The following is a 115,343-nucleotide window of genomic DNA, read 5'->3' on the forward strand; positions in this document are numbered from 1 at the left end:
GAGTTTTAAAGCAGTGGCGCTTAGACCTGCTATAGTTTTAGTCGGAGAATTTTTATTAGTAGACGATGAAGTTTGTTTTGAGCTACCAGAACCACTTGATGATCCGCTACTGCTAAAGCCCAATGGACGAGTTGTCGAAGAACCGCTGGTTGAGCTTGTAGAAGATGAACTGCGAGAACTTGAACTTCCAGAGCTCGTCGAGCCAGAAGAGCTACTGCTTGAAGCACCAGAATAGTGTGATCTATGTGATGAATGCGATCGATGACTCCGATGTGATATAAGTGACCAGCCAGAATTGTTATTTAATTTTAATAATAACTTTGGGCTTAGATCTTTCTCTTTAATTATAGAGAATTCATTTTCTTTATATATTGAGCCTGGTGCATCTATTACAGCTGCTGCTTGCACTGTACTATTTGCTGCTATACCTGCAAGAGAGCTAAGAAATAGCTTTTTTAATACATCAGATAATTTATTTTTCATAGATTAGATGAATCTTATATGGGTTTTGATTAGTCAAACTGGACTAAGTTAATGAAAAACATATTATTTAAACAATTTACTTGAAATAAGATGTTTTTAATGATAGATGTAGATTAGTTTTATTTGTAATTAAGCGTTAATTAGAAATTAATTCTTCAAATCAGCATGCATTTATTGATCATTTCTTTTCAAAATGTATAAAAATTAAAAATTTCTCATCCATCAAATCTGTTATATAATAAACTTTTAATTTCAATTTTGATAAATTAATTTCCACATTTTACTCAATTAAGTCTATCTACTCTCATTTATTACTTTTTTGCGAATATATCTATAGAATTTGAGAATATTTACGGGAAACCGTATTGCAAAGGAATATAATGCTAAAAATCAATTAAAAAATAATAAAACTAAAAATTATAGCAAAAAATAGCTAATATATTTAGTTTTATTATTTATCTTTAGATGTTGAATAGGGATGGACATGCTACAAGGTAACCGGTTGCTCAACATTTTTTCATGTTCATCCTGTTCAATATTGGATTAAAGCAGGGGAGGGTTCTGTGAGTTCACTTTATAGTAAAGTAACTTAGGATCGAAATGTCACCCCTGTTGGAAGAAGGTAAAAAAAATAAATACTAATTACGATCAATGTACCATTGACAACCGAGATTTTGAAGGACTTAAAGAATAAGGGATACATTATCCCAAAGTCTAACAATAGTGTGGATGATGTTATATAGCATTTTGTCCCGACAAAAATAAACGACCTATGGGCATTAATGAGTGAATTTAAAGAAGAGTCTGCGACCGTTGTGATTGAGCAGATCTTGGATGTACCCAAAGAAGTGTTTGAAGGAAAATTCTTGAGGGTTTTCTAATTTTGTACGATTTTGTTTGATATATTTAGTATTGGAAGTAATGTTTTTAAATAAAGTGGTAAGGTTTGGCGTTGGGACGTAGAGGTTGGAGTAAAAGGAATCTTTCAAAGGATTTTATTTTGTAATATTGTATGTGCTTAATGGCTAATTTTAGAAGTATATTCAACGAAATGGTTGGTGTTTTTATTCGTTTTTCAATAAGTATTTAACCTGTAATTATCAAAAGCTATGGAAACAATTATTGATTTAGGAGTAGAAAAAGATCATATAGAATCTTTGACCAGAGCTAGTGGAATAACCGCTATATCAGAATTAATATGGAATTCCTTAGATGCTGATGCAACAGAAATAAGTATTGAATATGTGTCTAACAGTATAGGAGGATTTGAATCGATTGAAGTTAATGATAATGGATTAGGAATTGAATATACTAAAGCACAAGAAGTGTTTGGTAGATTAGGAGGCTCAGAAAAGAAAAACATCAATAATAGTCCAAGTGGTAGACAATATCATGGAAAAGAAGGAAAAGGAAGGTATAAAGCACTTGCTTTAGGTGATTTGGTTACGTTTACAAGTAGATATAAAAACTCTAGTTCTTATAAGGAATTTACAATCACTTTTGACAGAAATAATTTATCTCATTCTAAATTCAGTTCACTAATACCTCTTGAAGGTGACACTTCTAAATCTGGATTTAATGTTTTAATTCAGAATATCAACTTTGACATAGCCCAACAAGCTTTTGATGAAAAGAATAGAAAAGATTTAGCCCAAAAATTCGCATCTTATTGGATAAATTATTCAAATTTTTCAATTACTATTAATGGTCAAATTTTAGAATTTGCTTCACTGATCAAGAATTCTGACGAAACGGAATTTTTAACAGATAAAGAAGGAATAACATATAGGTTCAAATTTAAAATTCTTGAATGGAACTTTGATATAAAAAAGAAAGCATACTTATGTAACACCAAAGGAATTCCATTCAAAGAACTAAATTTAGGTATCAGATCGAATATTCCGATTTCAATTTTTATTCAATCAATTTATATTGAGAGCCTTCATAGAGAAAATAAAATTGATCTACAGGAATTAGATGATGTTATGACTTTAGTAATTGAGGAGTCCAAGAAATTTGCTAGAGCATATACAAGGAAAAGGTTACATTATTATTCAACAGAGTTCATATCGGACTTAAAGAAAAAAGGAATATATCCATATAGAGAAAAGCCAGAAAATCTAGTAGAAGAAAGTAAAAGACAAGTTTTTGATATTGTAGCACTACAAGTTAATGAGTTCTTACCTGATTTTGAACATCAAGACATCAAGAGTAAAAAACTTACCTTATCATTAATAAAAGAAGCTTTAGAAAATAATTCAAATTCTCTTCAAAAGATTTTAGCAGAGGTAATTGAGTTACCTAAAGATAAGAGGGATGAGTTAGTAGAAATTTTAGAAGAATCTTCTCTTTCTACAGTAATTGATACAATGACGGAAATAAAAAATAGGTTAAGATTTATTAATGGACTCGAAGAACTTATTTATAATAAAGATTTGAATAAAAACGTGCTTGAAAGAAAGCATTTACATAAAATACTTGTCAATGAAACTTGGCTATTCGGGGATGAGTTTACTTATGGTGTAGATGACGTCACTTTAAAAAATGTTTTAAAGGAGTATTTAAAGTATTTAGGTAGAGCTGATTTTTCAGAAATTACTGAAAGCAAAGATAACTCTGATTTACAGATTATACCTGATGTGTGCTTATGGAGACAGTTTCCCCAAGGAATACCTGGTCATAAAACAAATTTAATTATTGAATTAAAAAAACCTACGGTAGATGCTGGAGTAGATGAATTGATGCAAATTAAACTATATGCCTCTCGAATTTGTAAAGATAGAAGATTCCCGAAAGAAAAAACTAAATGGAAATTTCTGTTAGTGACCAAAGATATTAAATCCGATATTGAGTCCGAATTGGAACAAAGTGATAGGAAATATGGGCACGTTATTTCTACAGATCTCTATGATGTATATGTTCTGACTTGGGGCCATATTTTAAATGAAGCTAAGACCAGATACGAGTTTATTAAAGAAAAGTTAAATCTAAATCTTATGAACAATGATAAAAATCTTGAGTACTTAAAATCTAAATATGCTGAATATTTACCTGATAGTCTAAGTGATAATTAACTTAATATTTTCAGAGTTTTCATATGATATTAAACTGATTTATTAAAGTCAATATTAGTTATTTTGTAATTGTATTCATTTCATGTATGATTTTTGTGTCCTGTGTTGAAAAGCAACCAGTTTCGGTTGCCGTTAAAGCATCTACAAACAAGTTAGAAAAGGATCGTGGATTTGGTTTCTTAGACTTATTAGTGGAGATTTTAAGTTATTCTTCCTATAAAATTGTTGATTATTCAATTCAGTTAGATGAGAAGACAATGGAATTGATTGACACTTTAAAAAATCCGGAAGTTTTAGATCGTTATATGTTTAAAGGAAAATCAAGTGTGATCAGTAATAGAATTTACTTAGATCGTATCGTTTTTAATATTAATAATATTGAATTACAAAACGGCTATATGAATTTGTATTTGAATGATACATTCAGAGGAAGGCTCTTATTGTTAAAATCTGATTATTACGTTGCAAACAACTATGATAGATCCAAGTTTCCAGATTATGCATTATTTAATGCTCCAAAAGATTCTATTTTTGATAAAAAGTACAATTTAAATCAAGAAAATTTAGAGGTGGTGGATTCAATTTTAAAAGTTGCAAATTTAGAGCGTAAAGAAACCAAATTAAATTTGACCAATTATTTTAAACAATTAAAAACATATGCAAATGCTGATAGCATTGTTGTCCAAATTGATTTATTTCCTAAAGACCTCGGTGAAATCTACAGTAAGCGTTATGAGTTTTCACCAATAATTTTATATGAATATTCAAATTATGAAGGTCCCTATGGCAGTATAAGATTAAATTTAACAAAACGTACTTATACAACATTGGAATTTTTTGAGAATGCGTCTTAACGCTGTTATTGATGTTACTAACACCATAATGTAAGTTTTGTTTTGACTTCTAATCAATCCAATAAACATCAACAAGTCTTTTTCCAAGATTTCCATTTTTCAATTTGATTGGCTTCTTTTCGCTTTTTAACGTTTTCTTGGTAACTGCGTACCGGAGTGCCTTAGAAAGCTGATCATCAATGTAGGATTTTTGAAACTCTGTTTCGATATATGACTCTATTTCGTTAAGATATCTAGGTTCTTTAAGGAAGTCTGATTTAATAAGAACTTCCGAAACAAAAGCATCTATACTTCTGTCAGTTTTGGAATGTAAAAAGTATTCGGGATTATCTTTATTATCCCTTTTGAAGTTAATGACTGCTTCCGTTTTGGCGATACTTGAGGGGATAGTAACATTCAAATTAAGAATCTTAGCACCTTTAATCTCCAGTTTTTTACCAATATGTTCGGCAAGAGTGTCATTAAAAGGTCTAGACTTATTAGTAATTCCATAAATATGAGAGACGTCTCTCTCTACAAATTCGGCGAAACCAACATGTGTCATATCAAGAATATTCATGATTTGAGACAATCTCTGTGCTAATTTCTTATTATAAGTTTCATCTTGGTCTAACATTAAACAAAGACCGATAAAAAGTTACGCTAAAAATTATCATGAAATTACTTTTTTTGTAAAATAATTATATATATATTTGTTGTATTACTTAATTGATTTATACCTTTTTAGGTATGGTAGTGTAATTAACGAGTCTCGTTTCCCAAGTCTCACAAATAAATATCGAACACGAGAGCGGTAGATTACACCCAATAGCCTTTATTTTGCTATATTAGCAATATATAAAGGCGTGGGTGCTATCGTTTGAAGCTGAGTTCGACGGCGTGAGACCCAGGGAATAATGCTAGATAGTATCCCACGTTTTTATTTCGAGGGAAAGAGACTCATCATTTATAATTTTATAAGATGAGTATGTATCAAAAAAAACAAACCACCAAAAACATCATCAAGCCGGCAGATTAGATCTGTTGCGCCAAGTCACTATGTTGACTATCCATTCAAAATGCAATAATGTAGACCATTATATAACCAATTGACGACGATTTAAAATTGCATTTTTCCATTATATTTTTTAACTATTGAAAGTTTAACAGGTGCCTTATTGCCTACATTTTAGCTCCTGAATCCACCTTCAATGTAAACCATTAAACAATGCAAAAAACTTGCAATGGGGAGAGCTATGTGCTATTCCCGAGGAAAAGTACTGTCTTAAATCCAGAGTTATTTTTTGGTCTTCAATCCAAAACAAACCAAAATATAAACACATTGAAAAGTCCTTTACTCAAAAAGATATATGACAGAAATAATTCTTCTGAAGAGGGCAGTAGCACCTATACAGTTACTCCCATAGAAATAGATTGGTTGAAGCAAGTACCCATTTGTTATTTGCTTTCTCCAATCCTCCATGCCTTTAATCTGCTGCTATGCTTATTAAAGGCCATTAAAGTAATTGCGATACCCTGTATCATGATCATCGCAGTATTTCATAGTTTATGTTTATCAGCTCAGACACCCCGCAAGGACAGTGGGGTGAATGAGCAGGTAAAATATGAACTGGTAGGGCAGGTGCTATCTGCAATTGACAACAGCCCGATGCAAGGCGTCTCCATTCGTATCGAAGAGGAGAATATCCAAGTTAAAAGTTCTAAGGATGGAACTTTTAAAATGCTCGTCAACTACCAAATGGGTAAAATTAAATTCTCCTTTGTCGGTTTCAAAAGCCAAGAAATCAATTATACTTCTGAAGTATCGTTAACGGTTAAATTGATACCTGAGGATCATCAGCTCGATGAAGTAGAGGTAGTATCAACGGGATATCAGAAAATACCCAAAGAACGAGCAACGGGGAGTTTTGTGCAGATCGATAAAGAACTTTTGAATAGGAGAGTGAGTACGAATATTCTTGATCGATTGGAAGGAGTGACGAGCGGTGTTAACTTTAATCGATCATCTGGCGGAGCAGGAGGTTTACTACCACCCAATGAGCAGACGGGTGTGTCTATACGAGGGCGGTCAACTATTGATAATGATGTAAGTGCTGATCCACTTATTATTCTAAATAATTTTCCTTTTGAAGGTAGCTTAGATCAGATCAATCCTAATGATATTGAAAGCATAACGGTATTACGTGATGCTGCAGCAGCTTCTATTTGGGGTGCACGTTCAGGGAATGGTGTCATTGTGATAACGACCAAAAAAGCTGCTTTTAGAGAACAAACAAAGATTGACTTTAATACTTCAACCACAATCGGAGTGAGGCCAAATTTGAAATATAGCCGAAATTTTATTCCAAGTTCGGAATATATGCATGTCGAGCGTCAGCTTTTTAATAAAGGTTTTTATAATGATATATTATCCAACAATACAACTTTTCCTTTAGTAAGCCCATATGTTGAATTGTTGGATCGACACCGATCAGGTGATATAGATGAAAATATGCTTAAGCTTGCTGAGCAAGAGTTTGCAACCATAGATAGTAGAGATGAGACGTCAGAAAACTTTTACCAAACTTCAGTTAAGAACCAATATGCGTTTGGAATTCGCTCTGGAGGAGAAAAGTTTAACAATTATTTTTCTATTGGCTACAATGATAATCGAGAAGTTGTTCAAAAGAGTGGTCTAAACAGATGGACAATAAATATTTCTCCGCAGTTTAAGTTATTACAAAATCTAACTTTTTCTCCATCGGTATCCGTGACCAATACGACAGAACAATATGGTTACAGTTACAGTTCACCCTATCCCTATATTGCATACAAAGGTGAGAATGGACTTCCGATTACGGTACCAAGTGGTTATCGAGATAGCTACCTACGAGAAATGGAAAGCAAAGGCTTTAAAGACTGGTCACTTCGCCCATTAGAAGAGAAAGAACTCAAGAATACGTATGCCAAGCGCTTGCATACAATTTTGAATGGTCAACTCATGTATGCCCCGCTAGACTGGCTGTCGTTGTCCTCACTCTTTCAATATGAACGTCAGCAGAGTGAGTATGACGATTTGAAGGATAAGAATAGCTACTATGTAAGAAATTTAGTCAATCGCTATACGCAAGTCAACGGCACAAATTTTACTTACCCTGTTCCCGATGCGGATATACTTGATCATACTCGAGATAGGTTAGAAGCTTATAACTTCCGGGTTAATAGCACGATGAATAAAAGATGGTCAGACGATCATCAATTAAATGCGCTATTGGGTGCTGAAATGAAATCGACAATTATTACAGCCCATTCAGGTCGTTATTATGGCTATGATCATGAGACAGGAACGATTTTAAGTAATCTAAACTTTAATCAATACTATCCAATTAATCCGAGTGGATTAGGATCACAGCTGATTGATGATGGTATAGGCAATATGAGTGAAGTGACTCGCCGTTCCGTTTCTTATTTTTTTAATGGTGCTTACCAATTTCGAGAACGGTACACGCTATCCGCCTCAGCTCGAAAAGATGGTGCTAATTTATATGGAGTAAAGATTAATGATAAATTTGTACCACTTTGGTCCGTCGGACTTTTATACGATATTTCAAAAGAAGATTTTTATAAATCAACCTTATTGCCAACATTAAAGTTTCGGCTTACGTATGGTTATAATGGAAATTCATATAATCAATCTGCTTACCTTATTGCAAGCTTTAATAGGAACACACTTAATGGTTTTCGACAAGCTACCATTCAAAATCCACCCAATCCATTGTTAAGGTGGGAGCAAGTCCGTAATATTAATTTATCAATGGAGTTTGCTTCCAAAGGAAATCGTATTTCGGGTTCGATAGAGCTTTTCCAAAAAGATGGAATGGATCTTATACAGGAGATCTTGCTTCGCCCTTCCTCAGGTTTTAATAGTTACAAAGGTAATTCTGCTTCAGTTCGTAATAGGGGTTTGGATATACAATTAACAAGTATAAATACAAAAGGTAAGTTTAATTGGAGTACCGTATATCTTTTAAGTTTGATCAAGGATAAGGTTCTTTCTTTTAATGAAGAATACCCAACAAGGTATTTGGTATCTAATTCGTCCGCAGTTGACGGGTTAGCTCGCTATGGTCTCTATATTAAAGAGGGAAATTCACTTTATGGAGTATACAGTTACCGATCATCTGGACTGGATGAAAATGGAGATCCTTTGGGCTATTTAAATGGAGTTAAATCTAAAGATTATACAGGCATTATTGCAAGTAACATTATGGATAATGTTAACTATCATGGAAGTAGTAGACCAACCTTGTTTGGTTCATTGCGCAATACTTTCTCATATCGGAATTGGTCACTTTCAGCTAACATACTTCTTAAGTCTGGTTTCTATATCAGAAAGAAAAGTAGCAGTACTAACTTAAACGAAGTACTATCCATGCCAAATGCTGATTTTATGTTGGCATTTGATCCTCAGAACCCAAATAAAGAAACATCGATGCCTGCATTGGTCTATCCTGTTAATTCAAGCCGCAATACATTTTATCAAAATTCTGAAGCTTTAGTTTTATCAGGTGATCATATTCGTTTACAAGATATTTCCTTGTCGTACAAGGTGAAGTTTTCGCGATTTACAGCAGATATTTATTCTTACATAGACAACCTTGGAATCATATGGCGTAAGAATAAAGTAGGTATAGATCCTGATGTTAACGATTATTTCGGCTTATATCCAATACCAACAAGTTACTCACTTGGTGCTCGCATCCAGTTCTAATTTAAAAATTCAGATTATGAAATATCTCATTTATTTTTTCTGCCTGTTCTTCTGCTATTCTTGTAAAAAGATTGATAACTGGCTGGATGTAAAATCAAAAAATAGCGATGTCATACTAGAAAGTTTGGAAGACTATCAATCATTACTGGATAATACGACAGTGATGAATACCACGCCTGGCCTCGGAATTATCAGCGCTGATAATATCCATCTTCTTGAAAATACGGCTTTGACAGTTGGAAATCCTTCGGAACGAAATGCTTATATCTGGAAAGAAGATATTTATGAAGGCGCAATTGGAACGGGAACTGGAGATTGGACAGTACCTTACCGAGCTATAGCGTATGCCAATATCACTATAGAGGGAACAGATAAAGTTACAAAATCAAGTGCCGAAAAGGATAATATTCGAGGTTCGGCATTGTATTATCGTGGTTTTCATTATTATCAGTTATTACAGCTTTATGCTCCGCCATATGTAAAGGGCGCTTCAATATCTTGCGTGCTTCCTATGCGCTTTGGGTCGGATATCAATGAAAGTGGCGACTTAATTACGGTAGAAGCTTGCTATGAGCAGGTAATTACAGATTTGACTGCTTCATTGAGCATCTTGCCAATCGTTCCTGAAAAGAAGACTCGACCATCACGTTCCGCAGCTTTAGCGATGCTAGCAAAGATCTATTTAACGATGCAAAACTATGATAAAGCATTGCAATATGCAGAGGAGTATTTGAAGTACAATAATGAATTAATTGATTTTTCGAGTTTAAATACAGTGGCCACATTACCTTTTCCAACCATCGACAAGGGAAATAAAGAGATCGTCTTCTATGCTGGACCGATCAACTACTTTTTTGTATCGTATGGAGATCTCAGGGTTAATGAAGCATTATTTGATAGTTACAGAGATAATGATATCCGAAAATCAGCCTTCTTTAGAGTAAATGTTGATGGTACAAAATCCTTTAAAGGCCGCTACTCTGGTACAGTTGGAATGTTCTCAGGACTAGCTACTAATGAAATTATTCTGATAAAGGCAGAATGTCTTGTTAGAACGGGTTTTTGGAAAGAAGGTAGGGATGTATTGAATAACTTTTGCAATTATCGATACAAATATTTTTCAGAACCGCCGAACGAAACCACTGATGATGTGCTTTTACGTGTCTTGGAGGAACGTCGTAAAGAACTCGTGTTTACAGGTAATTGTAGATGGGAAGATCTGAGGAGATTGAATATGGAGGTGAGATTTGCTAAGACATTAACTAGAACACTTTCTGGTAAACAGTATATATTACCTCCGAATGATTCTAGATATACTTTGCCTGTTATTCCGCAGGAATTAATGGTAACAAATAAATAATGATCATGAAAATACGAATAATACATTACTTAATATACCTATGCATTTTTTTGGGTTTTAATCATGTCGCTTTATCACAAACGGCAACTATTGATGTTAGAAGACTCAAAGATAGTCGCTTAAAAAATGAATTAAATTGTTACTGGACTGATGACAATTTCGAATTTTTCAATCGAACTCCGCACAGAAAAGAAATGGCAATAAAACATGATGCTATATTTACGATTAAGTTTGATAAAGGAATAGATTTCCGATATATCACTTTAAAAACAGGGAATGAGAAAAATGCGGAAAAAATATTATTATTGGATTACTTAATATTTCCAGGAGATAGCGTGATCATTTCCGAAGAAGATGACCGTCTCGTATTTAGTGGTATTGGGGCTGAAATTATGAATTTGCAATATCAAATTAGTCGAATAGAAAAAACAGTATCATTCCCGAATTTTGTAAATAAAAAGATCGATCTGGTAGATAAGGAACCTGAACTGTCTTCAATTCTTCATGATAAGCTCCAGTCGCTTTTACAATATAATTACATGAAGCGTGATAGTCAACTTATTGTATTAGATCGAAATATTAGTGTATTAGACAAGAGTAGTTATCGATTACTAAAATTAAATATTATTGGTAAAATTGAACAAAACTTGTTGACACAATTGATTATGGTCTTTCATCGTATCAGTAAAGAAAATCCCAATCTTGAAAATGAGAAATCATTATTTATAAAGGAATACCTAAGGCGGAATACACGACTTCATGAAGTTACTGATAAGAATTTTTTTCAGGCAAATGAAATGGAAAATTATTTCATGGAAAGAATGAGGCTTAGAAAATGGTTGGGTACAGCATTTGAAAAAGAGTGGGATTCCGGGATGATGAAACAGGAAAGTCTAGATAGAATATATTATCGTTATTTTTTTCAGAATTATGCTAAAATGGATTATGATCAGCAGTCTAAAATCGAGTCAAATGTCTCAAGTAATAAATATCGAGATGCAATTCAGCTATTTCGTGTTCAAACAGCAAAAGGGCAATTGTTACCAGATTTTAAGTTGATGGATACAAGTGGAAAGTTGGTGCAATTTTCTGATTTACGCGGGAAAATTATTGTTCTTGATTTTTGGTTTACTGGTTGTGCAAATTGCAAAGTATTACATGAGGAAATGAAGACCGTAAGGAAAGAATTAAAAAATGTGAAAGATCTTTGTTTTGTTAATATTTCTGTAGATGAAGACATAGCGAAGTGGAAGAAATCTGTTCAATCTGGATCGTACAGTGATTCTTCAGATATCAGTCTATATACTATGGGAGAGAAATCGTTACATCCTATTATAAAGTTCTTTAATGTAATTTCTTATCCGCGGCAAGTTATTTTGGATAAAGAAATGAGAATCGTAACGACTCAGGTTCCAAGACCTAGTTCACAAGAAAAAGCAGCTGCTCTTGTAAATTTAATAAAGAGTATTAAATAAAAATAGCACCTGAAATTTTTCAGGTGCCATTTTTTAATTCCATTATTCGTTTGTGCGGAATACTCCTTGATCAGCTTCCTGGAAATTAGCAGGATTTTTATACTGGTCATTCATTGGTCCTGGAGCACTACCAATTTTATGATATGAACATGTTGAACTTGCATCTAAGCATTCTCCTGCAGGATAATTTGAAGCAGGTTCCCAAGTTGTTCCATCTAATGTGACAAAATCACCAGCTGGTGGAATTAACGATTTTGTAAATGATTGCGTTAATGCCGCACCGCCTAATACAGCTACTCCAAGTAGCACTTTTGTGAAATTTTTTAATGAGGTTTTCATACCTTTAGTTTTAATTGTTTATAATTTTTGTTTTTTTAAGGGCATAGATTCCGGCGATAAACCAAGCCACATTAAATATAATGTGTGTTTTCCAGCCCATGGATTCGATCACTCCTCCGCAGTTACAGAGCCTATCTTCTACAAAAGCGACCATTAGGGTCAGATAAATTGTGAATATGCCCATCAATAGGTTAGATACCCATAGCGCAGTACGCTTTATCTTGTATATCGGGACAATCAATAGTACAGCTAGCAGGATTTCCAAAGAAGGAATGCCCCAGCCGATCAATTCTGCATATTTCCCTAAATAGGGGATTTTACTGTTTCCCCGAATAAATTCAGCGATTATTTGCAGCTTCGCTATTCCTGTATAGAAATACAAGAAAGCATAACCGTAAATAATCAAAGTAGGTATGCGAGGCTTGATCCACCGTGCACTCCGACGGATTAAACTACCGTTTTTTGTGGATGTTGCCGGGTGTACTTTGTCGCCCTTATTGTTGATGATATGGTCCATTTGTTTGCGTTGTGAATGTCTCTTCTATCCATGCGACGGAATAGTCAACGATCGTCAACTGATTTCCTGTTTGCGGGTTTCACCCGCCTCTGGGGAAGGGTGCAAATTTTTTCTTGTACTGTTTCATAATTTGTTTTTTAATGAGCAGATCGGAAAAAATGGTACGGATACAATTATTTTCTTGTTTTACAGGACGATTCATTATTTCATCCGATCTGCTATTACAAATTTCAGCAGCATTTTTTGTTATATTTTGGGAATTTGGACACTATGTTTTGGGTTTTTATGCCCAATAAATTGGGCATAAAAACCCAAATTATTGGGAAAATGCCTATTCTCTTTCGCGTATAAGTCGACGAAGCAACTCTTCACTGATCCCCATAAACTGGGCTAATTCTTTATGTTTGATATACTGGCGTATATCCGGATATTTGTCAAATACAAAATCATACTTATCGGGATTGGGCAATGAAAGCAGTTTTGCCCGATAATTGAGGTACTGTTGCTGTTTGTCCATAAGGCTGGCGTAGATCGGGAAAAGCTTTGGGTTTTTCGCATTTATCGTATATAGCTGTTTTCTTGTGGTCATGTAAGTGCTACAGTCACTCAATGCAATAAACTGATAATTGTGACTATGGTTGGGGATCATCAGCGATTCGCCACTGATGGCATACCGTACCGGACATGTCTTTTCATACTTTCCAAATATACCTTCTGCAATGAGGTAGAGCTCGCCCCAGTTATTGGTTAGGTACTCGCCCTTCACAAAGCGGATCTCTGCAAATGCATCCGTCAATTCAGGGATAGCAGATATCCATTCGCCATGAATGTCTTTTAAAAAACTGGCTAAAATCTCTTCTTTACTTTTCTTCATAATTAAGTATTGGCTGGTATTGAGCATAAAATAGACCCACAATTTATTAAACGATGTTTGCAAAACCTATTAGCGGGAAATAAAGGCATATGTAGGGACGAATCACCTTGATAGAGGGATGAATCCAAACTTTTAGCGAGGCTATTTGGATGAAATATCGTTTTATCCCTCAATAAAGCAATATTTCCCAATTATTTTTTATTTAAAAAGCAAATTTCATATTTGTTCTGCTGGCCAGCAAAAAGGATAAATAACTGCCTCATTAAGGCAACGGGATTGACCTGACCCGGATGGTTATAGGTCGTAAACGAAATAGACAATTATGGAAATCGAAATTCAAAAAATCGAGCCGGTAGTTTTTGAAGGAAGTTCAATCTTTGAGCTTTTTACTGAAGATACTCCACTAATTGATTTAGACAGCGACAAGTGCTGGCCTTCTTCATTTTAGTTAGGAGAAATGCTTTCTCGAGCCAGAGAGAAGCTGTCTTCTCTCTGGTTCTTTGAATGATGCTATCCATACACTATAAACGATATGAAAGTACAACAAAAACAAAATCTGCACCGGTTGATGTGGCTGGCAAATGTCCAGCAGTTTTTTCAGGACAAACCGGTTTCAATATTATGGGAGCATTATGCCACATGGATCAGTAACCGAGATAATTTTGAAACACTATACCGTGAATTCCCTTTAAAAAGGCTGTGTGAATTGAATACGGCAGGTATTGACCGGATTGATATCAATGGGATTCTGATCACTTTTCACTATGGTCCATACCGCCTGTTACCCAAATTGCTGGTGCAAATGGGTTATGAGATCACTTTGCTGGTGTCTGGGGCTGTATTGGAAAGAGAGATCGAACATTACAGATCGGAACTGGAAGATGCAGGAATGTTACAAGATAAACTGGAATGTATTGATGCAAACCAGGCAAACTCACTCCGACATATTCTGCGGGCTATTAAAAATAAACGCCTGGTGCTGCTATTCCTGGATGCTGATGAAGGGCTGGTAAAAGAGAAAGAGGGAATCGGAGAAAACAAGCTGGCTGTTCCTTTTGGAAGCCACTTCTTCTATTGGCGCACCAATATTTTTAAACTGGCATACCGTTTCGGAGTTCCTCTCCACTGCACTTTTATGAAGAGGGCAAATAACCCTGTCCAATGGCAAATAATACCATTTATCAATATTATGGATACTGCGGACGGACCGGCAGAAGAACTGATGATGCGCGCATTTGCTGCGCTGCAGATGGCTTTTCACCAGATGATGCAACAGGGATGGATCTATTGGGAAAACTGGGCTTTTATACATCAGTATAATGGGCAGGCAGCGATTGACAAAAAAGGTATTACGGCAAAAGGAAGCTGGCTCGCACCGTTCGAATATAATCGTAAAAAATATTTATTTGACGTAAAGAACAGACAATTCTTTGAAGTAGCTTCTTGTTTTACTGATAGTTAATTATTATTTTTGAGTTAACCTTTTTTATAGAATGAATATTCAACCAAACCTAACATCAATCCAGCAGAGTCTTGTGAAGCGTATGGCTATCTGTCTGGTAATCTTACTGCTGGGACTGACAATTGTCAATTCCGGTAAGCTCCATCTTTTTACCCCACTGACTTTTACCCTCTATGTGCTGCCTTTTATGCTATTTTTTTCCGTAATGTATACCTGTTACCAAATGGCGCTGAAAAAAGGTAGGTTATGGTTTTTATGGTGGTTGTTGCTTATACTGTTCGTGGGGATAACGTATAGGTGTGTCAAGTACTATTATTATGATCTGGTACCGCTATTTTTCAAAGGATTTACCAGCGCCTGGAAACCAGAACATAGAACCGAGCTACTTTCCCGAATTAGTAGTGGTCTGCTTTTTTTTGTTGCGATCGTGGCTGCCGATTATTTTGCGTGGGCACATTTCTATACGAACGCGCTTTTCAAAAAAGTACAGGTACAGCTGCACAGCATGTCGGACGTCCAATTGCTGTCGGGGCATTTTATGAGACGTCTGTACAATATTGTCCGCGTGCAGCGGAAATCTGTTCAGAGTGAAAGCCTGGATTTCTTTCAGTATGTGACCGATAAAATAGCCAAGCCTACAGTACTGGTCCCTTTGAAAGAGGAATGGCATTACTTAATGCTTTTGGTTTCTTATAGCATGGACCGCAGTTTTATTGTCGAAGGTGATGAATTGTTGGATCGTGGCATGTGGAATAGATCTATTCCAACGCTCTCCTTGATGACCTGGATTGAAAATGCCATTGCTTACAGTCCCTGCGATCCGGTAGAACCGATTGTCATCCGTTGGGTCAAAGTACAGCAGGGAATGCAGCTGCACATCAAAAATTGTATAGCCTCTGCAGATCTGCAACATGGGACAGGTAAAGGATTACAACTTGTTAACAGGCTTTATAAGCAGATGAATAACCAGTTTATTGAACTGGAGTATGCTATTGAGGATCAAAAATACTTTGTTATTAAATTGACCTTTAAATCTTAATCCAATGGCTAAATATGATGTCATGATTATCGATGATGATTTATTCGATATTCGAAAAGCTGAAAAAGCTTTAAGGGGAATTCCGCAGATGGGGGAAGTTAAGAGTTATACGAAAGCCATTGATGGTTTTAATGCCATAATTGAATGTCCTCCTGATGTTTTGTTGCTGGATGTTGAAATGTCCGATATGTCCGGACTGGACCTTTATCTTACTTTGCCTGTTGATAAAAGACCGCCGGTTATCCTGTACACCAAAACAGAAAAATATAGTTATAAGGGCATTAAAATAGCTGTTGCAGATTATCTGATCAAACCTGTCAGTTTTCCGGATTTATACATTGCTTTTAAGCGCGCTCTGGAGCAGAAAAATATCACGGTTAAGATTGATTTGGAAATAGAACCGAGTGGAAAGTGGTTCAAATTTAAAAACACGGACCGTTTTATTAAATTTTGTGATGTGGTCGCGATTGAGTCTATTAAAAATTATGTCATCTTTCATTTACGTCAAGCAGAGGATGACTTTGAGTACCGCCTCACGATGGAACAGGCTGAACAGTTTGTACCGAAGAGAACCTTCGTAAGGGTACACCGCGGTTTTATTGTCAACACTGATTTTACAACAAAGATAGTGGATAAAACCTTCGTACTGCCGGACCGACCGGATCTGCAGCTTAAAGTGAGCGATGTGGGATTAAAACGACTTTACAATATGAATTGATGGGGTTACTTTTATAAACCTAAATATATAACTATGCGTAAAAATCGCTATTTGAGGGGCTTTCTCATAAGCCCAGGGTATTCCTATGCCCAAAAATTAATCTTGTTGGAGCTCTTGGCGACCAAGCGTAAGCTTGCGGCATATCTTGATCTCCGTGAGCAGATGGAAGAGGACAACGTGCTGTTGCGCGATGCGGACTATGTCAAATCTTACGTGGGTATTTCGACAGAAACCCTTTATCGACTTCAACGGGACGGGTATATCTGCGTTGCCAGACGCACCCGAAACAAACGCTATTACCGCGATGTGGATGTGGAGCGTCTGAGGAATAGTTATCGCGGATAGCTGAAAAGGATCGCCCGATCTTTTGCTATTCTTAGCTACATTTAAAAAATTCGTCTCTTATTTTAAGGGACGAATTTTTTAAAATAGTGACCATCTTTCAGCGTGATTTGATTCTTATTTTCTTATAACCAACTTCTGCTTTTACTTCAGTTTTCTTCGACCTGGCTTCGGGATTTCATCGGCGGGCATGCATGAAATCTCGAAGCGCACCCGAGGCCGAGCCGAGAAAATGGTGGAATTGGTTAGGAATTAGTTACCTGTTTGTGTCTTATTTTTTTAGTCAATTTTGCACTGATTTTAACCTCAACTTTTGTTCAAGTCGGCAATGTATCGGTCAAAAATACGATGCTGGTCGGTCAGGTATCGGTCTTTCGTTTTACTTCTATTTGTAATTGTCTTTTAGTGTTTTATGTTTGCTATATCAATCAAAAGTACCGGTATAAAAGTGGTTGATTTTAATTTAAAAAAAATATGGGAACAATCGTAAATGGAGCAAATGGAGGTTTTAAAGGTAAAGCCGGCTCAGTAATAGGAAGTAGTTGGAAAAGTATCAACTACATCAAGGGACTTTATAAAAAAAGATCCAAACCCGCTTCGGAATTGCAGATGATGCAACAGGAAAAATTCAGAACATTGATGCGGTTTCTGCTTCCGATCAATATGTTTTTGAAAATTGGTTTCGGACGTAAAAATACGGAACGTTTAACTCCGATCAATGCGGCTTTTCAGTTTAATCTGAATAAAGCCATTACGGGTACGTATCCGGGCTATGCGTTGGATTACTCCAAAGTCAGTATATCGGATGGTACGTTATATGGCGGTGGCACGGTGTCCGTAGCGCATGCCGCAGGTGAGCTTACTTTTACCTGGGACCCGACTGCCAATGATACCTTTGAGACTTTTGGTGATGATATGGTCTTCGTGCTGGCTTATCATCCTGAAAAAGATGAGTTTATGTCGTCACCGGCACCGAGTACACGGGCGAGTGGGGAGATCAGCTTTATCATTTCAGAACATCTTCAGATAGGTATCGTGCATACCTGGATGTTTTTAGCCAATAGATCTAAAACAAGGGTGTCCAAAAGTGTATATCTGGGAGAGGTATTACTGAACTAATTAACAACCCGGGGTCAGGCATATCCGGTCTGACCCTTTTTTATATGGTATTTAAAAATATGGCAAAAAGAATCGTTAGTCCTGCGCAGGAGAGCGTAAGGACTGCATTTAAAATGGCTGTTGCTTTTTTGACACCACTGAAAGGGGTGATAAAAAAAGGTTTTGCAGAAAAGGCTAAACGTAAAAAGTCTGTCGCGTCATCGTTGGCACTCGGGCATGTGCTGCATGCCGCAATTAAGATAAGGGATGGTATGCCTCAGGTTGATCCTTCAGAGGTGATTTTAAGTGAAGGCGCACTGGCAACTATTCGGATAGAGCAGATCGAACGTTCTTCCGATCGTATCGAAGTGCTGCATAACTGGTTTCCTTCAGACTTTAGTGCGGGAGATGATTGCCTTACGCTTTGTGCTTATCAGCTGGAAAAAGGTTATGCTTTTGTGAATCAGCAGATCTGGCACCGGCAGGAAGGAAAGATAATCGTTCAGTTACCGAAAGGTTTTCAGAACGACGGCCTACATCTATATCTCATGGCCAGTGACCGTTCGGGAAGCAAATATTCCCGTTCTCAATATTTAGGGTATTCAACAAAATGAAAACAAAACATATCCTGCTGCTCCAACGGATTTATGGAGCTAAGGGAACGAATGGAACCATTACCTATAAAGGTGAGCTCATCTGTCATACCGTTGAACTCCCAGATCGTAACAATATCCCCCGAATAAGCTGTATCCCGATAGGTCAGTACAAACTGGAAAAGCGGCGTTACCCAAGACATGGGGAACAGATCGGTATTCCGCATGTATTAGGACGAGAAGCGATCATGATTCATGCTGCAAATGATGCGCTAAAGGAACTCTTAGGGTGTATCGCTCCGGTAACAACTTTAACAGGTGAAGGCAAGGGTGATTTCAGCGGAAAAGCATTGGCGAAATTAAAGGCTTTAGTCTATGAAATGTGGGATAAAGGGGAAGAGGTATATTTGGTGATTAAATAGTGACGTAGTGACGAGTAATTAAGTAACGTAGTAAAGGAGTGACCAGTGAAGGAGTCAAGAAGTGCCCCGTGAAGGAGGCAGGTAATGTGCCTCTGTCGCCGGCACAGGGCGACAAACGTTTTTCGTTAATGATTTTTATTTTTTGGTACTCAAGATTCTTTTCGAGAGTTGTCTTGACACAAAGTTTGACAAGCCGACCCTAGGGAGACCATGGATGCCGAAAAAACAAATACGAATCCATAACTCAAGGCTGTATTCCTTAATGCTATTTCTCCTTGAATAAGCTAAATGAATTTAAACTCGTTTCACTCAGACAGAAATTCATTTTTAACGCCTCTTCATCGGTGAAATTACGCAGTCGGAATACTAGGCCTTTTAGTTAAGCCTGCGGCTTTAGTGTTGACATAAAAGTAATCAAAAGCCGACCGTAGGGAGACCATGGATGCCGAAAAAACAGATACGAATCCATAACTCAAGGCTGTATTCCTTTATGCTATTTCACCTTGAATAAGCTAAATGAATTTAAACTCGTTTCACTCAGACAGAAATCCATTTTTAACGCCTCTTCATCGGTGAAATTACGCAGTCGGAATACTAGGCCTTTTAGTTAAGCCTGTGGCTTTTATGGAATAAACAGTGAACGAGTACGTTTCTAACCGACTAACTCATTCACTTTCTAACTACATACTAACATTAAAACATGAAAAAGATAATTCAAAAAATAAGTGCGGCGTTGCAAGTGGTCTTGCTGGCGCCGATTAAATTGCCGGGAAAGGCATTAAATATTATTAAATATATTGCTCTGGGACTTGGTGTGGTGGAGACTGTGCTGGAGGATAAAGACAATAAAGGAGAGGAGTCACCGCCAGATCAGATCCTACCTAATCAAGAAAAGGGGGGACAGGATGAAATCCAATGATATCCGTATCGGTACTTTAGGCGGAACACTTTGTTCGATATGGGCGAGTTTTTCGCTCGGTGATGTCCTGCAAACAGCACTAATGGCAGTTGTGGGGACGGTCGTGAGTTATGTGACAAGCCGGCTATTGGGAAGAATGAGGAAAAAGTGATAAATACAGGAGCATGCTTGTCTGTTGCTTGCTCCTGTAATTCTGCTAAGAATGAAAAAAACTTATTAAACTAGTTCAAGGTTATTTCTTAAACTAGTTTATGGGTAGTATCCCTAAGAACTGTTTAATTTTGTTCTTAATGCATAAACGTTTTAAATATGATAAAATATACAACACAGCAGATTAAAACTCGTATTGTTAAGCGCATGGTATTTGTGCTTATATTAGTTTTTACAGTATTTTCGATGACTAAAGCTACGGCACAGCAGATTAAGCTAGATGAGGATCGTTTAACTGCTATACAGACGTCTATGTCGATTACGCAAATTTAGGGCAAAAAAGCTGTCCGGGTAGTGAAGTCTGCCGCAGTCAAAGAAGATGATGAAGCGACTTATATTAAGATCAATGATTTCGATTTTAAAAATGGCGTGATCGAGGTGGATGTGCTGTCACGTTTACTTCCTGATGCACCAGCACACGCCAGAGGTTTCATAGGTCTTGCTTTCCGTATCAATAAAGATGATTCAAAATTTGAAAGCATTTACGTACGCCCTACCAATAGTACAGCAGACGACCAGCTGAGAAGAAACCGCACCATTCAGTATTTTTCTTATCCTAATTTTAAGTTCACACATTCCAGAGCAACCGCTCCGGGACAATATGAATCTTATGCGCCAATAGCGCTTGATAAATGGATAAAACTAAAGATTGAGGTAAATGGTAATCAAGCAAAATTATTTATCAATGGCTCAAAGCAACCATACCTGATTGTAAACGATCTAAAAATGGGTGCTGATCAATCCGGCTCTATAGGTCTTTTTGTCGATATCGGTACTGAAGGATTTTTCAGGAATCTAAAGGTGAGCCAGACGCCATAAATCCTCTAATTTATTGAGCTGTATTTTTATTAGATTAATTATAGCGGCAGATTCTTTAGTGTGATCGGTGTCAATTTATCCCCTCTAAATTTTATCATAAAGATTAGCTCAATCATCATTTACCCTAGATATTAGGATTGATACTCATTAAAATAGCTCCGTATTTATGTAAACATTTGAATATGATATTTGTTATACTATTAAAACAAGTCATAGTCAGGATAATAACCTTAAAATTAATCTACGTAAAAAGCTAGGAACTATCCTTAAATATTAGTATTTTTAATTATCATTTTAGGTATTAGAATGATTTATTTAACTTAATTTTTGATTACGAAGTCCACCGTATTTTTTTAAGCCGTTCAAGTAATAATTTCAGAAATTGCCGTGACTGCTAATTCTTGTAAAGAAAGCAAAATACTTGTATACAGGTAATTGCGATTTGGAATGCAGTTTTAATAACCGAAAACCTTTAGCACTAGTGTTAATGCCTGATAATTAAAGTTTATGAATAAGCGACGAGTAAATATAAATGAGTCGGAGCGATTAGATGCACTACACAAATACGAAATATTAGATACACAGCCAGAAGAAGATTTTGACCGTATTACCAAGATCGCTTCGCTGGTGTGCGGTGTACCTATATCACTCATTTCTCTAATTGATGAGGACAGGCAATGGTTTAAATCCCGCGTTGGCCTAGATGTCGGACAAACTTCCCGAAGCTTGGCATTCTGCCAATATGCTATTAAAGATCGTAATTTCATGGAGGTTCCAGATGCTCAACAAGATGAACGATTCAAAAATAATGAGCTTGTCACCTCGGATCCTTACATCAGGTACTATTTAGGATTTCCTTTAGTTGATCCGGATGGTTTTGCGCTAGGAACGCTTTGTGTAATTGATACCATACCTAAAGATTTAAGTTCAGACCAAAAACAGGTGCTGTCGCTGCTTCGTGATGAGGTCGTATCCCTGATCATCAATCGAAAAGAAAAAGAAAGATATAAAGAAAGCGAACAGGAATTAAAAGCATTTTTTGACAATTCCCAAAGTCTGATGTGTACGCACGACCTGGAAGGAAATCTGCTTAAAGTTAATAATGCGAGCGCAGCTATCTTAGGTTATACCAGAGCTGAAATTGAAAAATTGTCTCTTTACGATATTATTCCAAGCAAAGGACATGAAAACTTAGATGCATACCTCAAGCAACTTGTTAAAACTGGTACGGTAAAAGGAGAAATGCGTACGAGCACTAAGTCGGGCGAGTTACGTATCTGGTTGTTTAATAATATCCTACAGGCGAATGGTGATAAAAAACCTTATGTGATCGGTAATGCCGTTGATATTACGGAACAGCATTTTCTTGAGAAAGATCTAAGGGAAACTCAGGCGATGTTAACGCGCACCGGAAGGGTTGCCCGAATAGGTGGGTGGGAGTATAATCTGCTTGAAAAAAAATTGATCTGGTCTGATGTAACAAAAGAAATTCATGGTGTTCCACCTACTTATCAACCTGATATCGCTCAAGGGTTGGATTTTTACAAAGAGGGGGACAGTCGAATAAAAATTAGCCAAGCTATTGATGAGGCGATTACAAAAGGGACTCCATGGGATCTTGAATTGGAGATCTTCACATTTAAGGGTGAAGATCTTTGGGTACGGGCATTGGGCAATGCTGAGTTTGAAGATGGTCAATGCATTCGTTTATATGGTACCTTTCAAGATATTGATAAGCGAAAACGTATCGAGGCTGAATCTGTGAAGTCTAAAAAGCTTCTGGAGGATGTTCTGGAGGCGACATCGGCAGTAGGTATTATTGCGACAGATAATGAAGGTCTTATAACGCTCTTTAATAAAGGTGCCGAAAACCTTCTTGGTTACAGCACTGAGGAGGTTATCGGCAAATTCACACCTGCTCTTTTCCATGTAGAAGAAGAGATAATGGCCCGCGCGAATGAACTTACGATTGAATTGGGGCGTGAAGTTATGGGATTTCGTGTTTTTGTTGAGAAGCCTGAACTGTACGGGGCAGAGCAAAGAGAGTGGACCTATGTTAGAAAAGACGGACACTTATTATATGTTTCCCTTGCAGTAACTACCATTCGGGACACAGAAGAAAACATAATTGGTTATCTCGGTATTGCTACCGATATCAGCAAGATTATTCATCAACGGGAAGAATTGGAAAAAGCAAAAATTCTTGCTGAACAGGGAAGTATTGCGAAATCTGAATTTTTAGCAAATATGAGTCATGAAATCCGAACTCCTCTCAATGGAATCATCGGTTTTACAGATTTGATGACCAGAACTTCGCTCGATGATACCCAGCAAGAATACTTGTCTATTGTGGATCAGTCCGCAACTTTACTATTGAGTATCATTAACGACATTCTCGATTTTTCAAAAATTGAAGCCGGAAAACTGGAGCTGGACATTGATAAATGTGATCTTTATGAATTGCTGACGCAGGTAACCACTTTTTTGAATATTCAGGCACCGGGTAAAAATGTTGAATTTCATCTAAATATCTCGAAGGATGTACCGCAATATATCTGGGTCGATTCCCTTCGTGTTAAGCAGGTATTAATGAACCTCCTGAGCAATGCAAAGAAATTTACAGAGAAAGGTAAAATTGAGCTATGTGTCGATTTTTTATCTAAGGAAGATGATCTGATCAGCTTGCGTTTCAGTGTGCGGGATACGGGCATCGGTATAAAAGCTGAAAAACAGGAGAAAATTTTTGATGCTTTTTCGCAGGAAGATGCGTCGACAACAAAACGATACGGCGGTACAGGACTGGGATTAACGATCTCTAATAAACTGCTGAAGATGATGGGCAGCGGTTTAAAATTGGAGAGTACTTATCTGGTTGGGAGCCGTTTCTATTTTGATCTCAGTGTGCGGTATGATGATGGTGATGTACGCGAATGGCTAAATCTGAAAACCATTCGAGCGGTATTGATCGTAGCCAATGATCCTGCAAAGCGGACGCTTTTAGCACAGATGTTAAACCTGCAGAAAATTAAAGTTTTCGAAGCGGCTAATGGATTTGAAGTGTTGCAGCTGTTAATGAAGGGCAATCAGTATGATGCTATTATTATTGACAATGACCTCCCGATAATGAGCGGTGTTGAAACCATTAAAAAGATCAAGGAAAAATTATTTAGTATCGATAATGATCACACGATCATACCGATATTTGATGCTAACGAGGGAAATATAAGTAACATATGTACATCCTTAGGAATCCGGCATTGGCTCGAAAATCCGGTCGTATATAATGATCTGTATGCCGTTCTGTCAAAAATTGAAATACAGGAGATTGAAAAGGCCGGTGATCCTGGGCCAAAAGATCGGCAACATGGAGAAGGCTTTAAGATTCTTCTGGTGGAAGATAATGAATTTAACACACGTTTAGAGACCATCTTGATCCGAAACATCATGCGGGGAATCGAGATTCTGGAAGCTAAAGATGGACTACAGGGAATTGCGATTTTTAGGGAAATGCATCCAGATCTGGTTCTGATGGATATTCAGATGCCTGATATGAACGGCTATGAAGTCACGGAAGTAATACGTAAGGAAGAAACAGGAATTAGAACTCCTATTATAGCTTTAACTGCAGGAAATGTACTTGGGGAAAAGGAGAAATGTCTGGCAGCAGGAATGGATGATTTCGTGGTTAAACCAGTAGTTGAACAGACATTACGTGCCGTGTTGACCAAATGGCTTCATCGCGAATAGTGAGTACTAAATACGATATTTTAAATCGAGATTAAGACGGAAATTAATCTCGCAAAATCTATTATTTTTTCAATTTTGTTTTCTTTGAAAAAATAATGTTAACTTCCTGAATAACTAACTGATGCCACTATGAGTTATCCTATTCCTAAAGATCTGAAAGGCCTTACAGAAAATCAAGTGAAGGAGTCTGTTGAAAAATACGGCTATAATGATTTAAAAACTAAAAGCAATAACGGTACGTGGCGTTTACTGATGAACATCATTAAAGAACCGATGTTGATCTTATTGATCCTGATTTCTGTCATTTATCTAATTGTCGGGAACTATGCCGAAGCGTACTTCATGTTCGCCGCGGTAATTTTTGTGTCCGGCATTTCTTTTTATCAGGACTCCCGAAGCCACAAAGCCATGCAGGCTCTTGAAAAGTTAAATGAGCCCTTAAGTAATGTGATCCGTGACGGGCATATCATTGCTATCAAAACTCATGAAATAGCTGTCGGCGACTTATGTATTACTGAAGAAGGCCAGATCATCAATGCCGATGGCCGTATTGTGCACAGCAATGATTTTTCTGTTAATGAGTCTTCTCTTACCGGTGAAAGCCTATCGGTTTTCAAGGATGCGGATAGCACAGACAATAAGGTGTATAGCGGAACAATCACGGTGTCGGGTCTGGCTGTTTTTGAAGTACAGCAAATAGGCGAGCAAACGAAGTTGGGAAAGATAGGCCGTTCTATTGCTTCTATTACAGCGGAAAAATCACCCTTACAGGTACAGATTGAGCGTTTTGTGAAAAAGATGGCACTTGTTGGACTAGTGGTTTTTATACTGGTATGCCTGGCCAATTATTTTCAGACCAAAAGTTTTATTGACAGTCTTTTAAACGGCCTTACTTTGGCCATGTCAATTCTTCCCGAAGAGATTCCTGTGGCATTTACGACTTTTATGGCACTGGGTGCCTGGAGGCTTATGCGGGACGGTGTTATTATTAAAAAATCGAGTATCGTTGAAACCTTGGGGAGCACCACAGTCATCTGCACGGATAAAACGGGTACGATAACGGAAAATACGATGCATCTGGTTGCTGTTTACAGTGAGGTTGGTCAGTGTACCGCTAATGAGAAGGATTACCATATGCCCGAAGTGGCAAGTGTGATACAGACGGCTATGTGGGCCAGCGAACCTGTGCCTTTCGATCCAATGGAGAAAGAACTCCACCGCCTTTACGAGCAGACTGAAAAAAATGACCGCCGCGCACAGTTTGAGCTATTTCACGAGTATCCGTTGGAAGGAAAACCGCCGATGATGACCCATCTGTTTAAAAATAAGAACGGTGAACGTCTTATTGCCGCTAAAGGAGCACCTGAAGCTATTCTTGAAGTGAGCCGGCTTACAGATGAGAAAAAAGAGGCATTGCGGGTAGTGGTTGATCAATTCGGACAGCAGGGATATCGGGTATTGGGAGTAGCATCTGCCATTTATGAAAGCGATGACTTTCCCGAAAAACAGCAGGATTTTCCGTTTGATTTTGTCGGCTTTGTTGTTTTTTACGATCCACCGAAGAAAGGGATAGAAAGGGTGTTTAAGCACATCTATGAGGCAGGGATCAAAGTTAAAATGATTACGGGTGATAACTCCAATACCGCAGGTTCTATCGCAGCACAGGCGGGTATTAAAAATGCATCTGCTCATATCGAAGGAAAGGAATTGATTGTGCTTTCTGAGGAAGAGCTGGACAAAAAGGTACAAGAAATTACTCTCTTCGCCCGCATGTATCCGGAGGCAAAGCTGGCCGTGGTGAAATCGCTTAAGCGCCAAGGTGAGGTGGTGGCCATGTTAGGAGATGGAGTAAATGATGCTCCGGCACTGAAAGCGGCACATATCGGTGTAGCCATGGGTCATAAAGGAACTGAAATAGCGAAGGCCGCCGCCGCAGTCGTTCTTATTGAAGATGATTTTTCTAAGTTGGTGCTGGCAATTGCAGCGGGTAGACGCATCTATGCCAATATTAAGAAAGCGATTCAATACATTATTTCTATTCATATTCCCATAATCTTGACGGTATCACTACCGCTATTTTTGGGTTGGGTATATCCGCAGATTTTCACTCCCATACATGTTATATTTTTGGAACTGGTAATGGGACCTACCTGTTCGATTGTCTATGAAAATGAGCCCATGGAAAAAAATGCCATGCAGCGTAAACCACGTCCTATATCGGAGACCTTTTTAAACTGGAAAGAACTGATGATCAGTGTGGTTCAGGGGCTGGTGATTACCGCAGGTGTTCTTGTTATCTATCAATATGCTCTGAGACAGGGAGGAGATGAGAAAACGGTTAGGAGTATGGTCTTTACGACATTGATCTTTGCTAATATCCTACTGAGTTTTATCAACCGTTCTTTTTACTACTATATATACGAGACCATCACGTATAAGAATCGTCTTATCTATTACATCACCGGCATTACTTTACTGTTTATGTTGATGATGCTATATGTTAAACCTGTTTCCGATTTCTTTAGCATGACGGATCTGGGATTTACGCAGGTGTTAATTTGTTTGTTGGTCGCCGTGCTCAGTACGCTCTGGATGGATCTTTACAAATGCTGGAAACGATCACGAACTGAATAGTAATTATTACGGTCTTTATCTAATGAATAAGTTACAGCACCTCCGTCGATCAAACTAAAAAGATCGTATATAGCATTTATTGGAGGGGAATTATTGATTCTTTTAATTTCGGTTAAAGCTTATTTAAAAATAAGCAAAAAGCTGTTCAGACCTAACTAGTAGGTGATTATTTAGAATATTTTTAATTCGAATTCCTAAATTCATGAGTCGTCACACTCGTTTTTCTGTGTGAAAAGATGCGTAAAATGTTGTTTGTATTTAAGTTTAATTTGAAGAACTCTTTACAGATCTGCTTGTATTTGTTAAATACCTATATTATCGCATCATTTATCAATTAGGACTGATATACTATTTCGTGAAAAGATATTAGCCATGCTCAAGAAATGTTTTAAAGGCGCTTTTAAATTTTAATGTTCTTCCCACAACCTAAATAAGGGAAAGTTAAAGCACAAAACTTATCATATAAAGTTATTAGCCGTGGTTTATGCGTGTTATTTCCATAAAGTACGCGATTTGTTGCTCTTAAGAACCATACGCATCATAGGTATGTTCTCCTTAAAAAATGAACTAAACTATGTCTTTGAAAGAACCGATCTTAAAAATTTTAGCAAAACAATACGCCCCATCTTCGATGATTGAACAAAAATTTGGTCGTTATGATCTCCTGTTTAAAACGGATGAGGAAGGCAGGCCAATCTTACTTTTTATAGGTACAAAAGCTTCTAACGGTAATATTATCGGTGAACGCTATGCTCGTAGGTTAAAAATAGACGATGAGGGCAATACCATTAAAGATCATTGGGAGCTAAAAGGAAAGGCGACCTAAACGTAGACTTTAGCGTAATCTAAATCTCTGCTCATTAGGAAAGAACAAGGTATAGCATTTTAATTGTGAAATTATGGCGTTAGAAAAATATCAGCAAAAAAGATCAAAGGAAAGTACACCAGAACCTTTTGGCGGTATACCTTCTGGTAAAGAACTTAGATTCGTAGTCCAAAAGCATGATGCATCGCACCTGCATTATGACTTCCGTTTGGAGATGGATGGTGTGCTTAAAAGTTGGGCAGTACCAAAAGGTCCTTCGCTTGATCCTGATATTAAAAGGCTGGCCATGATGGTCGAAGATCACCCGTACGATTATCGAAATTTTGAAGGTGTCATTCCAAAAGGTCAATATGGTGGAGGCACTGTGATTGTTTGGGATGAGGGGACATATGAAACTGGGGATGCCGAAGATACCGATCTGAAAAAGCAGGAAAAAGATCTTTTGAAACAATTAAAAGCAGGTAAGCTAAAATTTAAGCTAAACGGTAAAAAACTGAGAGGTGAATTTGCGCTCGTCAAAGCATATGGTAAAGCTGAAAATAGTTGGTTGTTGATGAAGCTTGATGACCAGTATGCCAGTACAAAAGATATTACATTGAAGGATAAATCTGTAATTTCTAAAAAGAGCATCGCCCAGATGGAAAAGTCGCCTGATCACATTTACGGTAAGAAAACCGTTACCAAAAAAAGCACGGTAAAAAAGAAAACGGGTGGCAAAAAACAAACTGCTTTACCTGTTGATGAACAGCTTGACAATACCGATGAAAAACCGGATCAGGATACTGACGTGCCGATGCTGTTAAAGGATGCTCCCAAAAAGCTTTTTTATGAACAGGTGGAACCCATGCTGGCCACATTAACCGATGAGCCATTTGACAGCGATGAGTGGCTGTATGAAGTAAAATGGGATGGATACCGTGCTGTTTCATTTCTGCAAGGACAACAGGTTACCATCAAATCCCGTAACGATAAAAGCTTTAATGATAAATTTTACCCCATTTATAATGAGCTAAAAGCGATGAAGCTCGAAGCTGTTTTGGATGGCGAAATTGTAGTGGTCGGAACCGACGGACATGCTAATTTTGGCGCATTGCAAAACTGGCGCAGCGAAGCAGACGGTGATTTGTTATACTACGTATTTGATATCATATGGTATAAAGGAAAAGATCTTACCCATTTAACATTAACGGAACGCAAGGCAATCCTTCAAAAAATATTACCAACGAGCGAAACGATTAAATTAAGCACGCCTTTTTATACTTCAGGCATTAAATTTTTGGAGAGCGCGAAGGATTTAGGGCTTGAAGGGATTATGGCAAAACGGAAGGATAGTGCTTACCATGTGCATGCACGGACAAAGGACTGGTTAAAGATCAAAGCAAACAAACGTCAGGAAGTGGTCATCGGCGGGTTTACAAAAAATGAAGGTACAAGTAAATTATTCAGTAGTATCCTTGTTGGTGTATATGAAGGAAAAGAACTGGTTTACACGGGTAAAGTAGGAACCGGTTTTAGCGATAAACTACAAAAAGAAATGCTGGAGAAGTTCAATAAAGTGATCGCAGATAAATCTCCATTCAGCACAGAACCTGACGTAAATAAAGCTTCCCGATTCCGACCTGATCCGCCACATGCAAATGTCACCTGGTTACTTCCTAAACTAATCTGTGAGGTGAGTTTTACAGAGATGACGACAGATGGTGTGATGCGGCATCCCTCATTTAACGGATTGAGGGAAGATAAAGATCCAAAAACAATTGTTCTGGAAAAAGAAGTATCAGCCCGTCAGATTGTTGAAGGATCTGAGGAGAACATAATCGAAACCCACAGCAAAATGAAACGAAAAACGTTACTGAATCCGACAGATAAGACACAGGTGAAAAAGGTCAATAAGCATGAACTTAAATTCACGAACCTGGATAAGATTTTTTGGCCAAAAGAGAAAATTACAAAGCGTGACCTGATTAATTATTATTATCAGATCGCGCCATACATATTGCCTTATCTAAAAGATAGGCCACAGAGCATGAACCGGTTTCCGGATGGCATAACAGGCGAGGGCTTTTATTTTAAGAATGTGGCCGACAGCGCTCCAGAATGGGCTGATACTTACCTGTATAAAAGTGAAACCGATCAGAAAGATAAACTATACCTGGTTGGGAAAGATGAGGCAACCTTACTTTACATGGCTAATCTAGGCTGTATTGAAATGAATCCTTGGAGCAGTACGATCAAGAAACCCGACAATCCGACATTTTGTATTATTGACCTTGATCCGGATAAAAATTCATTTAATCAGGTGATTGAAACTGCCCAGGTTGCCAAACAATTGCTGGACGATATGGGCGTGCCCAGCTATTGCAAAACGAGTGGGTCTACAGGACTGCATATCTACATTCCCCTGAACAACAAATATACCTACGAACAGTCCAAAGAATTTGCACGTGTGATCGTAACACTTATCAATCGGGAGCTGCCCGATTATACAACGCTGGAGCGCACCGTAAAAGATCGAAAGGGTAAAATGTATCTCGATTTTCTGCAGAACAGACCGCACGCAACGATTGCAGCGGCCTACTCGGTGAGACCAAAGCCTGGGGCTACGGTCAGCATGCCATTATATTGGGAAGAGGTTAAAAAAGGACTTAAGATGAGCGATTTTACTTTATTTAATGCTGTGGAAAGAGTGGAAAGTTTAGGTGATATTTTTAAACCTGTGCTAGGTAAAGGAATTGATCTCAAAAAAGTAATTGAAAAATATGCAGCAGAATAGGTAAATACCATCACTGTAGGACGGTTTACTGATGGACGATGACAAGATATAATATTCCAATAAATGAAAAATTATGAAAAGAGACGGAGCTAACATAAGTTATTGGCAAGACACAAGTGAGTGGTGTGATTTTAAAGAGGTAGTACAGCAAAATGATTATGATGTGGTCATCATAGGCGCAGGTCTAACGGGGATTACTACGGGTTTAATGCTTCAAAAGGCAGGTAAAAACTGTCTAATTGTAGAGGCCAATACCTTTGGCTTTGGCACAACTTCAGGCACTTCTGCGCATCTGAATACTGTTCTTGACACCCCTTACTGCGATCTGATCGCTAATTTTGGCAAAGAAAATGCCATCCTATCGGCTAACGCAGCCAAAGAGGCGTTAAAGATTATTTTCAACCATGTGCAAGAATTTGAAATTTCCTGTGATTTTGCATATTGTGACGGCTATATGTATGCCACCAATGAAGATGAAGAAAAAGAATTGAAAAAAATATATGATGCTATTCTTGAGGTAGGTCTGAAAGTTACCTATACCGACGACATTCCTGGTCCGATGGATAAAACAAAAGCGATAAAATTTGAAGAACAAGGCCGTTTTCATCCTTTGTTATATCTACAAGCTCTGGTAGAAGAGTATGAAAAATTGGGCGGTGATATTCGGGAACGGACCACAGTTACAGAAATCAATGAAGAAAATAATCGACAACGAGTAACGGTTGATAACGGTACCAATTATCACGCAGACGCTGTTGTTTATGCGACACATACGCCACCGGGTACGCATTTATTGACGTTTAAACTTGCCCCCTATAGAAGCTATGTGATGGGATTTCGCTTAAAGGATGACAATCAATATCCCGAAGATCTCATCTACGATATGCAGGATCCTTTCCACTACTTTAGAAAAGCAACGTATCAGAATCAAAATATATTATTAGTTGGAGGACAGGATCATAAAACGGGTCAACATCCTAATCCTGAATTCAATTTTGTAATATTGGAGGCATTCGTAAGAAAGCATTATGCTGTTGAAGAGGTGGTATACAGATGGTCTTCTCAGTACTATGATAGTACAGACGGACTCCCATATATCGGTTATTTTCCAGGAAAGAAATCCAAACAGCAGTTTGTTGCCACTGGATATAGTGGAAACGGTATGATCTTCAGCACCTTGTCTGCAAAAATTATTTCCGACCTTATTGTTAATGGATCTAGTGAATATGAAAAATTGTTTTCACCTGGAAGGATCAAGCCCATCGCTGGATTTTCAAATTTTATTACTGAAAACTTTAATGTCGCAAAACATCTCATCTTGGACCGCCTTACTATAGATAAGATTGATGATTTAGCTGATCTCGCAAAGGGGGAAGGAAAAATTGTCGATTATCAAAAGCACACAATAGGTTTATATAAGGATTCGGAAGGAACATTACTTGCCGTTGATCCAGTGTGTAAACATGCCGGCTGTATCGTGCAATGGAATAACACCGAAAAAAGTTGGGACTGCCCTTGTCATGGTGCACGCTATGCGCCAAATGGAGATTTACTCACAGGTCCGGCGACGGAAGGCTTGTGTACCTACAACTTAGATGAGGGAGATGAATAATTCCTTATATTAACCTGTAACTGAGCCTTTGTTGATGATAAACTTGTCATTTTAGCAATTGAACACAGAACTTTCTTACAGAGTAAAGATAAGCTGTAATTTTTTAAATTATGTTATTAGGTACGAATAAGTTGTCTATAGGTACGAACAAGTTGTCTACAGGTGCTTAATACGTTCTCTATGGGTAAATACCCGAAATATGTCTTTTGTGAACTAACAGTGAAGTGGCATGTTCTTTTTCTATAAGTGTTAAATCAACTAAAAACAAGTATTATGGAAAATAACTTCAACAACCCTGACATCATCAATGACTTAATAAAGATTAATAATGATCGCATTGCGGGTTATAAAAGAGCTTTAGATCTTGCTCATGGTTTAGAGCTTGACACCCTGCGCCAGCTATTTGCAAATAACATCTTACAGTCCGAACGTTTTATTGAAGAATTGAAACCTTATGTGCTTCGAGAAGGGGAGAAACCTACCGATGAGACGATGTTAAGTGGTAAGCTGTTTAGAATGTGGATGAGTATCAAAGGAAATATTGTCGGAAACGATAGATATAGTTTGCTCGAAAGTTGCGAAAAGGGGGAAGATGCGTTTAAAGAAATGTATAAAAAAATACTTGTAGAGGATGTCAATGATTTATCATTGGGCGCATGTAATAAATTGTTAGAGCAATTGAGCAAACAATCTGAAGCGCATAATGAGATTAAAAGTTTGCGCGATAACGTAACATTATAAATCCGAATATTATGAAAAACGAAACTGGAACTACCCCGAAATTTAAAACTAAATCTTCCATTACTGCGGAGCCGGCATTGAATGAGCTTTTTATGGATGGGATTATGGACCTGTACTGGGCAGAAAATCATTTGGTTAAAACCTTACCAAAGATGATCAAAGCAGCTACATCACCGGCATTGGTGAAAGCAATTACCAATCATTTGAAAGAAACGGAAGAGCATGTCGCGCGTCTGGAAAACATTTTCCAACTGATGGGAAAAGTCGCCATTGCTAAAAAATGTGATGCAATGGAAGGTCTAGCAAAAGAAGGAGAGGGTATTATCGAAAGTACTGAGGCGGGAACAGCCACGCGGGATGTCGGTATTATTTTAGCCTCTCAAAAAGTGGAACATTATGAAATTGCCAGTTATGGCGGTTTGCTGCAGTTATCCAATACATTGGGATTGCCGGAAGTAGCTACCCTACTTGAACAAACGCTTGCTGAAGAGAAGGCCGCTGATATCCTGTTGACCGAAGTAGCGGAAGATGAAGTGAACTATACGGCTGCTGAAGAATCATAAATTATAAAATCGTAGATGATGAAAAAAAAAGATATGTTAGAACAAGCTGCAGTTTCTGCAGAAAATGATAAAACAAAATCTCTTGCTCCCCATACAACAGATGCCACAGATCAATCGATGACAACAGACCATGGATTGGCCATCAATGACGACCAGAACTCCCTTAAAGCTGGCGACCGCGGCGCAACGTTGCTGGAAGATTTTATTCTCCGGGAGAAACTTACTCATTTTGATCACGAACGGATCCCTGAGCGTGTCGTCCACGCGCGCGGATCGGGGGCTCATGGGGTCTTCAAATTGTATGAATCTTTAGCTAGTGTAACCAAAGCTGGCTTTTTAAATGATACCGAAATTGAAACGCCTGTATTTGTTCGGTTTTCGACTGTGGCAGGTTCCAAAGGATCTACAGATCTGGCTAGAGATGTGCGGGGTTTCGCGGTTAAATTCTATACCCAACAAGGCAACTTTGATCTGGTGGGTAATAATATGCCGGTATTTTTTATTCAGGATGCCATGAAATTTCCAGATCTTGTTCATGCTGTGAAACCAGAGCCTGATAATGAAATTCCGCAAGCAGCATCTGCGCACGATACATTTTGGGATTTTATTTCGGTCATGCCCGAATCTACCCATATGATCATGTGGCTGATGAGTGACCGCGCCATACCGCGCAGTTACCGGATGATGGAAGGTTTTGGAGTCCATACCTTTCGTTTTATCAATGAGCAAGGTGAAGCGCATTTTGTCAAGTTCCATTGGAAACCTTTACTGGGTGTCCACTCCGTTGCTTGGGATGAAGCCCAAAATATCTCAGGAAAAGATCCGGATTTCCACAGAAGGGATCTTTGGGAGGCAATAGAAAGTGGGGCATTCCCAGAATGGGAATTAGGGGTACAGATTGTGGCAGAAAAAGATGAATTTAAGTTTGGCATTGACCTCTTAGATCCGACCAAGATTATTCCCGAAGAACAGGTTCCGGTACAACGGATAGGAAAGATGACCTTGAATCGCAATCCTGATAATTTCTTTGCTGAAACGGAGCAGGTGGCATTCCATGTCGGAAATGTAGTGCCGGGTATTGATTTTACAAACGATCCTTTGCTACAAGGCCGCTTATTTTCTTATACCGATACGCAGTTGATCCGGTTAGGAGGACCTAATTTTCATGAAATCCCAATCAATCGCCCCATTGTTCCGGTGCATAATAACCAAAGGGACGGTTTTATGCGTCAAACAATTAACCGAGGTAAGGTCAGCTATGGACCCAATTCAATGGGTAATAACGATCCGCAGCAGGTGAAAGAAGCCGATGGTGGCTTTACTTCTTATGAGGAACGCATCGATGCAAGAAAAGTAAGAAATAGAAGCAAAAGCTTTCTTGATCATTTTAGTCAAGCGAGGTTGTTTTTTTACAGCCAATCGGAGCCGGAAAAAAATCACATCATAGATGCTTTTAGCTTTGAATTAGGGAAAGTAAAAACAGTCGCCGTTCGTGAAAGAATGGTCGGAATTTTATCACTGGTTGATAAAGGATTGGCTGCCGCTGTTGCCTTCCAGTTGGGGCTTCAAGTTCCTGCTGTTTTAGAGCAGCCAGTGAACCGTAGTATACCCGCAGATGGTAATCCTGAGGATTATAAACCGGTACAAGTTGATGGAGAGGTGAAAAAATCAGAAGCCTTAAGTATGGCAAATACTGTTAAGGACAGCATAATCAGTAGAAAGATTGCGATCCTAGCCGCTGATGGCGTCAATGCGAAATCTTTGAATTCCTTGAAAGAAAGTGTGATCGCGGCGGGCGGAGTAGTCCATGTGATCGCACCAAAACAGGGCATGGTGATTGCGGCGGATGATTCTGTTGTGCCAGTGGATGAAAGCTTTTTGACCGCGGCATCCGTGCTATACGACGCTGTATATGTACCCGGAGGCACGAATAGTGTGGCAACGCTGGAAGCTGAAGCAAATGCCGTTCATTTTTTGAATGAAGCATTTAAGCATTGTAAAGCAATTGCAGCCGATGAACAGGCGCTACAGGTACTCGAGGCGACTTATTTCTTTAAGAAACTTCCGGAAGATTTTTCTGAGGAATCTGTTCTGGCGGAAGGTGTGGTCGTTGCAGAAGATGGAGCTGCACTAGCGCCGTTATTTATGCAAGCAATAGCACAGCATCGCTTTTGGAACCGTGAAAAACCACGATTGATACCTGCATAATCATTCCGTATATTGTTAATAAAAAATACCCGGTACTGTGGAGTGCCGGGTGTTTTTATTTAAAAAAAGGTCATGAGGTTTTAATTTTGTAAGATGGACAACGCAATTTCATTCCCTTGTTGCGCAGCCAGATCTTCTACCGACAAGCCTCTTGTGTCAAGAATACTTTTATTAGCACCGCGCTCCAATAAAAGCTGCAGCATTTCATTTCTTCCAAACATGGCCGCAAACATAAGTGCAGTGCCACCATTTCCATGCTGAAGATCAAGATTTGCACCATGGCTGATTAATAGTTCGGCGATATCTTTATAACCTTTGAATGCAGCTCCCATCAGTGCAGTGTTGCCACCGTTATCTTGTGCATTAACATGTGCGCCTGAGTTCAGTAATAATTGTGCAGCTTGATATTGGTTATTATAACAAGCAATAATAAGGGGACTATACCCTTTGTCATCCCGGCTATTCAGATCTGCTTTTTGGCGAATAAGTTCTTCCAGTACTTCAATATTGCCTACACGTGCGGCATGAATGATAATGTGAGCGTCCTGTATCATATAATTTTTATTTAAGTCTATTCTTATAATTATGTTTAATAACCTATTTATTGAATGTTTATAATACCTATATGTTCAAATTCAGAAGGCACTTCTTGCCAGTTTAGCTTTCACCAGGATTTCCTAATCCTGTTATATCAATAACAAACAAGATCAAATTTAGTTGCCGTGCTTCACTAAATAACAATATTTTAAATAGCACTATCTTCATCTGGATTTGAAATTACTTATTTGGCAAACGTTTTTTAGCATAGCCAGTAACAATACATTGTTCTGGTGATTTATTACCGTATTGCTGTGTTAATACTTGAAATTAAAGAGACCGTGAACTCCTCTTCGGATGGCTTGTTATTCCTGTAGAAATATTTATGAAGTAACTCATGTATTATGGAAAATCATTTGAACAACCCAGAAATTATCAATGACCTGATAAAAATTAATAATGATCGGGTGGAAGGTTATAAAACAGCATTAGATCTTTCGCATACGTTAAGTTTGGATAGCTTACAGCAATTATTTGCAAAATATGTCTTACAATCACAGCATTTTATTGACGAGCTGAAACCTTTTGTAGAAATGGAAGGTGAGCACCCCACTGAAGCAACGATGCTCAGCGGTAAACTGTTCAGAATGTGGATGAATGTGAAAGTAACCATTGCAGGGAATGATAGAAAAAGTTTACTGGAAAGTTGCGAAAGAGGAGAGGATGCTTTTAAGGACACGTACAAAAAAATTCTGGAAGAGGATAATGATCAATTGTCTGTCGAAGTGAAAAATATTCTTTTAAAGCAGTTGGATAAACAGCTGGAGGCACATGATGCCATTAAGATGTTGCGTGACGAGGTAACGTTGTAAATAATGGATGTTTAATCTCGAAACAGTAATCTCCGCTGAATAAGCGATCAGCATTATGATCATAAAAATACCCGGTCATGCCGGGTATTTTTTTATTTTAACGTTTTTAGCAAAAGCTGAATTACTTATTTCAGGCTTGTTAATGCTTTGGAATTTCTCAATAAAAAAACATATTGAAAATAATCTGTTGTAAACGTGCTCTTTTGAGGAACAATATTTTCACCAAAAACTCTCGATTTTATACTGATTAGGTGTTGCGATTTTCGAAAGGGTGAGTTCTCTGAATTTAACTTAAATAGCGTAATTGAATTTGGTTTACTCAATTCTTTTAAATCATTGATTCCCTTTACAAGTTGTAATGGACCATCTGCATTACTCCAGTCCACTCGTTCATTTTCTGGCGTGGGAAATTGCGGAATTTTAGGAAGGTACATTTCGCTGTCTAAGGTATAGCTAACAAAACTCGTGGTTTTTATACCCGATTTTTTTAGTTCAGAAGCGAATGTTGGTTTTCCATTTTCAGTTGTATTTTGCAATACGTGGAAATAACCAAAAAGACCGTAGAATTTTTCATTTTCAAGTTTTAAGCGCTTGATTGAATTCTTAAAATTAATGACCATTGCCGAATCTCTGGCCACTTTTGAATGATCATCAACATTCTTGTCAACTCCTATTACTGTAATTCTTGAAGAGTCGGTTAGCTGTTGATTATAATCGTAAATAGCATTCCATTTTTCCAAAAGCTCCTGACTTGATTGTTGCGGAATTCTTTTACGGATGGCCAATACAACGGCCTTTAAAGTTTCTTGATTTTTTAAGCTATCTGTTAGGAAATTATTCAGTTTTGCAGCTGTTATGCTATCCATTTCTGCAATGTAATATTTAAGACCCACTTTTTTATTTAAGAAAAAAAGCAACTGCCTGTCCAATGTCTGATTGTCAGCGTAGCCATGAATTTCTCCCAAAAGGAAAACCTTTGATTGATAAAAATCATCATCAAATAATTTGTCATGAATTGAATTTGTGATTTCCGTACTATTTTTCATTAGATAGCTTATATTATCCTCATTTTTAGATTCTAAAAATAATTTATTGCTGATAAAAAAATATAAAATAAAAAGCACGCAAATACTTAAAATAGTAATCGATGTGAATTTAAGGACTTTTAAAAATTTCTTCATGTGTATTTTGGTGATTTTTTGGTTCAAAAGTGTTGTCAGTAAATCGAATTCTTAAAAATAAATTACTGACTGAGGTTTTTTTGTACTGAACAGTTTTTAATTGTGATGTGTGTTAACATTACCTTGAACGGTTTGAGGTTGGCGTTTGTGCTTATTTGTTTCATTTTAGGTTTAATAATGCTATAATTTCTTGCGCTGACAAATATATGATTTTTGAATTCTCTTCACACACTTCAAGTTCTAAAAGATTATTATCGGTCCAGCGCTTAGCACTGCAAGTTCCATCTTGACAGTGGTCGGCTATAATTTTATAAAGATTTTTAAATTTTAGAGGCAGTATTTCCGGGTTGGTAAAATCACAGACGGTTACCGTCGAACAATTCATTCCATCTTGGCCATGAATGGCAATCAGATTATTTGCCGGGTTATAAAGCCATTCTTTTATATACCAAAATTCGTTGTCGCAATCCTCTTCAGAATTTTCGTCAATGCGGCATTCACTGACAAATTTATATGCTTTGTTTTTTGTGATGTTATAAATAGCATACTCCATCAGGTCGTTACCTGAAACAAAGTACTCGTTGTTATTTGAATGCCTGATATATTGATAAAATATTTTTCCAAAAGCATATCGAGTGGTATATAATTGATTGTCATGGTTATCGTACAACGTTAACCTTTGGCAACTAATTGATTTTCCATAATTGTGCGTGAGGTTATAAGAATGATTGTAATTGTCAATAGTCAATTTGATTTCGTCTGTCAAAAAATGGATTTCTTGATCGATGAAATAGTCTTTGTCAAATATGTAATTGTATTGCTCCAAATATTTTTTGTATTCAATACTGTCAGCATAATTTCTCAATCTATTGTCGTTTACGTTTGATTTAGTCAAGCCCGGTTATCGTATAAGGCATTATACACAAATATCTAAAAGTTTTATTAAACCGGGAAATCAAATGGTAATTCCTATGTCTGTCCGCATACCGCTACAAAATTTAAAAAAAAATAGCGCAGTCGGAAACAGATATAAATACTATTTGTTAAGCTATTATGATCTTAAACTCTTCTAAAATTCCCTTTCGTTATATGTTTAACAAAGTTAAAAGGGAAGTGGCTTTGGTGGCCATTTTTGGCTTAATATTTAATGGATTGACTTATATTTTGCACGACGAGCTTCCGGATATGCCCTTGGGGGTTCCTGCATTTTTAGGTACCGCCATATCGGTCTTACTGTCTTTTAAAATGAGCCAGTCGTACGAAAGATGGTGGGAAGCACGCAAAGTATGGGGCGCTATTGTCAATGACTCCCGGTCGCTCGTTATCCAGATGCAGAGTTACCTCGCTGCTGAATATGCAGGAGTGATCAAAGATATTGCTTATAAGCAGATTGCCTGGTGCTATGCATTAGGAGATTCTCTTCGTGACCTCAACCCGCTTGCAAGACCATTGGAATTGACACAGGAGGAGCTCGACCATTTACAGGAGCATCGGAATGTGCCTTTAGCAATTACCCAGATGCAGGCACTTACCATCAAGGACTTATCAAAAAAGCAGGCAATATCTGATTTTTTTCGTGTCCAGCTGGATCAGACCCTAGTGCGTTTGGTTGATGCGATGGGTAGAGCCGAACGGATCAATTCGACGGTATTTCCGGTTACTTACCGCCTTTTTCTTCACGGAGCGATCTATCTCTTTCTGATTACCCTCTCGATCGCGATACAGGATGTCAGCCCGATTTTCGAGATCCCGCTATTGGTGCTGATCGCTGCATTGTTTTTCCTGGCAGATAAGACGGCCTATAATCTGCAGGATCCTTTTCGCAATCGGCAAAGTGATGTGCCCGTAACCGCGATAGCCCGTAATATTGAAATCAATATCAAACAGTTGCTTGGAGAAGATCATATACCGGAGCCGTTGAAGCCAAAGACATTTTTTATTCTCTAATTGTGGGAATTAGGAGTTCGATCTTAAGGATAGCAGTTCCAGATTTTTAGAACTGCGAAAATCGATTCACGTATTGAAAAAAATAGGGATATAAAAGCAAGCATCGATTGGTGCTTGCTTTTCTTTGCGCATTGCTACCTTTAAAAATCATCTTAACGGATCAATGCGGCAATGAGGAGCAATCCGCTAAATTTTTGTCCCGCAGGCTTTTTATATGGTCATGAGCCTGAAGCTGCAGTATCGCCTGGTGGCGAATAAGATGCTCTGCTTCTAATGTCAGCACTTCTTTCTCTTCCAGGGTGTGCTGATACACGCGCTTATAAATGTCTTCTCTTTTTTCGCAATCGTTTAAGATGCTCTGGATCGTATTCTCCACAAAACTATTTTTGAGATCCAGCCACATGTTACGCAATTTGCTGGAAATCGTAGTGTTTATCTGTGGAAATTCACTCGCCTCATAGACAAAGGGCTTGAGGTCCGTAATAAATTGCTCCGACTGGTCCCGGTATTGCCTAAGGTACTTATCAATATCGTTGTGCGTATCTTTTGGTAACAGTTCAATATATTTGGTATAACCGGCAATTCGGTCATTATTGGCCTCTACTAAATTATTTAACAGATAGGCCTGTTCCTGCAATAAATTTTCCATCGTATATGCTCTTCATGTTTATTTAATAAACAATCTAAAAGAATGTTAGTTCATTATTTAAACTTATGGTGAATGTTAAAGGATAAAACATGCCATGAAGCTGAAAGATGATTAAGCCATCTGATTGATTTCGCGCATTTTTAAGAATTTAATCGTTATGCCCATCTGTCCGAGATGGTATAGATCATGATGGATAAGTCCTGTTACTAAATATTGGTAATCGTGTGGAAATGCAGGACCTGCATAAGGGTAGGGTGTCGATAGAAATACATCGTCTTTGCCTTCCAGGAAGTAGATGATGCTTTGTTGTGTCCCATGAAATTCCTGCAGCATATTTTTCCATCCTTTTTTTGCAAGTTCTGTATTGGTTCGCCAATTTGCGGCATCGGTCATTTCAAGTCCGCGGGGATTTCCTTGGAGACGACTGAGGACTTCCTTTCGCCATTCGATCAAATGCGACATCAATTCGGCGATGCTGTGCATGTCTGGAAGCGGACGCTCGAACGCTGTCATTTCATTTACTTCAGTAAGCTTCTTTTCGAAATTTTCATCGATCCATAGATCAGCACTTTCGATATCTCGCAATTGCTGCATCACATTAGTTATCAGTACTTTTTTCATGATTTTCGTTTTAAGTGGTGAAATACTAACTGTTATTACCCTACCTGCATCAGATCTCGACCCTCTAGCAAATATCAGTATTCATCTCATTTAGGCTCCTTTAAAGCCTTGATATTAAAGAGTACACTAGATAGTCCGCTTTTGTTCACTAACCGGGATAATAATGTTTTTATTTCAATACCGTTGTCGGTCAAACTTTGGTGAGCAGTGTTTGTTTTAATGTGAAGTGATCATAATGATATATGCTAAGTCATGATTAAAATAGCAACCTATAATATCAATGGTATTAATGGCCGTCTACCTGTATTGCTTCGATGGTTAAAGGAGGAATCTCCTGATGTCGTTTGTCTGCAGGAATTAAAGGCTCCACAGGAGCGTTTTCCTATACAGGCTATTACCGACGCTGGTTACAAGGCAGTATGGCATGGTGAAAAAAGCTGGAACGGTGTTGCTGTGCTTTCTAAATACGATATCACAGAAGTCTCACGCGTATTGCCTGGAGATGAAGACGATACCCATAGCCGATACCTAGAGGTTATTGTCAATCAGCTCGTGATCTGCTGCTTGTACCTGCCTAATGGGAATCCCTATCCAGGACCAAAGTTCGACTATAAAGTGAACTGGATAAAACGGCTAGCCAAGCGTACTAAGACCTTGTTAGCGATGGAGATTCCCGTCATCCTTATTGGAGATTTTAATATCATTCCGACGGAGATGGATACATATAAACCGGAAAAATACATTGATAATGCTTTGTTCAGAATTGAAGTCAGGAAGGCATTTGAGCATCTTATAGCTCAAGGATGGCTGGATACTATCCGGAAATTATTTCCGGATCAGAAGGTATATACCTTCTGGGACTACCTGCGGCATGCTTACAGCCGCAATGCCGGTCTTCGTTTGGATCATATTTTACTTAGTCCCTTATTGGAAGATAGACTTTTAGAAGGCGGAATCGACCGGCATGTAAGAAGCTGGGAGAAAACAAGCGACCACGCACCGGTCTGGATATGTTTAAAAGAAAAATAGGGTGAAAGCTATTCGTATTTCACTGAATGAGCTCATGAAAATAGGTAAACCGCAAGAAAAAGGTGGTGATTATAACGGCGCTTTAAAAAGCGATCGGGCAATAATTGGAAAAGTCAAAATAGTACATCTGCAGCTCTCAGTCATAATTTAGCGAAAGCATTGGGTCTCGTCGATGATAATGGTTTTCCTATTTACGAAGAACCGCAAATAATGCGCTGGCGTAAACGTTTAGCGAATTTGGAACGGAAAATAAAATCAGCAAGTGCTCCTCAAAAAAATGAAAGTTCGCTAAAAAAATTAAACTGGCGACTTCGTATCGATGTTATATGAGATCATAAAAAGTCTTTCGCTTAGGATCAGTAATTTTGGTAGCAGAAACAGTAAAATATATACCTCTTAATTGTGCGGTATTCATGAAATTTGAAATACGTATAACAATGTTTTTTCGTTATGCATAACGTTTTGCCCTTAATAAGGGCATATGAAAACTTTTAACGGCTTTAATTTGTTCTAAAGTTATGCTTTGGCTACATTAATTGGGCTTCACTGTTTAATAGTAAAGTCGAAAAAATATTCCAATTATGAAGAAAAACAGTAATTTCAGCAGAAGATTTTTTTTAAAGACCACGGGCGCCCTCACTTTACTGGCGACCCTTCCGGCTTCTTTAAAAGCGGCCTATATACAAGTGAAGCAGTTTATAGTTCCTGCCAAGCGCACAGCTCCTTTGACATTGCAGGTTAATAAAAAGCCCTATACGCTTGATTCGGATACAAGATCCACTTTGCTGGATCTTTTGCGTGAAAACCTTGGCCTTACCGGTACAAAGAAAGGCTGTGATCACGGTCAATGTGGCGCCTGCACGGTCCATGTGGATGGCGTAAGGGTTTTAAGCTGCTTGACTCTTTCTGCCTCTACGGTCGGAAAAGACGTAACCACGATTGAAGGTATTGCCGATGGTGAGCACCTGCATCCAATGCAGGAGGCTTTTATTGCATGTGATGGTTTTCAATGTGGCTATTGTACTCCGGGGCAAATTATGTCGGCTATTGCCTGTGTAAAAGAGGGACATACACAATCCATCGAGGAAATAAAGGAATTTATGAGTGGCAATCTTTGCCGCTGTGGAGCTTATAACGGTATTGTTGAATCTATTCAAAAAGTAGCGCAATCATGAAACCTTTCGAATTTATAAGAGTAACCAATACCAAAACTGCACTTTCTCATAAAAAAGATCATGTGCAGTATATCGCGGGCGGAACAAATCTGGTCGATTTGATGAAAAAGAACGTGCATCTTCCGGATACTGTTGTAGACATTAATAATGCGCTTATTCGTACAATAGATACACATGACAAAAATATTCATATCGGTGCTATGGTTCGCAATACTGAAATTGCGACCGACGCGAAGGTATTAAAGGATTTTCCGTTGCTTGCAAAAGCTGTTTTGGCTGGAGCTTCTCCGCAGATCCGAAATATGGCTTCTACAGGAGGTAATATCTTGCAACGTACCCGTTGTCCATATTTCTACGATACCACTACCGACTGCAATAAGCGTGAACCGGGTACCGGATGCAGTGCATATGCTGGAGAAAATAGGATGAGCGCCATAATTGGTTATAGTAAAGATTGTGTTGCTGTACATCCATCTGATCTCTGTGTCGCATTTGTTGCATTGGATGCTGAAGTACACGTGATCACAAAAGATCAAAAAGAGACTGTTATACCTTTTCAGGAGTTTCATCGTCTTCCGGGAAATGATCCTCATCTGGACAATAATTTACCGGATCATGCTTTAATTTCATTTATTAAAATTCCAGAAAATCCATTTGCGAAACATTGTGCTTATCTTAAGATCAGAGACCGGGCTTCTTATGCCTTTGCTCTGGTTTCGGTAGCCGCTGCACTGCACTTGGACGGTGACCGTATCGTTGAAGCTCGGCTAGCCTCTGGTGGTGTAGCACATAAACCTTGGCGCTGGCTGGAAGCTGAAGAGTTCTTGATCGGTAAAAATGCCACTGCTGCTGTATTTAGCGAGGCCGCCGCCATGATTGTCGCGGATGCGCATCCCTTGGCACAAAATGGTTTTAAAGTAGGCATGCTGAAAGGTGCTGTGGAATCTGCACTGGCACAATGCCTGCTAGCTTAATCTGTAGCAGGGAATAACGTTTTTTAATAAAAAAGAATGGGTTTTTACAAAATAATGTAAAATGAAAGACTTGAATCAACAAAATATACATATACCTGAAGGACGCGTTGAAGCACGGGATAAAGTGACAGGGAAAGGCAAGTATGCCGCCGAATATGCTGTGGATCATATGTGCTATGCTGTTTTAGTGGGAAGCACGGTTCCCAGTGGCAAAATTAAAAATATTGATCTGTCCAAAGCGAAACAAGTTAAATCTGTGCTTGGTTTTGTATCCCATCTGGAAAAACCTGCAGTTCCTGGGTTTGCGACGGAGGCGTTGATTAAAGAATCGCGTTTTGGTCTTCCTGTATTTCATACAGACACCATTTATTTCAAGGGACAGCCGGTCGTACTGGTTATGGCGGAGACACTTGAGGATGCCACTTATGCGGCATCGCTGGTAGAGGTGCAGTATGAAAAGACAAAATTTAATGTTGATTTTGACTCTACCTACGCACAGATCCCACTTCAGGAAGCGGGTAAAGAACGCGGAAATCTCGAGAGCTGGCAAGATGCACCTCATGTGGTGGAGGCCGAATATGAAATTAAAACGGAGGTACATCACCCCATGGAAATGCATGCCACGATCGCTGCATGGACTGGTACCGATCATCTAAAACTCTACGACAAGACACAGGGAGTGAATAATGTACAACAGGTGATCGCTCCTTTGTTTAATCTGAAAAAGGAACAGGTGGAGGTCATGAGCGAATTTGTCGGTGGTGGTTTTGGCTCTGGTCTACGGGTTTGGCCTCATGTGCTGGCTACCGTTATGGCAGCTAAACAAGTGGGACGTCCCGTAAAGTTAATGCTGACAAGACCGCAGATGTTTATTGGTACCGGTTACCGTCCTGCTTCCTGGCAAAGAATAAAGCTTGGAGCAGATGATCAGGGAAAATTTATAGGCATCCATCATCAGGCCCGTAATGAAACCTCGTTATACGAACGGTTTTCAGATCAGATCACACGGATAACGCGTCTGATTTATGATTTTGAACATCTTAAGACTGAGGATGCACTAGTGCCGTTAAATATCAATGCCGCGACCTGGATGCGTGGTCCCGGTGATTGTACTGGAGATTTTGCAGTTGAATGTGCCATCGATGAATTGAGCTATAAATTGAATTTAGATCCTGTAGCGATCCGAGCTAAAAATATTGCTGTAACGCATCATCCGGATTCTAAATTACCTTGGTCTTCAAATTATTTAGTTGATTGTATGAACGAAGGGGCTCAACGTATCGGTTGGGAAAAGCGGCATCCGAAACCGAATAGCATGCGGGATGGCGACTGGCATATTGGTTACGGTATGTCTGTTGGAATGTGGAATGCCGGACGAAATAAAACGAGTGCCGCCATAAAAATGAAACAAGATGGAAGCCTGATCATTCAGACTGCAATGACCGATATCGGTACAGGAACAGGGACGGGTATTAAAAATATTGCCCACGAAATAACAGGAATTCCGAAAGATAAAATAACAATCGAACTTGGTCATTCCAATCTCCCTCCAGCGCCCAGCCAAGGTGGAAGTACTGGAATGTCTTCGGTAAGCGGGGCTGTTGTGGAAGCGGTGCGTCAGCTGAAAGAAAAGCTGTTAACCTATGCCGCTCAACATGACCAAAAGTTCAAGGATGTACAGGCAGATGCCTTAGTGCTGTCTGAAACTGGTTTGTCTTTGAAAAATGATACAACAGCAACTATTCCTTTGGATACCTTGTGGCAGCAAAATAACTTAGATGAATTAGTGGTAGAAGCGACCTCAGGTCCCGGTGAAGAGCGTAAGAAATATGCTTTTTGCTCTTCTGCTGCTCATTTTTGCCAAGTAAGGGTCAATGTGAAAACGGGAAAGGTCATGGTGACAAAAATGGTCTGTGTGGCCGATGGAGGTAAAATTGTGAATGAAAAAGCGGCAGCCAACCAGATGTCAGGTGCAGCTGTCGGCGGCATCGGAATGGCACTTATGGAAGAGCGCCTGCTGGATACGCGGATCGGTGGAGCTATTGCTGATGATCTGGCAGGCTATCATTTTCCGGTTAATGCCGATGCACCAATAATTGATGTCAGTTTTATCGGTAAATCAGATCCTTTTATCAACCCGACTGGGGCTAAAGGTTTAGGTGAGGTGGGAATTATTGGAACGGCCGCTGCAATTGCGAATGCCATTTATAATGCTACGGGCAAAAGATTACGCAGTTTACCCATTACTCCAGATAAAATATTAAGTTAATCAAACACCTTAATTGATGTTGTTTAAATTTTTGTAAAATAAGTGTTTAACGAGTTATTGAATTTTGTTTGATGAGTGAATTAAAAACCATAATTGCCGCATACGATACCGCTGAATCGCAGGGTTATAAAACGGTGCTAGCTACCGTTGTTAAGGTAGAGGGTTCATCCTACCGGATGCCAGGTGCACGCATGCTGGTATCTGAATATGGAGAGATGACGGGAGCGATCAGTGGGGGATGTCTCGAAGGTGATGCACTCCGCAGGGCGATGCTAGCGCTCCAGCAGCAAACTAATAAATTGGTAACTTATGATACCACAAATGAAGCCGATGCAACCCTCGGTATACAATTGGGCTGTAATGGTATTGTACATCTACTATTTGAATATATTGACCCGAGCGATCCTCAAAATCCGATTGCCTTATTAAAAAAAACAACCGATAAACGGGTACCAGCACTTGTGGTCACGATCTGCTCATTGGATCGCTATGCTGAACAGCCCGGTACATGTGGTATACGACTGAAAAATGAAACCGTTTTAAGAACCAATCCGCTTATTGCAGGTGAAGATATGCTTGCTTATATGGAGCAGGTAAGCAGAAGTAAGGCCACGATGCGAACGGTTTTAGAATATAAAAATGTGGATTATGAGCTATTATTGGAATACCATATTCCGCCCATTCATATGGTACTAGTAGGGGCAGGAAATGATGCACAGCCCGTAACGGCGATGGCGGCTATGCTTGGCTGGGAAGTCAGCATTGTTGATGGTAGGGCCAGTCACGCAACAGTTGATCGTTTTCCTGCAGCAAAACAAGTGATCACTGCAGCTGCCAGTGAGTTTTTGCATCATATTGATATCGATGCCTATACCGCAGTGGTTTTAATGTCGCACAATTTTAATTATGACAAAGATGTTCTCAAGCATTTACTACAGACATCTGTTTCTTATATTGGCTTATTAGGACCTAAAAAGCGGTTTGAACGTTTGCTTAACACATTACAAGAAGATGGTTGCATCATAGAAGAACCGCAGCAGGTAAAAATGCATGGTCCTGTTGGTCTGGATATCGGAGCTGAAACCTCGGCAGAGATAGCACTCTCGATTATTGCGGAGGTCAAATCTTTTTTACACCGACGATCAGCTGCATCACTTCGTGACCGTACAGCTAAGATGCACGAGAATATTCCAATCCTTTAACCATTATTATGCTATTTGACAAATTTGGGCGCCAACATACTTATCTTCGTATATCTCTTACGGACAATTGCAATCTGCGCTGTTTTTACTGTATGCCCGAAGAGGAGTATGCCTTTGCGGCACATGCCAAACTGATGCAGCCCGATGAAATCTTAGCGATCGCTAAGACTTTTGTATCGCAGGGAATTACGAAAATACGCTTAACCGGTGGGGAGCCTTTTGTACGTAAAGATGCAGCTCTGATTTTAGCAGGACTGGCCACTTTACCGGTAGAACTGACCTGTACCACCAATGGGGTAAGGGTGGATGCTTTAATGCCCATGATCAAAGCGGCCAATTTTAGCAGTATCAACATCAGTCTAGATACCTTAAATGCCGAAAAATTCCATAAGATAACAGGTAGAAATCTTTTTGACCGTGTTTGGTCAAATATTGGCCTATTGTTAGCGTCCGGCATAACCTGTAAATTGAATGTGGTGGTAATGAAAGGGCTGAACGATAATGAAATCACTGATTTTGTCGCGCTTACTGAAAAATGGCCATTAGAGGTTCGTTTTATTGAATTTATGCCTTTTTCTGGTAATAAATGGACCAATAACCAGGTGTTTACTTTCCGGGAAATAAAAGATGTGATCCAAAAAAGTTATACCATCCACGAACAGGTGGGGAGTATACACGATACAGCAAAACATTTTCATATCGCAGGCCACCGCGGATCATTCGCCGTCATCAGTACCATGAGCGAACCTTTTTGTGCAGGCTGCAACCGGATCCGTTTAACGGCAGATGGTAAATTGAAAAATTGTCTCTTTTCTACTCATGAAACGGACTTACTTACCGCCCATCGGCTGGGACAGCCTATATTACCGTTGATTCAAGCGAATATCCAGGCAAAGGCTTTTGCTCTAGGGGGCCAATTAGCCACTGATTTTACGCAAATAGATGCGGATAAATTACAAAATAGAAGTATGATAACCATTGGAGGGTAATGCAGGATACAGGTATAATAATATTAGCAGCGGGTAGTTCCTCACGCTTAGGGACTGCAAAACAACTTCTGGATTATCAGCATAAGCCATTAGTTAAACATGCTGTAGAACAAGCGCTGGCGAGCGATCCTGTTTGTGTGATCGTAGTTGTGGGCGCAAATGCTGAAGCTGTGGCCGGAACACTTGTAGACCATGATGTAAAAATCTGTTACAATGATGATTGGTCTACGGGAATGGCCTCGTCTATCCGTAAAGGAATGGAGACGTTGTTAAACGATCATCCATTGCTAACTCGGTGCATCTTTTCAGTATGTGATCAACCGTTTCTTAAAGCCCATCATTTTACACAATTGTTTGAGAGCCAGTTTGAAAGCCATAAGGGTATTATTGCATCGGCCTATGCGGATACTTTGGGTGTGCCGGTACTGTTCAGAAACACCTATTTTCCATTGTTACAGCAGCTGCAGGGAGATCAGGGTGCTAAAAAAATCATAACAGCATATCCTGACGATGTTGTTGCAATTGCTTTTGCTGATGGAGCTGTCGACATTGATGAGCCTGCTGATCTAAAATATTTAATGCAGGAAATGGTTTCAGTATCGGAAGCAAACGCGATTATTAAAAAACATAGCCATTTTGTTCGTACAGGTATAAAAACTTTAGGAGAAGCTTTGGGATATACTATTGCAGAGGAAGTCATATCAAAATATGATATTCCGGGTTTTAGACAGTCTTCGATGGATGGCTATGCATTAAAATTTGAGGACCGCAATAACCGATTGGAAATTGTGGGCGAAATGCGGGCTGCAAAACAGTCGGACGTAACGCTATTGTCCGGACAGGCGATGCGCGTCTTTACGGGTGCACCAATTCCAGCGGGTGCGGATACCGTGGTCATGCAGGAAAAGGTGAGTCGTGATGGAGATTGGATGATAGTTGCTGACGAGCATTTAATCATCGGAATGCATGTACGTGAAAAAGGTAGCGAAGCTGCAAAAGGAACATGGGCCCTTGCGCAGGGAACTGTACTGACGCCTGCTGCACTGGGTTTTTTAGCAGGTATCGGCTGTGAGAAGCTACTGATTTTTGAACCGCCAAAAGTAGCAATCATTGTGACAGGTGATGAACTGCAGGAAGTGGGTCAGCCACTTTCCTTTGGACAAGTATACGACTCAAACTCGATTCAACTGCGTGCTTCACTTCAAAAGGCAGGTATCGAAACGGTTCAGGTTTTTCACGCTGCAGATGATCCTGCCGCATTGGAAAAGATCTTGGGACAGGCTTTGTTAGCTTCGGATCTGGTGCTGCTGGTGGGAGGCGTGAGTGTGGGTGATTATGATTTTGTGGTGCAAAGTGCTCTGGCGCAGTCGGTGCGTCCTCATTTTCATAAAGTCAAACAGAAACCAGGAAAACCATTGTTTTTTGGCACTACAGATGAAACTATCGTTTTTGGGTTGCCGGGAAATCCTTCTTCAGCGCTAACCTGCTTCTATCTGTATGTTTTACCGGCTATTGATAGGATGATGCAACGACCAGATTCCGTTAGCTATGGCGAAGCGGTGACTACCGTTGACTATCCAAAAAACAGTGGATTAACACATTTTATAAAAGCTCATTTAATGGACGGTAAGGTATTGCCCCTGCATGCACAGGAATCTTACCGTCTACAATCTTATGCCCAGGCCAATTGCCTGCTCGTGATACCGGAAGAATCTACTGGTATTAGGGCAGGTGAAAAAGTCCAAGTAATCGTATTGCCTTAAAAATCTATGGATACCGAAATATTTTTTATTATTTTATTTGTTGTTGCTTTTTTATATGCCTCTGTTGGGCATGGCGGAGCGAGCGGTTACCTGGCTTTAATGGCTTTGTATGGCGTGGCACCGCAAGAAATGAAACCTACTGCACTGTTCCTGAATTTATTTGTTTCCTTAACTGCCTTTATTCAGTATTACCGTGGCAATCATTTTAAAAAAGAGATTTTTATACCCATAGCGCTGGCATCTATACCTTTTGCTTTTCTGGGCGGTATGCTATCGATCGATGATCATCTTTATAAAAAAATATTAGGAATCTTATTGTTGCTCCCAATAGTCCGATTTTTCTTTTTTAAGAATGTGGAAGACGATCGCCTGGTGCCTCCGGTAAAATGGATTTCGATATTGTTGGGTGCTATCATAGGACTTCTGTCCGGAATGATCGGTATAGGGGGAGGCATTATTCTTTCACCTATTTTGATCCTGTTGCTATGGACGAACCAGAAGCAAACTGCGGCGATCAGTGCCGCGTTTATTTTTGTCAATTCATTGGCAGGATTGGGAGGAATGTTGACACAGGGTATTACGTTGACTTCCAATATGATTTTATATATTGTCATCGCATTTAGTGGCGGTCTTTTGGGAGCTTATCTAGGTTCTAAAAAGTTTAATCAGGATGTTTTAAAATATGTACTGGCAACAGTGTTACTCGTTGCCGCCTATAAATTGCTCTTTACTTCGGCATAGCTGCGCGGTAAGAAAGCAATAGTGATCAGAATTGGATAGATATGTCTTGACTTTTGACGAGCATGATCCCTATGGGATGTCTCATCAGATAAAAAGAATGCTTAATTTGAATAAGAGATGAATAAGATTAAAGTACTTGCATTTGGACCGCTTGTAGAAATTGTAGAGAAAGAGTTCTTTATAGAAGCAGTGGATACGGAAAATTTGTTAACAAGTTTAATCCAGCAGTTTCCTTTACTCGAAAACCGTAAAATGGCGCTTGCAGTGAATGGAAAGATTACAAAAGAGTTGGTTCTGTTACAGGAATCGGATACGGTAGCACTTCTGCCACCATTTTCGGGAGGGTAATATGCATTGGGATCCACGATATGAGCGGCATTACAGTTTACCAGGTTTTGGTTATGAGGCGCAGGAAAAGCTTACCGCGGCTCAGGTACTTGTTGTCGGAGCTGGAGGTTTAGGCTGTCCGGTACTGCAGTATCTGACTGCGGCAGGTGTTGGGCGTATCGGTATCGTTGATTTTGATACGATAGAACTGAGTAATCTGCAACGCCAGACCCTATATAGCACCGCAGATCTTGGGCAGTTAAAGTGCGCAGTTGCTGTGCGGAAGCTAAGCGAAAATAATCCGTCTATCACAATCGTTGGACATCCTGTGTTGCTTGATGATAGTAATGGTAATGCTATTGTTTCACAGTATGATATCGTTGTTGACTGTACGGATAATTTTGCGGTACGTTATGTCATAAACGATTGTTGTACACGTTTGAAAAAACCGCTTGTTTTTGCGGCGATCTATCAATACGAAGGGCAGATAGCGATCTTTAATGTCGCTGATGATGATGGAACTGTCTGTCATTACCGCGATCTATTTCCACAAGTCCCGAGTGCTGAAGAAGCTCCAAATTGCTCAGAAAATGGTGTATTAGGTGTTTTGCCGGGGATCATCGGACTGATGCAAGCCACCGAAGTGTTGAAGTTAATAACGGGTATAGGAGTTCCATTGGTCAATAAATTAATGACTTTTAATGTCTTGACTTATCAATCCATGATCTTATCAATCACTCCTAATCCGCAAAGTACTGATGGTTACACTGTACAAACGAGCACGGATACTTCACAAAATCAACACCTGGAACAGGATATCAGCTTGATATATCCCAATGAAATTGCATCTTATCTGCAGGATAAGAACGTCAGTCTGGTTGATATCCGGGAATCCTATGAGGAACCGTCATTTGCGATCGCAACACAGGAGATCCCTTTGTCAATACTGTTTGACCATTTGGATGAATTAAAGGCCACACATATTATTGTGGTATGTCAAAGCGGAAAACGCAGTTTACATGCCGCGGGAAAGCTGAAAGCGCATTTTGGTTCCGCAAAGAGGGTAAGTCACCTGGCGGGTGGCATTATTTCATATTTAAGTATTAATAAAGCAGAATAAATGAAAAATATATTTGTGCAGGGAGCCATTTCTCCAGATCAGATCGCGAAGAGTATTGCAGCACATAGCAGTAAAACAGCTATCGGTGCCCACGAGTTATTCTTGGGACAGATCAGGGCCGATGTGGTAGACGGTAGATCCGTAGCCGCAATTGAATATACAGCTTACGAACAGATGGCTATAGAAAAAATGGATACCATTAGAGAGGCAATGTTTGCCAAGTATAAGCTCATCTGTATGCATGTGTACCATAGTTTAGGGACGGTGCCAACCGGCCAATTGTGCCTTTTTGTATTTGTATCTTCTAAACACCGCGCAGATGCACAGCAGGCCTGCCATGAGCTCGTGGAGCACATCAAGAAAGAACTTCCGATCTGGGGAAAAGAGCTATTTGAGGACGATACACATCAGTGGAAAAAAAATAATTAAGATGGTCGATATTACACATAAAACCGCTACGTTGCGTAAAGCGGTAGCAACAGCATCTGTGGTTACTTCTCATGTTCTAACGGTAGATGCCATCAAAAACGGACAGGTTCCGAAGGGAAACGTTTATGAGTTTGCCCGTGCGGCGACGTTGCTTGCCATAAAAAAAACGAGCGATATCATCCCGGACTGCCATCCGTTGCCAATAGAATATGCAGCAATAGATTTTGAGATTGAAGAACTCACAATTAAGATTTCGGTAACCGTGCACACGATCTATAAAACCGGTGTAGAAGTCGAAGCGATGCATGGTGCTTCTGTCGCCGCACTGGTGCTGTACGATATGTTAAAACCGATCGATAAACATGTTGAAATCGGCTCGATTCGGTTATTGCACAAATCGGGAGGTAAAAGTGACCATGTACATCTGTTAGAAAACAGGTCGATAAAAGCTGCAGTTGTGGTTTGTAGCGATTCGGTCTATTCAGGCGAAAAACAAGATCGCTCTGGATTTGTATTGCAAGAGTTACTGGAAGATTATGGTATTGCCGTCGTTCGATTTGAGGTTGTGCCGGATGAAATTGATGCTATTCAACATCAATTGCAGGTTTCCAAAGAATTAGGAATCGATATGTTGATCTATACGGGCGGCACGGGAGTGTCTGACCGGGATGTTACACCTGAGGCTGTGCAACCCTATTTAACCAGACAATTGCCGGGTGTGATGGAAATTGCTAGACAGTATGGCCAGCAATTTGTAAAAACGGCGATGCTTTCCAGAGCGGTCGCGGGTTTTGCTGACCGTATGCTGGTCTTGACATTGCCAGGTTCAACAAATGGGGTGAAAGAAAGTATGAAAGCGCTATTCCCACAGCTCTTGCATGTTTTTCGTGTTCAGGATAATCAGGGACACGGATAGCTTTTTAGCTATCCACGAATTTTGGTAACAACTTTCTTGATTCTGTCCAGGGTGTAATCGATGTCATGTTCAGTTGTAAACCGACCTAAACTAAACCGGATCGCACTGAGATTATCTTCATCCTTCAGTCCCATAGCTTGCAATATCGGAGAAGGTCTGTGTGTTACGGATGAACATGCCGAGCCGCTGGAAACAGCAATGTTGCCCAGTGCAAGTATCATTTCTTGGGAGTGTAGACCTCGTAAGCTGATATTTGTTGTATTGAAGATACGTTTGTGCAGGTGGCCGTTGACAAAAGTTTCATCGATTTCTAAGATGGATTTTTCCAGGGTATCGCGTAACGTTAAAATTAGCTTATTTTGATTTGTCATTTCCTGTTTTGCGATAGCTGCGGCAGTTCCAATTCCTATAATACCCGGAACGTTGAGGGTGCCACTTCGCATACCTTGCTGTTGCCGACCTCCATGCAGCAAGGGTTCCAGTGAACCAATAGCAGGATTGGTATATAACGCGCCAATACCTTTAGGACCGTAAAACTTATGTGCTGAAATCGGCATAAAATCAATTTGCATCTGCTTTACATCAATCGGAATCTTGCCGACAGCCTGTGTCGCATCGCACAGGAACCATGCTCCCGCCTGATGGGTTAGGGTGGCAATTGATGGTATATCTTGCATAACACCTGTCTCATTGTTCACAAGCATGACACAAACTAGCGCCGTATCTGTTGTAATGCTATCCTCCAGCGTTTTTAAATCGATGATGCCATCTTTATCTACAGGCAGATAAGTGACAGCATATCCCTTAGTTTCCATGTAACGACAACATTCAAGTACTGCATTGTGTTCTGTGGATGCACAAATGATATGTTTACGGTGACCATAGGTCAGCCCCTTTATCGCCATATTGATCGCTTCTGTGGCTCCTGACGTAAAAGTCAGTTCGCTTGTACGGCAATTAATTAAATGGGCAAGATCTTGCTGAGCAAAATCAATCTCTTCCTGAGCCTGCAATGCAAAAAGATGGGGACTGCTGGGATTGGCGTACTGCTGCTTGAAAAAGGGCAACATCCGTTCTAATACCCGATCATCAACGGGTGTAGTGGCATTATAGTCGAGGTATACGATTGATGACTGCATAGCCATAAATGTACTGAATTAATTTGAGAGGATGGGTTCAAAAAGCATCGTTTTGCTTGTAATCAACAACCCAATTTACGGATTCTTCTACCAATATTACTGTTTTGTGCTGTGCCCGATAAGGTATAGGTGAAAAATACATATTTTTAAGACTAAGATCATGATGTGATGGCTTTTGAAAGTGGAGAGCCAAAGTATCTGAAAGAAAGAGGATAAGCCCAAAATAAACAAATGATGAATACAGACTGTTATATAACAACTAACATACACAATTATGGAAACCATTCGCATTAACAAAAAGGAATACGAGGTCGTTATTGATAAAGAGATGCCACTGCTGTGGTTTTTACGTGATGTCGTCGGTTTGACTGGAACAAAATACGGCTGTGGAGTAGCACAATGCGGTGCTTGTGTGGTCCATATGGACGGTGAAGCGGTAAGATCCTGTGTTACAAAAATGAAACGCGCAGTTGGCAAAGAGGTGATCACGATTGAGGGTCTTTCTGAAAAAGGTGACCATCCATTGCAAGTTGCCTGGAAAGATGTGGATGTGCCCCAATGTGGTTACTGTCATGCCGGTCAAATCATGTCGGCAGCTGTATTATTACGTGAACGGCCGAATCCAACTGATCAGGATATTGATGATGCCATGACCGGAAACATCTGCCGTTGCGGAGCTTATTCTCGAATTCGTCAGGCCATACATCATGCTGCATCATTGCAAAAGAAATAAATGGTTATGTATAGATGTGTAATCTGCTAAAAAATAGCTCATGAAAATATTAAATAATATAAGAAGCAAAGGTACTTACAAGCTTGCATTGACTTTGGGTGTCATCGGTCTGTTTTTAACGGTTCTGGTTTCTGCTTTTACAAGTGATTCGCGATCTGAAAATACATTAGAACCGGATATCAGGGTCAAGAAAGATAGCATACAGTCTGTTGAAGCGTTTAAAAAAGTATATGCTGTGCTACAGAGTCCCCGATGTGTGAATTGCCATCCAAGCGGTGATATTCCTCTTCAGGGTGATGAGCGTAAGTTGCATGCGATGTTTCCGAAACGCGGGCCTGAAGGAAAAGGAATGCTGACCATGAAATGTAATAACTGCCATCAGGATGAAAATACAGCAGGATTGAAAACTCCGCCAGGAAGTCCGAATTGGCATCTTCCACCTGCGGATATGAAAATGGTCTTTGAAGGAAAAAGTGCATATGAATTGGCTAAGCAGTTGGTAGACCGAAAACAAAATGGAAATAAAGATCTAAAAGCATTGATAGCGCATGCGGATGATGGATTGGTAAAATGGGGCTGGGAGCCCGGAGAAGGAAGGACACTGCCTCCGATTAGTCATTCTGCTTTTAAAGAAGCTTGGATTACCTGGTTGACAACAGGTGCTTATGCTCCCACGAAGTAATTATTTTTTCAAAAAATCAAAGAAATAAGCGATGACAACAGATAAAACGACGCTAGGCAGAAGATCTTTTTTAAAAGCCGCGCTTTTAGCCGGTGGCGGAATGATTTTACATTTCAACTGGCCGGGTGCTGGAGCGGTGGCAAGTGAGCCAGGACCAGTAGCCGATGCTATAATTGAATTGAACAGCTATATCAAAATTTACCCAAATGGTGATGTACTATTATTTAATCCCAATCCTGAATTTGGACAGAATGTAAAGACATCTCTTCCGATGATCCTCGCAGAGGAACTGGATGTAGCCTGGGAGAAAGTAACGGTGGAGCAGGCTGATTTTTTTCCAGAAAGATATGGACGCCAGTTCACTGGTGGTAGTCAGTCGGTTCGTCAGGCTTGGCCGGTGTTGCGAACAGCGGGAGCTACTGCACGGCAGATGCTCATCATTGCAGCTTCTGAAAAATGGGCGGTACCGCTAAGCGAAATTCATACAGAAGCTGGTATCATTTTCCACAAAAAAAGTGATCAAAAAATAACTTACGGTGAAATTGCCTCTCAGGCAGCCCAAGTTCCGTTACCAAAAGATGTGAAGTTAAAGGATGTGGCTGATTTTAAAATAATAGGTTCGTCAAAGCAGAATGTGGAACTGGATAATATTGTAACGGGTAAACCCTTGTTTACCAGCGACTATAAGCAGGAGGATATGTTAATTGCTATGATTGTACATCCACCAGCCTTTGGGCAGGAGATCACAGCGTTTGATGATACTGCAGTACGTCAAATGCCGGGGATAAAGGATGTTTTTCTGATTGAACCGCTAGCAAAGGACTATACGCGCAATTATTTTGATACGATGAGTTTCGGCAGCTTAGCTGTAGTTGTGGGTACTTCTACCTGGGAAGTGATGCAAGCAAAGAAAAAACTGCAATTGGAACTGCAAACGGCCTCAAAAAGGAAGAATAAAGACACGCTTCAACTGGAGAGTACAGTTGGTCATTATGCAGAAATGGATCGATATGCGAAGATTCCAGGGGAAGTTAAACGTAAGGACGGAGATCCGGATGCTGCATTTAAAAATGCTGCTCGCATCATTGAGCGAACGTATACAGCACCATTTTTGGTTCACAATACCATGGAGCCCGTTTCCTGTTTTGCTCATGTAACGGCAGATCAAGCGGAATTATATGCGCCTATCCAGGCACCGGAGGTCATCACAACGACGTTGGTGGCCCGATTGGGGTTGCCTAAAGAAAAGATAAAGATTAAGCTCGCCCGTATGGGTGGCGGTTTTGGACTCAGGGCTTATGGACATCATCTGGTGGAGGCCGCCGTGATCTCTCAGAAATTAAATGCTCCTGTGAAATTGATGTATACCCGTGAAGATGAAGCGACATATGGTATTTATAGACCTACTTACAGTGCAACATATCGGGCTGCTTTAGATAACAATAATCAGTTGATCGGATTTCATGTCAAGGCTGGGGGAATACCGGAATCTCCGCTACATGAAAATAGATTTCCGGCGGGAGCGGTTGATCATTATTTAGCCGAATCCTGGGCGGTTGATTCCGATATTACGATCGGAGCATTTCGTGCACCGCGATCCAATTTTATGGCTAGCGCAGAGCAGTCATTTTTGGATGAACTGGCTGTTGAAATGAAAAAAGATCCGATCGATTTCCGTCTGGAATTACTTAAAAGGGCGAAAGAACGTCCTGTTGGACAACGTAATGATTATGATGCATCACGTTACGCAGGTGTCCTGCAATTGTTGAAGGAGAAAGCCAGTTTACTTAAAAAACCCGATGGTACAGGGAGAGGCATTGCGGCTTATTTTTGCCATAATACCTATGCTGCGGCTTTGGTCGATATAGGCGTTAAGAATAATGAACCCTATGTTGTGCAGGCGATTGCAAGCGTCGATTGTGGTATTGTGGTGAATCAGGATGCAGCCGTCAATATGGCGGAAGGTGCGGTGATTGACGGTATTGGAAATGCACTATACGGAGAACAATTGTTCGCAGATGGAGTACCGCAGAAAAGCAACTTCAATACTTATCGGATCATTCGTATGAATGAGTGTCCAAAACATATCGAAGTTCATTTTGTGCAAAATCAGGAAAACCCCACAGGTATGGGAGAGCCGGTATTTCCGCCGATGTTCGGTGCTGTTGCCAATGCTCTTTTTCACCATACTGGTAAACGATACTATAACCAACCTTTTATGAAACAATACTTAGCTCACGGTGCGCAGGGTTAATTCTCTATTAGCCTTTCGTCTAATTGGAGGATTAATCGTATTTATGAAAATTAAAGAACATCAGTTTTAATATAAAAACAATAAAAAATGAAAAAAGCTATTTTTGGATTACTCTTATTTGTCTTGACAGTGCAGTTGTCTTTTGCACAAAAAATGAATGCAGTAGAAGAAGTGAAGGAACTGTCGAAATTGAAGTGGCAGTGGATGGCTGATAAGAATGTCGATAAACTCGCAGCATTATTCGATGATAAGTCAAAGTTTGTTCATATGAGCGGAACATGGAAGAAGAATGAAGAACTCGACATTATAAAAACCGGTAGAATCTGGTATAAGAAAGCCGCTATTCATGATGTAGCGGTCGAGATCGTAGGCGATGTTGCAATTGTTTGGAATAGAATTACCTTAACAGCTGATGTGCGTGGAAATGATGCAGTAACAGAGTTTACGGTAACGGAGGTGTACAAAAAGCAAAAGAAAGATTGGAAGATGCTGGCCATGACCTTTAGTAGTGTGCGTGATACGCATAAAATTGAACACTAATTGTAACTTGCAATAAGTTGTTTGATAGTATAAATTGGAATAATAGAACTCAAGCATTGTCTCTGTTCTATTATTCCAAATTTATTGACAATCAGTGAGATTACAAGAATGCAGGGTGATCCAATTTAACCGCTATGCGGTTTGCTGCATTGACCAGTCCCACATGACTGTAAGCCTGCGGGAAATTGCCCCATTGACTACCGTCTTGCTCATCGACATCCTCACTGAATAATTTAAGGTGATTGCCGTAACCGATCAACTGCTTGAATACCTGTTGCGCTTCTTCTAATCTACCCACACAGGCCAGTGCTTCCACATACCAGAAGGCGCATACCAGAAATGTTGATTTCGGTTTTCCAAAATCGTCTTTATGCAGATAACGGTAAAACAGCCCATTTTCTCCTTTCAGCTCTTCTTCCAAAGCTTCGAGGTGACGTTTTGCTTTATCACTAGCGGGATCTAGATAGTTCATCATGATCAGCTGTAGGGTAGAAGCATCTAAATTGGGGTTTTTCGTAGCCGTTGTGTACACACCGCGCTCTTCATCGTAGCAGCTTTCAATATGCACACTGGCGCGTTCCCGTAATTCTTGTGCCTTAATTTTGATTTCCTCAAAACCGTACTGTTCGGCAATTTTTAAAGCTGCTGTCGCACCGGCCCACTGAAACAGATTGGAATAGCAGTGTCTGTTTTCAAAATTCCGGAATTCCCAGATCCCCGCATCGAACTCATCGATGGTGCTTTCAATTTTCTTCAGAATATAGTTGGTCCAGGATTTGGCCAAACCGGTATTCTGATGACTGAAGCGGTGGTCGGTAAACATCGGCAACAGGGCAAGCAGTGCCTGTCCGTAGACATCATTCTGAATGTGCTCAAAAGCCTGGTTCCCTAAACGCACGGGCTTATTCCCTAAGTAACCTTCCAGATGGTCAAGTGTGGTTTCTGTCAGCTGATGCTGCCCCATGATCCCGTAGAGCGGTTGCAGCCGTCCGCGATCGGTCTGTGTAATGTTGGCAATGTAAGAGGCATATTTCTCCATTTCTTCAAATTGCCCGATGTGGCTCAGGGCAGTCAGTACATAGTAGCTGTCCCGCAACCAGCAGTAGCGATAATCCCAGTTACGGCCACTTCCCGGATGTTCGGGAAGACTTGTCGTACTGGCCGCGATCAAAGCACCTGTATCTTCATATTGATGCAGCTTGAGCACGAGTGCAGAACGGATCACTTCTTTCTGGCAGAAGGAAGGTATAGAGGCATTTTTTACCCAACGTTGCCAATAACCTTTGGTTCTGCTTAAAAAATCTTCTGCGGTACGTTCAATCGGAGCCTCAAATGGGCTCCCGAATGTCATGACCAGATAAACCGTACTGCTCAGCACATGTGGAATATCATCGAAAAAATGGCTGACCGGCATATTGGTGGCCAAGCGCATTTTGATGTCTTCTTGCTCAAATTGGATATGGTTGCTGCCTCGGTTTTTCGTGAATCCCTGTTTTCCGTATTGATATTTGGGTGTACAGCGCACACGGATCTTTGGTCTACCGGTGAGCGGTTCTACTTTACGCACCAGCATCAACGGTTTGTAATAGCGTTCGTACTGCTCAAAACGCGGTGCAAAATCGGTGATCCGGTAACTGCCTTCAGCAGTGGTCAACGTCGTACATAGAATATTGGTGTTTTCGATATATTGCTGATCGGTGTTTGTAATTTCGGAAGTCGGCAGGATCGAAAATTCTCCGCCATTCTCCTGGTCCAATAAACTACCGAACACAAATGAATCTTCAAATGTGGGCCAGCATAACCAGGTAATATTGCCGGTGATATTGACATGCGCAATATAGGAGCAATTTCCAATGATGCCGCTGTTGTATTTATGCTTCGGTGTTTTGGTCATAAGTTTCTATTTTAATTTCAGATTCTGATTGACTGATCAGTTTTTGATTTTTTCTATTATAAGCAAAGTACTCGATGAGCTGTACAGCTTCCTGCTGTGTATCTACATAAAACTGCGCTGCGGACTTTTTATTGCCCACTTTGATGGTAATCGCATCGGCAGGTAGCTCTAAAAACATATCTTCGTCGGTCGCATCATCGCCGATTGCAAAGATGAAATCCGGATTATAGCTGTTCACGATTTCCATAGCTGCTTTCCCTTTATTGAGTTCGCTATTTTTAACTTCGATCACTTTATCGCCCATCAGCAGCTGCAGGCCATGTTGCTGCACTAAGTAACGTAAGCTCTCCACCAGTTCCAGCGCGCGAAGCTGTCCTAATCCGGGCTGTGCTTTACGGTAATGCCAAGCTAAAGAATATGACTTTTCTTCAATAACACAACCAGCAGTGTTATTGGCAAATTTGGTCATGATATGTTTGACAGGAATTTTCCATCGGGTAGATAAGATCGCACCGCTTTGCCATTTGTGGGTCGGATAATTGCTCCATGCGCCATGTTCTGCTACCAGAAAATATTCTTCATTGGCAAACCAGGTATCGAGCGTTTCATGCGGTCTTCCACTGATAATGACGACTTGACTGGCATCGTTTTCCTGCAATAGATTGAGTGTGTTGTATAACGATTCTGTAGGTATCGCAGCGGCCGCGTCATTTTGGAAGCCAATAAGTGTACCGTCGTAATCCAGAAAAAAGAGTCTTCTGGTGGCGCGGTTATATTGATCGAGGATCGCTAGCTTAGTCTGCTCATTGATTCTTCGGGCCATTTCATTCTGCTGGAATAGCTTGATTTCGCGGAGCCTGTTGAAAAATAGACGCACCCAGTGTCTGACATTAAATTTTTTGACGATTTCAATGCTGTCGTTGAGGCGCATGCGCTGTTCAGCAACCGGCATATGCAATGCCGCATAAATGGCTTCGGTCACCTGATCTGTTGCATTGGGATTAATATGGATGGCCTGTGTCAATTCTTTTGCCGCGCCTGCCAGTTCGCTTAAGATCAGCACACCATCGGTATTCTCCTTACTGGCAATATATTCTTTACACACCAAGTTCATACCGTCACGTAACGAAGTGATCAGGCAGATATCTGCTGCCACGTACAAGGCCGATAATTCCTCCAATGGAAATGAATTGTAGAAATAGGCGATAGGTGTCCATTCGTTACTGCCAAATACAGCATTGATATGGCCAACAGTACGGTCAATTTCGTCTAGTAACTGTTTATATTGAGCGACATGATCACGTGAAGGAACGACAATCATGTAGAGCACGACTTGTTCTTTTAATTCCGGGTATTTAACCAAGAGATTTTCATATGCCACTAAACGTTCAATGATGCCTTTGCTGTAATCAAGACGATCGATGCTGAGTATTATTTTCTGATCTTTATAATAATCTTTTATTGCCTGTGCACGGGTCTGGATCGGTTCGCTATTGGACAACTGTGAGAATTTATCAAAATCGATACCCATTGGATAGACTTCGGTAAATATACTGCGCCCATCGGTATGCAGACAATTGTTCTGTACATTGAGACCAAGAATATGGGCACAGGAGTTTAGGAAATGCTGTGTATCATTAAAGGTGTGGAAACCGATAAGATCTGCTCCCAGTAGTCCTTTGAGTAATTCATTGCGCCACGGGATACTTCTAAAAACTTCATCATTTGGAAAAGGAATATGCTGGAAGAAGCCGATTGCAATGGTAGGATGCGATTGACGAACCAGTTGTGGGAGCAGCATCAGCTGATAATCATGGATCCAGACTTCATCTTTTTCCTGTACATTTTGCTGGTCGACTACTGCTGAAAATTTTGCATTCACTTTTTGGTACATTTCCCAATCTGGTGTACGGTACACCGCATAGGAAGGTCTGTAATGAAAAACCGGCCATAAGACCTCATTCGAAAATCCTTCATAATAACCTTTTAGTTCCTCTTCGGTTAAAAAGACCGGAATAAGGTTGTGTTCAGCCAGTCCCTGGGTTATGATTTCTTCTTCTTGTGTGTTTAAGGGAATAATTCCGGGCCAACCAATCCATATGTTCTCATCGCTTTTGTAAACCGAACCTAAGCCTGTGGCCAGACCGCCCTCGCTCGGGATAAACTGCAGTTCGTTGTTTTTACGTTCAATGCGTATGGGTAATCTATTGGAAACGATAATTGTTCTTTTCTTATACATGTTTTTCTCTAATTTTTGATGGTCTCTTTACAGATGGCCATCTGTTGTTAACGGGCTCGATATTGACTAAGTTTTTGTTCTAAAATGGGTTTTAATTTTCATGTACATAGCCTGGACTACTGCCTACTTTTGCGTTATGCTGTGCGTTTAATGCCCAGTGGTTGTGTTGAAGTAGCCTTGGGCTTGGAAGCGTGTCATCTGTATTTTGCATCGTGATTATAATTGCTGTATTTATAAATTATGATGTGCTGTCGTTTACCGTTACCCGATGCAACTTGAGTCGTGCCGAAAATGGATAGCAGTAAATTACAGCCATATACAAGCGAATTTCCAGCCAAAAAAGCCTCTTGAAGCGGTAAAAAAGAGGTGGTTGTGCCACCAGGTATTTATACCTAGATCATGCGCTATTTTAGTATAGGGCTTGCTTCACAGCACATTAGCGCCTAGTCTGACGAATAAATGCTGTTTATAATCGAGGTGAGGACAAAATAGATTTTATCGTTTGGGAAATACATGTTAAAATTGGGTATTTATACCCGTTAAGATAACGAGGCTGTCTACTAGTAAATGAATTATTATCCTATGCGGAAATGATAAAAATGAACTTTTAATGATCGGTGGTTGTTTGTAGTTAAAGATTTCACTTAGTACCACTAACAATAAAAATATATGATGGAATATATTGATACGACAACATTAGACAAAGTTGGTCAGTTTTTAAAAGATAACCAGCTCAAGGTCTTTATAGGAGAAAGTATGACGGGTGGTTTTCTCGGCAGTGTGCTGAGTATGCAGACGGACTCTGGATCTTATTTCTTAGGAGGAGTGACGAGTTATGCGACAAGTGTCAAAAAGTCGTTGTTGCAGGTAGATGAACATAGCATTTCATACTTTACTCCAGAGTCATCGGAAGTCACGTTTGAAATGCTGGAGGGGCTTAAAAAATTAGTGGAGGCCGATGTTTATGTGGCGATAACCGGGATGGCTTTTCCGGATTCATCCACTGAACATCAAGCTGAGGTGGGCGATATCTTTATAGCCATATGCTTTAGTGGTATCCATATGCGAAAAACACTGCACTGTGTAGACTGCGATGCTGCCCAGATTTATATCACCGCAGTCAACCATATTATCCATGAACTGTACCGGTTCACCCTTGATCTGGATGATTAGCAATTTTTTTACAGATCATCTAAAAGCATACTGGCTGGGAATTCTTCAACAATAGGGAAGTAGAGGTAAACGGTCGTTCCTTTTTCTTCTTCAGAATCTATTTTGATGGTTCCCCCTAATCTTTCCATAATACGCTTCACTAAGGAAAGACCAACACCTGTTCCTTCGATGTGATCCACATTTTTTCCCCTTTTAAAAATCTCAAATATGCTGTGCAGGTTTTCTTTGGGAATACCGATACCCTGATCTTTTATCTTATAACAGACCTGCTCATCTTCAAAATAGCTGTCAATGTGAAGCTTTACGCCGGCGGTGCCAGGACTGTACTTGATCGCATTGCCGATGATGTTACTGAAGATCTGATACAAAGCACTTTTCTCACCCCATACCGGAAGCAATTTACCGTAATCAACCGTTGCTAAAGCGGGATTGTGCAGGATAATACTTTCTTTATAGATCTGATCCAATGTGTATGCCATCGGAATCGGATCTTTCGTGAAGGTTCCGGTTTTACGTTGGGAAAGTAACACGACATTGTTGATGATACTTTCAATACTTTCCGTGCTGGCGATCAGGTTGCTGTACCATTTTTGCAGTGCTGCAGGGTTGAGAGACTGTTTACTGTTCTGTAAAAATTGGATCCCCATTTTGAGAATGGATAATGGATTTTTCAAATCGTGGGAAAGTGTAAAGGTTAACATCTCCAATTCATTGTTGAGTGCTAACAGCTGTTCACTCCATTGTTGCTTGTCTTTTAATTTTCCAACAATGGATTCCTTTAAAATTTGATTTAGGCGTAGTACAAAACTGATTTCGACATCGTTCCAAGGGGTAGCGATATCGTAATTAACACTTTCAGTGAGGTCTATCTGTTTAATCCCATCGTTGCCATCTGTTTGGGGAGTGACATGCATCTCCATTACATTGCTCACGGTTTCTTTTCGGAACCAAATCAGGACCTGATCACTCAAAAGCCCTATCTTAAGGTACATAAGTCCTGCAAAAGGTAATTGTCCTTTAATCTTTTCCCCATGGCTTTCTCTAAAATTGTTATCCTTAAATAACGCTTTTTCGGAATGGGACTGAATAAAGGTTATGATCTCATATAGCTGTGCTTTATTCGGGCAGATCCCGTGAAAATAAACATCACCCTGATTAAATATGGCCAGACCGTCTGCATTGACCATGTCCATGATGGTACCCATATGTTGCACAAGGGCACAATTGGCCGTCTTGTATTTTAATAAATCAATTTTCAGATTGACTTCAGCGTCTTTCAACAGTTTACCTCGTTCCAGCAGATCCTGATTGATGTAGTTTTCGTATTTACTGGTGGCATTTTGGATCATAAAAGTACAGAGCTTTCGCTGCTGCAGATCGATATTCTTTTCTTTGTGATGATGTCCTATTAAAAGTCCCCAAAACTGTCCATCTACATGTATAGAAAAAAACAGGGCACTTGTAACTTCCTTTTCCGATAGAAAAAGCCGGTGCAGTTCTGGAACTGGGGCCAACTGACTCTCCAGTAGATTGATCTTTGGATCAATGGAATAGAACTGTTGCTTGTTATCCTGTAGATTGGGACTGTAGCGGTATGAACACATGCTGTAATAGGGGAAAACCTCTTTCGGCATAAAGCTTTTCGAGAATTCCATATTCCGGTAATATGCTTTCCCGTCTAAGGTGTCTTCTGCAATAACCTGGCTATAACCTGTTTCCTGCACCTGAACGACAAATACATGGTCATAATGAAGGATCCGGTTAATAGCGTGGCAGACCAGATCCCAGTTGTTGGGTTTTATGGTGTCTAAAAGGAAACTAAACTCATTTATTTTTTTTGCCGAAGTATATTTTTTATACTGCTCCTCCCATTCGATGAACAAATGATCATCGTGTAAGCTTAATTTTAGATAGACTCTTTTATGGGGTAATTTGAGAGGCAAGATCTGTCTCGGATATTTCTTATCCCGTATATTTTCCAATACCTGACATATTTTTACAAAATGTTTTCCAAATAGATCAGCAAAATAGACATCAAATTTAGATCCTAAAATAAGACTATGTTCTGTTTGATTGACCGTATGAAGAACATTCTCGCTTACTCCGGTGATTTGAAAATCAAAATCAAGAACAATAAGGCTACCAAATTGTTGAATAAAATTAATGGGTAAGGGCACGTTGTTTTCCATTTTATTAATTGTGCTGGAGCATGGTATAAATTTAATAAAAAAAGTAAATCACTTCCAACGGTGGATACAGTCTCGAATTATTAATTCTTAAAAAAAAATTAAATGCTTTCTAAATATAAGGATTAAAATAGGAAAAAGTCTTTTTTTTATTTTAATCAATTTTTTATTATTTTTTTGTCTGAACAAGTGGTTTCACTGCTTATTGAAAATGAATACCTTAGGCCACCTAAATAGGAGTAATCGTTTTCAGCGTATATATACGTATTGTAATTAAGTATAAATTTTTGTAGTAACGGTGCGATCTTTGCTTAAAGCTATCTGCAACTTTAAGTGTTATGCAAATAACCTTATTTCATGACATCAGAGTATGAACAAACGGGAGGAATTTTATAAAATAGTAATCAAGGAATATGAGAAGCGGAATTTGAAGTATGGACAGGTTCTGAGGGAAAATATTGCCCAGGATCTATATGCAATACGCTTGAATTTGCAACGCTATGCGATGGAGCATGGTAACTCGGTTGAGTTGGATAATACCAAAAATATGGTCACCGACACGATCAGTAAAGTACAGCATTTATCAAACATTTTGTTAAATGGTGTTTTACGTGACTTTGGATTGAAAAGAGCCTTGGAAGATCATTTTCTGGTTAGCAATCCAAATAACGATATTGCTGTGGATAAGCAAGTGAACGACTTGGATTTTAGCTGTCAGTTGCTCATCTTTCATATGGTCAGGTATGTTGTCTCGGCAATTGTAACAGATGAACTACCGTTTTTAGGGATTCATCTATATGCCGATGAGCATGATTTATATCTTGAAGTATATGGACTTAACAATAATTATATAGATAAACTTAAACAAAGCAATAGTAAAAAAATTAAAAAACTGCAAAACCGCGTTAATCTGCTTGAAGGATCACTAACATTTGCAAGTGACAATCAAGAGAATAAGATAGTAGTTATTGTAAAACTAAATTAAATATGGTTAAAATTGTTATAGCTGAAGATCATCTAGTTGTCCTCAATGGAGTGAAACTATTATTGGAATCGCAATCTGATCTGGAAGTTATTGATCAGGGAACGAATGGTAATGAGGTATTGGAAATCATGAGCAAAGGGAATATTCCAGATGTTCTGATAACCGATATTAATATGGCAGATATGGATGGGCTGGAACTCATATTGAAAGTGAAATCGCAGTACCCGTCCGTAAAAATAATTGTTCTCTCCATGTTGAATAGTTTACAGCATGTACTGCAAGCTTTTAAGAATGGTGCGAATGGCTATCTCGTCAAAAATGTAGGATACGAGGAAATGCTATATGCCATTAGACATGTTGCCAATGGTGGACAGTTTATCTGTGAAGAGATTGGAGGTATCATGCTCGATACTTTACAGAAGTCACCAACTGCTTTCTTAAACATTGAACAGATCATGGAGAAGATGGGGCTTTCGGAAAGAGAGATGGAAGTACTGGAGCTCATTGGTGAGGGATTTACGAATATGCAGATCGCTGATAAACTATTTTTAAGCAAACGTACTGTCGAAGGGCATAGACAAAATTTACTGGAAAAAACCGGTGTGAAAAATACCGCTGCGCTGATCAAATATGCGATTAGAACAGGTTTAATGCAATAATGGAACAAAGAAGGTTAACAATAACAATAAATGAAAGGGAGCACAGGTATTAATACCTGTGCTTCTTTGTTTTAATGCGTATATCGTGATATTGAGCAAACAATCACCCTGATACAGTCGTTATTTATGTATACATCAATTTATAACACTATGAAAAACTTCAAATTAGCGGCATTATCGGGAATTATAGTTTTAGGTATAATGGGTTCATGTCAGAATGACTCAAAAAGTAACAACAGTGAAGGTAATAGTAGTACAATTGCTCCCTCTGCAGGTGATGAAACACGTTACAATTTAAGCGAACAGCAGGAAATGACTTTGCAGGGCGATACGATTAAAATAGATTCCACAAAAAGTGATTCTATTAAATAACTTAAGAAATCATGGAAAACAATTTTGATAACAAGACTAATTTCTCAGAGGAAGAAGTCCCAAAGGAAGCACATGAAGAACAGGGTGATAAACCTGCTGCCAAAACGATCCCATGGGCAATTTGGATTGCAGTAATTGTCATGATCATTGTCTTCCTTTATATGTGGCAACGATAATTTTGACATCAAGCATTCCACATCGGCATTGTTTTAAATTTTTAGGTTGTTAGCGCCAACCCGAAAATCAGGTAAACACAGTGTTGATTGTGGAATGCTTGCTTTTAGCACGCGCTTCATACCATTCTTATAACCCAATATAAGAAGTTTTACTACCTGATTTGATCTCTTGTATTGGAGGATTAATAAGTTCACTAAAAATTATTCTTATGAAAGTTACGACATCAAAACATCCTGCGTATCCGCAACCACCATTTAGGAAACAGGATCAGCCTGTGCCGGGCGTATCCAAGAAAATGGATCCCGTGCCCGACCATGGAGAGAAATCATATATTGGAAATAATCTGCTAACCGGGCAGGTCTGCTTAATCACCGGCGGAGATTCAGGTATCGGTAAGGCGGTTGCCATCGCCATGGCAAGGGAAGGTGCTGATATTGCAATTATCTATCTGGATGAGGTCGAAAGTGAAGATGCTGCAGATACAGCGAGCTGGATTGAAAAGGCTGGAAGAAAAGCACTACTGATTCAAGGAGATATACGGGAAGAATCTTTTTGTGCGTCCGCTATTAAGCATACGATCAAGGAATTTGGAAGACTGGATATTTTAATTAACAATGCGGCCTATCAGATGAGTTATCAGTCTGTGACCGATATCTCTGCCGAAGAATGGAATAAAACATTTGAAACAAATGTGAGCGGGATGTTTTATCTGACCAAACATGCCAAGCCACATCTTCCCAAAGGTGGGAGTGTGATCAATACGACTTCTGTCAATGCTTATGATCCTAATCCATCTTTGTTGCCTTACGCAGCGACAAAAGCGGCGATCCAAAATTATACCGCAAGCCTTGCCCAGCAATTTTTTGAGGACGGTTCAGATATCCGGGTCAATGCTGTTGCACCCGGGCCGGTGTGGACACCATTGATTCCGAGCACCATTCCTGATCATGAAAAATTTGGAGCCAATACACCGATCGGCCGACCTGGTCAGCCTGCAGAGCTGGCACCTATTTATGTATTTTTAGCGTCAGCCGCAGCTTCTTATATTTCGGGAGCGACAATACCGGCTACCGGCGGACGTGTGACCATCTAGTATGATGCATTTGGAAACACACAAAAAAAGCTAGCATTTATAAAATGCTAGCTTTTTTTTATTTGACCGGAAGACTACACAGCTCCGCGTGCGGCAGCTAGACAGTCATCACCATATTTTAAAATATGATCTTTATCCTGAGCAGAGATTTTCTTTTCTAAGAATGCTTTCTCCACATCAGTTCTGTCCTCAATGATATCTTTTTCGGCTTCAACAATATCATCGTTTGTTTTCGCATTGATGCGATCTACAATTGACTTACCTAAATCTGAAGCCAATTCTTTTGCTTTACTATTTGATAATGCAGGCATCGCAATTTTAGCTACCGCTGCATTTGCCGCGGCCATATTGGCATAGACTGTTTTTTCCATATCAATATTCGCTGCTTTATCAGAAGCTTTTTCAGCATCAGTGGCAGCATCCATTGCTTTCTCTTCTGTCTGCTCCATTGCTTTTTCTGCTTTTTCCTGTGGTGTGTTGTTACATGCGTATAGCGTAGCGGCAGATAACGCCATTGTCAATAATGCTACTTTTCTCATAATATATGTGTTTTTGTGAATTTCTACTTTTTTAATACGACCAGTTATACCAGGATGTCACCTTCTCTTCCTTGATCACCCAGATCGCCACCTATGGCATTAATCAGTGTGACGGCATAGGAAACAAGTTTATGATGTTTGGTGTCCCAGTAATGTGCCTTTTCAGGAACGATCTTAAATAAAATGATATTGGGGTCTTCACGGCCTTTTTCAAACCAACCTTCTACAAATTTGTTCCAGTATTTGTCAATTCTTTGCTGATCATCGACGGCTTCCGCACTTCCGTATAAAGCGAGGTACTCCATGGAAGAAGGATCTGAAAAATACAGCTGTACTTGTTTGTCCTGATTAATATTTTTGTATTTATCGCTTTCTTTTGATGCAAGAAACCAGATATTGCCCTGGTCATCCACTTCTTGAACACTCATTGGAGTGGATTCGAATGGTGGCTGTTTCAGATCGGTACAGAAAAAACAATAATTGATGCCTTCGGCAAGCTCTTTGATTTTTTGTCGAGCTTCTTCTCTGTTTATAATATTCTCTTGACTCATGTTAATGGCCTTAAATGTTTGTTTAAAATGATGTATGGATACCTTTTGCGATAACTAGCAATAAGGAGATACAGATTGATCTCGAACTTGTTATCTTCTGGATTTTAATAAGTCGGTCGGGCAAGAACTTTTACCGCCATCCAACATGGCTAGCAATCCACTTTTTTTATGATTTGATTCGCAGTATTTCCATATCGCTAGGGCTACAATTGCTCCGCCTAACCAGAAGAGATTCTTATTACATTTTGCTTTTTTCTCTTTTCTAAAAGCTTCTTTACCGTAACGATGTGGGGAAGTGCCACTGCTTTCGTTGACTTGTTCAAATTCTTCTTTTAATTGTGAGTTTTCCATGATTGAATCTTTTTTGTTAACTATTGCGCTTCATTAATAAAACAACCGGTGAGGGGTAAAAGTTTGTTTTAAACTTAAAAACACATTTTTTTGATTGTATATCCAGTTGTTCTAATGAACCTGTTTCATCTTCAGTAATCATCCTATTTTGAAGTAGGAGGGACTGTACCACTTGGTATATTGGAAGTTGTATCCCGGTAATTGACCGTGGTGGAGTCCTGATTGACGCTATCTGGATAAATGGGATTTCCCTGGTCATCGATCGTGTCTGAATACTTTTTATCAGCGTCTTTATTATCATTATTGGCATTGCCACATCCTGTGACCATAGCCAGGCTTATAAAAGCTCCTAAAATTAGGGACGTCATGTTCATGATTGAATTGTTATGTTAAAAAATTATGATCTAGTTTGTTCATCTATTTTGATCGATCGCCCACATCAGTGAGGTGATCAATTATTGTGATGATTTTTTAATGAAGCTGTTTCCACTGCAATGCCGTGGAATCAGGATAGCTGATACATCTTGAGTTTCTGTTGCAAAGTCTTTCTCGTCTGGTGAATGCGTGATTTAACTGTTCCTTCCGGTAGGTTAAAAGCTTCGGCAATCTCGTGATATTTATAACCATCGAGATAATGCTTAAATATTTCTGCATTATCGGCCGATACGCTTGCCAGCGCTTTTTGGATATCATCCTGTATCATTTTGTCTTCATTTAAATTTTTTGATACGGTATTGAAATAGTCTGTATGGATATATTCTTCATAGATTAAATGCTTACGTTTTTCTCTTCTATACTGGTTGATATAGATATTTTTCATAATCACATACAACCAGGTCATTAATTTTGGATCATTGATGAAATTATGAACTGATTTTAACGCCCGAATAAACGTTTCCTGTACCAAATCCTCTTTTTCATCGTAATCATTGGTAAATTGGCTAGCGAAATGATTCAGTTGTTGTCTTTTTTCCTGGAATAAGACATTTAAATTTGCATGTTCCATATTTTCCTCCATTAATTTAAAAGTGTTACTAATTTAACGGTCATTTGGCATTAAAAGTTTAGGCCTTTACGACGGTATAGCTAATGGTTTTATGGGGCTAGGTATAAGTACCAGTGTGATCCGTACGGTCAAAATCTGCATCATTTCTGCCATAGATCATATTTTTAACAATTAAAGATTTTCCCTGCCCGATCGTATCCATAGTGAAAGGGGTGTTTGTTCAAAGCGATTGCGCATTTACCACATACGCGGTATAACACATAAAATCAGTAATTTATAGGTGGAAACACCTGTTGTGTCGGTGTGAAATACCCTTAAAGTAATATGAATTGAACTTTTACCTGTTCGGATTGATTCTTTATTTAAGAGATCATAACGTATTACTTAATCAAAAAAGGAGTAAGATGGAAAATTTAGAAAACAAAAACCTTCAAGAAGGAGAGATGACCAAGGAGATCGAGGAAAAAACCGCTCAGTTGCCTTCAAAAGTATTCTTATGTGCAGCCATCACGGCCATGATCGGCGCAGCGGCTTTAAAATGTGTCGGGCACAAACATAGTGCACTATTTGTCGGGCAATGGGTAGCACCGTTTCTGCTGTTTGGAATTTACAATAAGATCGTGAAAACTCAGGGACACGATCAGCAGTATAATAAAAATGCATAAGGTATATTCTTACTATAGATGAAGATAAATCACTAACATTCATATTAAAATCATGATCAGAAATTTAAAATTATGGGGTATATTTCTAGGAATTATTGCCCTGTTAGCCTTTAAACAGCAAAATGCTGAACAGGAATTTATAACGAAAGCTTATATGTCCAATCGATATGAAATTGCTATTGCTAAACTGGCCAGTGAGAGATCGAATAATGATGCGGTTAAAAATTATGCAAGCATGTTGATCGATGACCATCAAAAATTAATCGGCGATTTGCAAAAGATGTCAAGTACACTTGGCTTCACATTGACGGATGGCCTGGATGCCGATCATCAAAAGAAGTGGGATATGGTAAAAGGGAGTGACAGTACCAGCTTCGATCAAGCTTTTAAAGATGAGGCGATTGCCTCCCATCAGCAGGCGATCGATTTATTTGAAAAAGCAAGCAGCAATGAGCAGATCAAAGATGTCGGTCTTAAAAACTGGATCATTGGTACCTTACCTTCTCTTAAAGCACACTTGGATCAAGCACGTGTATTAGTGGCAAATGGAGCAACTGAAACAGCTTCGACTATTCCGCCCTATACTAAGGGGGGATAGTGAAGAAAAGAATTAAATATATAATAAGCTTAAGTCATGTTTAGATCACGTTATGAAGGTATATATGCTTTCTTTAACGTGATTTTTTTGGCAAAAGGTTTTTCCCTCTTTATTTACCCAATCTTATGCATCATCATACATCTTCAACTTTTGTTGCAGCGCTTTACGCGTCATATGAATGCGTGACTTGATGGTGCCTTCTGGAACTTGAAGCAGTTCCGCAATTTCATGATACTTATAACCATCTAAATGCAAACGGAAAATCTCTGCATTTTCGGTGGATAGGCTATCAATTGCTTTTTGGATATCTTCGTTAATCATTTTGTTCTCTGATAAATTAGTACTTATATATGCACTGGAATCAGCGTGTAAAAAGTAATCATAGATCACATTTTTTCGCTTTTCTTTGCGATATTGATTGATGTAAACATTTTTCATGATGACATAGAGCCACGTCACTAATTTCGGATCATTGATAAAATCATGGATGGATTTTAATGCCCTTAAATACGTTTCTTGTATCAGATCTTCTTTTTCGTCATAATCTGATGTAAATTGACTTGCAAAATGACTTAGTAATTGTCTTTTTTCCTGGAAAAAGACATTTAAATTTACATTTCCCATCTGGACCTCCTTCTTAACACCAACTTGATCCTTATATAACGTTAAATTTAAGATAATAGTTTGATAATAAGTAAGGTAAAGGGTGTGAGATGTAATAATACGTATAAAGTGCAAGAAGTGTCTTCTGATAAAAAAGGGGATGGTTGGCATTTTTACCTAGATATCATCCATTTTAAGAACTTTGTAAGAAATAGGTCAGATTTATAGAAAAGGTATTTAATACTTGTAAAAGGCAGAGTCTCTCCGTGTGGGTCAAGAGCGATCTCTCTTGTGGTATTGACCTTTGGTTCTACCGACTAGCTGGTTAGGCATATATGGTCGTCGGTTGTACATTTATATAGCTTGTGATTCGATTTTACCATGTAGATCAGGACATATGGATATGACAACCTACATGGTAAAAAATGTGTACTTAAAGTTTTCATCGATCGGATTGACATTTATCAGGATAGCACCTTGATCATCGACTGATTTAGCGATTATAAGAAATTGCCTCGATTATCTTCCGTTTCAAGCCCTTCTGCTTCCAGATCCTGATCATTATGATCGAAGTCTTTATTTTCATTATTATTTTGATCGGAGAAATCTCTTTCTTCCAAAAATTCATCTTGGTCTTCTTCCGGAAATTCGCTCGGTGTATCTTGTCCAAGATCATCTTTTTCCTCAACCGGCAACTCATCGTCAGGTTCTATTTCTTCCAGTTCATCTTCATCTTGCTCAGGAAGTTCCAACGGATCTTCATCATCGGGATCAATGTCACTTTCATCAGGACGCTGATTTAATGGATCGATGGGGTCAATTAAATCATCACGATCCTCATCCTCTAAAGCGTCTTCATTCAGTCCTGAATCTTGATCATCTGCTTCGTCCGGTACAAAATTTGGATCCTCTAACTCCGGATCAGGATTGGAGGATGGATTTTCTGCCTGCTTTTGCTCTCGAAGATCGTTTTCATTGTTAGCAGATCTATTCGGGTCGGTATTGGTAAGAATTGCTGCAATAATAAGACCTAGTCTTTTTGTTGCTGTTGTTTTATTTAAGTCCATAGTTCTAATTTTTTATGAAGTGATTTGTAAGAAGAACAGCTTTCAGAATGAAATAGTTGGTTCGTTAAATACCTGAAATATTGGAGAAGTACGCAGGTGATTTGCGAGAAAAAGGTAATGGCATAAAAAAAAGAATGCAAGGTCATCTTGCATTCTTTTTTATGTACATGTGCTCAATACCAGCACAATAAAGGCAATTTTTTAAAGGAAGTCATCTTCCTGTTCAAGTTCATCCTCATCAGGTATTTCTTCTAAAGGATCGGGTTCCTCGAAATCGTCATCATAGAGTTCTTCATCTTCCTCCAGTTCGTCGTCATCCTCGGGACCTCTGTTTTGTAATGCTGCTGTGTTTTCATTTGCGAAAGATTGATTCGCATTTCCCAAAATTGTTGCAATAATAAGACCTAGTCTTTTATTCGTTGCGTTTTCTTGTAGATTCATCATCATGATGCTTAATTAGCTCTATACTTCAATAACAAATAACATGGCTAAATTGTTGTGTTACTGCATCCTTAAAAAAGTAAAAAAATAGCTGCAGTAAAAATAAAAACAGGTGATGTGGTCTATTTCTTCTTATCTTGGGTAGCTTAAAGATGGCTAGGGCTATGCTATATGATTAGATTCGAATAATTTGATGATTCTTTTAGCATGATGAAAATGAAAATAATAGTATTTTATGACGATAACCACTTCATCTATTGGAAACGATAACTATCCGGAGCTTTCGGATGAAAGGATCCTGTTGAGAAAAGTTGGAGCAGCGGATATTCCAGCTCTTGTCCCTATTTCTTTTTATGATGGCATCCAGGCTTCGGATGTAACTATGGCAATGGCTATGCAGGCAAAGATTGATCAAGATCTCCTGAATGGAAATTCATTTCACTGGTGTATAATTGATCGGCTTAGCGGACAAGTGGTCGGTACCTGTGGTTATTATCGGGGGCTTGAAAACGGGGAAGGGGAGCTGGGTTGTGTCTTGTTATCCGCATTCCGTGGAAAAGGATACATGTCTCATGCGATGCGACTGACAGTTGCATTTGGGAAAAATAAACTCGCATTAAGGCGTATATGGGCTGTAACCACTAGGGGTAATTTGCAGGCTATCAAGCTGTTAGAACGCTTAAACTTTATAAAGATCGCAGATCGCAATGACGAGATTGAATACGAGTTGGCCAATAGATAATAGCTCGCTTGAACAGGGATCTGACTTAGAGCAGTTTCCCTAATTCAATGATGCCTTCTTCAAATTCTTTTTCAGTAGGTGAACCAAATCCTATTCTTAAACCATTGGTTGTGTGATCAAAACTATAATGGTCCGGAGTGATAAATTTTATTCCTATTGTGAAGAGCTTTTGTGCTATTTCCTCCCAATTGACTTCCTTGTTAGGGATCAACCAGAAGGCCAAACCACCATCAGGGATGTTATACGTGACCTTTCCAGAAAGATGTTTTCGCAAAAGAGCGGCCATTCTATCTCTCTTGTTTTTGTAATGGTTTGTCGCTTTTTTAATATGCCTTTTTAAGGTGCCATCACTGATCAGCTGCAACACAGCTTTCTCCATTATTCCATCACCCTGCACATCAATAATCTTACGTAAGGCACCCACTTTCTGCACTAATGTGCTATCGCTACTCACTAAGTAACCTATTCGTAATGCTGGTGCAACTACTTTACTCATTGTTCCTATATAGACATAATTGTTGAGTTCCGTTAAACTTGACAATGGCAATAGGGGACGGTAGCCATAATGAAATTCATTATCGTAATCGTCTTCAATGATCGTAAAATTGTATTCGTTTGCTAATCTGACAAGCTCTGTTCTACGTTGTAAACTTAATGTGACCGTTGTTGGATATTGATGGTGAGGTGTAATATAGACCGCTTTTATTCTGTTGTTGTTTTGTAAGTACTTGATAACTTGACTGATGATTAATCCTTCACCATCGACACTTACAGGCAAAAGTGTCGCGCCGGCATGTTCAAATACCTTCCATGCCGGTTTATAGCCGGGATCTTCCACCATAATATAATCACCAGTTTTAAATAAACATTGGGATACCAGGTACATGGCCATTTGGCTTCCCCGTGAGATACAGAGCGATTCTTTGTTGATCTTCATACCCCGCTGATGATTGAGCATCTGCACGAGGGCATCAATAAATGCTGGATCGCCAAATTCACTTCCGTACCCCATCATCTGCCAACGTGCATTGCGGTTAAATATCTGCCGATAGGCCATTGCGAGTTCAGCAACCGGGGCAATTTTACTGTCGGGATAGCCGTCATCAAAATTGATCCGGGCAATGTTATTCACATATTTTTCTGCTGATTTGGTATGATCAGCGTGCTTTTGCTGCTGCTGGGTAGGTAAGTTTTCTGCGACAAATGTACCTTTTCGTTCTTTTGAAATGATCCATTCTTCATTGAGCAAAACTTGCAATGCTTCTACTACGGTATTTCTGTTGACATTTAACCGTTGCGCCAGGGTCCTGCTTCCTGGCAGCGCTTCGCCACTCTTCAATCTCCCTAATTGAATCGCTGTAATTAGGGCATCTGCAATTTGTAAATACACTGCTTTCGTCGCATTGTAATCAATGTATATTTCAATTTTCCAGGGTCTTAGCATCGAACGTGTTATTTTGATCGGATAAACAACTTACATGGTTCAAAGATACAATTCTATTGGTATATAATGTTTTGCTGGTTGGTGAAGCAGCTAGTCCAGAATTGATAATAGCTACTGGTCCAAATGATTCGATTAGGGATGCTCCCTATATTTGAGCCGGTAATATTGCCCGAAACTTTAATTTAATTAGCATGTCAAAATCAATTTTTTATCACGCAGGTTGTCCGGTATGTGTCAGTGCTGAGCACGATATTATTAGTCTTGTCGGTGAGCACAATGTTGAAGTTGTTCACCTGGGTGAAGATCGTCAGCGAATCGAGGAAGCAGAAAACGCAGGTGTCAAATCGGTACCAGCTTTGGTGACACCGAATGGAAATGTGCTGCACATTAATTTCGGAGCATCGCTTGCAGATGTTAGCCGCTAAAAGGGCAGGGAATGGTTTGGGGTTTATTAAATTAATCCCCAGACCATTTTGATGTGCTTGATTTTGAATCTAAAGGGGTGCCTGTAAAGAAGCTACAACTCATAATGCTCATCTGGACCAGGAGTCTTTGTCTAAACTGAACCAGTTATACCATCCAGATTGCATCTACATTTGTGATGCAATAGTGCACATAACAAAACTTAATAAGCGATGTCAAAATTAGAAAAAGTATCAGAAGTAAGAAAATCCATTCACGAGGAGCAGAAGCAATTTAGCTCGAAAGATTTTCATCAGACTTTCGCAAGACCAACTTATGTAAAACCTTCGCATGCGATTCACAAGAATGTTGAAAATGCCGGCGTGCATAATACGTTTTCGGAAGAAAGAAAACATCCGGTGTTTTTTGTTGATCTACCGAGTAAAAATGTCAGTATGACTATCGGCGGTCTATTACCTGGGCAAAAAACACATCGCCACCGTCACACTTACGAGACTATTCTATATGTTCTTGAAGGCAAGGGCTGGACGCTTGTTGAAGATGAACGCATTGATTGGGAGGCCGGAGATGCTGTTTATATCCCATCTTGGGCATGGCATCAACATCAGAACCTTAGCGACACTGCGCCTGCAAAATATATTGCATGCGAAAATGCGCCGCAATTACAGAATCTTGGAGTAGCCCTTCGTGAAGAGGAAGGTCGTGATTTTTAATTATTAACTGCGTCTCTACAATTGGAGACGCATTTTTAAAAGCATATTATTATGAATAAAGTACCTTTTAAAGGAATCATTGCTTATCCTGTGACGCCATTTGACTATCATGAGCGCGTAGACATCCCTTTGTTTAAGACGCAGGTGGAAAGGCTTGTGACTTGCGGATCGCACGGAATTGCTCCTCTCGGTAGCACAGGTGTATTACCTTATCTGAACGATGAGGAAAAAGAATCGATAACTGAAGCGACCATACAGCAAGTAGCAGGACGAGTACCCACGCTGGTTGGGGTGTCAAATCTTACCACGGATAAAACTATTTATCATGCGCAATTTGCTGAAAAAGCAGGAGCGACGGGCGTCATGATTATTCCGATGAGCTATTGGAAGCTAACGGATGATGAGATTGTCGCACATTACGATGCCGTTGCTTCTAAAATATCGATACCCATTATGGCGTATAATAATCCTGCTACCAGTGGGGTCGATATGTCGACCGGCTTGCTTAAAAAGCTTCTCAAGATTCCCAATGTGACGATGATCAAAGAAAGCAGCGGCGATATTCAGCGGATGCATATCCTTAAAAACGAACTGGGTGACGATGTGGCGTTTTTCAATGGATCCAATCCACTGGCACTCGGTGCATTTGCAGCCGGAGCACAGGGCTGGTGCACTGCGGCACCTAATCTAATACCCGAACTGAATATGAGCTTGTATGAGGCGGTTCTAGAAAATGATTTTCAAAAAGCGCAGGAAATCTTTTATAAGCAGGTTGACCTGTTGCGTTTCATCGTCGATAAAGGCTTGCCACGATCAATTAAATCAGGTCTTAACTTACTTGGTTTTGAAGGTGGCGAACTGCGACGTCCTTTAATGCCGCTCGCCGAAAGTGAGATTGCCACATTAAATTCGATTTTAACGGGTTTGCATGCAGGTGTGGAAGCATAATGCTTGTGTTTCTTGAAATTTCACTTGAATGATGCGTGCAGTATAATATATTTTCAGTGTAGTAGTTTGGTAACCCAGGATAGAAAAGACCGGTTTTAAAAGCACCGGTCTCGAAAACCTGGGTTTATTCCTGTTCTGGTCTATCATCTATACGTACATTTTTACAAAAAACAAAGAAAGTGCAGTCCTATGCCCACACTTTCCTCGCTTATGCTTTCAACTTGCAGCAGGTAGCTTCCTATTTCATACTTAATCGTATTGCCCGTGCTTTTTTTTGTTTTATCAATTAGCAATATCCTAAAATTTGCAGGAGCTGATCGCTCGTCTGTTTTTCTGAAAATGTTGTAAATTCAAGTTCATCGTTGTCGCCCTGATCAATAATAATATGTTTTGGAGATGGAATCAAGCAATGATTGACACCTCCGAATCCACTTAATGCTTCCTGATATGCGCCTGTATGCATAAATGCGACAAACTGTTCCTGATCTGAGTGAGGCAGCATAACGGTTTTATGTTCCTTGACATTCGGATAGACATCTGCACTATCGCATGTTAAGCCCCCTAGGATAAAAGGTCTATTTTCTTCCTGGAGATTATTCACGGCAAATACCGGATATTCTTGCTGTATGGCCCATGTATCCGGGAGATGGGTAATAAATGAACCGTCAATAATCCCCCAATTTATCTTTTCACCCTGTTTTTTCTCCTGTATTTTGAAAATAGTTGTGGTTGCTTCAGCGACGGTGTATTTACCAAATTCGGTCACGATATCGGGTTCTGGCACACACTCTTGCTGACAGATACCTAAAATCGTTGAAACGATACGTCTCACTAAATATGGAATGTCAAAATTTTCATTTGCAGTACTCTGAAAAGGCATACCTCCGCCGATGTCGAGTGTCGTTAAATGAGGATTTAATCTTTTTAATTGGCAATAGAAGCGAACGATCGCTTCGAGAACGTCCCAATATTGATCATCAGAAGACAGTCCATTTTCATTAAAAAAATGCAAAGTGGTCAAGGTAATCTGCTGGTTATGTTTAATATCGCACTGATAGCAGGTGATAATATCTTCCGGAGATAACCCAAATCTGGATTCTTTGGGATAAGCGCTTAAAAAACTAAGATTGACTCTAATACCGACATTGAGGCTTGTATTGCTGTTTATGTTGTTGCAATAATAGATCAACTCGCTAGGACTATCGACCATCGGGGTAACTGCACAGTGGTTCTGTTTGATCAGCGACATAATGCCCCGTTGATAATCGGAAGTCTTATAACCATTGCATATAATTTTAGTTCCCTTTTTCACATACCCATCTTGAATAAGCGACTGTATTAAATCAATATCGTAAGCGGATGAAATCTCAATACCGATATCCGCTTGCAAGGCTTTTTTGATGATATGCTGGAAATGTGAACTCTTTGTACAGTAATAGTACGTATAAGTGCCCTGGTAAGATGTTTTTCTAATGGCCTTATTAAAATTTGACTTCATTTCATCGATCTTCTCCAGAATGGAAGGAAGATAGGTGAATCGTAAAGGCGTACCCTGTTTCTTGGATAGTCTGAATAGATCTATGTCTCTATAAAATAATTTAAAATCTTTTATATCGAATGCATTAGGCAGATTAACCTCCTGATGGATCAATAGTTTTTCTTTCATTCACAAATACCTGTTTTTAAAAAATAATGCGAATATATCACAAATCTAAGCGTCACTTAAGGTAATAAATGTATAATAAATAGTACTTTCTAGGGTTTGTTTTTTATGTTGCCGCCGAATCTCTTTTTTAACTCAATGTGTCAAAAATATTTCCAAATGTTTATGTTTTTTCCAATTAAGCTCCTTAAGTTTGCCTGCTGTTATATAATTTAAAATGTCAATAAACAAACAGAATAAATGGATTATTCCTGTCATGTCTTTTTCAGCAGGAACTATTGTTGCTAATGTCTATTATAGTCAGCCTATTTTAAGGAATATTGCTGAAAGCTTAGGGAAATCTGAAAATGCCGTGGGTAAAATTGCGGTGCTTGCTCAGCTGGGTTACGGATTAGGGATGTTTTTCTTACTACCCTTAGGTGATAAATTAAATCGTAAAAAACTGATTTTAAGCATTTGTCTCACTCTTATCGTGATGCTTCTATTACTTGCGAATACTACTAATTTTACGTTATTGCTTGTCCTTAGTTTTATTATCGGTGTTTGTTCTACACCTGCACAGATTATCCTTCCTATGTCGGCAGCTTTGGGGAAAGAAAACCGGGGTAAAAATGTCGGTATTGTATTTAGTGGCATCCTATGTGGAATTTTGGGTTCACGCTTATTGAGCGGGGCTTTGACTGATCTATGGGGGTGGCAAAGTGTATTCCTCTGTTCAGCAATTTTGGTATCCATAAGCAGTTTATTACTTTTTTTCCTTTTACCCGAGATGCCTGCTAAATTTAAGGGAAGTTACTTTGGCTTACTGAAATCAACGATTTCACTGATTGGGCAGTATAAAATACTTCGACAGGCTTCTTTACTGGGATCTTTCACTTTTGGGGTGTTTTGCTCTTTTTGGACTACGTTAACCTTTCATCTGAGTGAAGAGCCATTTCATTATCCTGCATCTACCATTGGCCTATTTGGTCTGATTGCAATAGGAGGTGCGCTAGTTGCACCTTATTTTGGGAAAATGGCGGATAAAGGCCAAGTGTTTAAAAACTTATATCTTACCGTAGGGATGTTGTTCTTGAGCATTTTGGTGATGTGGTTTTTCCCACATTCGATCTGGGTTTTGATCATTGCCATATTTTTCCTGGACATCGGTGTCCAGGCCACTCAGATTACAAATTTTACCCGGATCTATTCGTTGGATGAACAAGCGCATAGCCGCCTGAATACGGTGTATATGACCACTTATTTCATAGGTGCCGGAACAGGTACCTTCTTCGGTCTACTAAGCTGGTCGTTAGGAGGGTGGGATTTTGCACTCTCGCAAATGCTGATCTGGAGTGCTATAGCTTTAGGGATTGTTTGGTTATCGAGTAAAAATAAACTTTAAAATACGGTGTATCTGTTACACAAGGCAACCCTTCAGAGATAATTTGAGGGGTTGTTTTATTTAAAAGATCGATTCCAATACAACAGGTCCGAAAAGTTTGCTGATGCATCTGATATGAACCCGTTAAAATTTAAATAATCCGATGCAATATGCCGTGTGTGGGTGTATTTTCTTAAAGATGCGATAATTAATGTAAAATTTTATTTTAAATTTCCTCATGATAAGAAAAATTGTTTATGTTTGCCTTATAATGATTTATGATGCGCAGGCACAGAATCTATAAAAAAAACGATATTACCAAAACCATTATAGAAAAGAACCCCTCAAATCGCTATAGAATCCAATTCTATAGCGATTCTTTATTTGGTAACCGTTAAGAACAGTATGGATAAGCGCTGACATGCTTTTTGAACATTCATTTGAAATTATATTAAATATTTATGACTCTAATTTAAAGTGGTTTATGTATTTTACTTTTACTTATTCTTGATGAATGAGCACCCTTACTAAAACAGCAAATCGAGCGTACCAAAAACTGCTATTCCAGTAATTATTGTCCAAGATATCCAATCTTTAAACTCATTTTTTTGATGTCTGAGATAGAGGAGGTGCAATGCAAAATGTAAGATCGCAAAAATATCAAATCCCATGATGAAATTTTCTGAGGGTTGCGTAAGTCCCCATATTATGAATAAAAAAAGAGGGATATGAGCCAGTATAAATACAGGATATCCCCAACTTTCCTTTAGCAGTGCTAACCCGGGGAAAATACGCCACTCCTTACAACGTACGGCATCCATTTCGTGCATAATAAAAAGTACAAGTGCGAGATAAAAAAAAGAATGTGCGATCATATTATCCATTAAGTTGTGCTTATCCATTTATGAAAAATAAGCTTATCAAATATAAGGGCTTACTTTAATATGAGAGCATTTTAGAGTAGTAAAAGTATAATCCTGTTAGCTGTTGTAAACAGATTGTTTATGTTCTAGTGGTAATTCCATTTATATTCAATTTAATACGATATAGATCGATAATAAGTTCCCTAAAAAGATTAACGCTAAAGTCTAATTTTTTTAATTCTGTCATCAAAAAAAATGAACATCCGATAGAACAATAATGGGATCATGCTGTTTTTATAATCTGAAATTATAACTTAAATTAAATGACCATGAAAAACAAGATTCTTTTCGTATTATGCTTATTGACAGGCTTAATGTTTATCAATGCTGGCTTGGATAAATTTTTTCATTACATGCCTATGCCCAAGGATATGCCTGAGAAAATGATCAACGCAGGAAAGGCATTTATGGAAATCGGCTGGTTAATGCCACTGGTGGCGTTCGGAGAGATCACAGGCGGTTTATTATTGATCTTTAGTACAACGCGAGCGCTGGGAGCAGTTATTCTAACGCCAATTCTGACCGGTATTTTGTTATCGAACATCACTACCGCACCATCAGGTTTACCTATTGCGCTTGTTCTGGCTGCAATTGTTCTTTGGGTTATCATCGAAAACTGGCATAAGTATCTTCCTATGCTCCGCAAGTAGTAAAATAAGAGTCTATTTGTGTCTTTATATGTTGATATCCCGATCAAAAGGCACAAATAGCTTTTCAGCAAGTTTGATTAACCGATATTTCCAGCAATACGGTTATATATATGTTCAAATTTGACCGCTATCTCTCGACCGATATACATGCGTTTAGCGCTGGCATAAGGTTGATACTGATACTCCTGTAAAAAGGCTTGTGCGGCTATATTCTCTTTCGGTACGACCACAGTTGTCTTTGTTTGTAAGTGAAATTCCGTAAGTTCCTTACCTACAGCTGGATGAATGGCTATGATTAAACCTTCGCCGAAGGTCGGTAAGTAATATCCTGCAAGGGAGCCATCGATGACATAGAGGTAAGAAGACGCTAAATGATCTTCGAGCTCCCAGGCTCTATTTTCTCCAGATACCAAACTGTCCAATGCCAGCATTTGATCTTTATAGATCGCATTGTAGCTGCTGATATTCGGATTAGCGACTTGGCGTACAGGAATATTGACATCCTTAAAAAAGAGATATTCGGTATCTGTAATGAAACCGATACTTTCGTATACTGTTGCTCCCAGATCTGTTGCGATCAATTGAATACTAGTACAATTCTCCGCTTTTGCCGTTGCGATGAGCTGTTGTGTCATCAGCTTTCCATAACCTTGTTTTCGATGATCGGGATGAACAATAATATGTCCCAGCCAAGCAACATCTTGATGGACGATAACCGATCCTATAGCTACGATTTCTTGATTTTCAAGTAGCTTGATGGGGATACCGTATTTTTGATTGACATAATATTCAAATTTGGGTATTATATCATGCCAGCCCTCAGGTTGTAAGTTAACAAGCTGTGCGAAATCACTTGATACGATCGGTTCGAAAATTAAATTGCTCATTTGCGTATACAATTTTTGCGGTTTTAATTAAACGAATGTAATACTTTAAATTTATTTCAAAAAGCAGCGCTTTTTTTTTGATGACGGTTTGATTTATAAAAATGGGATGAGCGTGTCAGGTATAACTCGCAATTTCAGATTAGGGCTGGATTTCTTCATATTAAAGAACGATTAGAATAGCGAACAGATTTCGTTCAAGAATAATATATTCTCTACCTTTGGCTCTTTAGGGAAGAAAGTCCAGGTGGCTTTCCTGCATTTAAATTTTGCAAATATGACTGTTTTAACGTTTACACTCATTATGCTCCTTGGAGCCATATGTGCAGGTATTATTGGTTCGCTTTCCGGGCTTGGTGGTGGAATTGTGGTAATACCTTTGTTGACTATTCTGCTTGGAGTAGATATCCATTATGCGATAGGAGCTGCTTTAGTTTCCGTAATTGCGACATCTTCGGGATCTGCCGCCGCATATGTTAAGGAAGGGATCGCAAATATGCGGCTCGGCATGTTTTTAGAGATTGCGACTACTGCAGGTGCTGTTGTCGGTGCACTTATCGCAACATCGGCTCCCAGTTCGCTTATTGCCGTATTATTTGGTCTAGCTTTAATCTTTTCTGCGGCAAACTCGCTCCGGAAAAAAGAAGAACATATCGTAGAGCAGTCCAGTAAGCTGGCGATCAGCCTCAAGCTACCTTCTACCTATCCTGTAGTAAAGGGTACAGAGGTGTCTTATGGCACAAAAAATGTCATCGGCGGATTTAGTATGATGGGACTTGCCGGAGTACTTTCGGGTATGCTGGGAATAGGGTCGGGGGCTTTTAAAGTAATCGCGATGGATACCATTATGCGTATACCCTTTAAGGTGTCGACCACAACGAGTAATTTTATGATGGGCGTGACTGCTCTAGCAAGTTGCGTGATTTATCTTCAGAAAGGGTATGTTGTCCCTGATATCTGTCTTCCGGTCATGATTGGTGTACTAATAGGCTCGATGATCGGTTCCAAGATATTGATGGCGACAGATCCAAAGAAATTAAGAGTATTTTTTGCTTTTATTATTTTCTTCTTGGCTTTTAACATGATTTATAACGGTATTAAAGGAAAATTCTAATGCAGATTACAGATAAAACGATACAAAGAATTATTGGAGATGTCTTAAAATACGGCGTAAGAACAGTATTGGCGATCAGTACCATCGGCGGATTGATCTTTCTTTATAACCATGCGAATGAACAGGCTGATTATGCCCGATTTACAGAAAATGATCGAAGTATTATTGAAGTCGTATCGGATGTTTTCAGTGGAGTCATCAACATGCAAGGACGTTCGATTATATTTTTAGCGATCATTATTCTTTTTTGTACCCCATTGATCCGATTATTACTTTCATTGGTCAGCTTTATCATCGAGGGTGATAAACTATATGTCTTCATCACGACGCTAGTGCTGATCATAATTGCCTTTAGTATGTATTTCGGATTCGGACATTAACAACTTTGAAAAATTCTGAAATGAATTTTTTTAAAATATAAAATGAAAAGTTCTCCAAAAGGGAGAACTCTTCTATATAAAGGGTACTTAATTGTCTATTTTCTAGCCTTTTTTATTTTTTCTTCTATAGGCATATCCAAAATTGCCATAAGTAATAAGTAATATCCTTTTTTTAATCCTAATTTTTTCAAGTTTCCATCTTGCTTTTTCATGATTGATAATTTTTTAGTGCTTACTAGATATAACTATGGGATTATTTTCAAAGCATATGCCATTTTCTTGTCATGATACGAAGAAGCGTATTTTTTTTGCGCCATTTACGTATTTAGATTTCAGCTCGGTTATTTATACCTGACGCATGTACGATTTATCGCTTTATTGTGTGCTATTCATTACAATTTTATAACAAAAAGTTTTCATTAACAGTCGATTATTGCTTAAAATAATGCTAAATTGCTAACAGTATTTTTATAATGTGTATTTACCTATTATCTTGTAACTCCGATGATGCTAAACTATTCTAAATTCTTGACTACCTGCTTGGCCGCTGTCCTTATTTTTTCGATGAGCGCCTGTGATAAAGAAGATATAGGGCAAAAAACTGCATTATTTAGTCCAGACTATAAGAGTATTCAGGTCAATTCAGGTTTTGTGGACAATGGTATTGAAATCAATGCTAAAGAATGGTCCGTAGCCTATGTTAAAGATGCGCTTTCAGGAGAAGTACTTCAGGATATAAATGATAATCCAGTTGTCTTAAATGCAGCAGGCACTGTTGAAGTGGCCGGTGGCTGGTTGAAATTGGAGAAAATAGCAAGTAGTCATCTGCTTAATCTAACATTAAAAGAGAATTTCAACGTAGAACCCAGAAAGTTTGTAATTGGAATAGCGGCGAATGGAACGGAAGATGAACTTTCTTTCACACAGAGCAGAGGTGCTGGTTATGAGATTGTGAAGAAAGAAATCATAGAAGTACCTGGAAGCCGGAAAGAGTTTACAAGTGATGAAGGCTGTTATACCATAACGCTTTCTAACAATACCTCCACGGCAAAAAATATGGAAACGGTTGCCATCTTTAAAGACGTCAATTATATGTCCGAGTTCAGTAGTACTGATGAAGACGCTTTTAAATGGATAAATGCTCAAGATTCACTTATATTCATGGGTGAAATCTTGAAAGACGGGGCAACATACTGGTCGAAACAAGTACCATATAAAGAAGGGAAATTTTTTGAACCTTATATAAATTCTGCAAGCAAACAAATGTTATTAGTACAGCCGTATTCAAATATTCAGGTCAAGGGAGAGATCAAATACCTTACACGGGAATGCCAATATACGTTTACGATTAAAAATCAATCTTCTGGACATTTATTTGATGTATCGGGCACCTGGAAGCAAAAAGTACCGCTATTGCCAATTACAAAGATTTTTTAATGTTCCTCAACAGGGACATGTTCATTTTGTTTTTTAAACATTGCGTTTCTATACGCTTCACCCCATTTTGCAATTTCGTCGATAATAGGTTCTAATGTGCGGCCGTATTCGGTCACTTCATATTCAACGGTAATGGGTTTTGTATTCATAACCGTACGGCTGATAAGGTGATTCATTTCCATGTCCTGTAATTCCTTCGAGAGCATCTTGGCAGCAATACCATCTACTTCACGCAACAGGTCCATGAATCGCATCTTTCCGCCTTCCATCAACGTTCCCAAAATATGAAATTTCCATTTTCCGGATAAGATTTCCATGGTATCTGTGATCGCAATAATCCGGGCTTTACATCCTGATCTATTGTTTATGGTTGGATTTTTCTTCATGATCTTTTATTACAATACAAAATTACGCTGTAAAATTACGGAAACGATTATTGGTTTCCTATAGGAAAGTAGTTTCAAAAAGGAAACCAATAGCATTTGTATACTAATCCTATGTTATTTTTGCACAAGATTTATATAATTAATAATTTAAAAATGAAAAAAATAGCAATCTTAGCAGTATTCGCTTCTGTCATCTTAGCTTCATGTGGTGGTTCAAATGGTGATAAAGCTCAAACAGGAACAGAGCAACAAGTTGCCGAACAAAAAGGTGCAACTTTTGCAGTTGATACAGCAGTAAGTTCAATCAAATGGAAAGCATATCACAAAGGTGGATTCGATCCAAGATTTGGTACATTGAAAAGTGAAGGTACTGTATCTGTAGAAGCAGGAGCGATCACAGGTGGATCATTTGTTATCGATATGAATTCAGTGACAACAGACAAGAGTGCGGTTGATCCTGCAAAATCAGGTGGTAAAACTGCAGCTGATTTAGATGGTCACTTAAAAACGGGTGATTTTTTTGAAGTGGAAAAATATCCAACAGCTAAATTTGAAATTACCGCAGTTACAGCTTTTGATGCTGCTAAAGACAAAAGTGTCATTGCGGATGCAACAAACATTATCAGCGGTAACTTAACAATCAAAGATAAGACTGTAAATGTTACTTTTCCAGCAAAAGTTAGCGTAACGGATAATGAAATTAATGTACAATCTAAATTCACCATCAACAGACAAGACTGGGGATTAGCGTACGGTACTGAAGGTGATCCTAAAGACTGGATGATCTCTCAAGAAGTAGATATGGAGCTGCATATCGCTGCAAAAAAATAATTTTATAAAAACACGCTTTAAAAAATTAAAGCGTGTTTTTTTTACTGCGAAGTAGCTATACTGCGCGGTCAATAGGTCGAACCTTTTCAGGGCATATCGGCATCTTATGCTGTTTCGATATTGCATGAAATTTGACTACATAAACCAAATAAACCGAACATGAAGAACGAGTCTAACCATAATCCACTTTTGTGCGATCCTGAAATAGGTAGCTGTGAAATGCCAGTTTTAGCGTATGAATCAGCAGCAGTACACCCTCTTGAACAAACAGATAAACCCCTTAAAGTCATTTATTTCACAGATCCCATATGTTCTTCCTGTTGGGGAATTGAACCACAATTGCGGAAACTAAAACTTGAATATGGTGATTGCTTATCCATGCACTATCATATGGGCGGTTTACTGCCCGACTGGAACTATAACAGTGGGGGAATTAGCAAACCTAGTGATGTCGCCGGGCATTGGGACGAGGTGAGTATTTATTATGATATGCCGATTGATGGTGATATCTGGTTCGAAGATCCTTTAGACTCTTCTTATCCGCCTTCTATTGCTTTTAAAGCAGCACAATTGCAGGATAATGATCAAGCTATTCTGTTTTTAAGAACATTGCGAGAAATGGTTTTTTTACAGAAGAAAAACATCACTAAATGGGAATACATCGCTGCGGCGGCAAAAATGGTCGGGTTAGATGAAGTTCAATTATTGTCAGACTATCAAAAATCAGCGCCTGTTCAATTTGAAGAAGACCTTAAATTGGCGAGAACATACGGTGTAAGAGGTTTTCCAACACTTTATTTTGAGGATATGCATGGAAATCGCGAGATGGTGTATGGCGCGAAACCTTATGCTTTTTATGAAGCCGCAATTTTAAAATTAAATCCGACAGCTATAAAAGGGAGTTATCCTCACGACTGGGAAAGTATTTTTTCTACATACAATTCGCTGACTGCTAAGGAATATGCTGAACTGACAGATATGCCAAGATCAGCAAGTGAGGAGCTGTTGAACGAACTTACCGCAAATAAACTGTTGCAAAAAAGCACAACAAAAAATGGTGCTATCTGGCATCTGAACGTCACGTAGTCATTCTCAGAACAAGGTACTACGTTGTGTATGGCATGATATAGCGTTTTAAGCTAATACTTGTGCTGTAGATGTCGAAGAACGGAACTATTTGATCGGATTGGGATCGCACAGTCGCAGGTACAACCTGCTAGCAGACTGCACCAATTAAGATAACGTACGATGTTTTTATATAGGCAGGATTTTAGTGCATAAAAGCCTGTTTATATAAAAAGGGCTTAAATGAGATTTAGAAAATTATCCCGATACTGCCGTGGCTGCAGGCCTATGACACTCTTAAACTGCTTATTAAAGTTGGTTACTGACGGATAGCCGCATTCGTAGCTGACTGTTTCTATGGAAATACTATCGTCTTTTAATAGTTTGCAGGCGTAGTTTACTCTTATTTCCTTCAAAAAGTCCGAAAATGATTTGTTGAGGCGTGTCTTAAAGTATCTGCTAAAAGAGGTACTGGTCATATTTGCAATTTCTGCAACTTTCTCCAGACGAATCTGCTGATCAAAGTTTTTAATCACGTAATCATAGACCTTGTGTATCCGTTCGGTTTCGGCCTGTTTATAATTTATGGCTTCATCAAACTCATTGATGTAACGGCAGTCTGTGGACAGCACTAAAGTGTCCAATATTTTCAATAGGAGAATTACGCTTTCCAGCCCATCCTTATGTAATAATTCAAACATCATCCCTCCAATAATATCTCTGGTTTCTCCCGTTATTTCGACCCCGAGATTGCTGGTGAGAAAGAACTTTTTGAGCCTAAAAAATTCTTCCTTACCGTAGATTTCTTCAGCAAAGAAATTGTTATGAAAGTAGATCACTATAACCGACGTATCGAGCTGACTGTCCTTTTTAAAATAAGACAAATGATTTTTCCAGACATGGGGTAGATTGGGACCAATAAATACCATATCGTTTGCATGAAACGGTTGCAAACTATTGCCTACAATTCTGTTTCCTTCCCCTTTTATTACGTACGAAAGTTGAAATTCCGGATGTGCATGAAAGGTTGGATCAAAATGAGGTTCATTGATTTGTTTTATCGAAAAAGTTTTATTCTCTGGAATAAGCGATTTTGAAATAACTCTCTTATCTAGCATTATGATTTCAGTTTATTGGGGTAAATATAGTTAAAAATGATACAATATGTCTGAAACTTGATAAAAAAGCTAAGTTCCAAGCTACTTCATATCTCTATATTTGCTTATAACAATTATAGATAAATCCAAATTTCAACTAAATCATGAATAATATTTTAAGAGTTTTACTTTTATTTTTAGTGTTTTTGACCTCTTGTAGAGCTGATGAACCGAGAAGGGCAGAGGTACTATTTATTGGTGCTGGAAATAAGCAATCTTCTAATCAAGCGACCTGGTTATCGGTCGAACTTTTTAAATCGGGCATCAATCTAACCTATACCGACACCTTAGCAAGTTTAGAATTTGATTATTTAAATAAGTTTGATGGGGTTGTCTTATTGGTGAATGAAAAAGAGCTCAGTGAAGAAAAGGAGCAGGCATTAAAGAAATTCCTGAAAGAAGGAAAAGGGGTTGTGGCCTTGAACTCGTCTGCTAATTCATTTCAGAATTCCGAATGGTATACCAACTTGGTACAAGGTGGTTTTACCGACGCGGGTGATGGACAAGCAATTGTTACGATAGAAAACGCCAAACATGTACTGGATTCATCCATTAACACCATTCAGGTTAACAATGAAAAATACATATTCAAGAAAAAAACAGATCAAACTGTTATCGGTAGCGCTGCGATAGATGGTTCAAAACAAAACTACATCTGGTATAGTGAGGAAAACGGCGGTCGTTTTTTATATCACGCGTTAGGGAAGCATGATGATACCTGGAAAAATCATCAGTTTCTAAGAACGGTCAGCAGTGCGGTCTGGTGGTCACTTGGAGAGCAGGTTCAAAGTATGGTGAATAAATTGGCTATTCCGAATGTAAGCATATATCCCGATTCCATATCCGATTTTACAGCACGTTATGATGTTCCTAAAGTGCAGGATCCGCTTAGTCCAGAGCAGTCGATGAAACTGATACAGAAACCTGTGGATTTTGAATTAAAACTTTTTGCCGCGGAGCCCAATATTACCAATCCGATTGCGATGAGCTGGGATGAAAAAGGCAGATTATGGGTCATTGAAGCTGTTGATTATCCAAATAGTTTTGAGGAGGTGAAAGGTAAAGGAAATGATCGCATCGTCATCTGTGAAGATACCGACGGCGATGGTGTTGCCGATAAATTTACGGAATTTGCTAAGGGCTTAAATATTGCAACAAGTTTAACTTTTGCCAATGATGGTGTTATTGTTGCCATGGCTCCCAATTTTGTTTTCTTAAAAGATACCGATGGTGATGATGTAGCCGATCATGAAGAAATCATTATGACCGGTTGGAGCAAAGGAGATACGCATGCCGGTCCATCAAATCTGCAATACGGATTTGACAACAAAATCTGGGGTGTTAACGGATATGCAGGTTACAATGGTATTGTTAACGGTGAAAAGCATATTTTCTCTCAAGGTTTATACCGACTTAATCCAGATGGTTCGGATCTGGAGTATTTAGCTACAACCAGCAATAATACTTGGGGTCTTGGTATTTCGGAAGATAATAATGTCTTTGTATCCACGGCAAATAACACCCATTCTGCTTTCTATTCGATGCCGGAGAAGTATCTACAGCGACGTGTTGACAATATTCCTGGCGCTAATCCAATCAATTCAATCCAAAAAATTGACGGGCATTATGAGGTTCATGCTTTAACACCAAACTTAAGACAGGTGGATGTTGTCGGCGGATTTACATCAGCGGCAGGCCATCAGATGTATACCGCACGGGATTTTCCACAGTCTTATTGGAACAGTGTGGCCTTTGTAGCTGAACCTACGGTAAGATTATTACATAACGCAATTATTGAAAAAGATGGTGCCGGTTTTAAAGAAAGAGACGGCTGGAATTTACTGGCAAGTTCTGATGAGTGGTTTGGACCTGTGCATGCTGAGGTAGGACCAGATGGTGCTGTGTGGGTTTTGGATTGGTACAATTTTATCATTCAGCATAATGTTTTTATTCCTGCGCAAGCGCCATCAGAGAAAGTCCTTCCTTTTAAGGATCAGGTTGGAGGGCCCGGAAATGCATTTGAAAGTAATCTGAGAGACAAAAAGCATGGCCGTGTATATCGCGTTTTATATAAAAATGGCAAGCATAATGAAAGTTTCAAACTTTCAAAAGATAATCCCAAAGGACTTATCGAAGCTTTAAATAGTAAAAACAAATTTTGGAGAACCCATGCGCAGCGGCTTTTAGTAGAGCGGAAAAATGCGGATGTTGAACAAGATTTGATTAAAATAATCAACAATAAATCGGTAGATGAAATTGGATTGAATGCACCTGCTATACATGCTATCTGGACTTTAAAAGGTTTGGGTCTTCTAACAAAGAAAGAAGTGAATGATGCATTATTAGCCGCATTATCGCATCCATCTGCCGGTGTGCGAAAAGCTGCTGTTCAGGTACTGGATTTAAATGCTAAATCTTTTGATCAAATAGCACAGTCTAATATTTTTAAAGATGAGAATCTCAATACTAGGCTTGCCGCTTTTGTTAAAATTGCAGATTCCGCTCCTTTTGCCGCAGTTGCTCCTGTATTAAAGGCGGCAATCAATGATCCAGTCAATGCAAAGGACAGGTGGTTATCTCCAGCTTTATTTGCGGCGATCCAGACCAATCATAGTCATATGTCGATGGTTGCTGATCAGTCTTCAACAAATGCGTATCAACAAGCTGTAAACCAAGCGCTAGGTGAAGAAATTTATACACTTGGTAGAAAAAACCGTGTTCAGTTTTCACCAAATGTGGCTGATAAGAATATCACGATTGAAACAGCAGTATTACGCCGTGATCAGGATGCTTTCAAAGGATTAATTATTGGGCAAGGTGATGCAAAAAATGGTTATGCTTTATATATGCAGGGAAACAAAATATATTGGGACGTATATAATAATGGTGAAATACAGCGTATAGCAGCTACAGACGGAATCGGAAATGGATTTAAAGTTAATGCGAGCATAACAGCAAACCAAGGATCTAGTCTATATATCAACAACAAATTGGTCGGTAACATCAAAGAGGTCAAACCGTTCAATAAACCACTGCGTGCCTATCTGCGGTCGGGAGAAGATCTGGATGAATCTGTTGCGCTGACCAAGTACGAGTATGGATCTGAATTTATCGGAAATATCAGTGAGATCAAAGTAAAGCTTCAATTGAATGGGGAGCATGCGCATCACCATATGCAGCGCGCAAGTCCTGTGGAAGTGAATCAAAACGAGGCACCTGCTGAAGTCATTGTGATCAAAGCGGTAAAAGATATTATGCAGTATGATAAACGGTCCATTACGGTGAAAGCGGGAAGGCAGATTACTTTGATCATGGAAAATCCGGATGCAATGCCTCATAATTTAGTGATTATCAAACCTGGTACAACAGAGATCGTCGGTAAAGCGGCAGATGCCATGTTGCAAGCGTCTTCGGCAGCTGAAAAAGACTATGTTCCCGAAGTCAGTGAAGTGCTGTTTCATACCAAATTGGTAAATCCGGGACAAAGCTATACGCTTAAATTTCAGGCCCCTAAAGAAAAAGGTGAATATCCGTTTATCTGTACATTTCCGGGACATTGGAGAGGAATGAACGGAATAATGAAAGTTGTGGAATAATATAAACGAAACATATGAAAAATAGAATGGTAATGCTATTACTTACTATAGTAGTAAGTAGTATAGGAACTTTATGTGCCAAAGCAAGTGTACATTCATTGCCTCATGCGCAAAAAAAGAAGAATATACTGGTTGTCGGTGGTGGTGGATCGCATGATTTTAATCGCTGGTACAAAATCGAGGATACACAGCTGATCAATACCATTGAAGGTGTACATGCGACCTATACAGACAATACGGATTCAATACGCTTTTATTTAAAAACGACAGATCTTTTGGTGTTGACCAATAATCAACCGATCCCAAAAGCTTCACAACTGGCGATTGAAAAGTTTATTGCACAGGGTAAACCGCTAGTGCTTCTGCATGCTGCAGTCTGGTACAATTGGCAAGACTGGCCTCAGTACAATTTGGAATATGTAGGTGGAGGAAGTAATAGCCATGAAAACTTCCAAGAATTCAAAAACCTGGTGGTGAACACGGCGCATCCGATCAGTCAAGGCGTTTCTCCAGAATTTACATTCAAAGACGAACTGTATCGCCACCAACCGGATGCTGCCGGTAAAGGGATTGATGTACTGGTCATCGGTCAGTCTTTAGAAACGGCTAAAGTATACCCGGCTGTATTCACGGTCAATCATGATAAATCAAGAATAGTAGGAATTACATTGGGGCATGATGAGCACAGTCATCTGAATAAAGACTATCGCAAAATTTTAATCAATGCAATCCATTGGGCATTAAATATTTAAATCAACATAAAATAATCAAAATGAAAAAAATCACTGTCGTTATCGTAGGAATGGGTTTTGGAAAAGAATTTATTCCCATTTATCAAAAGCATCCCCATATTAAATCTGTCGGTGTTTGTACCAGAAATCCTGAAACACTGCGAGAATTAAAAGAAAAGTTCAATCTAGACGATGATTTACTATTTACAGATTTTAACGAGGTCATTAAAAGAGATGATGTCGATGCCATCCACGTGGTGACACCTGTGCCGGAGCACGCAAAAATGACATTGGCATCATTAAATGCGCATAAACATACCGCATGTACCATACCGATGGCCATGACTGTGGCCGACTGTCAGGCTATCGTGGAAGCGAAGAAAAGAGTCAATAAAGTTTATATGATGATGGAGACAGCCTTATATACCCGTGAGTTTCTGTACGGACTGAAACTTGCTGATACGGGGAAATTAGGAAAAATACAGTTTGTTCGCGGTTCACATATTCAGGATATGAGTATGGAGGGCTGGGCTGAATACTGGAAAGGTTATCCACCGATGCTGAATGGGACACATGCCATTTCGCCATTATTACGTATCAATAATACCATAGCGGAATCTGTGGTTTGCCACGGTTCAGGTCAACTAAGTGCTGATCTTGCTGCCCGGTATAATTCACCGTTTGCAGTGGAAACAGCCACCTTTAAGCTGAAAGATTCCAATGTGGTCGCCGAGGCGACAAGATCATTATTTGATGTCGTGAGACAGTACCGCGAAAGTTACGATGTGTATGGTGATAAAATGTCTTTTGAATGGGAGCAGTTACAGGATGAGCAACATGTTATATTTGACGGTGGCGAAAATGCCGTACGCATGGAGGCGCCGGATACAGACGATTTATTGATTCCGGAGATTGCAGACTTTACTAAAAGGGAAAGAATAGATGATCCAAATCATGTTTCCTTTTTACAGGGAGCAGGTCATGGGGGTTCTCATCCACATTTAGTTCAAGAGTTTGTTGCAGCTATTGTGGAGGGAAGAGATTCTGCCGTTGATGCGGCCTTAGCGGCAAATTATACCTGTGCTGGTATCTGTGCCCATGAATCGGCGATGCAGGGTGGAGTCAGAATCGCAATCCCTTCATTTGATTAAATGTAAAGCTATGAAAATAGGAATAAGCTCTTTTGTATGGGTATCACCTTACACAGCAGATCATATTGATATTCTTTATAAAGCAAAGGATTATGGCTATGATGTCATGGAGATTGCTGTCGAAGATGTAGCATCAATTGATGTGAAGCAACTGAAGAAAGTGGCGCAGCGTATTGGTTTAGATTTATCTGTGAGCGGTGCATTTGGTACAGAAAGAGACATTTCAAGTGAACATAGCGCATACCGTAAAATTGGTCTTTCTTACATTAAAGATTGTATACAAATCGCTAATGAATTAGAAAGTCCAATTTTTGGAGGACCGCTTTATGCTGCTGTTGGAAAAACACGATTAGTTTCAAAAGAACAGAAGGAATTAGAACGGAATTTCTGTTTAGAAAATCTGCTTGAAGCAACGCAGTATGCAAAAGAACAAGGTATTGTATTGGCATTAGAGCCACTAAACCGCTTTGAGACAGATATGATCAATACAGTCGAGCAGGCTCTGGAATTGATCAATCAGATTGATGATCCTCACTTAAAGATCTTGCTCGATACTTTTCATGCTAATATTGAAGAGAAAAGCATTTTAAAATCAATCCATCTTTTAGGGGATAAACTTGCTCATGTTCAGGGTAATGAAAATGATCGCGGAACACCGGGAACGGGACAGGTAGACTGGTCCGGAATACGCGATGCATTAAATGAAATCGGGTATCAGGGAAGTGTCATTTTAGAAACCTTCGGATCGCCTTCCAAAGAACTGGCCCGTGCGGCAAGTATCTGGCGTCCATTAGCAGAAAGTTCAGATATTTTAGCCCGGGATGGAGCGAACTTTTACACAGAAATTTTCAAAAATAATCCATTACAATTATGACCGCTACACAAGATATAATCCAGCCAGACAATCATGCTAAAAGTACCCTTTTTTGGGGTTGCTTTATTGTACTGGTGGCATCTGCCTTTGGTTTTGTTTTCAGATCCTTTCTTATGCCCACATGGGCAGTTATGTTTGATTTGAGTAAAACACAGCAGGGCGAAATCTTTGGTGTTAGTTTCTGGCCATTTGCACTGAGTATCGTTGCCTTTAGCTTAATTATTGACCGGATCGGCTACAAAAAGTCCATGATCTTTGCTTTTATCTGCCATTTGATTTCGATCGTGCTGACTATTTTTGCTACTGGTTACTGGATGTTGTATGCAGGAACCTTTTTCTTCGCATTAGGAAATGGTGCTGCCGAAGCTGTGATCAACCCCGTTGTCGCATCGCTGTATCCGAAAGAAAAAACCAAGTGGCTGAATATTTTACATGCCGGTTGGCCTATGGGCATTGCGATATCGGGTCTGTTAGGCATTGGCCTTTTAGCACTGGATATCAATTGGCGAATCGTCATAGGTTTTATTTTGATTCCTGCAGTCGCGTACGGCGCATTGATCATCAACCAGAAGTTTCCAGTAAATGAGCGGGTCAAAGCCGGCGTTGGCTATTTGGACATGTTAAAAGAAGTTGGTGTTTTAGGAGCGCTGATTATCGTTGTATTATGTGTTTTTCAGCTGGGCAGTTTATTTAGCTGGGATTATAAATTCAATATTGTGCTCAGTATCGCCATTGTAGCCATATTTGGTTATTTCGTGCGGTCGTGGGGGAAGAGCCTCTTTGTGCTATTGTTACTGGCTATGGTTCCTTTGGCTACCATGGAGCTTGGTACCGATAGCTGGATTACCGATCTAATGACGCCAGAAATGAAAAAAATGGGTTTTCAAGGAGGTTGGGTGCTTGTATTTACAGCGGTGATCATGACTGTTTTACGGATGTACAGCGGTACAGTTGTTAAATTTCTGTCACCCCTGGCGCTCTTATCCATAAGTGCGCTCGTCTCTGCTGTCGGTCTGCAGTTATTATCCGTTTCTTCCGGGATTTATATTTTACTGGCGGCTGTTCTATATGCTTTTGGAAAAACCTACCTATGGGGTACGATGCTGGGAGTTGTTTCCGAACAATTTCCTAAAGGTGGCGCCTTAGCTTTAAATATTACGAGCGCAGTAGGGCAGCTCGGGGTAGGAATTATCGGCGCTGTTTTTCTGGGTTTTATACAGGACAGTAATATTGATAAAAAACTAGCTGAGTATGACCATATTCACCAGACACATTACCATGAAAAACTGGTGACAGGCACGAGATCAAGCATATTCGGGGACTATAAAACGATTGATTATTCACACTTGTCAACGTTAGACGAAACCAGTCAGCAAGTTGTGGAGCAGATGGAAAATAAAGCCAAGAAAGCGGCGCTATCCACTGTTTCCTTACTGCCGAGCGGTTTATTTGTCTTTTTTATATTATTAATTATTTATTTTAACAAGAAAGGAGGGTACAAACCAATAGATATCATTTAATTAAATATGCATCTTATAATTGAAAGACTATTTAAAGTGTTTTTGCATTCACCTATTTGCAAAAACACTTAAACTTTATAACCAAAATAAATTTAAAATTATGATTAAGTTTTTCTTTAAGATTAAATTCCTTTTGAAGGTCTTTAATCTAAAAACAGACTATGCGCCTTATTTTTTTATACTCTCGAGTATATGTTCCATAAACCTAGCATATGCACAAAATAAAGACGTAAAAGGCTCAGTCAAAAGTTCGGATGGCACTCCCTTGCAAGGCGCGACAGTTTTAATCAAGGGAACTACCGCTGGAACATCGACCAACAATGCGGGGGTGTTTTCATTAAACATGAATCCGACTAATGCAACATTAGTGATCAGTCATAAAGGCTATGAAACGAAAGAGGTCCAGCTCAATGCTTCTTCCCAGAACTTGGATATTACTTTAGTATCCAGTGCACCTGAATACATTGACGAAGTTGTCGTAACGGGTTTTGGACTAACGCAAAAAAAGGAATCATTGACATCTGCGATTTCAACATTAGGATCCAATGATATCAAACGATCCACTTCTTCAACAACTTCAGGAGCTTTGGTCGGTAAGATCCCGGGATTAAACTCACGGCAGTCGGATGGCCGTCCCGGCGCTGGTACAGCTTTACAGATCCGTAATATGGGCGATCCATTATATGTTATTGACGGTGTTCAAAAAGATGCTGGTCAGTTCAATAACCTTGACTTTAATGATATCGAAAGCGTTTCTGTACTAAAAGATGCATCGGCCTCTATTTATGGTGTACGAGCGGCCAATGGGGTTATTGTGGTCACAACAAAAAGAGGAAAAAGAAATTCCGCTAATACAGTCAATCTAATCGCTAATTACGGATTTCAGAATTTATCTACCTTTCCTAAAGCTGCAGATGCAGTCACTTACATCGAGAACTATATCCAATCGGAAACTGTGCAGGGAATCAAAGATTATAAATATTCGCGCACAGATCTCGAAAAATGGAAAGCGGGTACAGAAAAAGGCTATGTTCCATTTGACTGGTATGATTACATCTGGAAGACTTCACCACAACAGTATTATTCGGTCAATGCTTCTGGAGGCTCCGATAATATTAATTATTACTTCAGTGCAGGTCATATGAACCAAGAATCCATGATTGTTAATTATGGCGGTTTTAAACGGACCAATGTGCAGATGAATGTGGATGCGCAGATTTCCAAAAAACTTAAAGTGGGTGCTTCCCTTAATGCACGTTACGAAAACCGTACGAATCCTGGAGTTCCCGGTGGTGACGATTATTGGTTGCCAATTTTTGCTACTTATCGTAATTTGCCAACTGCCAGACCATTTGCCAATGACAATCCCAATTATCCGACCTTAACTTCTACCGATCCAGGTACGAATTTCGCCTGGTTAAATTATGATCTATCTGGAAAATATACAGATACCTGGCGTGTTGCCCAACTAAATTTCAATGCAGAATATGATATCATAGACGGATTGAAAGCAAAGGCTTTGGTGGGGTACTATTATGCAAATCAAAAGCTGGATAACCATGAATATACCTACAAATTGTATGGATACGATGAAGCCAATGATACTTATCCGGTGATTTTTGAAAATAACAATCCATGGCGCGAAAGAAGAATGGGTCATGTTGAAGAACTTACGTCTAATTTTCAGCTGGCTTATACCAAATTAATTGATAAACATAATATCAATGTAGTAGGAGGTTTTGAAACGATTGTCCGTCATACGCCAACGACATGGGTACATTCCATTCCGACAGCCAACTCGTTGAATTTGATCGATTATGAAACCATGGACACCTATAACGATGATGGAAATAGGACAGAAGGTCGATTAGGTTATCTGGCCCGTATTAATTACGATTATGACAGTAAGTATCTGATTGAAGTTTCGGGTCGATACGATGGTTCCTGGAAGTTTCCTCCAGGACAGCGTTGGGGATTTTTTCCTTCGGCCTCATTAGGTTGGAGAGCCTCTGCTGAGAGTTTTTGGAAAGATAATTCCATATTGAGTAAAATCAATGATTTTAAACTGCGTGCATCTTATGGTTTGCTGGGCGATGATGCCGTATCTGGTTACAGTGCATTTGATTACCTGTCCGGTTACAATTATAAATCCGGTGGATCTGTTATCGATGGTAAATATATCATCGGTTCACAGCCTAGGGGTTTACCGGTAAGGACACTTTCTTGGATCAGAGCGAAAATATTGGATATCGGGCTAGATTTTGCGATTGTCAATTCTAAACTGACAGGAAGTTTTGATTATTTCAGACGCATGAGAACTGGATTACCAGCTTCGAGATATGATATTTTACTACCATCGGAAGTAGGTTTTAGTTTACCCAACGAAAACTTAAATTCAGATATGCATAAAGGTGTTGAAGGGATGATCAAGTGGTCAGACCGTATCGGTGAATTGAGTTACAGTGTCGCTGCGAATGCAACTTACTCTAGATTTTACGATTGGAACCAGTATAAACCGAGATTTAGTAACTCCTGGAATGTGTACAGAAATTCAATCAATGAGCGTTTCGGGTACATCAACTGGGGACTGGAATCAGCAGGGCAGTTCCAAAGTTGGGAAGAGATCGCAAACTGGACAGTTGATAATGATAGACAGGGGAATAAAACTTTAAGACCAGGAGATATCAAATATGTAGACCAAAACGGTGACGGTGTTATCAATGGACTGGATGAGCGCCCTATTGGATACCGTGAAGACGCGACACCGATTTTGAATTTTGGCTTTAATTTTTCATTCGGCTATAAAAACTTTGACTTAGCCTTTGACTTAACTGGCGGTGGTCTGAATTCTTGGTACCAGGACAATGAGCAAAGAAATCCATTTCATGATGGGGGTAATAATGCACAATACTACATGGAAGACACCTGGAGACTTTCCGATATATATGATGCAAACAGTGAACTGATACCTGGGAAATACCCCATGTTACTGATCGGCAATACATCGCACAGTAATTATTGGAACAGTGATTTTTGGAAGCATAATGTAAAATACATCAAACTTAGAAATCTTGAGTTTGGATATTCCCTTCCGGAGAGTTTCCTGAAAAAAGCGAGTATCAAAAGAGCAAGGGTCTATTTTTCGGGACAGAATCTATTGACGTTATCTAATGTAAAAGGTGTGGATCCGGAGATCAACGCAACAAGTGGTCTGGTCTATCCGACAACGCGGATCTATAATTTTGGTTTAAACCTGACTTTTTAATTAAAGCTGTTAATTTAAAATGATAAATATGAAAAAGTTATTCAGTAATAAAATTATATGGATCGCGCTGATCGGTTTACTATCTACCGGCTGCAATAATATACTTGACCAGGACCCGGATAAGATCATCAGTGATGAACAGGTTTTTAGTGATGAAATCATGATCAATTCTGTTCTGGCTAATTTTTATGGACGTGTTCACTGGGGACAAAATACAGCAGATTCGTACAGCTATACGATTTTGGATGAAGCGGGTAAATCTGATGGCGGTCCTGATAATATCCAAAACTATGGCGATGATTTATGGCGGGTGTATGACTATACGCTCATCCGGAGTATCAATCAGTTTTTAGCTGGATTGCGGAGTACAAATGCGCTCAATATGACTAAGAAATTGAGTTATGAAGCGGAAGCACGCTTTTTAAGAGCCTGGGTTTATTTTAATATGGCCCGCGGGATGGGCGGTATGCCGATCGTGGGGGATGAGGTTTTTGAATATACCCCTGGAGATGATATTACGGCACTGCAATATGCGCGATCAACAGAGTCGGAGATCTATAGCTATGTCATTAAGGAAATCGATGAGATCCATGCCAACTTGGGTGACAGTCCGACGATAAATGCGGGTCGAATAAATAAATGGGGAGCATTAATGTTAAAAGCAAGGGCTGCTGTATATGCCGGATCATTGGCGAATTATAACAATAAGATGCCCAATCCGATTAAAACAACAAATGGTGAAGTTGGTATCGCGGCGTCTGAGGCTCAGAAGTTTTACGAATTAGCACTTGGTGCGGCAGAGCAGGTGATCAATGGCGGTAAATATCAGCTCAGCTTGAAGAAACCGGATGATCTAAGCCGGAATTTTTACGAAGCGATTAATCTCAAAGAGAACAATGTGGAAGTGATATGGGCCAGAGATTATAAATATCCGGGACAAACGGTAGAATTTACCAAGAATAATATTGCACCATCGCTGGCGGAAGATATTGACCGTGCATATGCAGGCCCGATTTTAAATTTAGTTGAAGATTTTGAATATATCAATGATCGAAATGGGGTTTTAAAAAATAAAGATGCGAACGGTAATTATATCTTCTATGATAATCCCTTAGCTATTTTCCAGGATAAAGATCCAAGACTAAGTGGTTCTATTATTTTGCCTGGATCGGTTTTTAAGGGCGAGGTGGTTACTTTGCAAGCTGGTCAGAAGATATTGCAGGGCGGGTCTTACGTAACTAAAATCGGCCAGCCTGGAACAAGTGATGCTAATGGTCTGATTACTGCGGCAAATGGGCCAATTACCTCAAACTTGCAATATGTCAATAAATCAGGCTTCTTTTTCCGGAAATTTTTAGATGAAAATCCCGGAGCTTCAACAAGAGGCCGTAATAGTGAAATGTGGTTCCCGCGGTTTAGATTTGCTGAGGCCGTCATGATCGCCAGTGAAGCGGCTTTTGAATTAAACAATATGGGTAAAGCACTAGGCTATCTTAATCAGATCAGATCTAGAGCAGGGTTAAAGGCATTAAATACGATGTCTCTAGCAGATATCGTGCAGGAAAGAAGAGTCGAATTTGCATTTGAAGATCATCGGTACTGGGATTTAAAACGATGGAGATTGGCCGATAAAATATGGAATGGATCTACGCAAAATCCGGATGCTATACAGTATGCTTTGTTTCCCTATAAAGTTGTAGCTCCGGGAAATGTTAATCATGGTAAATGGGTTTTTGATAAACAACCTTTTACAAATTCACCGAATCCGCGATTCTTCCAAATGAAGAATTATTATAATTTCATCAATCAGGACTGGATTAATAATAATCCTAAAATGGTTAGAAATCCGTATCAATAAAACTAAATCAAAGAATATGAAAAATATATTGATTATTATGACTGTACTGTCATTACTGTTTTCTGCTTGTGGTAAAGATAATTATGACCAACCTACTTCGACAATAAGTGGGCAGGTTAGCTATAAAGGAAAGCCGATTGGGGTCAGAGGGACAGGTGAGGTAGTTAAATTACAGCTTTACCAAGAAGGATTTGAACTCAATGCTCCAGTTCAGGTTTACGTAGGCCAAGACGGAAGTTTCAAGTCTAAAATTTTTGATGGCAAATATAAACTAATCGCCACTAATAATAATGGCCCTTGGTTAAACAGTACCGATACCGTTCGATTTGAATTGAAAGGGAGCACGACTGTCAATTATGAGGTGACTCCTTATTACACCATTGAGAATGTAAAGTTATCCTTAGATGCCAACCAAAAGCTATCAAGCAGTTTTACAATCAACAAGGTTTTTGACAATGCAAGTGTCAATTATTATATGTTGCTGGTTAGCCGTACGGCCTTTGTCGATGATGCTACAAATATTTTCCGAAAGGATTATCAAGATGGTAAAATGGAGATCAGTTTATCAGAAGATCTCAGCCAGTTAAAAGAAGTGAGTGGAAGCGGACCTCTTTTTGCCAGAGTAGGTGTTCGGGCAAATGCTGGAGATCAAGCTGTCTATTCAGAAATAATAAAAATTAAATAGTTGATGCAGTGATATTGTGTTAAAGACCTCATGATTCATGAGGTCTTTTTTTTTCCTAAATTCTTCAGCTTAGCTATCCTTATTCACTTTCCATCCATTTGATTTCTGTTGTATTTCCCACATTTTTCTGTAAATACCATCCTGTTCCACTAATGCTTCATGTGTTCCTTTTTCTGCAATACCGCCATTATTCAATACAATGATCTGGTCTGCATTTTTAATGGTAGCCAATTTATGTGCAATTACAATTACGGTTTTAGCTTTTACAAGTTCCTGTATGGCATGCTGGATATAAATTTCATTTTCAGGATCGAGACTTGCTGTGGCTTCATCCAGCAGTATAATCGGTGCATTTTTCAATAATGCACGGGCGATGCTGATGCGCTGTTTTTGACCTCCTGAAAGTTTACTGCCACCTTCACCCACCATGGTATCCATCCCTTTCGGAAATTCCCATACGAAATCCAGTATCTGTGCTTTATCGGCCGCATCAATGATTTCTTCTAGAGTTGCGTCTGGTTTACCAATTTTGATGTTGTTATAAACAGTGTCGTCAAAGAGATATACATCTTGAAATACTTCGCTGATGAGTGTATAATACTGATCTTGATGAATATCGCGAATGTCCATGCCGCCGATTTTAATGCCGCCGGTATTTACATCCCAAAAACGGGCAATGAGCGAGGCAATTGTTGATTTTCCAGAACCAGAATGGCCTACCAAAGCGAGCATTGATTTTTCAGGAACAGTAAAACTCAGATTCTGAACGGTTAACTTATTTTGATAACCAAAACTAACATTGTCGAATATGACATCATATCGATTGGGGACAGCTTCTTTTCCCGTTTCCATGGTAGGTGTTTCCATAATAGCAATAATACGGTTAAGACTTTCATTCATGTATCGAAGCACCAGATAATCGACCATGACCACTTTAAGTGGGTTGTATAAATTATATCCCATAATGAGGAACGTAATTAATACGGGAATGGTGATGGTATTGTTGGATAAATAGTATAATCCTAAGGCGACCATCAAAATAAAACCGATCTCGAAAACAATCCCTGCTGTGACAACAAACGGACCGGGAATAGCCTCCATACGGATACTTTTTTTTCTCAGATCTTCAAATGAATTTTCCAATCCCTTATGCTTCTCACCGGTTAATCCATAAGACTTTAAATGTCGTATGCCCTGTACATATTCTAAAAATTTTGCTCCAACAGTATTCCGGGCCGCTATTTGTTTTTTCCCTAATTTGCTGACGAAATAATTGGCCAAATATAAAAAGGGATAAATGAGTGGCAATGCTGCTAAGAGACAAAGACCTAATCTCCAATCATAGATAAATAGGAAAATAGAAAGCACCGTGGTTCCAAAAATAGCAGAAGCCAGGTTTCCAACGCTATGCCCAAAAATACCTTCAAAATTTGATACATCCTGTAGTACAATGGATGCAATTTCCCCTGGATCACGTTGTTTGAAGAAACCAAGGGAAAATTTCTGGATGCGATTTCCTAAGGCAATACGAAGTTTTGTGGACAGGTCATAGACCCATAAGTTGGATCTGACCATCGACTGCGATGCAATAAAAAATTGCACGACCAGCATGACAGCCATAAGACCTACTACCATCCATATTTTATGTACATCGGGTTGAGGAGAAAACAATTCCCATATGATGACCAGTAAAATTGCTGAAGGAGCGGCAATGAACAGGCTATGGAGTATTTCCCAAAGTATGATTTTACGCGTATCTTTTCTGTTAAAAGCGGTAACGTATTTTAGGTTCTTTATCATGTTTACTGATTTCTATTGTATGCTGTAATAAATTGAATGAATGATCGCCCTTATCATGTGAACGAGGAGGCGGAATTTTATGAGGCAAAATGACCCAAGTGCACTAGATCACAAATTCCTTTGCTCTGGTATGGGCATTCCACATGCGTCCATACAAGGCGCTGTTTTCTAGTAATTCATCATGTTTTCCATTATCGATTAATTCACCATGGTCAAAAACTAATATTTGGTCCGCATCTGTAATTGTACTCAATCGGTGCGCAATGATTAATACTGTCTTATCTTTGATCAACTGACTAAATGCTTGTTGTATTTTGATTTCGTTTTCGGGATCAGCGAATGCTGTTGCTTCATCTAAAATTAAGATAGGCGCATCTTTAAGAATAGCTCTGGCTAATTGAAAGCGCTGTTGTTCACCGCCACTTAAATGTACACCGGACTGTCCGAATAAGGTGTCGTATCCGCTGGGTAAGCTCAAAATTAAATCGTGTATCTGCGCCGCTTTGGCCGCATCTTCAACCTCTTCACGGCTTTTTTTCATACCCATACAGATGTTTTCATACATAGTGTCCTGAAACATAAAGCTATCCTGAAATACGAATGAGACCAGACGCATGAGCTGTTCTGTAGGATAATCTCTGACATCAATACCGCCGATGCGTATTTCACCCTTGGTGACATCCCAAAAGCGGGCGAGCAATTGTCCGATGGTACTTTTTCCTGCCCCCGAAGGGCCGACCAAAGCTGTTATTGTTTTTTCAGGTACTGTAAAATTAATATTTTGAAGTCCCCAGTTTTTGTCTTGATAAGCAAAACTTACATGTTCAAATGTAATGGAGTAGTCGATAGGGTGCTGTACAGCTGTATTTTCAAGTAAATGTTCTGTATACAGCAGTTCATCGATCTGTTCAACACCACGATTGATGATGGATATTTGTATACCCATATTATTGAGGGCAAATAAAGGCTTAATGTATCCTGTCCCTAAGATCAGGAACAAGAGAAGTGTGGCAAGAGTTACACCATTCTGAAAATAGAGATAGAGTCCGAGAGCCAATACCGGTAACATCGCATTGCTCGTGAAACTCATAAATATAGCGAAACCGGGCGTACTGCTTTTAACCCATTCGCCCACAAATTTATTGAACCGTTTTACGGTGTTGCCATACTTATCAAATGTTTCTGCAGACTGACCGAATATTTTCATGACAGGCATAGCTCTGACATATTCTACAATACCGGCATTCATTTCTTCTAAGGATTGATGATAATCCTGAATCAGTTTTTTATTCCTTCCACTGTACATTTTTGGCAACATAACGGCTAAAACTAAAAGTGGAACACAGCTGATTGCAGCCAGACGCCAGTCCTGAAAAAAAAGATAGACAATAGTAATGATGGGTAAGGCGATACCTTTTACAAAATCGGGTATTTGATGGGCGATAAAATTTTCAATGCGTTCAACATCATCAGAAAGTATTTTTTTTAATGTTCCTGAATTACGGTCATTGAGATAACCCATGGGTAATTTGCCGACCTGAGCGGTGATAAATTTACGCAGTTCAAATAATATATTGTACGCGGCGATATGGGATAATACGCCTGATAGAAAAAATACAAGCATACTGATTATGGCCGCTAAAATAGCATAGATGACATAGGTATTGACTAAGCTGAAATTGATGTTTTCTTTCGTGAGTTCACGGATAATATAAAAAACAAGAACATAGGGCACTAAGCTCAGTAGGGCATGCATGACGGATAGAAATCCTGAGACAAATAATAAACCCTTTTTTCGGCCGGCTATCTCAAGCAGACGGGCGATACCGCTTTTTTTATTTTTTTCTTCTTTCATTTGATTCGTGTTATGGTAACTATTATTAAGAATAGTTCTACATAATATTACTGTTTGGGCAAATATAGTGTGTTAAGCTAATCCGGGAAGTCTGTTAAAGGGAGTAAAAAGTCCTTGAAAGGGAGAAGTTTTTCTTCCGCAATAAATCGATCTGGCTTTATTTTTCTATATTTATGTAAGCCTTTCGTACGGAATATTTATTACCTTCAGCATGTTAACTATTATCTTCCATTAGCACCGATCATGAAAATAGCACTTGCATCACCACCTTTCCCTAGTTCAATAGATCATGGCCTTCAACTGCTGGAAAAATTCGCAGGTGATGCCGCACGTGGAGGTGCGGAAATCATCTGTTTCCCTGAATCATTTATACCGGGCTATCCAGGTATGGGTTATGCTATTGAAAGCCGTACTCCTGAAGCATTAGAGATGGCTTTGGAAAAAGCACAACTCATTGCAAAATCGCATAACATTGCGCTTATATTGCCAATGGACGGATATATTGCCGATTGTATTTATAATTTGGCTTATGTCATTTCGGGTACGGGTGAGCTTTTAGGTTATCAGACCAAAAATCAGCTTGATCCAAGCGAAGATGAACTGTGGACAGCAGGAGTAGCGCGTAAGGTTTTTGAAATAAACGGATTAAAATTTGGAATAACGATCTGTCATGAAGGTTTTCGTTACCCCGAATCTGTGCGATGGAGTGTATGCAATGGGGCTCATATCGTGTTTCATCCGCATCTAACAGGCAGTAATGAAACAGGTCAACACTATCATACATTCGGAGCGAAGGAGAATCCCTATTATGAAAAGGCCATGATGATGCGTGCCCTGGAAAATACCATTTACTTTGCCAGTGTCAATTATGCCTCCACTTATCAAGAGTCTGCTTCAGCTGTAATTGCACCGGATGGTTCCTGTGTTAAGCATCAGCAGTATGGAGAAGCGGGGGTTTTAATTGTTGAAATCGATCCAGCCAAAGGTTCAGGAATGTTAGCTAAAAGATTCAAAAGCAATTTATATTTATAAAAGGTTAAGTACTGTCTTTCAATTTTATCGGTATCTGAAATGCTGATTTAATTCAAAAAAATCAACTTTGTTGTAGATAGTGTAATAAATACACAATTATATTAGCAAAATTTAAATTAATTGTATACCTTTATGATAGAGTAATAAGGGAATATATATTTTTTTTATCAAAGTAATCTGTTTTTCCAAACATTACCACTAACCTTTTTCATTAAAATAAAGTAAATTAAAAAAGAAAAATGAACTTAGACCTAAAGAGCATTTTTTATTCTGAAGCGGATATTCCGTCAGAATTTAATCTAGCTGAACAATTGGATCAACGTGTTTTCCTTTCAAATGGAGCATTACTTCCTTGGGCAGGAGAGGTGAACGAAGTGTTTTCGCCTATTTGTATACAGACAAAAGACGGACTTCAGCGAAAGCGCATCGGTAGCTACCCGGTATGTACAGTTAAGGAATCGATGGAAGCATTAGATGCTGCTGTAAATGCTTTTGACAACGGACGTGGCGAATGGCCGACGATGAGTGTTGCCAACAGAATTGCCTGTGTTGCGCGTTTTACACATAAAATGTTAGAGCAAAAGGATACTGTTGTTAAATTGATTATGTGGGAAATCGGTAAGTCGTATGCAGATTCTGTAAAGGAATTTGATCGTACCGTAGAATATATCTATGCCACTATCGACGCTTTAAAGGATATTGACCGCGATTCATCCCGCTTTCAAATCGAGCAAGGAATTATTGCCCAAGTGAGAAGATCGCCACTTGGTGTGGTACTTTGCATGGGACCTTTTAATTACCCGCTGAACGAAACTTTTACAACGTTGATCCCCGCTTTGATCATGGGTAATACGTTATTATTCAAACCACCTAAGCATGGTACTCTTTTACACTATCCGTTGTTAGAGGCTTTCCGTTCTAGTTTTCCTAAAGGAGTTGTCAATACCATTTATGGTAGAGGAAATAAAATCGTACCGCAACTGATGCAATCTGGCAAGATCAATGTGCTGACTTTGATCGGATCAAGCAGAGTTGCTGATGAGTTAAAAAAGCTTCATCCTAAAGTGAACCGTCTACGTGCAATTCTAGGATTAGATGCCAAAAATGCGGCTATAGTAACCCGTGATGCTGACTTAGACCTTGCAGTCAAAGAAACAGTATTGGGTGCGTTATCTTTTAACGGTCAACGATGCACTGCGATTAAAATCGTATATGTGCACCGTAGTCTAGCTCAGGAATTTTTGAAAAAACTGACTGAAGAAGTGTCACGACTGAAGTACGGTATGCCTTGGGAGAGTGGAGTAGCACTTACACCACTTCCTGAAGTGAATAAACCAGCTTATTTAACAGAGTGTATTGAAGATGCAAAGCAGTTCGGAGCGAAAGTGATCAACCCGAATGGTGGTGAAGTATTGGAGTCATTTGTTTATCCGGCTATTGTTTATCCTGTCAATGAGCAGATGAAATTATACCGTGAAGAACAATTTGGTCCAGTTGTTCCAGTTGTTCCTTTTGATGATCTGGAAGAACCAATTGAATATTTAATCGGATCCTCTCACGGACAGCAGGTGAGTATATTTAGTAATAATGCGGCTGTTATTTCTTCTTTGATCGATCCTTTGGTCAATCAGGTAAGTCGTGTAAATATCAATTGCCAATGTCAACGTGGACCGGATATTTTTCCATTTACAGGAAGAAAAGATAGTGCTGAAGGAACGTTGTCTGTTGTCGATGCGCTAAGATCTTTTTCTATCCGATCATTAGTTGCTACTAAAAATACAGAGCACAACAAAGATTTGTTAAATGATATTGTGAGTGAAAATAGATCTAATTTCTTAAGCACCAAGTATATATTTTAACGATATGACAGCTATGCTCATCTCGATCGGGAGAAGCATAGCGGTGTATTATTGTCATAAATCGGGGCGTTTCCCTTGAAAATTTACGTACAGACTTGTACGAAAATAGCTTGGAATCACAATGGTAACTATCAAAAAGGCGAAAGATTATCTTTCGCCTTTTACTGTTAACTATATTTCTTTTTTACTGCTGCTACACCATCCTCTACGATCTTTCTGAGAACAGCTTCATCAATATCAGAAAGCCGTTTGACGTATATACAGGATTTGCTCATTTTATATTTCCCGAGTTGCTCAAGATCATATTTTTGTTCATCATCACAGGTATAGAGATATAATGATATCGCAGGTTTTCTTGGAGAAAAACCGACCAAAGGCGCATCACCTTCATGGCCACTGGCATATTTGTAATGGTAGCTGCCAAAACCAATGATACTTGGTCCCCACAAAGTTGCGGGCTGTGCTGTAATCTCTTCCATAATTTCGATCAGCTTATAACTGTCGACCCTTTTCTGTTGATCAGGTATCTGTTCAATAAATTGCGTAACAGATTCATCTGTGGGCACTGTTTTGTTCTTCGCCATATTTTATAAGATAGGAGTAAGCTTATAACCTTTCGCAGTTAAGAGTTTCAATAAACCTTCATTGCCAACCAGATGTCCTGCACCGACCGCAAATAGATGTGAAGATTGCGTCATCTTAGCGGGCATTTTGTTGATCCAATTGTTGTTGCGCTTGGTCAAGAAATCAGCTTGTTCTTCTTTGGACATATAACTGCTGTCATAAATTACTGTTTCCAAATCTTTTAGATTTTCGGCCTTGTAAGCAGTGACCATCTTATTCGATACAGCTGGCATTTCATCAATTTTTTCAAGGTATTTTAGTAAATCGGATGCCTTAAACATGCTGTTTAACATGTCGATCTGAAATTTCAGTGTTTCTAAATCATCTATTTTTTTGTTTGCTGACGCCGCTAATGTCTGGATGTCCGCCTCCATGGTTTTAACATTTCTAGGGTCGGAGCAATTCATTGATTTTAAACTCAAGATAGAAACAAAGACAGCAGGGGACATCATCTCTAACATTTTAACGGATAGGCCCTGTGAAATCAGAATGCTGTCAATTTTTAATAGTTCACCCTGACTTAATCCTTTCAGAAAACTCGTGTCAGGTTTCATCATTTCAGGAATAAGTGCTTTATTTTCTTCTGATGCAAGATTTACTTCGAAAGTTACAACATCGACCTGCGGTATTAGGTTTTTAATTTTATCTTTTAATATATAATCGTCCTCACACATAATGTGCATCGTACCCAATAAATAAGAGTCTTTCTTTAATCCATTTCCTGATATTTTCCACAGGACGGTATTATCTTGTGCGTGAACAGTAAAGGTGGCTACGATAAAGGCTATGATAGCCATAAGGCATATTTTTTTCATATAAATAAGTTTTTAATACACTATAAGTATGTGAAAAGCATAAAATGTTACAGCGTGATAGCAAAAAAGCTTTATAAATTAAATTATAAAGCTTTTTGAGGTATTTTTTTACGCTATCACTCGCGTTTCGACGGTTACTTGTGAAAGGAGTATTTTATGAATGGGGCAGGCGTTGGCGATCGCTTCAATACGCCCCTTCTGTTTATCATCAAGATTGCCTTTGTAGCTAATTTTTCTGATAAATTTCGTTTCTTTTTTATCTTCTGACTGTTCAATATCAACTTCTACATCGATAGGACCAATATCCCATTCCTTTCGGTCAGTATACATTTTTAAGGTAATGGCTGTACAGGATGCCAAAGATGCCGCTAATAACTGCTGCGGATGAAATCCGAGGTCAAGACCACCTTTTTCT

At 39.2% G+C, this 115,343-nt stretch carries 104 protein-coding genes (2 of these 104 running past the window's edge); 71 read left to right on the forward strand and 33 right to left on the reverse strand.

Going from position 1 to position 115,343, the window contains the following annotated elements:
• Positions 1–483, reverse strand: the 5' portion of a protein-coding gene (locus tag JAZ75_RS19265) for a peptidoglycan-binding protein (protein ID WP_208697687.1). It extends 231 nt beyond the left edge of the window; only the first 483 of its 714 coding nucleotides appear in the window; its start codon is at positions 481–483; the stop codon falls past the left edge of the window.
• Positions 484–1,592: 1,109 nt separating this feature from the next.
• Between JAZ75_RS19265 and JAZ75_RS19270 the strand changes: the two genes are divergently transcribed.
• Together JAZ75_RS19270 and JAZ75_RS19275 are read left to right on the forward strand one after the other, a co-directional pair.
• Positions 1,593–3,557, forward strand: a complete 1,965-nt coding sequence (locus JAZ75_RS19270) for an ATP-binding protein (protein WP_208697689.1) — start codon at positions 1,593–1,595, stop codon at positions 3,555–3,557.
• A gap of 86 nt (positions 3,558–3,643) precedes the next feature.
• Positions 3,644–4,411, forward strand: a complete 768-nt coding sequence (locus tag JAZ75_RS19275) for a hypothetical protein (RefSeq protein WP_208697691.1) — start codon at positions 3,644–3,646, stop codon at positions 4,409–4,411.
• 49 nt (positions 4,412–4,460) lie between these two features.
• Here the strand turns inward: JAZ75_RS19275 and JAZ75_RS19280 are convergent, their stop codons facing one another.
• On the reverse strand, positions 4,461–5,027 hold the full coding sequence (locus JAZ75_RS19280) for a hypothetical protein (RefSeq protein ID WP_208697693.1): 567 nt from the start codon (positions 5,025–5,027) through the stop codon (positions 4,461–4,463).
• A 591-nt stretch (positions 5,028–5,618) separates the two neighbouring features.
• On the opposite strand from JAZ75_RS19280, the gene JAZ75_RS19285 reads away from it, so the two are divergent.
• From JAZ75_RS19285 to JAZ75_RS19295, 3 genes are all read left to right on the forward strand, one after another.
• The gene (locus JAZ75_RS19285) at positions 5,619–9,161 is read left to right on the forward strand and encodes a SusC/RagA family TonB-linked outer membrane protein (protein ID WP_208697695.1); all 3,543 of its coding nucleotides are present in this window, start codon (positions 5,619–5,621) and stop codon (positions 9,159–9,161) included.
• Between the two features lie 16 nt (positions 9,162–9,177).
• Complete coding sequence (locus JAZ75_RS19290) at positions 9,178–10,521, forward strand: RagB/SusD family nutrient uptake outer membrane protein (RefSeq protein ID WP_208697697.1); 1,344 nt, start codon at positions 9,178–9,180, stop codon at positions 10,519–10,521.
• Positions 10,522–10,715: 194 nt separating this feature from the next.
• Positions 10,716–11,996: a TlpA family protein disulfide reductase gene (locus JAZ75_RS19295; protein WP_208697700.1), complete on the forward strand. Its 1,281-nt coding sequence runs from the start codon at positions 10,716–10,718 to the stop codon at positions 11,994–11,996.
• A 42-nt stretch (positions 11,997–12,038) separates the two neighbouring features.
• Here the strand turns inward: JAZ75_RS19295 and JAZ75_RS19300 are convergent, their stop codons facing one another.
• From JAZ75_RS19300 to JAZ75_RS19310, 3 genes are all read right to left on the reverse strand, one after another.
• The gene (locus tag JAZ75_RS19300; protein WP_208697702.1) at positions 12,039–12,335 is read right to left on the reverse strand and encodes a hypothetical protein; all 297 of its coding nucleotides are present in this window, start codon (positions 12,333–12,335) and stop codon (positions 12,039–12,041) included.
• Between the two features lie 10 nt (positions 12,336–12,345).
• Complete coding sequence (locus tag JAZ75_RS19305; protein ID WP_208697704.1) at positions 12,346–12,852, reverse strand: MauE/DoxX family redox-associated membrane protein; 507 nt, start codon at positions 12,850–12,852, stop codon at positions 12,346–12,348.
• A 331-nt stretch (positions 12,853–13,183) separates the two neighbouring features.
• Positions 13,184–13,726, reverse strand: coding sequence for a hypothetical protein (locus JAZ75_RS19310; protein WP_208697706.1), 543 nt, complete (start codon positions 13,724–13,726; stop codon positions 13,184–13,186).
• 532 nt (positions 13,727–14,258) lie between these two features.
• Here JAZ75_RS19310 and JAZ75_RS19315 point away from each other — a divergent pair.
• The 19 genes from JAZ75_RS19315 to JAZ75_RS19400 all read left to right on the forward strand — a co-directional run bounded on the left by JAZ75_RS19315 (position 14,259) and on the right by JAZ75_RS19400 (position 36,452).
• Complete coding sequence (locus JAZ75_RS19315) at positions 14,259–15,188, forward strand: hypothetical protein (RefSeq protein ID WP_208697708.1); 930 nt, start codon at positions 14,259–14,261, stop codon at positions 15,186–15,188.
• A 31-nt stretch (positions 15,189–15,219) separates the two neighbouring features.
• Positions 15,220–16,227, forward strand: a complete 1,008-nt coding sequence (locus JAZ75_RS19320; RefSeq protein WP_208697710.1) for a hypothetical protein — start codon at positions 15,220–15,222, stop codon at positions 16,225–16,227.
• Positions 16,228–16,231: 4 nt separating this feature from the next.
• Positions 16,232–16,945: a LytR/AlgR family response regulator transcription factor gene (locus JAZ75_RS19325; RefSeq protein WP_208697712.1), complete on the forward strand. Its 714-nt coding sequence runs from the start codon at positions 16,232–16,234 to the stop codon at positions 16,943–16,945.
• A gap of 33 nt (positions 16,946–16,978) precedes the next feature.
• Entirely contained in the window at positions 16,979–17,290 is a 312-nt protein-coding gene (locus tag JAZ75_RS19330) for a MerR family transcriptional regulator (protein WP_208697714.1), read from the forward strand.
• Positions 17,291–17,761: 471 nt separating this feature from the next.
• Complete coding sequence (locus JAZ75_RS19335; RefSeq protein ID WP_208697715.1) at positions 17,762–18,406, forward strand: DUF6266 family protein; 645 nt, start codon at positions 17,762–17,764, stop codon at positions 18,404–18,406.
• 59 nt (positions 18,407–18,465) lie between these two features.
• A complete protein-coding gene (locus tag JAZ75_RS19340; protein WP_208697717.1) occupies positions 18,466–18,999 on the forward strand; it encodes a DUF6266 family protein in 534 nt (177 codons plus the stop codon).
• A complete protein-coding gene (locus JAZ75_RS19345) occupies positions 18,996–19,400 on the forward strand; it encodes a DUF5675 family protein (RefSeq protein WP_208697719.1) in 405 nt (134 codons plus the stop codon). The genes JAZ75_RS19340 and JAZ75_RS19345 overlap by 4 nt, the downstream gene beginning before the upstream one ends.
• 700 nt (positions 19,401–20,100) lie before the next feature.
• A complete protein-coding gene (locus JAZ75_RS19350; protein WP_208697720.1) occupies positions 20,101–20,319 on the forward strand; it encodes a hypothetical protein in 219 nt (72 codons plus the stop codon).
• Positions 20,306–20,470, forward strand: a complete 165-nt coding sequence (locus JAZ75_RS19355) for a hypothetical protein (protein ID WP_208697722.1) — start codon at positions 20,306–20,308, stop codon at positions 20,468–20,470. Before JAZ75_RS19350 ends, JAZ75_RS19355 begins: the two co-directional genes overlap by 14 nt.
• A 158-nt stretch (positions 20,471–20,628) precedes the next feature.
• Complete coding sequence (locus tag JAZ75_RS26040; RefSeq protein WP_232789269.1) at positions 20,629–20,802, forward strand: hypothetical protein; 174 nt, start codon at positions 20,629–20,631, stop codon at positions 20,800–20,802.
• A gap of 21 nt (positions 20,803–20,823) precedes the next feature.
• Positions 20,824–21,348: a DUF1080 domain-containing protein gene (locus tag JAZ75_RS19360; RefSeq protein WP_232789270.1), complete on the forward strand. Its 525-nt coding sequence runs from the start codon at positions 20,824–20,826 to the stop codon at positions 21,346–21,348.
• A 507-nt stretch (positions 21,349–21,855) separates the two neighbouring features.
• On the forward strand, positions 21,856–25,095 hold the full coding sequence (locus JAZ75_RS19365; protein ID WP_208697724.1) for a PAS domain S-box protein: 3,240 nt from the start codon (positions 21,856–21,858) through the stop codon (positions 25,093–25,095).
• 129 nt (positions 25,096–25,224) lie between these two features.
• Complete coding sequence (locus JAZ75_RS19370) at positions 25,225–27,729, forward strand: cation-translocating P-type ATPase (protein ID WP_208697726.1); 2,505 nt, start codon at positions 25,225–25,227, stop codon at positions 27,727–27,729.
• Between the two features lie 574 nt (positions 27,730–28,303).
• Positions 28,304–28,555: a hypothetical protein gene (locus tag JAZ75_RS19375; RefSeq protein ID WP_208697728.1), complete on the forward strand. Its 252-nt coding sequence runs from the start codon at positions 28,304–28,306 to the stop codon at positions 28,553–28,555.
• A 73-nt stretch (positions 28,556–28,628) separates the two neighbouring features.
• Positions 28,629–31,328, forward strand: coding sequence for a DNA ligase D (gene ligD, locus JAZ75_RS19380; RefSeq protein ID WP_208697730.1), 2,700 nt, complete (start codon positions 28,629–28,631; stop codon positions 31,326–31,328).
• Between the two features lie 73 nt (positions 31,329–31,401).
• A complete protein-coding gene (locus JAZ75_RS19385; protein WP_208697732.1) occupies positions 31,402–32,940 on the forward strand; it encodes an FAD-dependent oxidoreductase in 1,539 nt (512 codons plus the stop codon).
• Between the two features lie 273 nt (positions 32,941–33,213).
• Complete coding sequence (locus JAZ75_RS19390; protein WP_208697734.1) at positions 33,214–33,681, forward strand: ferritin-like domain-containing protein; 468 nt, start codon at positions 33,214–33,216, stop codon at positions 33,679–33,681.
• Between the two features lie 11 nt (positions 33,682–33,692).
• Positions 33,693–34,244: a ferritin-like domain-containing protein gene (locus JAZ75_RS19395; protein WP_208697741.1), complete on the forward strand. Its 552-nt coding sequence runs from the start codon at positions 33,693–33,695 to the stop codon at positions 34,242–34,244.
• Between the two features lie 15 nt (positions 34,245–34,259).
• On the forward strand, positions 34,260–36,452 hold the full coding sequence (locus JAZ75_RS19400) for a catalase (protein ID WP_208697743.1): 2,193 nt from the start codon (positions 34,260–34,262) through the stop codon (positions 36,450–36,452).
• A gap of 80 nt (positions 36,453–36,532) precedes the next feature.
• On the opposite strand, the gene JAZ75_RS19405 is transcribed toward JAZ75_RS19400, so the two are convergent.
• Positions 36,533–37,057, reverse strand: a complete 525-nt coding sequence (locus JAZ75_RS19405) for an ankyrin repeat domain-containing protein (RefSeq protein WP_208702545.1) — start codon at positions 37,055–37,057, stop codon at positions 36,533–36,535.
• 336 nt (positions 37,058–37,393) lie between these two features.
• On the opposite strand from JAZ75_RS19405, the gene JAZ75_RS19410 reads away from it, so the two are divergent.
• Positions 37,394–37,861: a PA2169 family four-helix-bundle protein gene (locus tag JAZ75_RS19410; RefSeq protein ID WP_208697745.1), complete on the forward strand. Its 468-nt coding sequence runs from the start codon at positions 37,394–37,396 to the stop codon at positions 37,859–37,861.
• A 125-nt stretch (positions 37,862–37,986) separates the two neighbouring features.
• On the opposite strand, the gene JAZ75_RS19415 is transcribed toward JAZ75_RS19410, so the two are convergent.
• Complete coding sequence (locus tag JAZ75_RS19415) at positions 37,987–38,907, reverse strand: hypothetical protein (protein ID WP_232789272.1); 921 nt, start codon at positions 38,905–38,907, stop codon at positions 37,987–37,989.
• Between the two features lie 295 nt (positions 38,908–39,202).
• A complete protein-coding gene (locus JAZ75_RS19420) occupies positions 39,203–39,937 on the reverse strand; it encodes a hypothetical protein (protein ID WP_208697749.1) in 735 nt (244 codons plus the stop codon).
• Positions 39,938–40,131: 194 nt separating this feature from the next.
• Between JAZ75_RS19420 and JAZ75_RS19425 the strand changes: the two genes are divergently transcribed.
• Positions 40,132–40,989: a bestrophin family protein gene (locus JAZ75_RS19425; protein ID WP_232789273.1), complete on the forward strand. Its 858-nt coding sequence runs from the start codon at positions 40,132–40,134 to the stop codon at positions 40,987–40,989.
• Between the two features lie 160 nt (positions 40,990–41,149).
• Here the strand turns inward: JAZ75_RS19425 and JAZ75_RS19430 are convergent, their stop codons facing one another.
• On the reverse strand, positions 41,150–41,638 hold the full coding sequence (locus JAZ75_RS19430; RefSeq protein WP_132839959.1) for a PA2169 family four-helix-bundle protein: 489 nt from the start codon (positions 41,636–41,638) through the stop codon (positions 41,150–41,152).
• 111 nt (positions 41,639–41,749) lie between these two features.
• The gene (locus JAZ75_RS19435; RefSeq protein ID WP_208697751.1) at positions 41,750–42,259 is read right to left on the reverse strand and encodes a DinB family protein; all 510 of its coding nucleotides are present in this window, start codon (positions 42,257–42,259) and stop codon (positions 41,750–41,752) included.
• Between the two features lie 252 nt (positions 42,260–42,511).
• On the opposite strand from JAZ75_RS19435, the gene xth reads away from it, so the two are divergent.
• From xth to moaCB, 12 genes are all read left to right on the forward strand, one after another.
• Positions 42,512–43,288, forward strand: coding sequence for an exodeoxyribonuclease III (gene xth, locus JAZ75_RS19440; protein ID WP_317192271.1), 777 nt, complete (start codon positions 42,512–42,514; stop codon positions 43,286–43,288).
• 581 nt (positions 43,289–43,869) lie between these two features.
• Entirely contained in the window at positions 43,870–44,463 is a 594-nt protein-coding gene (locus tag JAZ75_RS19445; protein WP_183913171.1) for a (2Fe-2S)-binding protein, read from the forward strand.
• Positions 44,460–45,437, forward strand: a complete 978-nt coding sequence (locus tag JAZ75_RS19450; protein WP_183913169.1) for an FAD binding domain-containing protein — start codon at positions 44,460–44,462, stop codon at positions 45,435–45,437. The genes JAZ75_RS19445 and JAZ75_RS19450 overlap by 4 nt, the downstream gene beginning before the upstream one ends.
• Positions 45,438–45,498: 61 nt before the next feature.
• Positions 45,499–47,706: a xanthine dehydrogenase family protein molybdopterin-binding subunit gene (locus JAZ75_RS19455; protein ID WP_208697752.1), complete on the forward strand. Its 2,208-nt coding sequence runs from the start codon at positions 45,499–45,501 to the stop codon at positions 47,704–47,706.
• Positions 47,707–47,777: 71 nt separating this feature from the next.
• Positions 47,778–48,908 carry an XdhC family protein gene (locus tag JAZ75_RS19460; RefSeq protein ID WP_208697755.1) on the forward strand — a complete coding sequence of 377 codons (1,131 nt, stop codon included), beginning with the start codon at positions 47,778–47,780 and terminating at the stop codon, positions 48,906–48,908.
• Positions 48,909–48,916: 8 nt separating this feature from the next.
• Positions 48,917–49,897, forward strand: a complete 981-nt coding sequence (gene moaA / locus JAZ75_RS19465; protein WP_208697757.1) for a GTP 3',8-cyclase MoaA — start codon at positions 48,917–48,919, stop codon at positions 49,895–49,897.
• Positions 49,897–51,660 (forward strand): gephyrin-like molybdotransferase Glp, encoded by a 1,764-nt coding sequence (glp, locus tag JAZ75_RS19470; RefSeq protein ID WP_208697759.1) that lies wholly within the window; start codon positions 49,897–49,899, stop codon positions 51,658–51,660. The genes moaA and glp overlap by 1 nt, the downstream gene beginning before the upstream one ends.
• 6 nt (positions 51,661–51,666) lie before the next feature.
• Entirely contained in the window at positions 51,667–52,401 is a 735-nt protein-coding gene (locus tag JAZ75_RS19475; RefSeq protein ID WP_208697766.1) for a sulfite exporter TauE/SafE family protein, read from the forward strand.
• Positions 52,402–52,518: 117 nt separating this feature from the next.
• Positions 52,519–52,749, forward strand: a complete 231-nt coding sequence (locus JAZ75_RS19480) for a MoaD/ThiS family protein (RefSeq protein WP_208697768.1) — start codon at positions 52,519–52,521, stop codon at positions 52,747–52,749.
• Between the two features lies 1 nt (position 52,750).
• On the forward strand, positions 52,751–53,848 hold the full coding sequence (locus JAZ75_RS19485) for a HesA/MoeB/ThiF family protein (RefSeq protein WP_208697776.1): 1,098 nt from the start codon (positions 52,751–52,753) through the stop codon (positions 53,846–53,848).
• On the forward strand, positions 53,849–54,277 hold the full coding sequence (locus JAZ75_RS19490; RefSeq protein WP_208697778.1) for a molybdenum cofactor biosynthesis protein MoaE: 429 nt from the start codon (positions 53,849–53,851) through the stop codon (positions 54,275–54,277).
• A gap of 1 nt (position 54,278) precedes the next feature.
• Entirely contained in the window at positions 54,279–55,193 is a 915-nt protein-coding gene (moaCB, locus tag JAZ75_RS19495; protein WP_232789274.1) for a bifunctional molybdenum cofactor biosynthesis protein MoaC/MoaB, read from the forward strand.
• Positions 55,194–55,201: 8 nt separating this feature from the next.
• Here the strand turns inward: moaCB and JAZ75_RS19500 are convergent, their stop codons facing one another.
• Entirely contained in the window at positions 55,202–56,332 is a 1,131-nt protein-coding gene (locus tag JAZ75_RS19500; RefSeq protein WP_208697782.1) for a cysteine desulfurase family protein, read from the reverse strand.
• 274 nt (positions 56,333–56,606) lie between these two features.
• Here JAZ75_RS19500 and JAZ75_RS19505 point away from each other — a divergent pair, with 274 nt between their 5' ends.
• The 4 genes from JAZ75_RS19505 to JAZ75_RS19520 all read left to right on the forward strand — a co-directional run bounded on the left by JAZ75_RS19505 (position 56,607) and on the right by JAZ75_RS19520 (position 60,541).
• Positions 56,607–57,065 (forward strand): (2Fe-2S)-binding protein, encoded by a 459-nt coding sequence (locus JAZ75_RS19505; protein WP_208697785.1) that lies wholly within the window; start codon positions 56,607–56,609, stop codon positions 57,063–57,065.
• A gap of 40 nt (positions 57,066–57,105) precedes the next feature.
• Positions 57,106–57,747, forward strand: a complete 642-nt coding sequence (locus tag JAZ75_RS19510; RefSeq protein WP_208697787.1) for a hypothetical protein — start codon at positions 57,106–57,108, stop codon at positions 57,745–57,747.
• 31 nt (positions 57,748–57,778) lie between these two features.
• On the forward strand, positions 57,779–60,001 hold the full coding sequence (locus JAZ75_RS19515) for a xanthine dehydrogenase family protein molybdopterin-binding subunit (RefSeq protein ID WP_208697789.1): 2,223 nt from the start codon (positions 57,779–57,781) through the stop codon (positions 59,999–60,001).
• 87 nt (positions 60,002–60,088) lie between these two features.
• Positions 60,089–60,541 carry a nuclear transport factor 2 family protein gene (locus JAZ75_RS19520; RefSeq protein WP_208697792.1) on the forward strand — a complete coding sequence of 151 codons (453 nt, stop codon included), beginning with the start codon at positions 60,089–60,091 and terminating at the stop codon, positions 60,539–60,541.
• A gap of 100 nt (positions 60,542–60,641) precedes the next feature.
• On the opposite strand, the gene JAZ75_RS19525 is transcribed toward JAZ75_RS19520, so the two are convergent.
• Positions 60,642–62,435, reverse strand: a complete 1,794-nt coding sequence (locus JAZ75_RS19525; RefSeq protein WP_208697794.1) for a glycoside hydrolase family 15 protein — start codon at positions 62,433–62,435, stop codon at positions 60,642–60,644.
• Positions 62,413–64,674 (reverse strand): bifunctional alpha,alpha-trehalose-phosphate synthase (UDP-forming)/trehalose-phosphatase, encoded by a 2,262-nt coding sequence (locus JAZ75_RS19530; RefSeq protein WP_208697796.1) that lies wholly within the window; start codon positions 64,672–64,674, stop codon positions 62,413–62,415. Before JAZ75_RS19530 ends, JAZ75_RS19525 begins: the two co-directional genes overlap by 23 nt.
• Before the next feature lie 672 nt (positions 64,675–65,346).
• Between JAZ75_RS19530 and JAZ75_RS19535 the strand changes: the two genes are divergently transcribed.
• Positions 65,347–65,847, forward strand: a complete 501-nt coding sequence (locus JAZ75_RS19535) for a CinA family protein (RefSeq protein WP_259192885.1) — start codon at positions 65,347–65,349, stop codon at positions 65,845–65,847.
• Between the two features lie 8 nt (positions 65,848–65,855).
• Here JAZ75_RS19535 and JAZ75_RS19540 read toward each other — a convergent pair whose 3' ends face one another.
• Positions 65,856–68,036, reverse strand: a complete 2,181-nt coding sequence (locus JAZ75_RS19540; RefSeq protein ID WP_208697798.1) for an ATP-binding protein — start codon at positions 68,034–68,036, stop codon at positions 65,856–65,858.
• A gap of 367 nt (positions 68,037–68,403) precedes the next feature.
• Between JAZ75_RS19540 and JAZ75_RS19545 the strand changes: the two genes are divergently transcribed.
• From JAZ75_RS19545 to JAZ75_RS19565, 5 genes are all read left to right on the forward strand, one after another.
• On the forward strand, positions 68,404–69,018 hold the full coding sequence (locus JAZ75_RS19545; protein WP_208697800.1) for a hypothetical protein: 615 nt from the start codon (positions 68,404–68,406) through the stop codon (positions 69,016–69,018).
• Between the two features lie 2 nt (positions 69,019–69,020).
• A complete protein-coding gene (locus tag JAZ75_RS19550; RefSeq protein ID WP_021190107.1) occupies positions 69,021–69,677 on the forward strand; it encodes a response regulator in 657 nt (218 codons plus the stop codon).
• Positions 69,678–69,827: 150 nt separating this feature from the next.
• Positions 69,828–70,049 (forward strand): hypothetical protein, encoded by a 222-nt coding sequence (locus tag JAZ75_RS19555; protein WP_132768062.1) that lies wholly within the window; start codon positions 69,828–69,830, stop codon positions 70,047–70,049.
• 11 nt (positions 70,050–70,060) lie between these two features.
• Entirely contained in the window at positions 70,061–70,225 is a 165-nt protein-coding gene (locus JAZ75_RS19560) for a hypothetical protein (protein WP_165905828.1), read from the forward strand.
• A gap of 209 nt (positions 70,226–70,434) precedes the next feature.
• Entirely contained in the window at positions 70,435–71,319 is an 885-nt protein-coding gene (locus tag JAZ75_RS19565; RefSeq protein WP_208697802.1) for an SDR family oxidoreductase, read from the forward strand.
• Between the two features lie 74 nt (positions 71,320–71,393).
• Here JAZ75_RS19565 and JAZ75_RS19570 read toward each other — a convergent pair whose 3' ends face one another.
• The 5 genes from JAZ75_RS19570 to JAZ75_RS19590 all read right to left on the reverse strand — a co-directional run bounded on the left by JAZ75_RS19570 (position 71,394) and on the right by JAZ75_RS19590 (position 73,766).
• Positions 71,394–71,858 carry a hypothetical protein gene (locus JAZ75_RS19570; protein ID WP_208697804.1) on the reverse strand — a complete coding sequence of 155 codons (465 nt, stop codon included), beginning with the start codon at positions 71,856–71,858 and terminating at the stop codon, positions 71,394–71,396.
• 44 nt (positions 71,859–71,902) lie between these two features.
• The gene (locus JAZ75_RS19575) at positions 71,903–72,409 is read right to left on the reverse strand and encodes a pyridoxamine 5'-phosphate oxidase family protein (protein WP_021190311.1); all 507 of its coding nucleotides are present in this window, start codon (positions 72,407–72,409) and stop codon (positions 71,903–71,905) included.
• A 90-nt stretch (positions 72,410–72,499) separates the two neighbouring features.
• The gene (locus JAZ75_RS19580; protein WP_132768068.1) at positions 72,500–72,760 is read right to left on the reverse strand and encodes a hypothetical protein; all 261 of its coding nucleotides are present in this window, start codon (positions 72,758–72,760) and stop codon (positions 72,500–72,502) included.
• Positions 72,761–72,903: 143 nt separating this feature from the next.
• Positions 72,904–73,134, reverse strand: coding sequence for a hypothetical protein (locus JAZ75_RS19585; RefSeq protein WP_132768070.1), 231 nt, complete (start codon positions 73,132–73,134; stop codon positions 72,904–72,906).
• A gap of 131 nt (positions 73,135–73,265) precedes the next feature.
• Positions 73,266–73,766 carry an RNA polymerase sigma factor gene (locus JAZ75_RS19590; RefSeq protein ID WP_208697806.1) on the reverse strand — a complete coding sequence of 167 codons (501 nt, stop codon included), beginning with the start codon at positions 73,764–73,766 and terminating at the stop codon, positions 73,266–73,268.
• Positions 73,767–74,170: 404 nt separating this feature from the next.
• Here JAZ75_RS19590 and JAZ75_RS19595 point away from each other — a divergent pair, with 404 nt between their 5' ends.
• Together JAZ75_RS19595 and JAZ75_RS19600 are read left to right on the forward strand one after the other, a co-directional pair.
• The gene (locus JAZ75_RS19595; RefSeq protein WP_208697808.1) at positions 74,171–74,431 is read left to right on the forward strand and encodes a hypothetical protein; all 261 of its coding nucleotides are present in this window, start codon (positions 74,171–74,173) and stop codon (positions 74,429–74,431) included.
• A 52-nt stretch (positions 74,432–74,483) separates the two neighbouring features.
• Complete coding sequence (locus JAZ75_RS19600; protein ID WP_208697810.1) at positions 74,484–75,029, forward strand: DUF4142 domain-containing protein; 546 nt, start codon at positions 74,484–74,486, stop codon at positions 75,027–75,029.
• Between the two features lie 123 nt (positions 75,030–75,152).
• Here JAZ75_RS19600 and JAZ75_RS19605 read toward each other — a convergent pair whose 3' ends face one another.
• From JAZ75_RS19605 to JAZ75_RS19615, 3 genes are all read right to left on the reverse strand, one after another.
• The gene (locus JAZ75_RS19605) at positions 75,153–75,653 is read right to left on the reverse strand and encodes an RNA polymerase sigma factor (protein WP_208697812.1); all 501 of its coding nucleotides are present in this window, start codon (positions 75,651–75,653) and stop codon (positions 75,153–75,155) included.
• 479 nt (positions 75,654–76,132) lie between these two features.
• Positions 76,133–76,699 carry a hypothetical protein gene (locus JAZ75_RS19610; RefSeq protein ID WP_208697814.1) on the reverse strand — a complete coding sequence of 189 codons (567 nt, stop codon included), beginning with the start codon at positions 76,697–76,699 and terminating at the stop codon, positions 76,133–76,135.
• 201 nt (positions 76,700–76,900) lie between these two features.
• Positions 76,901–77,146: a hypothetical protein gene (locus JAZ75_RS19615; RefSeq protein WP_208697816.1), complete on the reverse strand. Its 246-nt coding sequence runs from the start codon at positions 77,144–77,146 to the stop codon at positions 76,901–76,903.
• Between the two features lie 229 nt (positions 77,147–77,375).
• Between JAZ75_RS19615 and JAZ75_RS19620 the strand changes: the two genes are divergently transcribed.
• Positions 77,376–77,882, forward strand: a complete 507-nt coding sequence (locus tag JAZ75_RS19620; protein ID WP_208697825.1) for a GNAT family N-acetyltransferase — start codon at positions 77,376–77,378, stop codon at positions 77,880–77,882.
• A gap of 25 nt (positions 77,883–77,907) precedes the next feature.
• Here the strand turns inward: JAZ75_RS19620 and JAZ75_RS19625 are convergent, their stop codons facing one another.
• Positions 77,908–79,326 (reverse strand): PLP-dependent aminotransferase family protein, encoded by a 1,419-nt coding sequence (locus JAZ75_RS19625; RefSeq protein ID WP_208697826.1) that lies wholly within the window; start codon positions 79,324–79,326, stop codon positions 77,908–77,910.
• A gap of 191 nt (positions 79,327–79,517) precedes the next feature.
• Here JAZ75_RS19625 and JAZ75_RS19630 point away from each other — a divergent pair, with 191 nt between their 5' ends.
• The 3 genes from JAZ75_RS19630 (at position 79,518) to JAZ75_RS19640 (ending at position 81,410) form a co-directional block, all read left to right on the forward strand.
• The gene (locus JAZ75_RS19630; protein ID WP_208697828.1) at positions 79,518–79,751 is read left to right on the forward strand and encodes a thioredoxin family protein; all 234 of its coding nucleotides are present in this window, start codon (positions 79,518–79,520) and stop codon (positions 79,749–79,751) included.
• A gap of 210 nt (positions 79,752–79,961) precedes the next feature.
• A complete protein-coding gene (locus tag JAZ75_RS19635; RefSeq protein ID WP_208697830.1) occupies positions 79,962–80,462 on the forward strand; it encodes a cupin domain-containing protein in 501 nt (166 codons plus the stop codon).
• 51 nt (positions 80,463–80,513) lie between these two features.
• Positions 80,514–81,410 (forward strand): dihydrodipicolinate synthase family protein, encoded by an 897-nt coding sequence (locus JAZ75_RS19640; RefSeq protein ID WP_208697832.1) that lies wholly within the window; start codon positions 80,514–80,516, stop codon positions 81,408–81,410.
• Positions 81,411–81,696: 286 nt separating this feature from the next.
• On the opposite strand, the gene JAZ75_RS19645 is transcribed toward JAZ75_RS19640, so the two are convergent.
• On the reverse strand, positions 81,697–83,076 hold the full coding sequence (locus JAZ75_RS19645) for an arginine decarboxylase (protein WP_208697834.1): 1,380 nt from the start codon (positions 83,074–83,076) through the stop codon (positions 81,697–81,699).
• A 214-nt stretch (positions 83,077–83,290) separates the two neighbouring features.
• Between JAZ75_RS19645 and JAZ75_RS19650 the strand changes: the two genes are divergently transcribed.
• A complete protein-coding gene (locus JAZ75_RS19650; protein ID WP_208697836.1) occupies positions 83,291–84,457 on the forward strand; it encodes an MFS transporter in 1,167 nt (388 codons plus the stop codon).
• 506 nt (positions 84,458–84,963) lie between these two features.
• On the opposite strand, the gene JAZ75_RS19655 is transcribed toward JAZ75_RS19650, so the two are convergent.
• On the reverse strand, positions 84,964–85,338 hold the full coding sequence (locus JAZ75_RS19655) for a DUF6713 family protein (RefSeq protein ID WP_208697838.1): 375 nt from the start codon (positions 85,336–85,338) through the stop codon (positions 84,964–84,966).
• Between the two features lie 290 nt (positions 85,339–85,628).
• On the opposite strand from JAZ75_RS19655, the gene JAZ75_RS19660 reads away from it, so the two are divergent.
• Positions 85,629–86,009 (forward strand): DoxX family membrane protein, encoded by a 381-nt coding sequence (locus JAZ75_RS19660; protein WP_132768087.1) that lies wholly within the window; start codon positions 85,629–85,631, stop codon positions 86,007–86,009.
• A gap of 77 nt (positions 86,010–86,086) precedes the next feature.
• Here JAZ75_RS19660 and JAZ75_RS19665 read toward each other — a convergent pair whose 3' ends face one another.
• Positions 86,087–86,896, reverse strand: coding sequence for a GNAT family N-acetyltransferase (locus JAZ75_RS19665; protein WP_208697840.1), 810 nt, complete (start codon positions 86,894–86,896; stop codon positions 86,087–86,089).
• A gap of 274 nt (positions 86,897–87,170) precedes the next feature.
• Between JAZ75_RS19665 and JAZ75_RS19670 the strand changes: the two genes are divergently transcribed.
• From JAZ75_RS19670 to JAZ75_RS19680, 3 genes are all read left to right on the forward strand, one after another.
• Entirely contained in the window at positions 87,171–88,007 is an 837-nt protein-coding gene (locus tag JAZ75_RS19670; protein WP_031288480.1) for a sulfite exporter TauE/SafE family protein, read from the forward strand.
• Positions 88,007–88,387, forward strand: coding sequence for a DUF1634 domain-containing protein (locus tag JAZ75_RS19675; protein WP_021190329.1), 381 nt, complete (start codon positions 88,007–88,009; stop codon positions 88,385–88,387). The genes JAZ75_RS19670 and JAZ75_RS19675 overlap by 1 nt, the downstream gene beginning before the upstream one ends.
• Positions 88,388–88,891: 504 nt before the next feature.
• Positions 88,892–89,824, forward strand: a complete 933-nt coding sequence (locus JAZ75_RS19680; RefSeq protein ID WP_208697842.1) for a hypothetical protein — start codon at positions 88,892–88,894, stop codon at positions 89,822–89,824.
• On the opposite strand, the gene JAZ75_RS19685 is transcribed toward JAZ75_RS19680, so the two are convergent.
• Entirely contained in the window at positions 89,821–90,210 is a 390-nt protein-coding gene (locus tag JAZ75_RS19685; RefSeq protein ID WP_208697844.1) for a winged helix-turn-helix transcriptional regulator, read from the reverse strand. The two genes, JAZ75_RS19680 and JAZ75_RS19685, sit on opposite strands and share 4 nt — an antisense overlap.
• Positions 90,211–90,363: 153 nt before the next feature.
• On the opposite strand from JAZ75_RS19685, the gene JAZ75_RS19690 reads away from it, so the two are divergent.
• Together JAZ75_RS19690 and JAZ75_RS19695 are read left to right on the forward strand one after the other, a co-directional pair.
• Complete coding sequence (locus JAZ75_RS19690; protein WP_208697846.1) at positions 90,364–91,041, forward strand: YceI family protein; 678 nt, start codon at positions 90,364–90,366, stop codon at positions 91,039–91,041.
• Positions 91,042–91,200: 159 nt separating this feature from the next.
• A complete protein-coding gene (locus JAZ75_RS19695) occupies positions 91,201–92,127 on the forward strand; it encodes a DsbA family protein (RefSeq protein ID WP_208697847.1) in 927 nt (308 codons plus the stop codon).
• Positions 92,128–92,345: 218 nt separating this feature from the next.
• Here JAZ75_RS19695 and JAZ75_RS19700 read toward each other — a convergent pair whose 3' ends face one another.
• Positions 92,346–93,224, reverse strand: a complete 879-nt coding sequence (locus JAZ75_RS19700) for an AraC family transcriptional regulator (RefSeq protein WP_132768095.1) — start codon at positions 93,222–93,224, stop codon at positions 92,346–92,348.
• Positions 93,225–93,367: 143 nt separating this feature from the next.
• On the opposite strand from JAZ75_RS19700, the gene JAZ75_RS19705 reads away from it, so the two are divergent.
• The 8 genes from JAZ75_RS19705 (at position 93,368) to JAZ75_RS19740 (ending at position 106,943) form a co-directional block, all read left to right on the forward strand.
• A complete protein-coding gene (locus tag JAZ75_RS19705) occupies positions 93,368–96,859 on the forward strand; it encodes a PVC-type heme-binding CxxCH protein (RefSeq protein WP_208697850.1) in 3,492 nt (1,163 codons plus the stop codon).
• Between the two features lie 14 nt (positions 96,860–96,873).
• Complete coding sequence (locus JAZ75_RS19710) at positions 96,874–97,611, forward strand: ThuA domain-containing protein (protein ID WP_208697852.1); 738 nt, start codon at positions 96,874–96,876, stop codon at positions 97,609–97,611.
• Positions 97,612–97,631: 20 nt separating this feature from the next.
• Positions 97,632–98,741: a Gfo/Idh/MocA family protein gene (locus JAZ75_RS19715; RefSeq protein WP_208697861.1), complete on the forward strand. Its 1,110-nt coding sequence runs from the start codon at positions 97,632–97,634 to the stop codon at positions 98,739–98,741.
• A gap of 10 nt (positions 98,742–98,751) precedes the next feature.
• Positions 98,752–99,615 carry a sugar phosphate isomerase/epimerase family protein gene (locus JAZ75_RS19720; RefSeq protein WP_021190339.1) on the forward strand — a complete coding sequence of 288 codons (864 nt, stop codon included), beginning with the start codon at positions 98,752–98,754 and terminating at the stop codon, positions 99,613–99,615.
• The gene (locus JAZ75_RS19725; RefSeq protein WP_208697863.1) at positions 99,612–101,135 is read left to right on the forward strand and encodes an MFS transporter; all 1,524 of its coding nucleotides are present in this window, start codon (positions 99,612–99,614) and stop codon (positions 101,133–101,135) included. Before JAZ75_RS19720 ends, JAZ75_RS19725 begins: the two co-directional genes overlap by 4 nt.
• Before the next feature lie 100 nt (positions 101,136–101,235).
• The gene (locus JAZ75_RS19730) at positions 101,236–104,400 is read left to right on the forward strand and encodes a SusC/RagA family TonB-linked outer membrane protein (RefSeq protein ID WP_208697865.1); all 3,165 of its coding nucleotides are present in this window, start codon (positions 101,236–101,238) and stop codon (positions 104,398–104,400) included.
• A gap of 28 nt (positions 104,401–104,428) precedes the next feature.
• A complete protein-coding gene (locus tag JAZ75_RS19735) occupies positions 104,429–106,258 on the forward strand; it encodes a RagB/SusD family nutrient uptake outer membrane protein (protein ID WP_208697872.1) in 1,830 nt (609 codons plus the stop codon).
• A 16-nt stretch (positions 106,259–106,274) separates the two neighbouring features.
• On the forward strand, positions 106,275–106,943 hold the full coding sequence (locus JAZ75_RS19740) for a DUF3823 domain-containing protein (protein WP_208697874.1): 669 nt from the start codon (positions 106,275–106,277) through the stop codon (positions 106,941–106,943).
• A gap of 69 nt (positions 106,944–107,012) precedes the next feature.
• On the opposite strand, the gene JAZ75_RS19745 is transcribed toward JAZ75_RS19740, so the two are convergent.
• A complete protein-coding gene (locus tag JAZ75_RS19745; RefSeq protein ID WP_208697876.1) occupies positions 107,013–108,743 on the reverse strand; it encodes an ABC transporter ATP-binding protein in 1,731 nt (576 codons plus the stop codon).
• Between the two features lie 103 nt (positions 108,744–108,846).
• Positions 108,847–110,598, reverse strand: a complete 1,752-nt coding sequence (locus JAZ75_RS19750; RefSeq protein ID WP_208697878.1) for an ABC transporter ATP-binding protein — start codon at positions 110,596–110,598, stop codon at positions 108,847–108,849.
• Between the two features lie 243 nt (positions 110,599–110,841).
• Between JAZ75_RS19750 and JAZ75_RS19755 the strand changes: the two genes are divergently transcribed.
• Both JAZ75_RS19755 and JAZ75_RS19760 read left to right on the forward strand, forming a co-directional pair.
• On the forward strand, positions 110,842–111,630 hold the full coding sequence (locus JAZ75_RS19755; RefSeq protein WP_208697880.1) for a carbon-nitrogen hydrolase family protein: 789 nt from the start codon (positions 110,842–110,844) through the stop codon (positions 111,628–111,630).
• A 239-nt stretch (positions 111,631–111,869) separates the two neighbouring features.
• Positions 111,870–113,489, forward strand: coding sequence for an NADP-dependent glyceraldehyde-3-phosphate dehydrogenase (locus JAZ75_RS19760; RefSeq protein WP_208697882.1), 1,620 nt, complete (start codon positions 111,870–111,872; stop codon positions 113,487–113,489).
• Positions 113,490–113,656: 167 nt separating this feature from the next.
• On the opposite strand, the gene JAZ75_RS19765 is transcribed toward JAZ75_RS19760, so the two are convergent.
• The 3 genes from JAZ75_RS19765 to JAZ75_RS19775 all read right to left on the reverse strand — a co-directional run.
• The gene (locus JAZ75_RS19765) at positions 113,657–114,073 is read right to left on the reverse strand and encodes a DUF1801 domain-containing protein (RefSeq protein ID WP_132768111.1); all 417 of its coding nucleotides are present in this window, start codon (positions 114,071–114,073) and stop codon (positions 113,657–113,659) included.
• Positions 114,074–114,076: 3 nt separating this feature from the next.
• Complete coding sequence (locus JAZ75_RS19770; RefSeq protein ID WP_132839907.1) at positions 114,077–114,928, reverse strand: TraB/GumN family protein; 852 nt, start codon at positions 114,926–114,928, stop codon at positions 114,077–114,079.
• 108 nt (positions 114,929–115,036) lie between these two features.
• On the reverse strand, positions 115,037–115,343 hold the 3' portion of the coding sequence (locus JAZ75_RS19775) for an OsmC family protein (protein ID WP_021188554.1). Its footprint extends 89 nt past the window's final position; only the last 307 of its 396 coding nucleotides appear in the window; its start codon lies beyond the right edge, outside the window; it ends in the stop codon at positions 115,037–115,039.

Source organism: Sphingobacterium sp. UDSM-2020, from assembly GCF_016132525.1.
Lineage (GTDB): Bacteria > Bacteroidota > Bacteroidia > Sphingobacteriales > Sphingobacteriaceae > Sphingobacterium > Sphingobacterium anhuiense.

Excerpts from the sequence above, each read along its gene's own strand:
- JAZ75_RS19715 (WP_208697861.1), top strand. The coding sequence starts at position 97,632 with ATGAAAAAAATCACTGTCGTTATCGTAGGAATGGGTTTTGGAAAAGAA.
- JAZ75_RS19640 (WP_208697832.1), top strand. The coding sequence starts at position 80,514 with ATGAATAAAGTACCTTTTAAAGGAATCATTGCTTATCCTGTGACGCCA.
- JAZ75_RS19565 (WP_208697802.1), top strand. The coding sequence starts at position 70,435 with ATGAAAGTTACGACATCAAAACATCCTGCGTATCCGCAACCACCATTT.
- JAZ75_RS19590 (WP_208697806.1), bottom strand. The coding sequence starts at position 73,766 with ATGGAACATGCAAATTTAAATGTCTTATTCCAGGAAAAAAGACAACAA.
- JAZ75_RS19500 (WP_208697782.1), bottom strand. The coding sequence starts at position 56,332 with ATGCAGTCATCAATCGTATACCTCGACTATAATGCCACTACACCCGTT.
- JAZ75_RS19740 (WP_208697874.1), top strand. The coding sequence starts at position 106,275 with ATGAAAAATATATTGATTATTATGACTGTACTGTCATTACTGTTTTCT.
- JAZ75_RS26040 (WP_232789269.1), top strand. The coding sequence starts at position 20,629 with ATGATAAAATATACAACACAGCAGATTAAAACTCGTATTGTTAAGCGC.
- JAZ75_RS19530 (WP_208697796.1), bottom strand. The coding sequence starts at position 64,674 with ATGTATAAGAAAAGAACAATTATCGTTTCCAATAGATTACCCATACGC.
- JAZ75_RS19390 (WP_208697734.1), top strand. The coding sequence starts at position 33,214 with ATGGAAAATAACTTCAACAACCCTGACATCATCAATGACTTAATAAAG.
- JAZ75_RS19460 (WP_208697755.1), top strand. The coding sequence starts at position 47,778 with ATGAGTGAATTAAAAACCATAATTGCCGCATACGATACCGCTGAATCG.
- JAZ75_RS19310 (WP_208697706.1), bottom strand. The coding sequence starts at position 13,726 with ATGAAGAAAAGTAAAGAAGAGATTTTAGCCAGTTTTTTAAAAGACATT.
- JAZ75_RS19760 (WP_208697882.1), top strand. The coding sequence starts at position 111,870 with ATGAACTTAGACCTAAAGAGCATTTTTTATTCTGAAGCGGATATTCCG.
- JAZ75_RS19555 (WP_132768062.1), top strand. The coding sequence starts at position 69,828 with ATGAAAAACTTCAAATTAGCGGCATTATCGGGAATTATAGTTTTAGGT.
- JAZ75_RS19345 (WP_208697719.1), top strand. The coding sequence starts at position 18,996 with ATGAAAACAAAACATATCCTGCTGCTCCAACGGATTTATGGAGCTAAG.
- JAZ75_RS19315 (WP_208697708.1), top strand. The coding sequence starts at position 14,259 with ATGAAAGTACAACAAAAACAAAATCTGCACCGGTTGATGTGGCTGGCA.
- JAZ75_RS19645 (WP_208697834.1), bottom strand. The coding sequence starts at position 83,076 with ATGAAAGAAAAACTATTGATCCATCAGGAGGTTAATCTGCCTAATGCA.
- JAZ75_RS19575 (WP_021190311.1), bottom strand. The coding sequence starts at position 72,409 with ATGAGTCAAGAGAATATTATAAACAGAGAAGAAGCTCGACAAAAAATC.
- JAZ75_RS19475 (WP_208697766.1), top strand. The coding sequence starts at position 51,667 with ATGGATACCGAAATATTTTTTATTATTTTATTTGTTGTTGCTTTTTTA.
- JAZ75_RS19610 (WP_208697814.1), bottom strand. The coding sequence starts at position 76,699 with ATGGACTTAAATAAAACAACAGCAACAAAAAGACTAGGTCTTATTATT.
- JAZ75_RS19670 (WP_031288480.1), top strand. The coding sequence starts at position 87,171 with ATGACTGTTTTAACGTTTACACTCATTATGCTCCTTGGAGCCATATGT.
- JAZ75_RS19395 (WP_208697741.1), top strand. The coding sequence starts at position 33,693 with ATGAAAAACGAAACTGGAACTACCCCGAAATTTAAAACTAAATCTTCC.
- JAZ75_RS19355 (WP_208697722.1), top strand. The coding sequence starts at position 20,306 with ATGAAATCCAATGATATCCGTATCGGTACTTTAGGCGGAACACTTTGT.
- JAZ75_RS19655 (WP_208697838.1), bottom strand. The coding sequence starts at position 85,338 with ATGGATAAGCACAACTTAATGGATAATATGATCGCACATTCTTTTTTT.
- JAZ75_RS19490 (WP_208697778.1), top strand. The coding sequence starts at position 53,849 with ATGAAAAATATATTTGTGCAGGGAGCCATTTCTCCAGATCAGATCGCG.
- JAZ75_RS19540 (WP_208697798.1), bottom strand. The coding sequence starts at position 68,036 with ATGGAAAACAACGTGCCCTTACCCATTAATTTTATTCAACAATTTGGT.
- JAZ75_RS19275 (WP_208697691.1), top strand. The coding sequence starts at position 3,644 with ATGATTTTTGTGTCCTGTGTTGAAAAGCAACCAGTTTCGGTTGCCGTT.
- JAZ75_RS19700 (WP_132768095.1), bottom strand. The coding sequence starts at position 93,224 with ATGCTAGATAAGAGAGTTATTTCAAAATCGCTTATTCCAGAGAATAAA.
- JAZ75_RS19350 (WP_208697720.1), top strand. The coding sequence starts at position 20,101 with ATGAAAAAGATAATTCAAAAAATAAGTGCGGCGTTGCAAGTGGTCTTG.
- JAZ75_RS19570 (WP_208697804.1), bottom strand. The coding sequence starts at position 71,858 with ATGAGAAAAGTAGCATTATTGACAATGGCGTTATCTGCCGCTACGCTA.
- JAZ75_RS19600 (WP_208697810.1), top strand. The coding sequence starts at position 74,484 with ATGATCAGAAATTTAAAATTATGGGGTATATTTCTAGGAATTATTGCC.
- JAZ75_RS19745 (WP_208697876.1), bottom strand. The coding sequence starts at position 108,743 with ATGATAAAGAACCTAAAATACGTTACCGCTTTTAACAGAAAAGATACG.
- JAZ75_RS19710 (WP_208697852.1), top strand. The coding sequence starts at position 96,874 with ATGAAAAATAGAATGGTAATGCTATTACTTACTATAGTAGTAAGTAGT.
- JAZ75_RS19325 (WP_208697712.1), top strand. The coding sequence starts at position 16,232 with ATGGCTAAATATGATGTCATGATTATCGATGATGATTTATTCGATATT.
- JAZ75_RS19285 (WP_208697695.1), top strand. The coding sequence starts at position 5,619 with ATGCAAAAAACTTGCAATGGGGAGAGCTATGTGCTATTCCCGAGGAAA.
- JAZ75_RS19410 (WP_208697745.1), top strand. The coding sequence starts at position 37,394 with ATGGAAAATCATTTGAACAACCCAGAAATTATCAATGACCTGATAAAA.
- JAZ75_RS19685 (WP_208697844.1), bottom strand. The coding sequence starts at position 90,210 with ATGAAGAAAAATCCAACCATAAACAATAGATCAGGATGTAAAGCCCGG.
- JAZ75_RS19385 (WP_208697732.1), top strand. The coding sequence starts at position 31,402 with ATGAAAAGAGACGGAGCTAACATAAGTTATTGGCAAGACACAAGTGAG.
- JAZ75_RS19690 (WP_208697846.1), top strand. The coding sequence starts at position 90,364 with ATGAAAAAAATAGCAATCTTAGCAGTATTCGCTTCTGTCATCTTAGCT.
- JAZ75_RS19730 (WP_208697865.1), top strand. The coding sequence starts at position 101,236 with ATGATTAAGTTTTTCTTTAAGATTAAATTCCTTTTGAAGGTCTTTAAT.
- JAZ75_RS19375 (WP_208697728.1), top strand. The coding sequence starts at position 28,304 with ATGTCTTTGAAAGAACCGATCTTAAAAATTTTAGCAAAACAATACGCC.
- JAZ75_RS19435 (WP_208697751.1), bottom strand. The coding sequence starts at position 42,259 with ATGAAAAAAGTACTGATAACTAATGTGATGCAGCAATTGCGAGATATC.
- JAZ75_RS19660 (WP_132768087.1), top strand. The coding sequence starts at position 85,629 with ATGAAAAACAAGATTCTTTTCGTATTATGCTTATTGACAGGCTTAATG.
- JAZ75_RS19505 (WP_208697785.1), top strand. The coding sequence starts at position 56,607 with ATGGAAACCATTCGCATTAACAAAAAGGAATACGAGGTCGTTATTGAT.
- JAZ75_RS19635 (WP_208697830.1), top strand. The coding sequence starts at position 79,962 with ATGTCAAAATTAGAAAAAGTATCAGAAGTAAGAAAATCCATTCACGAG.
- JAZ75_RS19595 (WP_208697808.1), top strand. The coding sequence starts at position 74,171 with ATGGAAAATTTAGAAAACAAAAACCTTCAAGAAGGAGAGATGACCAAG.
- JAZ75_RS19280 (WP_208697693.1), bottom strand. The coding sequence starts at position 5,027 with ATGTTAGACCAAGATGAAACTTATAATAAGAAATTAGCACAGAGATTG.
- JAZ75_RS19485 (WP_208697776.1), top strand. The coding sequence starts at position 52,751 with ATGCATTGGGATCCACGATATGAGCGGCATTACAGTTTACCAGGTTTT.
- JAZ75_RS19765 (WP_132768111.1), bottom strand. The coding sequence starts at position 114,073 with ATGGCGAAGAACAAAACAGTGCCCACAGATGAATCTGTTACGCAATTT.
- JAZ75_RS19705 (WP_208697850.1), top strand. The coding sequence starts at position 93,368 with ATGAATAATATTTTAAGAGTTTTACTTTTATTTTTAGTGTTTTTGACC.
- JAZ75_RS19510 (WP_208697787.1), top strand. The coding sequence starts at position 57,106 with ATGAAAATATTAAATAATATAAGAAGCAAAGGTACTTACAAGCTTGCA.
- JAZ75_RS19320 (WP_208697710.1), top strand. The coding sequence starts at position 15,220 with ATGAATATTCAACCAAACCTAACATCAATCCAGCAGAGTCTTGTGAAG.
- JAZ75_RS19725 (WP_208697863.1), top strand. The coding sequence starts at position 99,612 with ATGACCGCTACACAAGATATAATCCAGCCAGACAATCATGCTAAAAGT.
- moaCB (WP_232789274.1), top strand. The coding sequence starts at position 54,279 with ATGGTCGATATTACACATAAAACCGCTACGTTGCGTAAAGCGGTAGCA.
- JAZ75_RS19330 (WP_208697714.1), top strand. The coding sequence starts at position 16,979 with ATGCGTAAAAATCGCTATTTGAGGGGCTTTCTCATAAGCCCAGGGTAT.
- ligD (WP_208697730.1), top strand. The coding sequence starts at position 28,629 with ATGGCGTTAGAAAAATATCAGCAAAAAAGATCAAAGGAAAGTACACCA.
- JAZ75_RS19520 (WP_208697792.1), top strand. The coding sequence starts at position 60,089 with ATGAAAAAAGCTATTTTTGGATTACTCTTATTTGTCTTGACAGTGCAG.
- JAZ75_RS19450 (WP_183913169.1), top strand. The coding sequence starts at position 44,460 with ATGAAACCTTTCGAATTTATAAGAGTAACCAATACCAAAACTGCACTT.
- JAZ75_RS19720 (WP_021190339.1), top strand. The coding sequence starts at position 98,752 with ATGAAAATAGGAATAAGCTCTTTTGTATGGGTATCACCTTACACAGCA.
- JAZ75_RS19415 (WP_232789272.1), bottom strand. The coding sequence starts at position 38,907 with ATGAAAAATAGTACGGAAATCACAAATTCAATTCATGACAAATTATTT.
- JAZ75_RS19340 (WP_208697717.1), top strand. The coding sequence starts at position 18,466 with ATGGCAAAAAGAATCGTTAGTCCTGCGCAGGAGAGCGTAAGGACTGCA.
- JAZ75_RS19370 (WP_208697726.1), top strand. The coding sequence starts at position 25,225 with ATGAGTTATCCTATTCCTAAAGATCTGAAAGGCCTTACAGAAAATCAA.
- JAZ75_RS19515 (WP_208697789.1), top strand. The coding sequence starts at position 57,779 with ATGACAACAGATAAAACGACGCTAGGCAGAAGATCTTTTTTAAAAGCC.
- JAZ75_RS19305 (WP_208697704.1), bottom strand. The coding sequence starts at position 12,852 with ATGGACCATATCATCAACAATAAGGGCGACAAAGTACACCCGGCAACA.
- JAZ75_RS19585 (WP_132768070.1), bottom strand. The coding sequence starts at position 73,134 with ATGAACATGACGTCCCTAATTTTAGGAGCTTTTATAAGCCTGGCTATG.
- JAZ75_RS19615 (WP_208697816.1), bottom strand. The coding sequence starts at position 77,146 with ATGATGATGAATCTACAAGAAAACGCAACGAATAAAAGACTAGGTCTT.
- JAZ75_RS19680 (WP_208697842.1), top strand. The coding sequence starts at position 88,892 with ATGATGCTAAACTATTCTAAATTCTTGACTACCTGCTTGGCCGCTGTC.
- JAZ75_RS19755 (WP_208697880.1), top strand. The coding sequence starts at position 110,842 with ATGAAAATAGCACTTGCATCACCACCTTTCCCTAGTTCAATAGATCAT.
- JAZ75_RS19550 (WP_021190107.1), top strand. The coding sequence starts at position 69,021 with ATGGTTAAAATTGTTATAGCTGAAGATCATCTAGTTGTCCTCAATGGA.
- JAZ75_RS19270 (WP_208697689.1), top strand. The coding sequence starts at position 1,593 with ATGGAAACAATTATTGATTTAGGAGTAGAAAAAGATCATATAGAATCT.
- JAZ75_RS19625 (WP_208697826.1), bottom strand. The coding sequence starts at position 79,326 with ATGCTAAGACCCTGGAAAATTGAAATATACATTGATTACAATGCGACG.
- JAZ75_RS19430 (WP_132839959.1), bottom strand. The coding sequence starts at position 41,638 with ATGGAAAATTTATTGCAGGAACAGGCCTATCTGTTAAATAATTTAGTA.
- JAZ75_RS19535 (WP_259192885.1), top strand. The coding sequence starts at position 65,347 with ATGGAATATATTGATACGACAACATTAGACAAAGTTGGTCAGTTTTTA.
- JAZ75_RS19295 (WP_208697700.1), top strand. The coding sequence starts at position 10,716 with ATGGCAATAAAACATGATGCTATATTTACGATTAAGTTTGATAAAGGA.
- glp (WP_208697759.1), top strand. The coding sequence starts at position 49,897 with ATGCAGGATACAGGTATAATAATATTAGCAGCGGGTAGTTCCTCACGC.
- JAZ75_RS19750 (WP_208697878.1), bottom strand. The coding sequence starts at position 110,598 with ATGAAAGAAGAAAAAAATAAAAAAAGCGGTATCGCCCGTCTGCTTGAG.
- xth (WP_317192271.1), top strand. The coding sequence starts at position 42,512 with ATGATTAAAATAGCAACCTATAATATCAATGGTATTAATGGCCGTCTA.
- JAZ75_RS19665 (WP_208697840.1), bottom strand. The coding sequence starts at position 86,896 with ATGAGCAATTTAATTTTCGAACCGATCGTATCAAGTGATTTCGCACAG.
- JAZ75_RS19620 (WP_208697825.1), top strand. The coding sequence starts at position 77,376 with ATGACGATAACCACTTCATCTATTGGAAACGATAACTATCCGGAGCTT.
- moaA (WP_208697757.1), top strand. The coding sequence starts at position 48,917 with ATGCTATTTGACAAATTTGGGCGCCAACATACTTATCTTCGTATATCT.
- JAZ75_RS19630 (WP_208697828.1), top strand. The coding sequence starts at position 79,518 with ATGTCAAAATCAATTTTTTATCACGCAGGTTGTCCGGTATGTGTCAGT.
- JAZ75_RS19545 (WP_208697800.1), top strand. The coding sequence starts at position 68,404 with ATGAACAAACGGGAGGAATTTTATAAAATAGTAATCAAGGAATATGAG.
- JAZ75_RS19525 (WP_208697794.1), bottom strand. The coding sequence starts at position 62,435 with ATGACCAAAACACCGAAGCATAAATACAACAGCGGCATCATTGGAAAT.
- JAZ75_RS19695 (WP_208697847.1), top strand. The coding sequence starts at position 91,201 with ATGAAGAACGAGTCTAACCATAATCCACTTTTGTGCGATCCTGAAATA.
- JAZ75_RS19650 (WP_208697836.1), top strand. The coding sequence starts at position 83,291 with ATGTCAATAAACAAACAGAATAAATGGATTATTCCTGTCATGTCTTTT.
- JAZ75_RS19675 (WP_021190329.1), top strand. The coding sequence starts at position 88,007 with ATGCAGATTACAGATAAAACGATACAAAGAATTATTGGAGATGTCTTA.
- JAZ75_RS19770 (WP_132839907.1), bottom strand. The coding sequence starts at position 114,928 with ATGAAAAAAATATGCCTTATGGCTATCATAGCCTTTATCGTAGCCACC.
- JAZ75_RS19425 (WP_232789273.1), top strand. The coding sequence starts at position 40,132 with ATGTTTAACAAAGTTAAAAGGGAAGTGGCTTTGGTGGCCATTTTTGGC.
- JAZ75_RS19480 (WP_208697768.1), top strand. The coding sequence starts at position 52,519 with ATGAATAAGATTAAAGTACTTGCATTTGGACCGCTTGTAGAAATTGTA.
- JAZ75_RS19335 (WP_208697715.1), top strand. The coding sequence starts at position 17,762 with ATGGGAACAATCGTAAATGGAGCAAATGGAGGTTTTAAAGGTAAAGCC.
- JAZ75_RS19400 (WP_208697743.1), top strand. The coding sequence starts at position 34,260 with ATGATGAAAAAAAAAGATATGTTAGAACAAGCTGCAGTTTCTGCAGAA.
- JAZ75_RS19560 (WP_165905828.1), top strand. The coding sequence starts at position 70,061 with ATGGAAAACAATTTTGATAACAAGACTAATTTCTCAGAGGAAGAAGTC.
- JAZ75_RS19455 (WP_208697752.1), top strand. The coding sequence starts at position 45,499 with ATGAAAGACTTGAATCAACAAAATATACATATACCTGAAGGACGCGTT.
- JAZ75_RS19445 (WP_183913171.1), top strand. The coding sequence starts at position 43,870 with ATGAAGAAAAACAGTAATTTCAGCAGAAGATTTTTTTTAAAGACCACG.
- JAZ75_RS19605 (WP_208697812.1), bottom strand. The coding sequence starts at position 75,653 with ATGGGAAATGTAAATTTAAATGTCTTTTTCCAGGAAAAAAGACAATTA.
- JAZ75_RS19735 (WP_208697872.1), top strand. The coding sequence starts at position 104,429 with ATGAAAAAGTTATTCAGTAATAAAATTATATGGATCGCGCTGATCGGT.
- JAZ75_RS19580 (WP_132768068.1), bottom strand. The coding sequence starts at position 72,760 with ATGGAAAACTCACAATTAAAAGAAGAATTTGAACAAGTCAACGAAAGC.
- JAZ75_RS19365 (WP_208697724.1), top strand. The coding sequence starts at position 21,856 with ATGAATAAGCGACGAGTAAATATAAATGAGTCGGAGCGATTAGATGCA.
- JAZ75_RS19290 (WP_208697697.1), top strand. The coding sequence starts at position 9,178 with ATGAAATATCTCATTTATTTTTTCTGCCTGTTCTTCTGCTATTCTTGT.
- JAZ75_RS19300 (WP_208697702.1), bottom strand. The coding sequence starts at position 12,335 with ATGAAAACCTCATTAAAAAATTTCACAAAAGTGCTACTTGGAGTAGCT.